The organism is Novipirellula aureliae, from assembly GCF_007860185.1.
Lineage (GTDB): Bacteria > Planctomycetota > Planctomycetia > Pirellulales > Pirellulaceae > Novipirellula_A > Novipirellula_A aureliae.
In genome coordinates, this window is sequence record NZ_SJPY01000001.1 from 1 (window position 1) to 115,343 (window position 115,343).

98 protein-coding genes and 1 tRNA gene (1 of these 99 running past the window's edge) are annotated in these 115,343 nt (G+C 52.6%); 57 read left to right on the forward strand and 42 right to left on the reverse strand.

What is annotated here, in order from left to right:
* Nucleotides 1-387 precede the first annotated feature (387 nt).
* From Q31b_RS00005 to Q31b_RS00015, 3 genes are all read right to left on the reverse strand, one after another.
* Nucleotides 388-870: a hypothetical protein gene (locus tag Q31b_RS00005; RefSeq protein ID WP_146597663.1), complete on the reverse strand. Its 483-nt coding sequence runs from the start codon at nucleotides 868-870 to the stop codon at nucleotides 388-390.
* 399 nt (nucleotides 871-1,269) lie between these two features.
* Nucleotides 1,270-2,067, reverse strand: coding sequence for an MBL fold metallo-hydrolase (locus Q31b_RS00010; RefSeq protein ID WP_146597664.1), 798 nt, complete (start codon nucleotides 2,065-2,067; stop codon nucleotides 1,270-1,272).
* 274 nt (nucleotides 2,068-2,341) lie between these two features.
* The gene (locus Q31b_RS00015) at nucleotides 2,342-3,265 is read right to left on the reverse strand and encodes an NAD-dependent epimerase/dehydratase family protein (protein WP_146597665.1); all 924 of its coding nucleotides are present in this window, start codon (nucleotides 3,263-3,265) and stop codon (nucleotides 2,342-2,344) included.
* Between the two features lie 71 nt (nucleotides 3,266-3,336).
* Here Q31b_RS00015 and Q31b_RS00020 point away from each other — a divergent pair, with 71 nt between their 5' ends.
* Nucleotides 3,337-4,524 (forward strand): S1C family serine protease, encoded by a 1,188-nt coding sequence (locus tag Q31b_RS00020; protein ID WP_146597666.1) that lies wholly within the window; start codon nucleotides 3,337-3,339, stop codon nucleotides 4,522-4,524.
* Nucleotides 4,525-4,528: 4 nt separating this feature from the next.
* A complete protein-coding gene (locus Q31b_RS00025; RefSeq protein ID WP_231617180.1) occupies nucleotides 4,529-5,644 on the forward strand; it encodes a PDZ domain-containing protein in 1,116 nt (371 codons plus the stop codon).
* 63 nt (nucleotides 5,645-5,707) lie between these two features.
* On the opposite strand, the gene Q31b_RS00030 is transcribed toward Q31b_RS00025, so the two are convergent.
* Nucleotides 5,708-7,219, reverse strand: coding sequence for an NfeD family protein (locus Q31b_RS00030; RefSeq protein WP_146597667.1), 1,512 nt, complete (start codon nucleotides 7,217-7,219; stop codon nucleotides 5,708-5,710).
* A gap of 391 nt (nucleotides 7,220-7,610) precedes the next feature.
* Entirely contained in the window at nucleotides 7,611-8,030 is a 420-nt protein-coding gene (locus tag Q31b_RS00035; protein ID WP_231617181.1) for a Fur family transcriptional regulator, read from the reverse strand.
* Nucleotides 8,031-8,462: 432 nt separating this feature from the next.
* Here Q31b_RS00035 and Q31b_RS00040 point away from each other — a divergent pair, with 432 nt between their 5' ends.
* Nucleotides 8,463-9,083, forward strand: a complete 621-nt coding sequence (locus Q31b_RS00040) for a MerC domain-containing protein (protein WP_146597669.1) — start codon at nucleotides 8,463-8,465, stop codon at nucleotides 9,081-9,083.
* Nucleotides 9,084-9,227: 144 nt separating this feature from the next.
* Here the strand turns inward: Q31b_RS00040 and Q31b_RS00045 are convergent, their stop codons facing one another.
* Nucleotides 9,228-9,608 carry a hypothetical protein gene (locus Q31b_RS00045; protein ID WP_146597670.1) on the reverse strand — a complete coding sequence of 127 codons (381 nt, stop codon included), beginning with the start codon at nucleotides 9,606-9,608 and terminating at the stop codon, nucleotides 9,228-9,230.
* 259 nt (nucleotides 9,609-9,867) lie between these two features.
* Here Q31b_RS00045 and Q31b_RS00050 point away from each other — a divergent pair, with 259 nt between their 5' ends.
* The 5 genes from Q31b_RS00050 (at nucleotide 9,868) to Q31b_RS00075 (ending at nucleotide 16,733) form a co-directional block, all read left to right on the forward strand.
* Nucleotides 9,868-11,919 carry a GAF domain-containing protein gene (locus Q31b_RS00050; protein WP_146597671.1) on the forward strand — a complete coding sequence of 684 codons (2,052 nt, stop codon included), beginning with the start codon at nucleotides 9,868-9,870 and terminating at the stop codon, nucleotides 11,917-11,919.
* Nucleotides 11,920-12,022: 103 nt separating this feature from the next.
* The gene (locus Q31b_RS00055; RefSeq protein WP_146597672.1) at nucleotides 12,023-12,937 is read left to right on the forward strand and encodes an efflux RND transporter periplasmic adaptor subunit; all 915 of its coding nucleotides are present in this window, start codon (nucleotides 12,023-12,025) and stop codon (nucleotides 12,935-12,937) included.
* 126 nt (nucleotides 12,938-13,063) lie between these two features.
* Complete coding sequence (locus Q31b_RS00065) at nucleotides 13,064-15,301, forward strand: hemolysin D (RefSeq protein WP_231617182.1); 2,238 nt, start codon at nucleotides 13,064-13,066, stop codon at nucleotides 15,299-15,301.
* Nucleotides 15,302-15,516: 215 nt separating this feature from the next.
* A complete protein-coding gene (locus Q31b_RS00070) occupies nucleotides 15,517-15,912 on the forward strand; it encodes a DUF3467 domain-containing protein (protein WP_146597673.1) in 396 nt (131 codons plus the stop codon).
* Nucleotides 15,913-16,148: 236 nt separating this feature from the next.
* Complete coding sequence (locus tag Q31b_RS00075) at nucleotides 16,149-16,733, forward strand: hypothetical protein (RefSeq protein WP_146597674.1); 585 nt, start codon at nucleotides 16,149-16,151, stop codon at nucleotides 16,731-16,733.
* A 33-nt stretch (nucleotides 16,734-16,766) separates the two neighbouring features.
* Here the strand turns inward: Q31b_RS00075 and Q31b_RS00080 are convergent, their stop codons facing one another.
* A complete protein-coding gene (locus Q31b_RS00080) occupies nucleotides 16,767-17,132 on the reverse strand; it encodes a hypothetical protein (RefSeq protein WP_231617183.1) in 366 nt (121 codons plus the stop codon).
* Nucleotides 17,133-17,574: 442 nt separating this feature from the next.
* The gene (locus Q31b_RS00085) at nucleotides 17,575-18,123 is read right to left on the reverse strand and encodes a hypothetical protein (RefSeq protein ID WP_146597675.1); all 549 of its coding nucleotides are present in this window, start codon (nucleotides 18,121-18,123) and stop codon (nucleotides 17,575-17,577) included.
* A gap of 231 nt (nucleotides 18,124-18,354) precedes the next feature.
* Here Q31b_RS00085 and Q31b_RS00090 point away from each other — a divergent pair, with 231 nt between their 5' ends.
* Entirely contained in the window at nucleotides 18,355-18,978 is a 624-nt protein-coding gene (locus Q31b_RS00090; RefSeq protein ID WP_197170690.1) for a Uma2 family endonuclease, read from the forward strand.
* Nucleotides 18,979-19,194: 216 nt separating this feature from the next.
* On the opposite strand, the gene Q31b_RS00095 is transcribed toward Q31b_RS00090, so the two are convergent.
* Nucleotides 19,195-22,236 carry a glycoside hydrolase family 2 TIM barrel-domain containing protein gene (locus Q31b_RS00095; protein WP_146597677.1) on the reverse strand — a complete coding sequence of 1,014 codons (3,042 nt, stop codon included), beginning with the start codon at nucleotides 22,234-22,236 and terminating at the stop codon, nucleotides 19,195-19,197.
* A 191-nt stretch (nucleotides 22,237-22,427) separates the two neighbouring features.
* Nucleotides 22,428-23,465, reverse strand: coding sequence for an alpha/beta hydrolase (locus Q31b_RS00100; protein WP_231617184.1), 1,038 nt, complete (start codon nucleotides 23,463-23,465; stop codon nucleotides 22,428-22,430).
* Nucleotides 23,466-24,168: 703 nt separating this feature from the next.
* Here Q31b_RS00100 and Q31b_RS00105 point away from each other — a divergent pair.
* Nucleotides 24,169-25,053, forward strand: coding sequence for a peptidase C39 (locus Q31b_RS00105; protein ID WP_197170692.1), 885 nt, complete (start codon nucleotides 24,169-24,171; stop codon nucleotides 25,051-25,053).
* A 15-nt stretch (nucleotides 25,054-25,068) separates the two neighbouring features.
* Here Q31b_RS00105 and Q31b_RS00110 read toward each other — a convergent pair whose 3' ends face one another.
* The 4 genes from Q31b_RS00110 to Q31b_RS00125 all read right to left on the reverse strand — a co-directional run bounded on the left by Q31b_RS00110 (nucleotide 25,069) and on the right by Q31b_RS00125 (nucleotide 28,112).
* On the reverse strand, nucleotides 25,069-26,217 hold the full coding sequence (locus Q31b_RS00110) for a hypothetical protein (RefSeq protein WP_146597678.1): 1,149 nt from the start codon (nucleotides 26,215-26,217) through the stop codon (nucleotides 25,069-25,071).
* Between the two features lie 68 nt (nucleotides 26,218-26,285).
* On the reverse strand, nucleotides 26,286-26,774 hold the full coding sequence (locus Q31b_RS00115) for a hypothetical protein (protein WP_146597679.1): 489 nt from the start codon (nucleotides 26,772-26,774) through the stop codon (nucleotides 26,286-26,288).
* Nucleotides 26,775-26,901: 127 nt separating this feature from the next.
* Nucleotides 26,902-27,243: a translation initiation factor gene (locus Q31b_RS00120; RefSeq protein WP_146597680.1), complete on the reverse strand. Its 342-nt coding sequence runs from the start codon at nucleotides 27,241-27,243 to the stop codon at nucleotides 26,902-26,904.
* A 2-nt stretch (nucleotides 27,244-27,245) separates the two neighbouring features.
* On the reverse strand, nucleotides 27,246-28,112 hold the full coding sequence (locus tag Q31b_RS00125; RefSeq protein WP_146597681.1) for a phosphatase PAP2 family protein: 867 nt from the start codon (nucleotides 28,110-28,112) through the stop codon (nucleotides 27,246-27,248).
* Here Q31b_RS00125 and Q31b_RS00130 point away from each other — a divergent pair.
* The 9 genes from Q31b_RS00130 to Q31b_RS00170 all read left to right on the forward strand — a co-directional run bounded on the left by Q31b_RS00130 (nucleotide 28,091) and on the right by Q31b_RS00170 (nucleotide 37,027).
* Nucleotides 28,091-29,539 (forward strand): competence/damage-inducible protein A, encoded by a 1,449-nt coding sequence (locus tag Q31b_RS00130; RefSeq protein ID WP_231617185.1) that lies wholly within the window; start codon nucleotides 28,091-28,093, stop codon nucleotides 29,537-29,539. The two genes, Q31b_RS00125 and Q31b_RS00130, sit on opposite strands and share 22 nt — an antisense overlap.
* A gap of 474 nt (nucleotides 29,540-30,013) precedes the next feature.
* A complete protein-coding gene (gene tpiA / locus Q31b_RS00135) occupies nucleotides 30,014-30,769 on the forward strand; it encodes a triose-phosphate isomerase (protein WP_146597682.1) in 756 nt (251 codons plus the stop codon).
* 166 nt (nucleotides 30,770-30,935) lie between these two features.
* Nucleotides 30,936-31,529 (forward strand): preprotein translocase subunit SecG, encoded by a 594-nt coding sequence (gene secG / locus Q31b_RS00140; RefSeq protein WP_146597683.1) that lies wholly within the window; start codon nucleotides 30,936-30,938, stop codon nucleotides 31,527-31,529.
* Nucleotides 31,530-31,534: 5 nt separating this feature from the next.
* Complete coding sequence (locus Q31b_RS00145) at nucleotides 31,535-32,500, forward strand: YicC/YloC family endoribonuclease (RefSeq protein WP_146597684.1); 966 nt, start codon at nucleotides 31,535-31,537, stop codon at nucleotides 32,498-32,500.
* A gap of 20 nt (nucleotides 32,501-32,520) precedes the next feature.
* A complete protein-coding gene (gene gmk, locus Q31b_RS00150) occupies nucleotides 32,521-33,123 on the forward strand; it encodes a guanylate kinase (RefSeq protein ID WP_146597685.1) in 603 nt (200 codons plus the stop codon).
* Nucleotides 33,108-33,383 (forward strand): DNA-directed RNA polymerase subunit omega, encoded by a 276-nt coding sequence (locus tag Q31b_RS00155; protein ID WP_146597686.1) that lies wholly within the window; start codon nucleotides 33,108-33,110, stop codon nucleotides 33,381-33,383. Before gmk ends, Q31b_RS00155 begins: the two co-directional genes overlap by 16 nt.
* Nucleotides 33,384-33,882: 499 nt before the next feature.
* Nucleotides 33,883-34,428: a flavoprotein gene (locus Q31b_RS00160; RefSeq protein ID WP_146598659.1), complete on the forward strand. Its 546-nt coding sequence runs from the start codon at nucleotides 33,883-33,885 to the stop codon at nucleotides 34,426-34,428.
* Between the two features lie 110 nt (nucleotides 34,429-34,538).
* Entirely contained in the window at nucleotides 34,539-36,203 is a 1,665-nt protein-coding gene (locus tag Q31b_RS00165; RefSeq protein WP_146597687.1) for a putative manganese-dependent inorganic diphosphatase, read from the forward strand.
* Nucleotides 36,204-36,313: 110 nt separating this feature from the next.
* Nucleotides 36,314-37,027, forward strand: a complete 714-nt coding sequence (locus tag Q31b_RS00170) for a hypothetical protein (protein WP_146597688.1) — start codon at nucleotides 36,314-36,316, stop codon at nucleotides 37,025-37,027.
* Here the strand turns inward: Q31b_RS00170 and Q31b_RS00175 are convergent.
* From Q31b_RS00175 to Q31b_RS00210, 8 genes are all read right to left on the reverse strand, one after another.
* Nucleotides 37,006-39,129 carry a PPC domain-containing protein gene (locus Q31b_RS00175; RefSeq protein ID WP_146597689.1) on the reverse strand — a complete coding sequence of 708 codons (2,124 nt, stop codon included), beginning with the start codon at nucleotides 39,127-39,129 and terminating at the stop codon, nucleotides 37,006-37,008. The two genes, Q31b_RS00170 and Q31b_RS00175, sit on opposite strands and share 22 nt — an antisense overlap.
* A gap of 27 nt (nucleotides 39,130-39,156) precedes the next feature.
* Nucleotides 39,157-40,488 (reverse strand): DUF1501 domain-containing protein, encoded by a 1,332-nt coding sequence (locus Q31b_RS00180; protein WP_146597690.1) that lies wholly within the window; start codon nucleotides 40,486-40,488, stop codon nucleotides 39,157-39,159.
* A gap of 14 nt (nucleotides 40,489-40,502) precedes the next feature.
* Nucleotides 40,503-42,191, reverse strand: a complete 1,689-nt coding sequence (locus tag Q31b_RS00185; protein WP_146597691.1) for a DUF1553 domain-containing protein — start codon at nucleotides 42,189-42,191, stop codon at nucleotides 40,503-40,505.
* Nucleotides 42,192-42,419: 228 nt separating this feature from the next.
* Nucleotides 42,420-43,262, reverse strand: a complete 843-nt coding sequence (locus Q31b_RS00190; RefSeq protein ID WP_146597692.1) for a transglutaminase-like domain-containing protein — start codon at nucleotides 43,260-43,262, stop codon at nucleotides 42,420-42,422.
* Nucleotides 43,263-43,557: 295 nt separating this feature from the next.
* Nucleotides 43,558-44,814: a DUF1559 family PulG-like putative transporter gene (locus Q31b_RS00195; protein WP_231617186.1), complete on the reverse strand. Its 1,257-nt coding sequence runs from the start codon at nucleotides 44,812-44,814 to the stop codon at nucleotides 43,558-43,560.
* A complete protein-coding gene (locus tag Q31b_RS00200; RefSeq protein WP_146597693.1) occupies nucleotides 44,811-45,857 on the reverse strand; it encodes a DUF1559 family PulG-like putative transporter in 1,047 nt (348 codons plus the stop codon). The genes Q31b_RS00195 and Q31b_RS00200 overlap by 4 nt, the downstream gene beginning before the upstream one ends.
* Complete coding sequence (locus Q31b_RS00205; protein ID WP_146597694.1) at nucleotides 45,854-46,228, reverse strand: hypothetical protein; 375 nt, start codon at nucleotides 46,226-46,228, stop codon at nucleotides 45,854-45,856. Before Q31b_RS00205 ends, Q31b_RS00200 begins: the two co-directional genes overlap by 4 nt.
* An 85-nt stretch (nucleotides 46,229-46,313) precedes the next feature.
* Nucleotides 46,314-47,090, reverse strand: coding sequence for a hypothetical protein (locus Q31b_RS00210; protein WP_146597695.1), 777 nt, complete (start codon nucleotides 47,088-47,090; stop codon nucleotides 46,314-46,316).
* 125 nt (nucleotides 47,091-47,215) lie between these two features.
* Here Q31b_RS00210 and Q31b_RS00215 point away from each other — a divergent pair, with 125 nt between their 5' ends.
* From Q31b_RS00215 to hypB, 14 genes are all read left to right on the forward strand, one after another.
* Nucleotides 47,216-48,478 carry a prolipoprotein diacylglyceryl transferase family protein gene (locus Q31b_RS00215; protein WP_146597696.1) on the forward strand — a complete coding sequence of 421 codons (1,263 nt, stop codon included), beginning with the start codon at nucleotides 47,216-47,218 and terminating at the stop codon, nucleotides 48,476-48,478.
* Nucleotides 48,475-49,206 (forward strand): methyltransferase domain-containing protein, encoded by a 732-nt coding sequence (locus Q31b_RS00220; RefSeq protein ID WP_146597697.1) that lies wholly within the window; start codon nucleotides 48,475-48,477, stop codon nucleotides 49,204-49,206. Before Q31b_RS00215 ends, Q31b_RS00220 begins: the two co-directional genes overlap by 4 nt.
* 374 nt (nucleotides 49,207-49,580) lie before the next feature.
* On the forward strand, nucleotides 49,581-51,374 hold the full coding sequence (locus Q31b_RS00225; protein ID WP_146597698.1) for an NAD(P)H-dependent oxidoreductase subunit E: 1,794 nt from the start codon (nucleotides 49,581-49,583) through the stop codon (nucleotides 51,372-51,374).
* Between the two features lie 130 nt (nucleotides 51,375-51,504).
* Nucleotides 51,505-52,218, forward strand: coding sequence for a 2Fe-2S iron-sulfur cluster-binding protein (locus tag Q31b_RS00230; RefSeq protein WP_146597699.1), 714 nt, complete (start codon nucleotides 51,505-51,507; stop codon nucleotides 52,216-52,218).
* Nucleotides 52,219-52,523: 305 nt separating this feature from the next.
* Nucleotides 52,524-53,063: an NADH-quinone oxidoreductase subunit B family protein gene (locus Q31b_RS00235; RefSeq protein ID WP_146597700.1), complete on the forward strand. Its 540-nt coding sequence runs from the start codon at nucleotides 52,524-52,526 to the stop codon at nucleotides 53,061-53,063.
* Nucleotides 53,064-53,186: 123 nt separating this feature from the next.
* A complete protein-coding gene (locus Q31b_RS00240) occupies nucleotides 53,187-54,638 on the forward strand; it encodes a Ni/Fe hydrogenase subunit alpha (protein ID WP_146597701.1) in 1,452 nt (483 codons plus the stop codon).
* Entirely contained in the window at nucleotides 54,635-55,075 is a 441-nt protein-coding gene (locus tag Q31b_RS00245; protein ID WP_146597702.1) for a hydrogenase maturation protease, read from the forward strand. The genes Q31b_RS00240 and Q31b_RS00245 overlap by 4 nt, the downstream gene beginning before the upstream one ends.
* Nucleotides 55,076-55,201: 126 nt before the next feature.
* The gene (gene hypF, locus Q31b_RS00250; RefSeq protein WP_146597703.1) at nucleotides 55,202-57,559 is read left to right on the forward strand and encodes a carbamoyltransferase HypF; all 2,358 of its coding nucleotides are present in this window, start codon (nucleotides 55,202-55,204) and stop codon (nucleotides 57,557-57,559) included.
* A 24-nt stretch (nucleotides 57,560-57,583) separates the two neighbouring features.
* The gene (locus Q31b_RS00255; RefSeq protein WP_231617187.1) at nucleotides 57,584-57,883 is read left to right on the forward strand and encodes a HypC/HybG/HupF family hydrogenase formation chaperone; all 300 of its coding nucleotides are present in this window, start codon (nucleotides 57,584-57,586) and stop codon (nucleotides 57,881-57,883) included.
* Nucleotides 57,880-58,974 carry a hydrogenase formation protein HypD gene (hypD, locus tag Q31b_RS00260; protein WP_146597704.1) on the forward strand — a complete coding sequence of 365 codons (1,095 nt, stop codon included), beginning with the start codon at nucleotides 57,880-57,882 and terminating at the stop codon, nucleotides 58,972-58,974. Before Q31b_RS00255 ends, hypD begins: the two co-directional genes overlap by 4 nt.
* Nucleotides 58,971-60,014: a hydrogenase expression/formation protein HypE gene (gene hypE / locus Q31b_RS00265; protein ID WP_146597705.1), complete on the forward strand. Its 1,044-nt coding sequence runs from the start codon at nucleotides 58,971-58,973 to the stop codon at nucleotides 60,012-60,014. Before hypD ends, hypE begins: the two co-directional genes overlap by 4 nt.
* Before the next feature lie 261 nt (nucleotides 60,015-60,275).
* Entirely contained in the window at nucleotides 60,276-61,250 is a 975-nt protein-coding gene (locus tag Q31b_RS00270) for an SPFH domain-containing protein (RefSeq protein WP_146597706.1), read from the forward strand.
* Nucleotides 61,251-61,321: 71 nt separating this feature from the next.
* Complete coding sequence (locus Q31b_RS00275) at nucleotides 61,322-61,723, forward strand: hydrogenase maturation nickel metallochaperone HypA/HybF (protein WP_146597707.1); 402 nt, start codon at nucleotides 61,322-61,324, stop codon at nucleotides 61,721-61,723.
* Nucleotides 61,677-62,333, forward strand: coding sequence for a hydrogenase nickel incorporation protein HypB (hypB, locus tag Q31b_RS00280; protein WP_146597708.1), 657 nt, complete (start codon nucleotides 61,677-61,679; stop codon nucleotides 62,331-62,333). Before Q31b_RS00275 ends, hypB begins: the two co-directional genes overlap by 47 nt.
* Before the next feature lie 6 nt (nucleotides 62,334-62,339).
* On the opposite strand, the gene Q31b_RS00285 is transcribed toward hypB, so the two are convergent.
* The 3 genes from Q31b_RS00285 to Q31b_RS00295 form a co-directional block, all read right to left on the reverse strand.
* Complete coding sequence (locus Q31b_RS00285; protein ID WP_146597709.1) at nucleotides 62,340-63,323, reverse strand: hypothetical protein; 984 nt, start codon at nucleotides 63,321-63,323, stop codon at nucleotides 62,340-62,342.
* A 338-nt stretch (nucleotides 63,324-63,661) separates the two neighbouring features.
* Nucleotides 63,662-64,759, reverse strand: coding sequence for a leucine-rich repeat domain-containing protein (locus Q31b_RS00290; protein WP_146597710.1), 1,098 nt, complete (start codon nucleotides 64,757-64,759; stop codon nucleotides 63,662-63,664).
* A gap of 58 nt (nucleotides 64,760-64,817) precedes the next feature.
* On the reverse strand, nucleotides 64,818-65,966 hold the full coding sequence (locus tag Q31b_RS00295; protein ID WP_146597711.1) for a 3-dehydroquinate synthase: 1,149 nt from the start codon (nucleotides 65,964-65,966) through the stop codon (nucleotides 64,818-64,820).
* A 159-nt stretch (nucleotides 65,967-66,125) separates the two neighbouring features.
* Here Q31b_RS00295 and Q31b_RS00300 point away from each other — a divergent pair, with 159 nt between their 5' ends.
* Nucleotides 66,126-67,163, forward strand: coding sequence for an aldo/keto reductase (locus tag Q31b_RS00300; RefSeq protein WP_146597712.1), 1,038 nt, complete (start codon nucleotides 66,126-66,128; stop codon nucleotides 67,161-67,163).
* 87 nt (nucleotides 67,164-67,250) lie between these two features.
* Nucleotides 67,251-67,856, forward strand: coding sequence for a hypothetical protein (locus Q31b_RS00305; RefSeq protein WP_231617188.1), 606 nt, complete (start codon nucleotides 67,251-67,253; stop codon nucleotides 67,854-67,856).
* A gap of 130 nt (nucleotides 67,857-67,986) precedes the next feature.
* On the opposite strand, the gene Q31b_RS00310 is transcribed toward Q31b_RS00305, so the two are convergent.
* The 3 genes from Q31b_RS00310 to Q31b_RS00320 all read right to left on the reverse strand — a co-directional run bounded on the left by Q31b_RS00310 (nucleotide 67,987) and on the right by Q31b_RS00320 (nucleotide 71,201).
* The gene (locus Q31b_RS00310; RefSeq protein WP_146597714.1) at nucleotides 67,987-69,474 is read right to left on the reverse strand and encodes an aldehyde dehydrogenase family protein; all 1,488 of its coding nucleotides are present in this window, start codon (nucleotides 69,472-69,474) and stop codon (nucleotides 67,987-67,989) included.
* A gap of 35 nt (nucleotides 69,475-69,509) precedes the next feature.
* Nucleotides 69,510-69,902, reverse strand: a complete 393-nt coding sequence (gene rnpA / locus Q31b_RS00315; RefSeq protein WP_146597715.1) for a ribonuclease P protein component — start codon at nucleotides 69,900-69,902, stop codon at nucleotides 69,510-69,512.
* A gap of 312 nt (nucleotides 69,903-70,214) precedes the next feature.
* Nucleotides 70,215-71,201: a DnaJ C-terminal domain-containing protein gene (locus tag Q31b_RS00320; protein ID WP_146597716.1), complete on the reverse strand. Its 987-nt coding sequence runs from the start codon at nucleotides 71,199-71,201 to the stop codon at nucleotides 70,215-70,217.
* Between the two features lie 355 nt (nucleotides 71,202-71,556).
* On the opposite strand from Q31b_RS00320, the gene Q31b_RS00325 reads away from it, so the two are divergent.
* Nucleotides 71,557-73,398: a carbon starvation CstA family protein gene (locus tag Q31b_RS00325; RefSeq protein ID WP_146597717.1), complete on the forward strand. Its 1,842-nt coding sequence runs from the start codon at nucleotides 71,557-71,559 to the stop codon at nucleotides 73,396-73,398.
* A gap of 21 nt (nucleotides 73,399-73,419) precedes the next feature.
* Here the strand turns inward: Q31b_RS00325 and Q31b_RS00330 are convergent, their stop codons facing one another.
* Complete coding sequence (locus tag Q31b_RS00330) at nucleotides 73,420-74,016, reverse strand: DUF4416 family protein (protein ID WP_390622294.1); 597 nt, start codon at nucleotides 74,014-74,016, stop codon at nucleotides 73,420-73,422.
* A gap of 78 nt (nucleotides 74,017-74,094) precedes the next feature.
* Between Q31b_RS00330 and Q31b_RS00335 the strand changes: the two genes are divergently transcribed.
* The 4 genes from Q31b_RS00335 to trxA all read left to right on the forward strand — a co-directional run bounded on the left by Q31b_RS00335 (nucleotide 74,095) and on the right by trxA (nucleotide 77,588).
* On the forward strand, nucleotides 74,095-75,216 hold the full coding sequence (locus tag Q31b_RS00335; RefSeq protein ID WP_146597718.1) for a pyridoxal phosphate-dependent aminotransferase: 1,122 nt from the start codon (nucleotides 74,095-74,097) through the stop codon (nucleotides 75,214-75,216).
* Between the two features lie 197 nt (nucleotides 75,217-75,413).
* A complete protein-coding gene (locus tag Q31b_RS00340) occupies nucleotides 75,414-76,160 on the forward strand; it encodes a sugar phosphate isomerase/epimerase family protein (RefSeq protein ID WP_146597719.1) in 747 nt (248 codons plus the stop codon).
* Nucleotides 76,161-76,424: 264 nt separating this feature from the next.
* Nucleotides 76,425-77,138 (forward strand): NUDIX hydrolase, encoded by a 714-nt coding sequence (locus Q31b_RS00345; protein ID WP_146597720.1) that lies wholly within the window; start codon nucleotides 76,425-76,427, stop codon nucleotides 77,136-77,138.
* Nucleotides 77,139-77,258: 120 nt separating this feature from the next.
* Nucleotides 77,259-77,588 carry a thioredoxin gene (gene trxA / locus Q31b_RS00350; protein ID WP_146597721.1) on the forward strand — a complete coding sequence of 110 codons (330 nt, stop codon included), beginning with the start codon at nucleotides 77,259-77,261 and terminating at the stop codon, nucleotides 77,586-77,588.
* Between the two features lie 345 nt (nucleotides 77,589-77,933).
* On the opposite strand, the gene Q31b_RS00355 is transcribed toward trxA, so the two are convergent.
* On the reverse strand, nucleotides 77,934-78,827 hold the full coding sequence (locus Q31b_RS00355; protein ID WP_146597722.1) for a 3'-5' exonuclease: 894 nt from the start codon (nucleotides 78,825-78,827) through the stop codon (nucleotides 77,934-77,936).
* 130 nt (nucleotides 78,828-78,957) lie between these two features.
* Between Q31b_RS00355 and pepT the strand changes: the two genes are divergently transcribed.
* Both pepT and Q31b_RS00365 read left to right on the forward strand, forming a co-directional pair.
* Nucleotides 78,958-80,217: a peptidase T gene (gene pepT / locus Q31b_RS00360; protein WP_146597723.1), complete on the forward strand. Its 1,260-nt coding sequence runs from the start codon at nucleotides 78,958-78,960 to the stop codon at nucleotides 80,215-80,217.
* Between the two features lie 301 nt (nucleotides 80,218-80,518).
* Nucleotides 80,519-81,613 (forward strand): Mrp/NBP35 family ATP-binding protein, encoded by a 1,095-nt coding sequence (locus Q31b_RS00365; RefSeq protein WP_146597724.1) that lies wholly within the window; start codon nucleotides 80,519-80,521, stop codon nucleotides 81,611-81,613.
* A 154-nt stretch (nucleotides 81,614-81,767) separates the two neighbouring features.
* Here Q31b_RS00365 and Q31b_RS00370 read toward each other — a convergent pair whose 3' ends face one another.
* A complete protein-coding gene (locus Q31b_RS00370) occupies nucleotides 81,768-82,352 on the reverse strand; it encodes a hypothetical protein (protein WP_146597725.1) in 585 nt (194 codons plus the stop codon).
* An 826-nt stretch (nucleotides 82,353-83,178) separates the two neighbouring features.
* Here Q31b_RS00370 and Q31b_RS00375 point away from each other — a divergent pair.
* The 5 genes from Q31b_RS00375 to Q31b_RS00395 all read left to right on the forward strand — a co-directional run bounded on the left by Q31b_RS00375 (nucleotide 83,179) and on the right by Q31b_RS00395 (nucleotide 87,216).
* Complete coding sequence (locus Q31b_RS00375; protein ID WP_146597726.1) at nucleotides 83,179-84,927, forward strand: proteasome accessory factor PafA2 family protein; 1,749 nt, start codon at nucleotides 83,179-83,181, stop codon at nucleotides 84,925-84,927.
* An 84-nt stretch (nucleotides 84,928-85,011) separates the two neighbouring features.
* Nucleotides 85,012-85,096: transfer RNA gene (locus Q31b_RS00380), tRNA-Leu, on the forward strand.
* A 200-nt stretch (nucleotides 85,097-85,296) separates the two neighbouring features.
* A complete protein-coding gene (locus Q31b_RS00385; RefSeq protein WP_146597727.1) occupies nucleotides 85,297-86,508 on the forward strand; it encodes a tyrosine-type recombinase/integrase in 1,212 nt (403 codons plus the stop codon).
* A gap of 73 nt (nucleotides 86,509-86,581) precedes the next feature.
* Nucleotides 86,582-86,830, forward strand: coding sequence for a ribbon-helix-helix domain-containing protein (locus Q31b_RS00390; RefSeq protein WP_146597728.1), 249 nt, complete (start codon nucleotides 86,582-86,584; stop codon nucleotides 86,828-86,830).
* Entirely contained in the window at nucleotides 86,827-87,216 is a 390-nt protein-coding gene (locus tag Q31b_RS00395; protein ID WP_146597729.1) for a type II toxin-antitoxin system RelE/ParE family toxin, read from the forward strand. The genes Q31b_RS00390 and Q31b_RS00395 overlap by 4 nt, the downstream gene beginning before the upstream one ends.
* Nucleotides 87,217-87,226: 10 nt before the next feature.
* Here Q31b_RS00395 and Q31b_RS00400 read toward each other — a convergent pair whose 3' ends face one another.
* The gene (locus tag Q31b_RS00400; protein ID WP_231617189.1) at nucleotides 87,227-87,496 is read right to left on the reverse strand and encodes a helix-turn-helix domain-containing protein; all 270 of its coding nucleotides are present in this window, start codon (nucleotides 87,494-87,496) and stop codon (nucleotides 87,227-87,229) included.
* 468 nt (nucleotides 87,497-87,964) lie between these two features.
* On the opposite strand from Q31b_RS00400, the gene Q31b_RS00405 reads away from it, so the two are divergent.
* Nucleotides 87,965-88,279, forward strand: coding sequence for a hypothetical protein (locus tag Q31b_RS00405; protein WP_197170694.1), 315 nt, complete (start codon nucleotides 87,965-87,967; stop codon nucleotides 88,277-88,279).
* A 73-nt stretch (nucleotides 88,280-88,352) separates the two neighbouring features.
* Here the strand turns inward: Q31b_RS00405 and Q31b_RS00410 are convergent, their stop codons facing one another.
* Both Q31b_RS00410 and Q31b_RS00415 read right to left on the reverse strand, forming a co-directional pair.
* Entirely contained in the window at nucleotides 88,353-88,580 is a 228-nt protein-coding gene (locus Q31b_RS00410; RefSeq protein WP_231617190.1) for a hypothetical protein, read from the reverse strand.
* A gap of 146 nt (nucleotides 88,581-88,726) precedes the next feature.
* A complete protein-coding gene (locus Q31b_RS00415) occupies nucleotides 88,727-89,800 on the reverse strand; it encodes an MT-A70 family methyltransferase (RefSeq protein WP_146597731.1) in 1,074 nt (357 codons plus the stop codon).
* Between the two features lie 475 nt (nucleotides 89,801-90,275).
* On the opposite strand from Q31b_RS00415, the gene Q31b_RS00420 reads away from it, so the two are divergent.
* From Q31b_RS00420 to Q31b_RS00450, 7 genes are all read left to right on the forward strand, one after another.
* Nucleotides 90,276-90,614 carry a hypothetical protein gene (locus Q31b_RS00420; RefSeq protein WP_146597732.1) on the forward strand — a complete coding sequence of 113 codons (339 nt, stop codon included), beginning with the start codon at nucleotides 90,276-90,278 and terminating at the stop codon, nucleotides 90,612-90,614.
* An 891-nt stretch (nucleotides 90,615-91,505) separates the two neighbouring features.
* Nucleotides 91,506-92,162 (forward strand): hypothetical protein, encoded by a 657-nt coding sequence (locus tag Q31b_RS00425; RefSeq protein WP_146597733.1) that lies wholly within the window; start codon nucleotides 91,506-91,508, stop codon nucleotides 92,160-92,162.
* A 6-nt stretch (nucleotides 92,163-92,168) separates the two neighbouring features.
* Nucleotides 92,169-92,882 (forward strand): hypothetical protein, encoded by a 714-nt coding sequence (locus Q31b_RS00430; RefSeq protein WP_146597734.1) that lies wholly within the window; start codon nucleotides 92,169-92,171, stop codon nucleotides 92,880-92,882.
* 17 nt (nucleotides 92,883-92,899) lie between these two features.
* Nucleotides 92,900-95,746, forward strand: a complete 2,847-nt coding sequence (locus Q31b_RS00435; RefSeq protein ID WP_146597735.1) for a type IV secretory system conjugative DNA transfer family protein — start codon at nucleotides 92,900-92,902, stop codon at nucleotides 95,744-95,746.
* Between the two features lie 45 nt (nucleotides 95,747-95,791).
* Nucleotides 95,792-97,186 (forward strand): hypothetical protein, encoded by a 1,395-nt coding sequence (locus Q31b_RS00440; RefSeq protein WP_146597736.1) that lies wholly within the window; start codon nucleotides 95,792-95,794, stop codon nucleotides 97,184-97,186.
* 1,013 nt (nucleotides 97,187-98,199) lie between these two features.
* Entirely contained in the window at nucleotides 98,200-98,463 is a 264-nt protein-coding gene (locus Q31b_RS00445) for a hypothetical protein (protein ID WP_146597737.1), read from the forward strand.
* Nucleotides 98,435-98,695 (forward strand): hypothetical protein, encoded by a 261-nt coding sequence (locus Q31b_RS00450; protein WP_146597738.1) that lies wholly within the window; start codon nucleotides 98,435-98,437, stop codon nucleotides 98,693-98,695. The genes Q31b_RS00445 and Q31b_RS00450 overlap by 29 nt, the downstream gene beginning before the upstream one ends.
* A 545-nt stretch (nucleotides 98,696-99,240) precedes the next feature.
* Here Q31b_RS00450 and Q31b_RS00455 read toward each other — a convergent pair.
* The gene (locus Q31b_RS00455; RefSeq protein WP_146597739.1) at nucleotides 99,241-102,714 is read right to left on the reverse strand and encodes a DEAD/DEAH box helicase; all 3,474 of its coding nucleotides are present in this window, start codon (nucleotides 102,712-102,714) and stop codon (nucleotides 99,241-99,243) included.
* A gap of 1 nt (nucleotide 102,715) precedes the next feature.
* Nucleotides 102,716-103,402 carry a DUF1837 domain-containing protein gene (locus Q31b_RS00460; RefSeq protein ID WP_146597740.1) on the reverse strand — a complete coding sequence of 229 codons (687 nt, stop codon included), beginning with the start codon at nucleotides 103,400-103,402 and terminating at the stop codon, nucleotides 102,716-102,718.
* Between the two features lie 286 nt (nucleotides 103,403-103,688).
* On the opposite strand from Q31b_RS00460, the gene Q31b_RS00465 reads away from it, so the two are divergent.
* Both Q31b_RS00465 and Q31b_RS00470 read left to right on the forward strand, forming a co-directional pair.
* A complete protein-coding gene (locus tag Q31b_RS00465; RefSeq protein WP_231617191.1) occupies nucleotides 103,689-104,762 on the forward strand; it encodes a tyrosine-type recombinase/integrase in 1,074 nt (357 codons plus the stop codon).
* Nucleotides 104,763-104,883: 121 nt separating this feature from the next.
* A complete protein-coding gene (locus tag Q31b_RS00470; RefSeq protein ID WP_146597741.1) occupies nucleotides 104,884-105,753 on the forward strand; it encodes a hypothetical protein in 870 nt (289 codons plus the stop codon).
* Nucleotides 105,754-105,767: 14 nt separating this feature from the next.
* On the opposite strand, the gene Q31b_RS00475 is transcribed toward Q31b_RS00470, so the two are convergent.
* The 6 genes from Q31b_RS00475 to Q31b_RS00500 form a co-directional block, all read right to left on the reverse strand.
* Nucleotides 105,768-107,366, reverse strand: coding sequence for a hypothetical protein (locus tag Q31b_RS00475; RefSeq protein WP_146597742.1), 1,599 nt, complete (start codon nucleotides 107,364-107,366; stop codon nucleotides 105,768-105,770).
* A gap of 75 nt (nucleotides 107,367-107,441) precedes the next feature.
* Nucleotides 107,442-109,418 carry a hypothetical protein gene (locus Q31b_RS00480; protein ID WP_197170700.1) on the reverse strand — a complete coding sequence of 659 codons (1,977 nt, stop codon included), beginning with the start codon at nucleotides 109,416-109,418 and terminating at the stop codon, nucleotides 107,442-107,444.
* A 1,094-nt stretch (nucleotides 109,419-110,512) separates the two neighbouring features.
* Nucleotides 110,513-111,061 (reverse strand): ABC-three component system middle component 1, encoded by a 549-nt coding sequence (locus Q31b_RS00485; protein ID WP_146597744.1) that lies wholly within the window; start codon nucleotides 111,059-111,061, stop codon nucleotides 110,513-110,515.
* 169 nt (nucleotides 111,062-111,230) lie between these two features.
* On the reverse strand, nucleotides 111,231-112,964 hold the full coding sequence (locus Q31b_RS00490) for an ABC-three component system protein (RefSeq protein WP_146597745.1): 1,734 nt from the start codon (nucleotides 112,962-112,964) through the stop codon (nucleotides 111,231-111,233).
* Nucleotides 112,961-114,445, reverse strand: coding sequence for a metallophosphoesterase (locus Q31b_RS00495; RefSeq protein WP_146597746.1), 1,485 nt, complete (start codon nucleotides 114,443-114,445; stop codon nucleotides 112,961-112,963). The genes Q31b_RS00490 and Q31b_RS00495 overlap by 4 nt, the downstream gene beginning before the upstream one ends.
* A protein-coding gene (locus Q31b_RS00500) for a GIY-YIG nuclease family protein (protein WP_146597747.1) crosses the window boundary here: on the reverse strand, nucleotides 114,442-115,343 show its 3' portion. Its footprint extends 301 nt past the window's final position; only the last 902 of its 1,203 coding nucleotides appear in the window; its start codon lies beyond the right edge, outside the window; it ends in the stop codon at nucleotides 114,442-114,444. Before Q31b_RS00500 ends, Q31b_RS00495 begins: the two co-directional genes overlap by 4 nt.

Here is a 115,343-nt window from a genome sequence, read left to right on the forward strand (position 1 = left end):
CGAAATTCTGAATGGGGGTAAGGGGGCGGTCCGCGCGGATCGAGCACCAAAGCACCTACCCCAGCGAATCTCACCCAAATTCTTTCAAACGTTCTCAAATCAGAACGCTCGTGAATAATCCGGGCTAGTGGATCTTGTTTTTGACGTGGCTGGGGCTTCCAGCCCCAGTTAAGAAGTACGCTGCGGCTGGAAGCCACAGCCACGAATCACGCAGCCTACGGCTTGTTGAAAAATGCTCTAGTGCATTTTGAATTTTGACGTGGCTGGGGCTTCCAGCCCCAGTTCAGAAGTATGCTGTGGCTGGAAGCCACAGCCACGAAACACGCAGCCTACGGCTTGTTGAAAAATGCTCTAGTGGATCTTGTTTTTGGTCCACTTCGAAAAGTCCTACTGCTCCACCGGCCGGAACACTCGTTCTCGAAACTCTTCAAAAGTTTCGAATGAGAATTCGCTGTGTTTGGAGACAAACACGTATAGATCAGGCTCGGGGGCAAAAAGCAGTCCGTGTAGAGTTCGCCAAAGTTTGACCTTCCGGATGGGCCACGAGAATTGACCATTAGGTGTTTTCAACTTGAATTGTGTTTCAGCCACACGAACCAGGCAGGTTGCGTCGGCCACCAACCCGACCGCCTTCATTCGCTGGCGCAGGTTTGCTTTGAAAGAATGGACCATCGACAAGTAGCCTGCTGTAGAAAAGAGCATCGCCGAAATCCAACCAACCATGAACAAGTTGTGTAACGCCAACCATCCGACCCAAAGAATACTCAGAGCGATCAGGGCAAATGATCCAAGCGACAAACGGGTCACATTCGAGTTGAGCACGAACTTCGCCTCGGCATGACGCAGATCCGAAGCCGTCAAATGGAACACGGCATCCCAATCACCTCCGCCGCCGATCAGCGTCGATGGTTCAACTGCGGGTAACGGTGCCGCGGGTTGATAAGGATTGATTTTGAATACCCCCTTACTTGGTAGACGCCTGAAGTCGTTGCGATGTTTATGGCTCTCGAGTCTGTGATTTTTTAGAGACCAGACGAAGTCACCGTATCTATCGTAGCGAAAATGGCCAAGTCATTCGGCTTTCGGACGTCTTTTTAGAGCCTTGACGAAACCCTTGGCGAGTTTCGCTACAAAAACGAGCCGAATTCCGGGCCTTGGTTCGTAGCTGCGACTTCAGCCGTCTCCGTTATTTTGGGGAGAGTGAAGTCTTGAATACGAATGGGTTAGGTGCCCCAACGGCTCAGTTTCTGTCGAAACAGCCAAATACGGTTACGAGCCAGCGAGCCCTTCCGGCAAGATACCTTTGGCAACCTCATCATCCCATTGGTCCATCAGCGGCCAACTTTCAGCGAGTGTTCCAAAGTCGGCCATCTGTAAATAACCACGAACACGATCGATGGTTCGGTTGAGAAAATCGTTATCCTTCGCAAAGATCGGGCCATGACTTGGTGCAAGCCATTTCACATCGCTATCGCGAATCCGTTCGAGTGATTGAATGAACGCCTTGATGTCGCTACCGTGATGTGCCGCAATCGCACCAATACACCCGTCGCGGTAGATATTGTCACCGCTGAGTAACAAATCACCATGGCGAAACGCTAATTGGCTATTCGTATGGCCGGGCGTGTGCCAAACTTCAAGTTCGAGCTTTCCGACGCGAAGGATGTCACCATCATTGACCTCGTGTTCGATCTCAACAGGCGGCATCGTCAGATGCAAATTCTGTGCTTTGATCTCGGCCAAGGTCACCAACGTATCACCGGTTCGAAGCGGCTGAACGGCATTGGGGTGTCCCGTCGCGGTCGTCTTGAGAATCTGCTTAATCTTTGCCAAACCTTGGATGTGATCCACATCTGCATGGGTGGCAACGACGGTTTTACAACGAGAAAGCGGGAAATCGATTAGGCGAATGATTTCAACGAAATCTTCTACGGTTTCCTCATACCCAATATCAATAAGTAGCCACTCGTCTTGATCATACACCAAATAAACGTTGCATCCGAGCACTTCTCCGGCCTGAAAGTTGAGTTCAATGACACCTGGATAAATCGGTTTTCGAGTAAGCATGTAGTAAAGAGATTTTCTGAAGGTGATTGAGAAAAGGAACGAGGAATACCCTCACCCGACGCATCAGCGATTCGGCGAATGGATTTCTCGGCTAGGCGTCGGACGGTTAAAAGGAGCAAACCGCGTTGCATTCTACAGCATATCCTCTTCCTCGTCGCCGGAACCAGGGCTTCCGAGACGAGAGACGCATGAATCGGCTAAAGTCTTGGCTTTCCGACAGGTTGGAGGCGGGCCTGTCGGTGATTTCCATCATGAGAAGAGGTGTAAAACGCGGCTAAATTCTGGATTCGAACGCCAATATTTGGGCCAATCCTTCACGATAGGTGGGGTAGTCCAGCTTGTTGAGTAGATCGTTCTTTAAGCGCCGATTCCAAATTCTCTTGTTGCTTTCCGAACGCTGGCTACGACTCGATTCAGCGGAGGGGGGCACAAAAGTGGGATTCGGGGCGTGGGTTTGACGTGCGATTTCGCGGTAAAATTCGGCTCGCCGCATCGGCTGATCATCACAGACCGCGTAGACGCGCCGCTTGGCATTTTCCCATGTCGAATGGACCGCTCGAGCTGCGTCATGGACGTGAATCAGATTCAAGAAACCGTCCTTGTCGGACGCGATCGGCCGTCCCTCAACCACGGAAGCAATTCTCGGAACTCGGTCCGGTCCATAAATCCCGGCCAAACGCAAAATCGTCCAAGCGGAATTCGGGCGGAAACGATGTAGCATGGACTCGGCTTCCAAATGTACTTTTCCCCCTACTCGAGTTGGACGAGTCGGTGACCGCTCATCAACCCAGCGACCATCGGTCTGGTGGTACACGCCGGTGGTCGAGATGTAACAAACATTCACGTTGTCATCGATCACACTTAGTAAATTACGAAACCCACCAACCTGGGAATCATAGCGCGACATACCGCAATCGGAATCGTAACTGACAGCGACCAAAACCCGGCCGACTTTGGGCAACCGCTTGAGGGATCTACGGTCGGTCCAATCCGCGACAACAGGCTGAAAACCCTGCTCTTCGAGACGCCGCCTCCGCGACGTAACACGCGTGGTTGCGTAGACTTGCCCTCCCGTCTGGGTCGCTAATCGACCATATATCTGCCCTAAATACCCACAGCCAAATATCAGAACGCTCGAATCGAAGTCGCTGGGCTCCGAATGAGTCGGTTCTAGCGATGTTTCGGATTTGCTAGGCAAACGACTATAATGGCAGCCAGGTTGGCTTATTTGGGAAACCAAATTTTTGCTTTCTTTACATCAAGGCTATAATGATCAACGACTTCATTTTCTACCCGTTTATCAAAACCTTCCGCAAAAAAGGATTTCGATTGAGTTTGTCATTGTATCGTACTAACAAACCGTCGCCACCGTTCGCTGGGACACCGTTAAAGGGGGCACATTTAAATGGGGGAATAACTCGTTCGATTTGTGCTCTTTTCTGGATCCTGTTCATTCTTTCAGCGCCAAATTCCAAATTGGCGGTCGGCCAAGATTTTCCAGGCAATGGCTCCACCGCAGGGACTCGCGTATCCCTACCTGCTGAGCTCGAACCATTGCTGGCTGCAGGCGGCGTTCCCCAAACCCTTGAACAGCTGCGAGTTCTCGAAAAGCAACAGCAACGGGTGGCCAACTTGGCCGCGAAATGCACCGTCAGTGTCCAAATCGGTTCGGCACAGGGTTGTGGCGTCATCGTTTCCGATTCAGGGTACATTTTAACAGCTGCTCATGTTGCCATGCGTCCCAACAAAACCGCGGTCATAAAATTGTCGGACGGACGGATCGTGACGGCAACGACGCGTGGGCTATACCGCAGTGTCGATGCGGGACTCATCAAAATAAACGAGGGACAAGACGGTGGTGCCGGATGGCCTCACGCGACCCTTGGCGACAGCAATAACCTGAAGCCCGGAATGTGGTGCATCGCCTCGGGGCACCCCGGCGGGTACGACCGTGGACGGGGCCCGGTAACCCGGGTGGGAAGGATATTGGCAGTCGAGAACGACAAGATCGTCACCGATTGTGCATTGATTGGAGGCGATAGTGGCGGCCCTCTCTTCGATATTGAAGGTCGTTTGATCGCAGTGCATAGCCGAATCGGAAACGACGTGGCGGACAATTTGCACATCCCAATCAACCACTACGACGTGAATTGGAAACGACTCGCCGCAGGAGAATCTTGGGGTTACCTTGATGGCTTCAAACCAATGCTCGGTGTCTCGGGAAACCAATCAACCGGAGTCGCCGAAGTGCTAAAGGTTGCGCCGGGATCGCCTGCCGATGATGCGGATATTCGCGTTGGCGATACCATCCAACGTTTTGGTGATGTGCCTATCACCGATTTCCACTCGCTGACCAAGGCGGTATCCGATACGATGCCGGGCGAACGAGTCGAAGTGTGGTTGCGTCGTAATAACCAAAGTCTTAGAAAAGTTGTTGAAATTGGTAGAGTGGAGTAACTGAATGCTGGAAAGAAGTAGCTTAATTGTTTTCGTGACTTTAGCGATTGGTTTTGCGACCGCCGAAGAAATGCTTTGCGCTCAAGATTTGCCAGCCCAGCAAACTCAGACGCAACAGTTGCAGGCTGAAAATCCGCAAGCGCCGAGAGAGAGGCGGCGGGGATCAAGGACGCCCGAATGGCTGCGCCGCGGCTATACCGTTCGCACATCGAGCCGCCGCGATAATTCCGAGATGGTGCAATTGGTCGAACCGATTACCAATACGACCAACGGCTCGGTCGTCCAGGTCCTAAGCGACGGAAAAGTTGTTTCACTCGGCACGATTGTCAGTGCCGATGGATACGCTCTCACCAAACGCAGCGAACTAAGTGCCGATCCGATCCGAGTCCGAATGCACGATGACCAAGTGCTGTCCGCTCGAGTGGCGGCGGTCGGGCGAGCGAACGATTTGGCTCTCTTGAAAATCGATGGTGATTTTGACTTTACGGCTGTCAAGTTTGATTCCAGCATCCCGCCTGTCGGCAGCTTTCTCATCAGTGCGGGGCGAACCGGTCGCCCGATCGGTATCGGATCGATGGGCGTATTGCCCCGCCGCATCAAACACAACGGACGCTTAGGCGTCGTCTTGCGAGAGGGGAGTGATGGCCGAGCATGGGTTTACGAGGTTTGGCGTGATAGTGGTGCCGATGATGCAGGTATCGAACCGGAAGACCGAATCATCGCTGTCAATGGCCAAGAGGTCTATACCAGTGAAAACGTGATTCAAAAACTTGGCCGCTTGTTCCCAGGCGAAATCGCTCAATTGACCATTCTTCGCAGTGGCAGCGTTTTGGAGATGAATGCTGGCATTCGAGAATTGGGAATTTTGCAGGAAACCGAAAATGATTCGCGGGTCAACGGGTCGCGAAGTACGCGGCTCAGTGGCTTTGACCAAGTCCTCCAGCACGACACGGTGCTGAAGCCCGATGAATGTGGCGGTCCACTGCTCGATCTAGAAGGACGTGTGATTGGACTCAACATCGCTCGCGCTGGACGTGTTGTCAGTTTTGCGTTGCCCTCTTCACTTGTTCTACCCGAAATGATCCGCCTACTTGAACAAGCGCGTAGTGCGGATCGGTGAATGGCAATTCTGTTTCCGCTGGGATCGCCCCGGTTCGAGGCAAGCTCGACGCAAGGAAGGCACTTACACTGCCCGAACAATCACACGCGCGCCCTGCTTGCCGATGACTTTCACCTTCGTGCCTGATTCGACAAACTCGCCTTCGGTCACAACATCGATCGTGTAATCCTCTATTTCCACTCGTCCGCTCGGTCGAAGCGGTGAGACGGTGGCTCCGACGTCACCGACGGCAACACGTTGCCATCCGGGAACCAACATTTCATCCGAGACATCGCGAGTGGGAAAGCCATCGATAGTCACCGCTGGCTTCAGCGTTAGACGGCCTAACCCAGGGATTTCGCCGATGTAATGCGCCAATAGGACCAAAGCGATTAAGAACGCCACAAATGCTCCTGCGACCGTCAACACGTCCGCCCCCAGCCCCGTAAAATCCGCGCCACCTTGTGGCAACGCAAATCGCCGAGACGCCATCACCAAGGAACCTAGCAACAACACGATTCCGCCCACACCGGCTACGCCAAACCCAGGTATTACGAAGACCTCTGCACCAATAAATAGAATCCCGATAACAAACAACGTCACCTCCAACCATCCCGAGGTCCCGCCGAGAAAACGGCTCCAGAAAAACAGACCAAAGCAAAGTACCGAGGTTAACCCGCCAATGCCCAAACCCGGCGCACTGAATTCGACAACTAACGCGATCAAGCCAATTGCAATCAACAAGAAAGTGACGAAACCGCTATTGAGAACAAACACCAAGGTATCGACCCACGATCGTTCCAAGACAGGAATCGGCTCGGCAACGTTCAAGACATCAGCTAACTCCTCGCGGCTATTCACCGTTTGATTGGCCATTCCAAGCTCGGTAGCTCGGCGGCCGTTGGCCGTGAAGAACATCTCTTTGCCCGCTTCGCGAACAGGCCTCCCCTTGATCCACTTCTCTTGCTCCTCAAACGCGACCCATTCCTTGTCACTAAAATAACGAATGGTGCCATCATCTTTGTTGATCGCTTTGAAGACAACCATGTCCTTGTCGGTCATTTTCTCAGCCAATGCGATCGGGCGATTGGTTGCGGCAGCCGTATCGCGAACCTTTTGTGCTAATACGCTGCGACTTTTCGCTTCGGTGTACCGAAACGCTCCGTCCGCCCCCATCACAATCTCGCCCGCATCGCCCATTCGCGCATCGGGCAGCATGATGATGCGGTCACATGCTAATGAGAACAAAGCCGCCCCGCTGATCGCGTCCTTTTCAATAAACGCCACGGTTTCGACGTCCTTGGCATCGAGCACCATGTCCATCAATTCGAAGGTGACATAGGTAAAACCGCCTGGGCTGTTGATATCGAAGATGACCACCTCGACACCTGATTCAACGGCCGTCTCGAATTTCCGCTGCAATAACGCACCGCTCAGAGGGTTGATGTCTTCCTGCAGTGGGATCATCACCGCTCGACGCCGCAGCTCGGCTTTGACCTCGTCCTGGACAACGGCGTCCTGTTCTGCCAACCCCAGGGCGGCAGGAAACAGAGTCAACAAAGCACCGGTGAAAAGAAGAGGAAGGATGATACGCATATTTTATTGATCGAAAAAGGCGAAAGAAACAACACGAAATACGTCAACCTAGCTGCTTGTCTCGATTATACCGAACAAACCAATAGGAAGCGAATGGCATCGGTTTCCTTTGCCACAGCCTATCGCTTTGTCAATCTTTCATTTTAGGGTAGTGGACGAGGTAACGAGTTCTTTTGGACCGCTTTCTTTTGGACCGCTGTGCAGTAAGGGACTGGTAACCTCGTCCACTACGACCACCTTAATTTTCAATCTGGACAAAGCACTAGGATCAACTCATTTCGCTCTGTCGGCATATCTGGCACGACGAGGGATCGGGTGGGAAGCTGGTTTGGACGCTCAAATGTTCGAAAACAAACCAGCCAATGTCTGCCTGATCTCGGAACGACGCAACTCAGAGACAATCGTTGCAATGACCACGCAGCAAAATTTCCGTGACCTTACCGACCTTCTCGCTCGCACGTTGACTGCTGGCGGTCAGTTTGACGTCGTCCAAGCACGATACCGTACCGCAATCAACGCACAGAAAATGAGGGTGCCCGCTGTTGTGTTTCGCAGAAACGGCCTCGAATCGCCAAACGTGATCACCGACCTCGGTTCGCCGCAGTAAACCGGCTTCGACGAGGTCGCTTAGATTGCGAAACGCGGTCGCCTTGTCGACACCGCTGGCGCTCAAATGATCCGCCACGACGGCATGAGTCAGCGGGGCATCGGATTCGCGCAGCAATTGCAAGGTTGCCATTCGCGCCGGCGTAGCTCGTAGCCCCGCGTCGCGAATCGCCTGTTTGACCCGGTCAAGCGATTCGTCGTTCATTATCATTCCCGTGTCCATTGACGATTTACTAGTTAGCTTCCCCTTATCTAAATCTAACTGCGACTTCATTGCAAGTGCACAGGCAAGAACACCTTACCGCCACGAAACATCCTTACCCTCATTCCTCGTTGTGCCAAAGCACTCGCCCAAGGTGTGGAGTTAGCATCGAGCCGCAATAACGAGACCTTTCAAGCACTTCGTCAGAAAAAGACCTGTGACGCTCTCAGGACAGTTGGAAGCCAGAAACCGACCGCTTTTGAAAGTGATTTCCTGTCTCCAAAAGACCCCTTCCCCTTCTTGCACGACACACGCACTTGCACAATAAATGCACATGCGTTAGTTTTGTTTCCATGCATTTGTAACCCGCACCCGCACCGTCGGTCACTTCTTCCCGCACCGAACGGTCTATCTACATGAAAAGAGCACTGCGTGATGCCGACGACGACAGAACCCCATTCCATCTCCACGCACGGTTTGCCGACCACATCGGAAGCGATCGCTGGGACCACGCCTCGTTGGCAAGACGGGATTGGGATTGCAGCGTCAATCGGATGCGCAATTCACTGCGCAGCGATGCCGTTTGTGATCTCGTTTCTGCCCGCTTTGGGGCTGAGCTTTCTAGCCGACGAGTCCTTCCATCGCTGGATGGCGTTCGCCTGTTTCGTGATCGCATTGGCGGCGTTTGTGCCCGGCTTTCGCCAGCATCGTCGCTGGATGCCCGGCGCGATCGCGGTGGCGGGCTTGTCGCTGCTCACCATTGCCGCCTTCGGTATCGTGGGTGATTGCTGCGCCGCTTGCAACCTACCTGGAACTCCCAGCGTGGCCGCTGCGGCGTGCACCGATGCGTGCTGCGAGTCGTGTGCTGCGGGGGCAATGAGCGAGCAAGTATCATCGGAAGAATTTACTGCTGACATCGCTACGGCTTCCGTTGTCACGCCGGGATTTCTAGCCCACCTAGCGGATTGGATCACACCGCTGGGAGGCATGTTGCTAGTCTCCGCTCACCTACTCAACCACCGCTATGGTTGCGTGTGCCGATGCTGCCGAACCTAGATGCTGCCGAACCTAGATGCTGCCGAACCTAAGCGAACCGTGGACGCGACCTGCGATCGTCGTGTCATCTTGAGACAACTCGAGTTCGTCCTTGCGAGATTTCCGGAGCAAGCGAGGGTGAAATAGCGAATTTGCAATCGACCGCTAACCCACAGCTTTTCGGCTGCTATTCTTGCGGGCTGGTTTGGACACCAAACGCAACTCAGGCATGGTCGCACGACCGCCGTGAAAGGTTCTTCGGCCTTCGATCGTGTGATCGAAGACGAAGGCCCCCTTTGCCAAGCCACCGCGTGGCGAGACGCGGAGAATCGCTGGATGTCCGCATTCACTGCATCGAACCCGTAGACCATGACGGTCCAACAGAGCGTGGATCGATGTGGCGACTTGCTGGTTCTCGGCGAGCGACCCAAAAGAACGACCAGCAAACTTTCGCAGTTGAGCTTCGATCGCCAATCGGATCGATCGCTGCAATCGATTCAATTCACGCTCTAACTCGGCGATTTCGCTAGCAGCACCTTCGTTCATGGGGGCATTCTGTTTGGGGTTGAAGGACAATTGCCGTCGATGCAGAGCGCAATCGCAAAAAAACTGTCAAGTTTTTCCAATCATTCTGTAGACGAGTTTATACAAATTGTATAAGCTGTCCAGAGAGAAAGTTCCACTTCTGCCCCAAAGTCAACTTGGCGGCGGGTGGCCGAATTGACTACTGTTCGCGAAACGGACGTCCCTTTTCCCACGAAATCCTCCATTTCGTCCCAAGAACTCGCTAGCTTCAAGAAACGCTATGTCGGCCAATCAACAAACTGTCGAGGAAACCAAGGCTCAAATCCGCTCGTTGGTTAACGAGATCGCTGCGCTCGCGAAATCGGGTGCGACGGCGGACGAGTTTTATCCCGAGCTTTTATCGCGAATCATCACCGCGTTGGCTGCTGCCGGCGGCGCCATTTGGCTGCTCGATGAAGACCGCCAACTTAGGCTGCAGTACCAAATCAATGCGGAACCGTCGATTTTGACGCCTGACAGCGAGGACGCGACCCGCCACACCCGGCTGATTCAGCGTGTCGCCAACACCGGCCAATCGTTGATTGTGCCTCCTTATTCGGGCACGACCGATGGTGAGGCAGAGGGAAATCCGACTCGATATTTATTGGTGCTCGGCGCCCTCAAACACGATGAGCAGCAAGACGGGCTCATTGAAATATTCCAACGTCCCGATACCGCTCCTGATACCCAACGAGGTTACCTGCGGTTTTTGCAGCAGATGTGCGAACTGGCTGCCGATTGGCTTCGCGGTCAAAGGTTGCAAAAGCTTGGTGACCGGCAAACGCTTTGGCAACAAGCGGACTCCTTTGCACGTGCTTCGCATGAATCGCTCGACATGTTGGAGACCGCGCACATTGTTGCCAACGAAGGCCGTTTATTGATCGGCTGCGACCGAGTCAGCGTGGCGATCAAGAAGGGGCGTAAATGCACGGTCAAAGCGATCAGCGGCCAGGACACGATTGAAACCCGCTCGAACATCGTGACGTCGCTCAACAAATTAGCAACTCGAGTCGTCGCGGCGGGCGAGCCGTTGTGGCACGATGGAACGACCGAGGATTTGCCGCCACAGATCGAAGAAGCACTGGAAGATTACGTCGACCAATCCTACGGACGGAACATCGCCGTTCTACCGCTTCGTGAGCCTCAACGCAAATTGGGTGCAGCCGAAGACACCGGAGCAGCGGGCGAGATCGATCGCGACAATGCTCACCGTGGCGAAGTGATTGGGGCATTGATCGTCGAGCAGATCGAGAGCAACATTCCACCAGAGATCTTTCATGCGCGGTGCGACCTCGTCTACGAGCATGGCACCCGTGCGCTTGCCAATTCGATGGCGCATAGCAATCTATTCTTGATGCCTGTATGGCGAGCACTCGGACGGGCGACTTGGGTGCTTCGAGCACGAACGCTTCCAAAGACGATCGCCGTGTTGGCTCTGATCACCGCCGTCATTCTCGGTTTAATCTTTATACCAAAAGATTTCAATCTGGAAGCTGACGGGACACTGACTCCCGAAATCCGTCGCGAGGTCTTTGCCCCGATCGACGGGGAGGTGATTGAGGTGTTGGTGGACCACAACCAGCCGGTAAAAAAAGGACAGGAGCTGATCCGACTGCGTAACCGCGACATGGAAATTCAAGTGACCGATGTCGAAGGGCAAATCCAAACGACATTGGCAGAAGCGATTCGCGTCGATGGCCAGTTGAACTACAAGGACCGACTTGAGGATGCGGAACGACGGGCACTCGAAGGCGAAAAAGGGGAACTGCAAACCAAATTGTCGGTTCTGAAGGCGAAACGCGACTTGCTGCTCGAGCGAGCGGACCAATTGATCGTCCGTTCGCCAATTGACGGAGTCGTCACGAGCTGGGATGTGGAAAAAATGCTTCGCAGTCGTCCCATTTCAACCGGCCAGGTTTTGCTAGAAGTAGCCGATCTGTCTCAGCCGCTATTCTTGAAACTAGAACTCCCGGAAAAGCGAGAGGGACATCTCGATAAGTACATTGTGCAGACCAACAAAGATGTCTTGGACGTCAGCTATATCTTGGCGACGGATCCCGACGTGGAACTCGAAGCAAAATTACCGATCTCTGAGATTTCGGCACGAGCCGAACCGAACGAAGAACACGGTGCGGTCATCTTAATGGAAGCCACCCCCGATCAGGAAGAGCTGCGTGAACTGGTACCACGTCCAGGAGCCAAAGTGATTGCGAAAGTTCATTGTGGCCGCCGAGCAAGCGGCTTCGTTTTCTTTCATGAAATTCTGGAATGGTGCCACAAGTTCTTTTTCTAGAAGTTTGCGTGAATTCGGTAGTGGATTTTGTTAAAGATCCATTGCGGAAGGAGATCTTTAACAAGATCCACTACAACACACCCCCAACTTATCGAGTCGTCGGATGAAATACCTTTTTCTACTTAGCAGCTTTGTGATCGTGTTAACCACGACCACCCAAGCTCAGCAAAACACGCCCTCTCAAGCGAATGAAGTTCGCGCTGAAAACTGCATGGTAAAAATAATCAACAACGTCAATGTGCCTGCGGAGGTGGAAGGCAAGTTGATGGAACTTCGCTTCGAAGAAGGTGCGACCGTCGCCAAAGGCGATATCTTGGCAATCATTGATGATACGCAGGCCAAGCTTGGCGTCGAGCTCAAAATGGCTGAAGAGAAGGAAGCGTTGCTCAATGCAACCAATGAAGTCAATCTAACCGATGCGATCAACAATGAAAAACTTGCCAGTGCCGAGGCGGAGGCGTACAAGGAACTGCGCCGCGAGGGAGCGATTCCGTTTTGGGAACTGGAAAAGAAACGACTCGAGGCGACGCGAGCGAAGTTGAGAATCGACTTGGCCGAACAACAGATGCAAATTGCCAAAGTGCAATTCAAGGCCAAGGAAACCGAACGCCAGATGGCCGAATACGAACTGCAAAAACGAAAGGTCACCGCTCCATTCGATGGCTTTATCGAAACGCGTATCGCCCAACCGGGCGGTTGGGTGCAAGCAGGAACGCCGATTGCAACACTCGTCCAACTCGACCGACTGCGGATTGAAGGTGACATCGACATCCGCCGCTACCCCGAAATCGTCCGTCGTGGCACTCCTGTCACCGTCTTGATCTTTCCAGAAATCAATCGCACCAATGAACTTAACCGAGAGCGAGCGATCAAAGTCGAAGGGAAAATCGATTTTGTCAGCAGCGAGATCGATCTGAACAGCGGCTACCGAGTCTGGGTCGAAATCCCAAACAAGCAACTCAATGGAGAATGGCAAATCAAACGCGGCATGAGAGGGGAGATTGTCGTTAGGCAGTAGTCTTGAGTCTTGAGTCTTGAGTCTTGAGTCTTGAGTCTTGAGTCTTGAGTCTTGAGTCTTGAGCTGCTCTTCACTCTTCACTCTTCACTCTTCACCCTTCACCCTTCACCCTTCACCCTTCCCAAAATGGCTAGTCTTGCTGAATCCCTTGTTAGCAGCTCTTCTCGGGCGCTAACGGTGCGCAAACGCCCGGACTTGACGGCGAGTCGACATCGCTATCAAGGAACAGGCTATTGGGTGGTGAAAGAGCCTGTGGGGCTACAGTACTTTCGCTTTCATGACGAAGAGTATTTCATCATGAATATGCTCGACGGACACGTCAGCCTGCAGCAGATCAAGGATGGGTTCGAACAGCGGTTTGCACCACAAAAGATTACATTCGGTGATCTACAACAATTTATCGGAATGCTGCACCGTAGCGGCCTCGTCATCAGCAATTCACCTGGCCAAGGTAAAGCACTGCGTGAACGGGGACGCAAGAAGAAGAACAAGGAGATGATGGGCAAAGTCTCGAACGTCTTTGCGCTGCGTTTCCGTGGTTTCGACCCCGAGAGAATCCTGAATGCGATTTTGCCGTGGTTCGGCTGGATCTTCACCGTCCCTGCACTGCTATTCTTCGTAGCCCTTTTCTGTACCGCTGGTTTGCTACTAGCGAGTCAATACGAGACGGTTTATGCGAAGCTGCCGACGTTCCAGCAATTTTTCGCTGCCGACCGCTGGATGATCTTGGCAGGAACGATGGCGGTAGTGAAAGTGCTGCATGAGTTTGGGCATGGATTGAGTTGTAAAAAATTTGGTGGCGAGTGTCACGAGATTGGCTTCATGCTGTTGGTCTTTACGCCCTGCTTGTACTGCAACGTGTCCGATTCATGGATGCTGCCAAACAAATGGAAACGTGTTTGGATCGGCGCAGGAGGGATCTATGTCGAGATGATCTTGGCATCGATCGCTGCGTTCGTTTGGTGGTTCACCGAACAGGGGACGACGATCAATGACCTGTGTTTGAACATGATGTTTTTAAATGCGGTGAGCACGCTATTAGTCAATGGAAACCCGTTGCTACGATTCGACGGCTATTACATCTTGATGGATTTTTTAGAGATCCCCAACCTGCGGCAAAAGAGTACAGAGGTATTGAAGCGTTGGTTCCAAGAAACGTGCTTGGGATTGGAACTTCAAGACGATCCGTTTATGCCCACACGCGGCAGGTTGTGGTTCGGATTGTTTACGATTTGTAGCGTCATCTATCGCTGGGTCGTTGTATTTTCGATTTGTTGGTTTGTGATTAAAGTGCTTGAACCTTATGGTTTGCAAGCGATTGGCCGCATGGTGGCTGTGGTGGGTTTCTTCGGCTTGGTAGCTCAACCGGTAATCCAAACTTGGAAATTCTGTCGTACTCCTGGGAGGTTATCAAAAGTGAAACGAGGTCGTTTACTGGCAACATTGGTGATCGTGGGTTCGATCATCGCAGCGGTTGCTTACATCCCGCTTCCCCACCACATTGATTGTGCGTTCGAGATTCGCCCGAGCAAAGCGGGTGCCGTATACGCTGGGTCGCCTGGTCAAATCGAATGGACGATTGAAGACGGAGAGAAGGTTAGCATCGATGATACGATTGCCGTTCTGAAGAATCCCGATCTCGAAATCCGCTACGCTGATTTAAAGGGTGAAGAAGCGGTCGCGGAAGTAAAGCTTCGTAATATGGTGCTGCGAAGCCGTAGCGACTACGCCTTAAAAGCGCAGCTCGATACTCAGGTGGAACTTATCGAGTCGATCCGCGCTCTAAAGGCAAAGACCAAAGAAGAACTCGATCGCTTGGTAATCAGGGCGAAACAAGAGGGATTTGTCTTGCCACCACCAAAGAAAAAACCACAAGACGCTGGCGATGGACGATTGCCCGGCTGGACCGGCACGCCACTTGACCCTCGAAACCGGGGAGCGATGTTGACACCCGATGACTTGATTTGCGAAGTAGGCAATCCTGATGAATTTGAAGCCGTTTTAGTGATTGACCAAGGGGATGTCCAAATGGTTCGCGAAGGACAGACGGTCGATTTGAAGTTGGATTCAAGACGACTCGATACCTTTCACGGAGTGATTGAGGAAAAGTCAAATGAACCACTGAAGGCAACCTCGACGTCGATGGCTAGTCAAACAGGCGGAGATTTGCAAACCGAGATTGATCCACGCACGGGAGCGATCAAACCACGTAGTGTCTCCTACCAAGCTCGCGTGCCACTCGACCCAAGCGAACTACCCTTCCGGCCTGGATATCGTGGCAGTGCAAAAGTGCATGTCGATCCAATGTCGTTAGGAGCAAGGCTATGGCGAGTGATTGCCCAAACATTTAACTTTGAGTTTTAACCCTCGCCATAACGGCGCCCAAGTCTACGCAGTCTTCGCTGTTTAACACGCGATAGAGACAACCTTACAAATTTAGACCTTCACCCCTTTGTATCACGTTGCAGCGTCGCAACGGATTGTTACGATTTCCTTACCACCCAACCTAATTGTTCTCGAACGTTTGTAGCACGAGAGCGCCTTGAATCCCTTTCTCAACTTTTGGAGAGACTTAACTGATGGCAGACGACACACAAACCGCTGACGATCAAGCACCCGAAGCGGCTGCGACGGCATCTCCTGCCGAGCAAGCTCAGACACCACCTCAACAACCGGTCCAAGTTCAGGTAAATGATGACAACGCGATGGCGACTTACGCCAATTTCTGCCGCGTTACTGGATCGCCCGAAGAATTGATCGTGGACTTCGGTTTGAACCCACAACCGATTGGCGTGCCAAAGGATCCCATTCAAGTCAAGCAGCGCATCATTGTAAACTTTTTCACGGCCAAGCGTTTGTTGGCTGCACTGCAAATGTCGGTCGCCCGTCACGAATCGGTCTTCGGCGTTTTGGAAACGGATATCAACAAGCGAGTTCGTCCAGGACTTCAGCAACAACAGCAGCCCAAGGGCTAGTTGACCATTTAGCTGAGCAAAAGTGTTATATTAAGCCGCGTCTTCCTCTATTTGGGGTACGCGGCTTTTTTTGATGTCGCCCGGCTCTCGGGAGCGGAAAGCGTCCGCCGGTTGGCTCGTGCTAACGTTCGTTATTTGGGCCGAAGACGCATTCCCTTCGCAGAGTACAGCGACCAAGCAACGATAACGGATTGGCACCGCCCATCTCTTGAACTCTTTCCCCCTTGAAACCAACCATGCAATACCCGATCGAACTGCGTTTCAAAATTTTGACTTTCGGACAACGAATCACCGTGACCGATGCTAGTGCTAATACGTTGATGTTCATTAAGCAAAAGATGTTCAAGCTAAAAGAGAACGTGCAAATCTACAGCGATTCGACTCAAACAAACAAGATCTTTCAAATCGCATCCGACCGGATCATTGACTTCTCAGCCAACTACGACTTCACCGATGCCGCAGGAAACGATTGGGGTGCGGTACGACGCAAAGGGATGCGGTCGCTTTGGTCTGCCCACTACGAGATCATGCAGGACGGAAAAATCGACATGACCATTTCCGAAGAGAGTCCGATCAAGAAGGTCGTCGAGAGTTTGTTGGGCGAGATACCGATTGTCGGCTTTGTTGCCGCAATGCTTCTCAACCCAAGCTATATCGTTTCAAGGCCTGATGGAACGCCACTGTTGAGACTCACAAAAAAGCCAGCGGTCTTTGAAGGCATGTTCACCCTGGACAAACTCAATGAGATGCCTGAAGACGACGAACTTCGTTCGTTGCTAGGATTGATCATGATGGTACTACTCGAACGAGGCCGTGGCTAGGCGATCATCTAGGTGGCCACCCTCTCAATCGCCTCATCCATTTTTCCGTTGGCCCTCATTCGCCAAGAACGCGTCGATAGGTGGACAGGTAGTTGTCGGCCATCCGATCAACTGTAAATCGCTCCTCGACCGCACGACGAACGCCGGTGCGACTTCCGCTTCATAGTAGGCACGGTCCTGAACGATGCCGTAGAGATGCAGATGACGTCCGCTGCTGCGCGCAACAGATATCGCCTCTGCAGCACCCTTGTGAGGATGAATTCGTCCGAAGAAGAGCAAATCGTCGCTAAGCTTTGGCTTGAACGGAAAATCCTCGATTGGAATCCCATGGTGAATGGTTGCCGCATATTTCAAGTCGGGATGGCGATCAGAGTCACGAATGGAAACATAATGGACCACGTCTTGATATTCCAGGTACATCGGCAGGATGCGGTCCGAAGAGAAGCCGTGGATCGTTGTGAGGATCGGCGTGTCGACCAGACGCGCGAAGGCGTGTGCGGGAAAGTCCGCCTGATGGTTTCGAATCGTTGCTCGAAGAACGCCCTCGGTTTCTGGTGGCGTCCGTTGAATTCATTGAGTACGTGTCCGATTTGGTTGTCGACCTCCTTTTCCGACAGCGTACAGACACGCCCGGGTTGAAAAAACGCACATGCTTTGCCCCCCCCGACTCCTTCGCCATCCGCTCTAAGCTAATCCGATAGCGTTCACCCTGTACACGAATCAAACTTGGATGCGTCGCTCCGAGGACGATGTAGATGAAGTCTGGAAACTTGGCCACAATCTCTGGAATCGTTACGTGATGGTTGAATGTCGCGAGGTTGCAGTAGTAGTGATTTCCCTTTCATGAAACAACTTTTTCAGGCGTCGCATTTGCGATCTCCTGAATTCGGTAGCCTTGCGAGGCAGCGTCACGGATGAGTTGATGCGTTACTGAAACGGAATCCGAATCGGTTTGAAACGCCGCCAACACGTTCTCAAACGTTGCTGCATCCAGTACCTCTTGCTCCGGATCCGAAGCATCCAAAACGATCAATCGCAACAAATCGACATCCAAGTCGATTTGGTTTTGCAAATAGCCCCTCACCAGCGGGTAGGGAGTCAACGCCTGTGAGCGAGCGTTGAGGAACGTGTCGTACTCTGGCTTGTCGGAAAACCCAAAGACCACGGTGAGTTCCGCGTCGGTAGCGGCCAGCAAAACGATCGGGCTCGCAGGATGCAAACCATCCTTCAAAACATATCGCGGTGTCTTGGCAAAACCATGCACCATGACTGCCTCCTTTGGCAATCGAGAGACCTGCTGCAGCATGTCCACCGAAGAGAGTCTTCGGCGAAAGCGAACTGCGAATGGCGAACGGCAAGCTGCGATTCGCATTACACGGATCTTCAGCAAGCCAACTTCTTAGCTGTTTCGCGCAGGCCAACATTGCATCGTACCACGTTTCTGATCCAACGCAATTGCTTAAGTGTTCTTGCGGCACGCGAACATGGATCATTCTGACGGCCATGGAAAGCGAACACCATACCAAGAACTTTCTCACGCCTACCAATATCGTTATGATAGACGTGTACAGCGTTCCCATTCATGTATAGCCGTACCACCCAATTCGATCAAGCCAATTCAATGCATTCAACCGTCGGACCTGCCGAAACTCGAACGTTGCTAGAAAACGTTCGCTGGGAAACCTATGTCGATCTTGCGGATTCTCGGCGCGGAAGTGTCCCCCGAATGACCTATTTTGAAGGAATGCTCGAACTGATGAATCCAAGTAGACAACACGAAAATATTGGATGCTTGATCGGTCGAATGGTCGAAACGTATACGGAGGTGCAAGGCATCGAGATTCAAAGTGTCGCTTCGACGACCTTCAAGCGACAAGAGATAAAAAAAGGGTTTGAAGCTGATGAATCGGATTACGTTCAACACGCTGAACAAATTCGTGTCAAAGAAGAAGTGGATTTAAAAATCGACCCGCCACCCGATTTGGTGATCGAAGTGGAGATCACGACTTCGGCAATCCCCAAGATGGTCCTGTTCGCCGCAATGGGAGTGCCCGAGGTATGGCGGCATGATGGTGAGCAGTTGACAATGCATCTCTTATCGGGCGGTAAGTATGAATCGATTGAAGAGAGTTCCACACTTCCTGGCTACACCATTGCGATGGTCGAAGCGATTCTCGACAAGCGATTCGAGATCGGTGAAACAGCACTCATTCGCTCTTTTCGAGAATCTCTGTCGCTTCGATAATGTTGCGAGCCTGCTTTGCCGCTGGTAAAGACTAGAATCGAAACTCACTGTCTTTGATTTTCGACTGGTGCTTCGTCAGGGATAAGGATTAGGGTTGGCGGAAGTGGATCTTGTTAAGGGTCCTCACGCGGAAGGATCTTTGACAAGATCCACTACCCTATTCGACGATCAGTTCATCGATATACATCCCAAGGATCTTTGACAAGATCCACTACCCTACTCGACGATCAGTTCATCGATATACATCCCACCGCGTCCAATGGTTGAAAGCACAATGTGGTTGGCACCACTATTTAACCTAGCTTCCACAGTAACCGTCTTCCAGTCCGAACCCCAGTTCGCTGTATTCTTAAAAAACAGTTCGGATTCCACCCCATTGACGATAAGTTTCATCGGGCGGCCACTGCGTCCCTTCGCGTTACCCGAATAGCGAAAATGAAGTGCGACGGTTTCCGGGCTTCCGTCATTCTCCTGATACCATTCCACGGATCCTTGGTTGTTACCGAAATCGACATAACCTTTGCCGTGGAATCCCTTACCATTGCGTTTGACGACGGCGGATGAAAGCTTGGCATCTTCGGCTTGATCGCCTATCGCCGCTTGAGAGGCCTCATCACTTCCAGCATCCCCCCAGTAAAGTCCCAGCCCCTCGGCAAATTGTTCTTCCATATCGAACAAGAACAAATCGCCGTCATAGACCGCCGCCTTCACCGTCGTACCAGGCTGAACCTCAAATCCACCGATGTAGGGCGTTCTCGGATCCGAGCCATCCGTTGAATAGAAAATCTTCAAATCGCGAGGCATCACTTCGCCTCGAATCGAACACGATTGTGCATCGATGTGGATCTTGTTTGAAGTCAGCAATTGCGGCTCGCCACAGATAGCGCCGACGACTGCAGAGACTTTGTTTTCGTTTTCTGATACCTCAACGCCTGATAGCCTTAGAAAAGCTCGGCCAAGACCAAAGAACGCAGTTCGCGACGTGGTGCCGAAGTTATTTTCCGTATTCACCGGATTACCACTTTCGAGCGACAAGATGGACGCTGGCCCAGAGATGAAATAGTGGATTCGGTTTTCCGCGTAAGGATTCAGCACACCGTTTTCGTCCACTTCGGAAACCGTAATGATTGGGCAGGCGTCCCCTTCAACTGTCACCTTTAGCGCGGCTGGAGCACCCGAAGTCGTTTGTGATCTGCGAGCCACCTCTCGGCCGTTGCGATAGCCAACCGCTTCGACCGTGCCAGACGTCCAGGGCACCAACCACTCGCACTGCATTTCGTCCCATTTCGTTCCGGGGCGGTCTTTACCGAGCGACTTACCGTTGAGGAAGAGTTCGACTTCATCGCAATTGGAATAGACCCAAACAGGAATCTCGGTGCCAGACTCCATGACGGGATGGGTCCAGTGCGGCAGGATGTGTACCATCGGCTCCTCCGTCCATTGGCTTTGGTAGAAATAGTAGAGATCCTTTTTGAAGCCAGCCAGATCGAGAGCTCCGCCCATAAAAGCACGGAAAGGCCAACCGCCATGCACATAGCCAGCCTCACCGAGGTAGTCGAATCCGGTCCAGCGGAAATGACCGCTGTACCAGGGCAGATCTCGCATCAGTTCCCAATTCTTACGAGCCGTGATCCTCACCATCGCGTTGTCGTAGGAGGAATTGAATATCTGCTTGCGGTTGCGGTTGCCGCCGGGAGGAGCCCAGTCGTAGTGGAAGATCTCTTGCTCGGTCAGATCGGGGCACGCGAAAGCTCTCTTCGCGTTGTTCGCTGGATAACCATCCCGGAACCAAGTCTTCGTGCGATAGTATCCGCGTACTTGCCAGGTATGCGGTGCTTCGGTAGCCACGAACGGCTTGTCGGGCGTATGGTCGAAGAACATCGGTCGTTCACTCGCCCCATTCACTCCCTCCACATCCATGAACTCCGAACCTGAATGTCCTGAGGTTACCGATCGCGTTGGATCGACCTCGTGGCAGACCCTGACCAGTTCTTTCGCGATGTTGCCGCCGGTTTCATTGCCCAGGCTCCACACAACAACGCTCGGGTGATTGCGGTCGCGGCGGAGCCAGGCCCGCAAATCACGCTCCCACCACTGGTCGAACGCCTGCTTTCCATAGTCCTGTGCCGCCTTTTTCTTCCAGCCGTCAAAGATTTCATCCATCACCAACATGCCCATCTCGTCACACAATTCATAGAACTTCGGCACCTGCGGATTATGCGCCGTTCGGATGGCATTGCAGCCCATCTCTTTTAGCAGTCGGATTTTCCATGCAATCAATTCGTCAGGCGAAGCCGCACCGACGGGTCCCGCTTCGAGATGATCGCAGACGCCTTGGAGTTTGACATTCTTTTCGTTCAGCCAAAATCCCGTTGCCGTGTCCCAGCGGATCGTTCGAATGCCAAAACGCGATCGGGTTTCACCGAGCCATTTACCATTGAGTTTGATGCGGCTGACCACCGTGTAAAGCGAAGGCGTTTTCGTATCCCAACGTCTAGGAGAGGAAACTTGAAACTTCTTATCGAAAACTTGAATCCCGTTACCGCCGATCGAATGGCCCTCCGATTCCCGAGCGATTTCTTTTCCGTCCGGATCAAGCAGCAGAGTTTCTAAAGTGATACGTTCGCTTCGATCCAACGTGTTAGCGATCTCGGTCTGCACGTTAACTTCCGCCATGCGATCGGAGACCTCGGGCGTAGTGATGCACACGCCATCGGTGACGACATGGACCGCAGCGTGGGCCTCTAGCTTTACGTGCCCATAAATACCACAGCCATGATACCAGCGTGCGGCAGGTTCGCGTGAACAGTCCACTCGGACCGCTAGTACGTTGTTCTTCGGCTGCAAATACGGAGTCAGGTCGTATTCGAAACGGATATAGCCATAGGGGCGTTCGCCTAGCAGGTGACCATTGAGCCACACCTTGCTATTCATGAACACACCGTCGAATGCGATGAAGACCTTTTGGTTTTCCCATTCATCGGAAAAATCAAACGCCTTGCGGTACCATCCGATGCCGCCTGGTTTATAACCGCCCTTGTCGGTTTGCGCCGCATCCCTGGAGTAGTCCGACTCAAACGCCCAATCATGCGGCAATCGCAGGCTTCGCCAAGATTGATCATTCAATGTCGGTTGCTCCGCACCAGGAGCGTCGCCCAAATGGAATTTCCAATCCGCATCGAAATCAGTCGATACGGACTGGGCTTGACTTGTCATCATCAAACCCAGCAGGAATGAAAGTAGTATCGAGCTTTTCATTGTTCTATTTTGGGGTGGCGGTCGTGGATCTTGTTCAAGATCCACGACGGTAGGATTTAATGTTGAAAACGCACGAGGCAAACGTGCAAGCAGGGCACCGTTGAGTTGATGGGATCGTACCGGACAGGTCAACGAGGCGGCACCGCCGCGACAGCCGTTCCAACTTTAATGCACTCGCTCCGCCCCTAGCTTCACTGAAGTTCTTTGAGTTTTGCAATCAAGAATTCCGTGGTGGTTTCGTTCTTCACGTCGGGTACTCCCGGATAGAACAATTCGCAGGACACTCCGTTCGCGAGGCAATGCTCTTGAAGCTTGACACCGAAATTCGACGTATGAGTCGGATCCTTTTCCACCTTGCCAAGAGCTGGGGGGGACGTGTAACTCATATAGACGGCGGGATCATCTTTACTAACCAGGGCGTAAGGCGAGTACTCCGCAATCCAGGGCAGTAGTTGCTCGCGATCTCGTAAGAACTCGGCGAAGTTCGATTTGCCAAAGGCATGGCCTCCGTATTGGCAATTGGGAGTCCACTGCTTCATTTGCTTAGGATCGAGGCTGGTTTGCGGCCTGGTCACCGCTGCGCACCAAAGCCGACTCGATTCTCGAGCGACCGGATCATCGCTTTCGGGCTCGGCAAGGTCATCATGAAAAGCGATCCAGAGACTTGAACACGCACCGGCGGATCCACCCGCGGCACCAATTCTTTGCTTGTCGATATTCCACTCGGTCGCCTTGCTGCGAACGAACTGCAACGCGCGGGCTGCATCGTGCAGTGGTGCCTGGACCGGCGGTTTCAAATCACCAGCCTGCCGGATGTATCGGTAATTGATCGCGACGACGGAAATCCCCTCTTTCAGTAATGCCGCAACGTTTACAAAACGGTCGATCCGCTCCTTGCTGCCACCGTTCCAACCACCACCGTGAATGACGAACACCAACGGGGTAGGTGAAGTCGACTTCGCCTTCCAAAAATCCATTATCTGTCGCGGATGATCGCCATACTTCACTTCCGTTAGCGTCGGCGTGGGGACCCCCCCAGCGTATTGCACGGACGTCTTGACGCTGCGATTCGCAGCCTGGTTCGGCTTCGATACGACATCGGGGACTTGGGCTCGAACGGGAACATTGATCCCCAGACCAACCAAGAAGCACGCGATCAGTCGTCTCAAACGGGGCATGCATCTCAAGAGAGCATGCGTTTCAAGGATTGTCATTCGCCGGTTCTTCATCGTTGTCTTTTCCTATTTGAGTGGAAAGCGGAGGGTTCGCAATCAAAGAGTCATTTGTTGCTAACGCTTTGTCACCGCTTGATTTTGGGCTTGGCAAAAAAGTGGCTGTGGTATCTTGCCCCAGTACGCTGCGGCTGGAAACCACGGCCACAATAGATCCTTACCCTCATTCTTCGTTATGACAAAGCACGAGGCTCCTGTCTAGTAAGCACGCATTTCCCGTTTACGGTGTCCACGACGGCATCGCTCAGCTGCTGCATTGGCCGAACATCATAACAGCGGTACCGATGCTTGTTCTCTTCAAGTTGACCGGACCATTCAGAATCCGTGTTCTCGAACACAAACCCTCGCCCTTGAACAACCCCGTCGAGACTCACAAAGTAAGAGGAAACATCATAGTAGTATAGACAAACCGTTGCACTTGGCATTGCCGGGTCTTTCATTCGCGGATGAATCGGATACCTTTTTCACGTAGGCTCGTCTCTCCGCGAAGGGGGCCGCAGTATTGGCGAGGCTCAGAGAGACTCACCTAGGTAAAAGCCATCCGTCGGGAGCTAAAGTAGATGGCATGGTGGCTGGGAACCAGCATAGCGGTGAATCCTCAGGCAAGAGCCCGGGAACCAGAACAAGAGACGCGCACAGTCGAAACTCGTGCCCCGCTGGGCACACGGCTAAACAGACATACAACCAACACGGACGCAAAATGAACTCAACCAACGATTTAATTTTCGCGATGGTAACGATGGGGATTGCTGCGATTGCCGCTGGAGTCATTGCCTCGACGAAACAGGTGGCGGGAAAGCTTCAACAGGGCCAGTCGATGATTCTGGCTCTGACCGTCGTCGTCGTAGGAATGTTCACCTTTCTGTTTTATGCTGCCGGTCGCATGTTTTGGGCTAGATTCATCGAAGACTCCGCCGTGATTGTTTGGTCCAACTTCACTCCCTTGTTTGCAGCGGTGTCGGCTGGATTGGTGTTTCGATTGCCAAAAACGCCTCTTTGGCGACGAATCTTGTTGTTCGTATCACTCTCGATCGCGGCGGTGCTTGCGGTGCTTTGGCCATTCTTAAACATTTGGCTTCGCCCACCTCTTCCGGCTGGGAACGAGGTGCATAGCGGAGTGACGATGCAAACCGCCTGGGCAACGTGTAGTCCCGCAGCTGCATCAACATTCCTCCGGGCTGGCGGGATCGAGGTTACCGAAGGAGATTTGATTCCGCTTTGCTTGACGGACCGTAGCGGGACGCCAACGCTGGGTTTGTACCGAGGTCTCAAGTTGGCTGCAAATGCGAACCAGCGAGATGTCGAAGCCGTATCGATGACGCACGAAGAATTGGCATCGAACCAGGAGTGGCCGCTTTTGATAACCGTACAGTTACCCGCATCGGGTGTTGAGAACCCAAGCTATGAAGAGGACTGGGGCTGGATCCCTGGGCTTGGACATTCCGTCGTTGTCTTTGGCCGAATAGCAGATACGGGGCATTATCGAATCGGCGACCCGTCAATCGGTGCCGAACTTTGGACGAGTGTGGACATGCAAGTTTTATGGCACGGGGACGCGATTCGCTTCAAGGGGCGTTCGCGTTAAGTCAACCGCTTGAGGTTAACGCGTCGTGCCACGGAGCGGCATCGCACTACCAGCGTCGGCGGTGTACTCGGTCGCCATTGCTGGCGCGGCCATCCCCGCCGAGAGCGTGGTCAAATCGATCGCCCGCGAAGCCGTTTGAGGCATCACGAATAGCTGAGGGTCATCCGTCAGTAGTTGATTGATGACATACGTTCCAATATCGATTTGCATCGCCAGTGGCTCACCGACCGCAGGCGTTAGATGCAACTCCACTCGGTGCGGCAAAGCACATTGTTGTTCTTCGTAGTAACGATGATTACTCGCTTTGCTCTTTGCGATCAAACGGTTGTCGGGTGCGTAGAGAAACTGATCGGTGACATAACCCGCACTACTTTCAAACAACGAAACCTTTTGGTAGACGCCATCTGGCATTTGCATAATCGAACGGATCTCCAGTTTGCCGTCGTCGCGTCGGACCGGGCCAGCAACGACCGTACTAGGATCGAGCTGAGCAAGTCCGAGCGCATCCATGATCCAGGTCGGGTCGACGGGCAATACCGCCCGCCCGAGTTGCTGGCGATACTGTTCGTGGCTCGCGTAGTAAAGCGTTTTCGACATCGTTGGTCCTTCAGGCACCTCGAACCAGAACATCTCATCGTTACTGCCCATGTCCATGCCCGCTCCCAAAACGATCGGTAAGGCCGCTCGCAATCGAAATCGCTTCTCGCGACTTAGGTTCAACGTTCCACTCAGTCGCGGCAGACTTGGCATACTCAAGACTTCAACGGTTGCCGTATTGGTCGATAATTGTTGAATCGAATAGGTGCGGTTGACCACAGCGGCTAGCTCCGCGATGCTCGGAGTACCGTTCAATACCGGCGGTGGTGGTGGATAAGGAATCGGTGTATCACGCCGTTGGCACGTGGCTCCACCAGAGACAAAACAGACCACCAAGAGGCCAATCCATAGCAAGGTTCGCATCCGTCGCTTTTCCGTAGCCGCGTCTCTCCGAGACGCGAAGGTATCGTAACCGCGTCTCCCCGAGACGCGAAGGTATCGTAACCGCGTCTCCCCGAGACGCGAAATATCGTAGCCGCGTCTCCCCCAAGACGCGAAGTATCGTAACCGCATCTCTCCGAGACGCGAAGTATCGTAACCGCATCTCTCCGAGACGCGAAGTATCACAACCGCGTCTCTCCGAGACGCGAAGGTAAACACATAACTCCAATGGTGACTCAGAGAGACACCGCTACTTACTCAATCACTTCGGCTTCACAGTACAACAAATCGTTGAGTTCTAAGCGAAGCGTTTCGGCTTCGGACTTAGTGATCGACACCGTCTCGACTTCGATTGTAGATCCATCGGCAACCACCTCCACGCACATCGTTTGCTCGAGTGGGTTGGAAGCAGGTCGAATCAATCGTTTTCGCATCAACATCAACGCCAACAAATAGCGGGTTTTGGCTTTCTCGGGAAAAGCGGCCATTTGACGCAAAAGATCGATCAAAACTTCTGGAGGTGCCAGAACCAACCTCTTCTCGTCGGAGCGTGGCATCCGGTTTTTCCACCAACCGATCGCTCCTTCTGGTGGTCCTTGCCAACTCTCGAGTGAATAGTCGTGGCGGATAAAATCATCGCCTGATTCCATCACGACGGAATAATACCACTCCCCCTCCGCCAACGGGCGTTTGAGAGAGAAGCATTGCCGCGTACAACGGCTAACACGGTATTCGCCTAGCATGACAATTCAAAACGAGAATCAATTGGGATAAAACGATCATCAGAAGACCGAAGACGATTCGAAACTAACACAACTCGACCGACTTGCGAAAGGGCGAATCGCGAAGGAGCAATGTGCAATGTCAATGTCACGATAGGCGGTAACCGATCGATTTGAGTTTCTCTTTGACCCTTTGCAAATGATCGCCTTGAATTTCCAGCTGCGTTCCCTGCAGAGAGCCGCCTGCTCCGCATGTCGACTGTAGTGTGGAAAGCAGTTGGCTTAGGTCCGTTTCGTCGGGAGCCAAGCCTTTGACAATGGTCATCGTGCGTTTATTTTTGCGGCGTTCGGTAAAGACCTTGGCCTTCTGCTTGCTGGGGTCAGCAAACGGGATCACTGGAGGTGGACAATCGCACTCGGATTCTAATTTCCCGCACACTTCACAGGTTGGTGGAATATCGAATGGGGTGCCAGCAAAGAGTCTTGTCATAACTAAGCAGCAATTTTTCCTGGTTGGTCTCTATCGGTCTGAGCAACTGGTTTTTCATCGGCATCGTCCACAACGATTTTGCATTCGCCTGAGAACATTTCGTCTGGTACGGCTTTTACCGGGCGACGTTCGGACTCCATGCGGTCAAACAACCCTCCAAGCAACTTGGGGTGAAAGCAGATGTAGGCCCAGCATAAACCGAATGCAGCCCCGCCACAAACGTCACTCAAAAAGTGAGCGCCCACAAACATTTGTTTTAGCAAGACGCCGACAAGGAAAATGCTGTAGATAATTCGCCCTCTTGGCAGTACCGCCCACAACCCGACGGTAAAGGCGGTCGCCGTTGTCATGTTCCCGCTCGGAAACGCTCGCGTGCTCGAGTCAAACGCGGCGACACGGTCGAGCGACCAATCAAACACCCAACGCCAAGCAACGTCGTAGGAGGCGATATCCAAATTGATATTTCCAGGCCGTTCGCGAAGCACAAACATTTTCACGATGGTCGCGACTGCCCCGGCACCAAGAGCCAAAACAGCCAATCGTGAAATATACCGGCGGCTACGGGGGGCCATGACGAGGATCGTCAAAAGTATCAGAAAGATCCCCAATCCATGGGGAAAAAAACTCGTCAGCGTCAAGAAATCGGTTATTTCACGTGGTAGCTCGGTGCGATCAAACCAGCGACCAACGGGAACATCGACCAACGTCAACATCGGCACGCTCATCAAAGCGATACCCGATATCCACATCAAACTCGTCGTCCGAAAAGGCGCGAACTCGTCTGCATGAGAGCCACCAAACATCGAAATTTTGGGGCGTAACTTCGTCCCGGTGTTGCGTTGAGTGTTTGTTCCAAGTCTGGCGTCCATCGAGCAACCCACATTCAGGTAATGAAAAATTCGACATCTTTACCGTAACGAAAAAATGGATTTCAGCGAAAGAGCATTTGCTGGTCGTTGATCCTGATCCTACAATCCAGATCCTTTCACTACCGATCCGCATTACCGATGGGCCAACCGTACGGATGAGTCAGCAGAATTCAACAAAATGGACAGCGGAAGTGATCTCGATTGGCGACGAGATGACGAGCGGTGCCAGGCTCGATACGAACGCCCAATGGCTTAGCCAACGATTGGCGGAACTCGGCATCGAAGTCCTCTTTCATACTACCGTTTGCGATACGTTGGCTCACAATGTCAACGTCTTTCAAACCGCAGCTCGCCGGGTCGATTTCGTCGTTTGCACCGGTGGACTCGGACCAACGCGAGACGACCTGACTCGCGAAGCGCTGTCCGAAGTCGCAAGCGACCCCTTGGAACTTCGCAAACAAGCTCTCGATCACATTGAAACCCTGTTTTCGAGTCGTGGGCGTCCGATGTCCGAGCGAAATCGGTTGCAAGCAATGTTTCCGTCGACGAGCACAATCATTCCCAACCCGCTCGGCACCGCACCTGGGATCGATCTGCGACTTCGGGAGGATGCTTCCGATCACGTTTGCCGGGTCTTTGCGTTGCCGGGTGTGCCAGCGGAAATGATGCCGATGTTCGACCAATACGTTGCCCCCTCGCTGGTTTCCAATAACGGTGACCAACATGTGATTCGCAGCCTTGTAATGAAATTCTTTGGAACGGGGGAAAGTGCGATGGAAGAACGGCTCGGCGATACGATTGCGCGTGATCGGCAACCGCGAGTCGGAATCACCGTAAGCGCCGCAACGATCTCCCTCCGCATAACCGCTCATGCTGAAACCGCCCAAGAATGCGAAGCGATGATTGCCGACACCAAGACCGAAATACTCGGCAGAGTGCCCGAATATTATTTCGGTGATGGCGAAAACTACGAGCAATATCACGCGATCGACTCGTCGCTGAGAAGCCGAGGCGAATCCTTGATGGTCGTTGAACTAGGCTATGCGGCACCGTTAAACGATTGGTTTGCCTCGCTTGGCGACACGCCGTCGTATCGAGGTGGCCTATCGCTGGCAAACGAACGGGAACTACGAAGACATACCTCCGCATCTGCCCTTGCCGAAGCGATCACCCAACTCAAGTCGCAATTCGATGTGGACTGGCTACTGTTGGTCGACGGTTATCCGTCACTCAATAGCCCGCTCGTTAGAGAGCCGTCAGAGACGATGCCGAATGCCAGCGTCAAGATGCTCGTCTCATCGCCAGACGGAGTCTTGCATGAGCGAAAATCAACGATTGCCGGTCATCCTGATATTTTGCAGCCGCGAATAGGCAAAACGGCGATGGAGCATTTGCGAGCGGTGATGGCGGCGACCGATTTAGCGTAAGGCGGCTCAGCTTCCGGTCGTAGCGAGCCGGCGGGACGTACGATTTTCTGGCACGCGTGCAAATGAATCGTACTCGCCCTCAATCAAATGGTACTCGTACAAATGGTACTCGTACAAATGGTACTCGTACTCGGGCGGAAAAGACAATTCGGGGACGGGGACGAAAAAACTGTCGGTTCCGATGTTTGACAGCAGTTGGCGGTGGCGTTTACCGAGAAGCGTCGAGTGAATTCCGTTCCACGATTTGCCGCCATGTCCAGATAACGGAACAAATTCCGTTCTACCGCAGCCCTCGAGGCAAAGAAAAGGAAAAACCGTACGTTTTTCGCTCGCTAGGCCCTCCATTGGTCTCGACGATTCTGCTAGCCGCCTGCTACACTTCTGGGCTTGATCGAGTCTTGCAGCTTGAAAACCTACCCAATTTACAATTAAACGCTAAAACCGTCTAAACAACCTCCAACGGGAGCCATTCACGTGTCGCGCCGAACTTTGATTGCTGGAAACTGGAAAATGAACATGCGGTGCGAAAGTGCCGTTGCGTTAGCAAAAGGCGTTGTCGCAGCCGTTGGAAGTCAGCCCAGCGCGGAAGTCGTCCTTTGCCCGCCGTCGGTCTACTTGTCCAAAGTAGGTGAAGCGGTCGCTGGCACTCCCGTCGAATTGGGTGCTCAAAACGTTTACGCAGCCGATGACGGTGCGTTCACCGGAGAGGTCAACCCGTCAATGTTGACCGATGTGGGATGCCAATTTGTGATTCTCGGGCATAGTGAACGCCGCACGTTGATGGGCGAAACAGACGCGGACGTGAGCAAAAAGCTTCATGCCGCACTCGCCGGGCGTTTGGTTCCAATCGTATGTGTTGGTGAATCACTTGAGCAGCGTGAAGGTGACGAGACCGAGCAAGTGATCGAACGACAAATCAACGGCTCGCTCGCTGGACTCGATGACGTTCGCGCAGCAGGAATTGTCATCGCTTACGAACCCATTTGGGCTATCGGAACCGGTAAAGTTGCATCGCCCGAACAAGCCGAAGAAGTCCACGCATTCATTCGCCAAGAACTCAGCAAAATGTTCGGCAAAGAAGTCGCCGACCAAATCCGAATTCAATACGGCGGCAGCGTGAAGCCAGGCAACGCAAAGGAATTGCTGGGGCAACCCAACATTGACGGGGCACTGGTCGGCGGGGCAAGCTTAACCGTAGAAGACTTCTCGGGTATCATCGCCGCAGTCTAGTGGCTTGTCTCCGTCAAGAATTACGGTCGGCGGTAGTGGATCTTGTTAAAGATCCCAGGCCTCAGGATCTTTAACAAGATCCACTTCCTAAGATGGGGCGGTGACAATGCTTCGTCTTAGATTACTCCTTTTAAACCCGTTGTTTATCCTTTAGGACCAACGAAATATGACGACGTTATTGATTGGTTCCATCTCCGGCATGATCCTGGGGTGGTTGATGGGCTTTTTGTCACTGTTTCTGATCTTGTTGGTACTCATCCAGCGGGGCAAAGGAGGCGGCTTGACAGGTGCTTTGGGCGGCCCAGGTGGACAGAGCGCGTTTGGCAGCAAAGCGGGCGATACCTTCACGGTCATCACCGTTGTCGTCGCTTCGGTTTGGGGCTTTACCTGTGCCTTCACCATGTGGCTACTCGGCACTCATTCCCCTTCGGTCTCGATCAGCAATTCGGAAATCAAATCAGGACCTGGCGACGAAGATGCGGAGCCATCCTCTGGTCAAGAGGGCTTGACCGTTCCCCCGATGAGCCCCGAAGAGGAAGCCGCACCCGCACCTGCGATCGACGGTGGCGAAAGCAATTCGGTTGAATTGACTCCCGCGAATGCCGAAGCAACCGAGCCCGAAGCAACCGAGCCCGAAGCAACCGAGCCCGAAGCAACTGAGCCCGAAGCAACTGAGCCCGAAGCATCTGAGCCCGAAGCAACTGAGCCCGAGACAACCGATACTGAAACCGAGCAGCCTGCTGCCGGCGACGGCCAATAGCTCTGATGACATCGACTCCCCATCGTCAAATCCGCAGCATGACAGGCCAAGGTCATGCGTCACGAAGTAGTAGCCAAGGGATCATTGCGGTCGAGATCCGTACGGTCAATAACCGTGGCTTCAAATGCATTCTACGGTCACCCGATTCACTGTCAGGGTTCGATTCACGAATGGAGGGGCTAGCGCGGTCATTGATCCATCGTGGCAGCGTAAGCATGTCAGTCTCATGGAAACGCCCACCCTCCGAATCGATGCCGCAAATCGATCAAGAGCTGTTGCAAAGCTACGTCAAACAGCTCAAGGCCGGCCGCGATGCAATTGGTGTTGATGTCATGGCCACCATCGATCTCGCCCAAGTGGCCATGTTGCCTGGTGTGATCGCGCCGGCTCAAAGCGACCAACGTGACAATAAATTGCTCTGGCAAGAGATCGAGCAAGCGGTCTACGAGGCGATTGAAAATCTCAATGCGATGCGAGACCAAGAGGGATCGCATATGGCGGAAACGATTCGAGCCGAATGCGATACGATCGAGTCTCATTTGGAGCAAATTGGCGTATTGGCACCGCGAAGTGTGGAGGTCTACCAGAATCGCCTCGAATCCAAGATCAAGAAACTTCTTGCCAGACATGAAGTGGAATATTCCAAGATTGATTTGCTGCGTGAGATTCAAATCTATGCAGACCGGGCAGACGTTAGCGAAGAGATCACTCGCTTGACGAGCCACCTAAAAATGGTGCGTGGCGTCCTCGGCGACGCAAACACGGCGGATCCGCATACGGTGGATTCAGGTGAGGAAAAAGCCAAAGAGGGTGAGCCCACCGGCAGAAAACTTGAGTTCATCGTTCAAGAATTGCTTCGAGAAACCAACACAATTGGCAGCAAGGCATCCGACAGTGAAATCGCAGCGTTCGTTGTCGAGATCAAATGCGCGATCGAGCGGATGCGAGAATTGGTCCTGAACTTAGAGTAGACTTTCACTTTCTTTGGCTTATGAGCGACACAAACGATGGTCGATTGATTATCATTTCGGGACCAAGCGGTGCCGGAAAATCAACCGTTCTGCGCCGTTTGCTAAGCAAATGTGACCTGCCACTGAAAATGAGCATCTCGGCGACGACCCGAAAGCCTCGCCAGGGCGAACGAGACGGAATCGATTACTTTTTTTTGTCAGCGGAAGAGTTTGAGCGGCGACGAGAAGCAGGAGACTTTCTGGAGTGCAAGCGAGTTTTTAAGCTTGGCGATTGGTATGGAACGCTAAAAAGTCAAGTCGCTACTGGCCTAAAAGCAGGTCAATGGGTTATTTTAGAAATTGACGTCCAAGGGGCTCTGGCCGTCCTGGAACAAAAGGATTTCGATCCGGTTTCGTTGTTCATTCATCCTGGAACAATGCAAGAACTGGAACGACGATTACGAAATCGAGCCACCGAATCCGAAGAAGCGATCGCCGCGCGGCTGGAAACGGCGAAGAGTGAAATGCGGTTCATCGATCGCTACCAACATGAAATCATCAACGATTCCGTCGACCAAACGGTCTCGAATATTTGTCTGATCTTAAAAGAACATAGGGAACACCAAGCATGCTCGAAGAACTAAAAGAAGAAGAAATCGTCAACAAGGTTGGCGGCCGTTTCAAGCTAAGTACCCTGATCCAAAAACGATTGGTTCAACTCAATCAAGGCAGTCGAGCGCTTGTGAATGTCGACACGCATGACAAAATGTCGATCGTTTTACAGGAAATTGTGCAAGACAAAATCGTGCTCAACATGGACAACGAGATCCAAACACTCGAGGATTTAACGGCCGACGCCGAAGCCGCAACGGACGGTCCCGATTTGGACGCCTCGGATTTGTAGTTCATCGCCCCGAAACTTCATCGCCCCGAAACAAGGTTCCCGCCTCCTTACACTGGAAACGGCTGAAAAGGGTAGCGACGAACCTAGCTTTGTCACCGCTGGGTTATCGACTTGGCAAAAGGGTGGCTGGGGTTGCAAGCCCAAGTCACGTTATACCGCACCTAAAATACCGCACCTAAAGTTAAATCTGGACAAAACGCTGGGCTGAAACGAATCGAGGCCGTAGGTCGAAACACCGTCTGCCGGTGGCTGACGGGCTGTCGATTTAATCGGTTTGACTCGACTGATTGTTTAACGCCAAGCCATAGGCGACCGATTATGAAAAAGCTGACGCCTTCGGCTAAGCGTTAAACGATTAAGATAAGCGTTAAACGATTCAATCGACAGGCCGTGAGCCACCGGATTGTCGTAAACGCACCATCAAATAAACCTTTTCAGAGCTACACGGTATCAATGGGTAGCAAGAGATTGTGTAGTAAGAGATTTCGAGCATTTCATGATGAGTCCGAACGATCGATCGATCTTGTTGGCCGTTGGCGGTGGGATTGCGGCCTATAAATCAGCGGTGCTTTGTAGCCGATTGGTACAGGCGGGGCATGATCTGCAGATCGTCATGACCGCATCGGCGACCGAGTTCGTTGGCAAGGCAACCTTCTCAGCGCTGTCCGGTAAACCAGTGCAATCCGACTCGTTCGCTCATCATTCGATGCCGCTCGGGGCACACATCGAATGCAGTGAAGACGTCGACCTAATGATCGTTGCCCCCGCGACAGCAAATTTGTTGGCGAAGTTCGCGGCTGGGATAGCCGACGATTTGCTCAGCACGTTGTATCTGCAAGTCGCTTGTCCGGTTCTGTTGGCGCCTGCGATGAGTGCGTCGATGTGGAGCAAGCCTGCGGTACAGCGAAATGTGGAAGCATTACGCCAAGATGGGTGTCACCTAGTCGGTCCCGAATCAGGGTGGCTCAGTTGCCGCGTCAAAGGCGAAGGTCGGATGTCGGAACCAGAATCGATTTTCGATGCAGCAACGGCTCTGCTTGCCTAGTGCGTTTCATCGATAAGCGATTTGTGTTCGGGGGGAGTGGATCTTGTAAAAGATCCCCATGCGGAAGGATCTTCAGCAAGATCCACTACATCAAAAAGAGATAACGACGGATGACAATTCATGTTTTCGGGCATCGAAATCCCGATACCGATTCGATTTGTAGCGCTCTCGCGTATGCTGAGTTCCTAAAAAAAACGATACGGCCCGATGCAATCGCGGCGAGTTGTGGTGCGCCGAACCAGCGGACGGAGTTTGCCCTTCGCAAAGCAAACGTGACCCACCCGCGGATCATCATGGACATTCGTCCAGAGCTGCAAGACGTTTGCCAACGGCAAGTGATTGCGGCTCGCCACAGCGATGCCTTTTTCGAGGTCTATCGGCTGATGAAAGAGCATTCGCTGCGAGCGATCCCCGTGCTCGATGATGACGATCAATTGTTGGGGATCGTCTCGTTGCTCGATCTTTTTGAATTGGTTTTTCAAGGTGACGTGGATGCGGCGCATTCACGCGACGTTTGTAGCAATCTTTCTAAGGTCGCGTCGGTCCTTGGCGGTAAACTCGCCCATGCGGTCGAACCAGACCGCACCGACGATTTTGTGCTGACAGTCGGGGCGATGAGTGCGGGTGGGTTCACCGACCGATTGCATGGCTTTGCACCTGAGCGGTTGTTGGTCGTCAGTGGTGACCGTCCAACGATCCAGCTTCCCGCTGTAGAATGGGGAGTGAGAGCATTGGTGGTGACGGGCGGGTTTGAGCTTTCCAGCGGTCTGATGCACCTCGCCGAGGCAAGGGGCGTTTCAGTGATCACGAGTCCTCATGATACCGCAACGACAACGATGCGTATCAAGGCGGCGCGATTGATCCGTTCGACAATCGACCGCAACTTCGTCTCCCTTCCCGCAAAGATGCCTGTATGTACGGCACGCCAGCAGATTGTTCGCTCAAGGCAAACGATCTTTCCGGTTCTCGATGGGGGAAAACTCATTGGAGTGATCTCCAAGAGCGATTTGGTCAATCCACCCAAGCCTGAGATTATCTTGGTCGATCATAATGAACTGACTCAATCGGTCAACGGAGCCGAGGATGCTGACATCATCGAGGTCCTCGACCATCACCGTCTCGGTGGCTCTCTCAAATCGTCGGATCCTATCCGCTTTACACTTGAACCGGTTGGTTCAACATGTACTTTGGTGGCTCAGAAGTACCAAAAGGCTCAAATGGATCCATCCCCATCGATGGCACTCTGCATGGCATCGGGGATTATTAGCGACACACTTTACCTGCGCTCGCCAACGACGACGGACGTCGACCGCGAGATGTTGGAATGGCTACAAGCATTCTGTAAGGTCGACTTGGCGGAATATGCCAATGAGTTCTTTGAAATTGGCTCGGCACTGCGCTCGTGTACGCCCCGCGAAGTCGTGCGAGAGGACTGCAAGGAATTCCAAGAGGCCGCCTGCAAGTTTTCAATCTCACAAATCGAAGAGATTGGCTTCGATCTGTTCTGGCAACGCAAAAAGGAATTGTCGGTCGCACTCGAAGAGTTGGCTCGCGAAAACAATTATGATTTTTCTGCCTTGCTCGTCACCAATATCGCCAGTAACGGCAGTCTACTGCTGATGAGTCGCCAACCGGAGGGTTGGGAAGAGATCAACTACCCCGAATTGGAGGACAACCTTTTTGAATTGGAGGAAGTGGTCAGCCGCAAAAAGCAATTGCTACCGTTGATCATCAGCCTACTCGATTCGTCCATGCCTGAGGAAAACGGCGCATAGTTTGCTGTCTTTTTTACGCCGCGTGCCCAACGGGCCGCGCGTGCCATGGTGACCGCGCAGCCGGTTGGGCACGCGGTTTAACGAGCAAAACCCCCATCGGTATTCTTAGCATGAGCAACCCATCTTTACCCGATTCGGAAGCCTCGCCTTGGCTGGTCCAACAGTGGATTTTGGCTGGCATTGTTTCGTCGGCTGCTCGGTTTATCCCAATCCCCTATGTGGATGAGTACGTTCGTGACCGATGCCGTCGTTTCGTTGTATCACGGACGCTGGCGGCCCACGAGAAACCCGAGTGGCTCGATCCTCTTCAGCCCTACTACTCAAGCAGCGGTGGTTTTCTAAGCTCCGTCGCTGGAAAGGCGGCTCGCTTGCCGCTCAAACTGCTACTTTTCCCCATCCGTAAAGCGATTGCAATTGCCACTTCGATTCGTGGGGTTCCACTCGAGATCATGCGTACGGTATTGCTTGCCCGATCACTGGATCGCATCCTCCAATCAGGCCCCGAGTCGATCGACAGCGAACAAGCGAAAGCCATGCGTCAAGCATTCGACCAAACCTTCAAGCGGATGGATTTTCGCGTCTTTAAAGCCGCCATGAGCGACGTGTTCGATGGCGTTAGTGGTTTAAAAGCGGCAGCGATCGGGGCGGCGAGACGGATCGCTCAAAACGAGGAAGAATCGCCGGAGAAGCTTGAAGCCGAACAACCGCTTCGCAAAGGTGCCGAGCGGGTTCAAGAGGTTTTCAATCGGCCCGAAATACTAAAACTCTTCGCCGAGTTCGACCGCCGTTATGAAAAGGCCTGCTATTGGAATGTTTCGCACTGAGCGACTTTCGCGTTGTAGAAACTGTCCGTGATCGACCATTCCTCGAACAGAAGTCGCAACTGTCTAAGCCGTCCCTGAACCTGCTTCGCGGTGAACTGGGGGACGTCGCCCGATCGTGCCTTTTGATAATCCAATTTGCTCGGACGTGGTGGTAGAGGTCGTTGAAATTCTGGTTCCTCTTTAGGACCAAAAACAATAGCAGAGAACCCTGCTTCGGTCGGCACCAGGTGTCGCCATAGGAACGCTTGCATCTTGTCTTCGCATGCCACCGCTCGTCGAACCACTTGCTGACCATCGATTTCGGCGATCCCTTCGATCAAAATCTCGCTTGGTGAGTCTTTCGCATTTCGTAGACTCTTGATCCATATTTTCGTCGAATCCGCTGCTTTTTTCATTCCAGGCGACGACGCCGAAAATCGTTTGACGGAATCATTGAGGCGAATTTGGATATCGCCATCGAACCCATCCTTGCGAATCGCATAGACGTTGACTCCCATCGCCTTGCCACTGCGGAGTGCCAAACCAGACGGTTCAGCACGCAACTCAAAATCAGGACATGGTGGGCTTAGACGCAAGCGGTAGGCGAAAGCTTTACCACCACTTTGGCTGGTGTCCCTAATTTGCACGTAATAGACGCCGTCCTCGGGAAGCTTCACCATCAAGTAGGAATCGGCATGATGCGTATTCAGCCCTGAAGCGACATCGGCATGATCATCATTCGCGGCAACCAACCTACCCTTTGTATCTCGGATCTCTAACATCGAATCGAGTGGCGAATCCAATCGGCGAGCGGTCACTTCGGCAACCAGTGTTTGGCCTGCTTTCGCCTCGACGGCAAAGAGGTCCATGTCCCCTGCCTGCTCAATGCGTCCATTGACAATCGTAGGCAAATCGATCGTTTGCGCTTGTGACGTCCTGTTATTGGGTTCCACTTCGAACAATTCGTTCATCGTACTGATCGCGAACGGCACCCGATTGGAAGCCATCCCATCAACGATCGCGGACACCCAAACCGTGGGTGATTGTGTAGCGGGATTGATTGGCGCTACGGCAGCACCCTTCAAATTCCAGCCCTGAAGTTCGGCTTTCGATACCGACTCAAGCGAACCACCAAGCGGAAAAAGACTCGTGATCGTCGGCAATTCTCCGATCGAGATTCGATAGACAAAATCTTCGCGGCCACGGTAGATCGCATCGTGAATACAAAGGCGATATTCGCCATCGGCAGGTACCTCGATGAAAATCGTTGGGTCGGGTTTGAAGCGAAAATCATCATTGTAGGCAACTTGGTTACCGTTTTCATCGTACAACGCCATCACGGCTTGGAACCAGCCTGGAACCGCATCGGCGATGTAAGGGATCAATTGTCGAGCGAAGCAGGAGATGACCAACCGCTGCCCTTGCTTCGCTTTAAACCGATACCAATTGACCTCACCGGAGGCAATTTGGCCATTGACGGTACAAGGCAATTCGATGCTTTCTTCCACCTCGTCCGCCGGTCGATTGCGCAGTGCCAACTCCTCTTTCCCAAGAACTTGCATGCTGGTCGTTCGCATCGGCTCACGAGTCACTTCGGGGATTTGGCCGATAGGAAAGATGATTGGATTGGAAATGCCGCGTGAGGTGACCACACGGATTTCTCTCGGCCCCGGCTTTGCATCGGGAGCGATCGAGACTTGGACATAAACCAGCTCAGCGATCGAAGTGGACGCAGGGCGGGCGACGTAGTCGGCCAATCGGGATTCGATGTTGCTAAGAATCTTTTTCTCGGTGGGACTGAGTGCCGTACCTGTCTCTCCACTTCCACGTTTTTGTTTTTGTCGGAGCAGTTGGGCTTGTTCGCGCAGCAGTGCCCGATCCTGGTTGTTCATTTTGCGGAAGGTGTCCGTGATCTCGGCGGTCACGCCATCGCCAGACACCAGAACATCTTCCAAGCCGATAAGTCGTTGGCCGCCGAGCTTGACCGCGAACGTCGTCCCCTGCTGGCCACCGGCTGGATAGGCGTACCCGATATAGGGTGACGGTTGTGCCCAGGCGGTTACGGCAGTGGTCGTCGATAGCGACAGAAAACCGAGAAAAACGGATACGGTAAGTTTACTCATTCGTCCAATCCACAATGGATGTTAGCGTCACATAATCTCGGTCAATAAGCCACCCGATTTGACGTCTTCCGACGCATCGGGTAGCACTTGCGCATCGGCCCCGAGGGGATGCGGCAATTTGGCATGCGGATCGATGCCTGCGAGTGTGTAGATGCTGCCCAATAAATCGACGGGATAGACCGGACGCTCCTTGACCGTTTCGCCCTTCTCGTCGGAAGCACCCACGATTTCTCCTCCCTGAAAACCACCGCCTGCGACCAAGACGGAGAAGACTTTTCCGTAGTGATTGCGTCCTCCGTTCCATGGCGGTTGCCAATCCACTTTGGGACCACGGCCGAATTCACCGGAACACCAAACGATCGTACTATCGAGCAGCCCACGGTCACTTAGGTCTTCCAACAATGCCGCCAAACCCTGGTCTAATTGGGGTACTTGCCGCCGCATTGTTTGGAAGTGGTTCTTGTGGGTATCCCATCCACCGGGGTAGTTGATCACAATGTAGGGAACGCCCGTTTCCACCATCCGCCGAGCGACCAAGCATTCTTGGCCAAACGTGTTTCGACCGTATCGCTCACGAAGTTTGTCATCTTCTTTCGATAGATCGAACACCTCTTTACCGCGACCAAGGATCAACTCATAGGCTCGCTCTTTGGTTGCAAATGCCGACTCGAGCTGCGGCATCGTTTGAGCAAACGGATCGAGGTTTCCGAGTAGGTCACGCCGCGACTTCTGACGCTCATCGGTGATATTCTTGGCGACGACTCCTTCGACGGCGAAACGTTGCGCATTCGGATCGCCGCCCGTTGCGAACGGTTTGTACTTTGGTCCCAAAAAGCCCTCTTCGGAAAACCGACCTTGCGGTTTTGTTAGCACGACATACGGAGGAATCAAGCCTTCGTAGTCACGGCCTTTGAAGAGCGAAAAAACCGCACCAACACTGGGATAAGCCAAGCGTTCGCCAGGCATATGTCCGGTTTGCATCAGATAAGCAGCCGTTTCATGACCGTTGTTGCCGTGCGTCATGCTGCGGATCAACGAATACTTGTCCGCTTGTTTCGAAAGTGCCGGAAACAGCTCACCCAATTGGATGCCAGGGACGTTGGTCGAAATCACGCCTGAAAACTCACCCGTGTAATCGCGTCCGGCGTCGGGTTTAGGGTCCCATGTATCGACGTGCGACATACCTCCCCACAAAAAGATCTGAATCACCGATTTCGCTTTCGCAGGCAGCTCCGACGCAAACGCCTGGGCCGGTACAGTATGTCCCACGGCAACGCCTGCGGCACCGAGCACTCCACTTTGTAACGTTTGACGTCGTGAGAATTCGACTTGAATTTGGTGATTCCGGTTGTCATTCATTTCGAGGGGCCTTGTTAGTGTTTGTATGAGAATTCGGTACTGTTGATCAGCGCCCAACAAATATCAATCCAATCCTCTCGGCGAAATCGTCCGCGATTGTTTGGATAGGCCATCACAATGCTGATTTCAGATTCGCTTGGATGGCGAGACAGAATAGTGAGGTACAATTCGTCGATGGTTTGCTGCGGTTTTCGATTTGCAGCGAAAAACCTCTTAAGTTTTTGCCCCCTTTCGAGTTTTTGCTGGATGTGACTCGAATTGAGTAGGTGTAGCCATTGGGCCGGAACCGGGTTGTTGCTGCGTTCATCGGCCATGCCGGTGGCTCGCGCCGATCTTCCGAACAAAGCAAGAAACGGGCTCGTGATGCTACCGTCAGCTATCGAAACCGCAGGCTGCCCGCGAGGAATGTAGGTGAACGGCTCCGGAATCGCACTGGTGTAAAGATCGTTTGATCCAGTGATTTGGTTGATCGCATCAATCAATACTTCGGCATCGAGACGACGCAGCGGATAATTTGCTAACTCGGCAACCGAGCGGCTTTCGCCATCCGTCGACGCAGCATTTGATAGGGACGAAAACTGGTAGACCTCCGAGGTGAGGATCAACCGATAGAGCGATTTCAGATCATAGTGGCTCTTGACGAACTCGCTCTCTAAGTAGGCCAGCAGTTCAGGGTGGATCGGCGGGTTATCGGCTCGAAAATCGTCGGCGGGTTCCACCAACCCACGTCCCAACAACCAAGCCCAAACGCGATTGACTGCGCTACGGGCAAAATAGGGATTGTCGTCTCGGATTAACCACGCTGCAAACGCGATACGGGGATCCGCTTCCGTCGTCAATTTCACCGTCTTTCCATCGGGAAAGGTCGCTACGGTTGGACGGACGATCGAAGGCAGGCTCCCATCGGTTTCAGGCGACGCAGCAACCTTCCCGGGAACGGCACTGCCGGGTGCAACGTTGGACGCGTCCACGCTCTGGTGCAGCGGATCCCAAAACACGATTTCTTCTTTCCATTCCGCAGTCGGCTTGTATCCGATTTGCGAAAAGAACGCAGCCATCCCTTCCAGCTTTGTTGGCGACCACGAATCGCTGCGGCAACCCATAAAAGTCAAGGCAACGGCATTGGCGATGCCTTCCGGTGTTTTATTTTGCACAGCCCGATAAAAATTAACCTCAGGAGCCCGAAAGTTGCTACCACTTGATGTCAATAGCTCCCGCGCGAATTGATCGTATGGCTTGTTCTGAGCGATCGAATCGCGAACCCAATGGTGATAAGCCTGGGCTGCGTTGGGCCATAGGTTAATCGGGAATTCAGCTTTGATCCGTAGCGTATCACCCCACTTCATCGACCAGTAGTCGGCGAACTCATCTCGCTCGAGCAGTTGGTCGATCAAGCGAACACGTTTTGTCTTCGTGTCGGTATCGGAAAGAAACGCTCGGACTTCCGCAGCGGTCGGCAGACAACCGATCGTGTCCAAATACGCTCGGCGTATAAATACGCAGTCGGAACAAATGACCGGTTCGATGCCAAGCTCGGAAAGCGACCGGAAAACCAAGCGGTCGATCTCACTCGTGGGAACCGCTGGACGATCCGATTCAAAGACAGCCCGCATCGCCGGGGAAAACGTAGGTTGTTCGGCGATAACGCCTGGAGCGAAGGAAACAAGAAACGCAAAGACAGCAAGCCACAGTGAGTATTTCACGGCGAACGGACTCCAGCGGGGAGTTAATTGCAGGCGGGATAGGTGGGATGAAGAAAAACGAATCGAATCGTGAAACTATTTCCCCCTATCATCCTAATCTCCGATCGATCGGAGAGTTACGGCATATTTTCAAAATCTATCCGAACGCGACAATATTCCGCACCGAGTCAGTGATCGTGTGGAGGCGGCTTCGGTGTACAAAACCTCTTTTGTCAGCTCGCTACCCTCTTACGCTGAACTGATCCCCGTTTGCACATCGTCGGAAGGAAGGAGCCGGCTACTTGGGCTCATGTCGCTAGCCCAAACAAAAACTTCAGTGCTTTCCGCTTCACCTCGAATCGTCGCAAACGCAACATCAGCGGCATCACGACCAGTTCCGATCCTGACAAACCCTCCGACGGGTGCCAGTCGCGTTGCATCGAACAAAAACCAACGCCGATCCAAGTACGCTTCAAAAAAACCATGAAAGTCGGGTGGGTGTAGGTTGACCGCGTAGCCCGAAACGTACCGCGCAGGTATCCCCATCGCTCGGCAGAGACTGATCGCGACATGCGCGTAATCTCGACAAACTCCCGTGCGCTGTATCAAGACATCGCACGCGGTGGTCGTCGGGCCTGTGCTACCAGGCGTGTAGGCGAGTTGCTGGTACGTCCAGTTACAGATCGCGGTGACTCGTGAATAGCCAGTCAGTAATTGCCCGAATTCTTCAAACGCAAAACGGTACAACTTGTCCGATTCGCAGTAACGACTTGGATTCAGGTACGATAGCACGTCAGCGGGCAATTGCTCGTAATTCGTCTCACCCACATTCGTGGAATCGACCTCGTCGGAACGGAGTTCAGCCGTAGCGGTGTAGCGGATCGTAAGTTCGCCAGGCGTCGCGTTGAGCCGAACCACTCGATTGCCAAGTGGTCCAACCTCACACTCTTCGATCACTTGATAGGGAACAACCTCCAACGATTCGGATGTGACCGTTTGGTGGGCATTCCGAGCCACCGATAGATTCAATAGAAAAACGGTAGGGGACCACACGCGGTAGCGCAACTGACAGCCGACTTCAATGATGTTCATGGTTAGAATTCATTTGGCGATGGGTTTCGAGGATGCCCACGGAGGATGGATAGCTGTAGTGGATCTTGTTAAAGATCCTCATACGCCAGGATCTTTAACAAGATCCACTACGGGCGGATTGATGGCATTGAGCCAGGATCTTTAACAAGATCCACTACGGGCGGATTGATGGCCTTGGGGCAGGATCTTTAACAAGATCCACTACGGGCGGATTGATGGCATTGAGCCAGGATCTTTAACAAGATCCACTACGGGTGCATTGATGGTCTTGGGCCAGGATCTTTAATAAGATCCACTACGGGCCGCTGATGGCGCTGAGTTCGTGACTGGCTCTCGTCCCCAAGGCTCCCCATAGTCCGTATGGACTTTCAATTAACTCCTCATTGACGCTGCCGACAAAGACGCTCGCTGCACTGGGGTGGCCAGCATCGATACTGTCATTGACGAAGGTGACTTTGCCATCGCCCATACAGACATGGGCACCGCCCTGATGCCGGCTACTGGCACCGAGTACGCCCCACGTGTCATCCCGGTCCGCCTGCAAGACGATCTCGCGGTTTGGTGGCAAAATGGTATTGACGGCCGTGTAAACGGGCATTCCGTCGGCCCAACGACTTCCGCGCCCGACCGAGTTGTCGGCTGCTAAGACGGAAGCGTTCGATTGCATCTGCCAAAACTCAGGCCGGTCGACGTCAATGAGTTGTTGATCGCGGGCCCAATTCGGATTCGACGCCAACACGATGCCTGGACCTGCAATCGGCTTGGTGAGTATCGATTGATCGCCGAGATCGGTCGCAATCTCGGCCATCATGATCGTCGTGCTAAGACCATCGGTGACGTCGGAAAACCGCATGATCACTCGCGGGACAAACATCCCTCGCATCGCCAGCTCGGTTTGCTTTTCCAGTTTCGCATCGATGACGAATCGACCATTCCGCTCTTTCATAGGTCCTGAATCCGCCGCGACCATGCCATCACCAAGACAGACCGCGTAGTTGGTTCGCCCCAGTGCAGGAAGACCAATCCCAGGATCGCTCGGGCAGCGCAGCGGTCTAATTTCTGAAGACCAAGGATAGTAGTCGCCGTCGAACGGCTCAGGACCGCCTGCTACCCACGTTGCATCGGAGTCCGGCTCTTCCGCTTCCTCTTCATCCATCGACATACCCCAGCCGTCATTATAGCTATATCCAAGGTAAAAGGCATAGCTTCGGAGTCTGGAGTCATCCTTTCTAATTGATCGATTGATAATTTCCCATCTTGGTTGTTCATCCAAAAATGGCAACAAAGCGACAAACGCACTCAGCCGGCGGTCGTTATCGACGCTCGGCGTTGTACTGCCTTCGCTGCCCGATAATTGAACCGGCAATTGTTTGAACGCCTGATGGTAGCCGTGGATGGCCAGACCGATTTGCATGAAGTTGTTTGCACAACTCGTCCGCCGCACCATTTCTCGCGATGCTTGAATCGCAGGCAACAATAGTCCGACCAAAACACCGATGATTGCCACGACCGTAAACACTTCGACCATCGTAAACGCAGTTTTTTGTTTCACTCCGCTGCCTCCGCTGGAGTTGGATCCGCTTTGGGAGCTGGAGCAACGTTCGGCGTCAAGGTTTCGCTATTCGGTTCACTACTCTTCCACTCGATCGGAATGCCACCATCGGCACGATTGCCCATCTGTTTGAGAATTTCCAGGTCGATCGACTCGCTGCAAAACTTGTATTCGCCGCTGCCCATCAATACATGTGCACCACTGCCGTGATCACTGGCGATGCCACCGACATACAGCGGATCTAGCGTCGTCGTAAAACTGGACTTGCCGCGAACGTTCGCCAATTCAGCGTTAATCGGATGCCCCGTATTACGCAAACTCGATCGTGTTCCACTCATCCAGCCCAAGTCGTCTTCGAACCGCGACAATTTCTCAGCAACGAAGGCGGTATAAGCGAGACCATCGCTGATGTCCTCATCGCGAACGGGGACGTTTAGGAACATCACACCGTCATTATTGGTGTCGATTGGCGTCTCGGTCGACGAAACAATGCCAGCATAACAGGACGTGTTTTCTCGCATCTTGGTCGCCGATGGGCATTGCAAGAAAGGCAGACGAAGGTTTCGCACCTCGGCATTTTCCGGCGCATAGACGCTCTTGTTTTTATCGACAGCATCGTAGACGGTTTGTGCATCGAGCATCGGCAACAATCCGATGATCCAATTATGGTGGTCACCGACGGCTTCGCTTCGGACCGGTCCCGAATCCGCGATCGTGCCGACCGGGTAATGAGTATGCTCCATGGCGTAAGTGGAAAGAGCCAAGGAAAGCTGGGTCAAGTTTTGCTGGCAATTCGACCGCCGCGACATTTCACGCAGGTTCTGCATCGCCGGCAGCATGAGTCCGACCAGGACGCCGATGATAGCGATAACGACCAGCAACTCGACGAGGGTAAAGCCGGCCTTTCCCCTATTTTCCGGGCGCAGTGGTCGTGCAGCTTTTAACTCCAACGGAGTCAACAACTTAACCACCTCCACCGAGCGAAGCTTGGGAGAGTTGCCCAGACGGGTGCTTGGAAACGAGTTTTCTGTCATCACGTTCATTGGTCCGCTCCATCTTCTTCCAAATGGATTTGCCGAGTCATTTCGTCAACAACTTTGTCGCCTTGATACCACGTCGCCGTAACGATCGATTGATTTTGGTCCAGAGTGACCTGAATAAATTCGTTGGCTGCTTCGTCGATGGGAAGTCTGCAGGTCTGAAACGAGTTATCGACAATCGGCATCGCCGCGTCGATCGCCGCGGCAAGAGTTTGGTTGCGTCGCCCGAGTAAATCATGACGACGGGAAGAAGTCTCGGCGACCACCATCGTCCGAACGGCCGCTAAAACGACCATCGTCACCAACACCACCAGCAGCAAAAACGCGGCACCACGGCGTCCGATCATCCGCCGGCTACGAATAGGATTCGTCAACGTTTTACCCCTCTTTCCATCATCGCATTTCCAACGGCCCGATTGTCACGACCGTTTATGATAACACAAAATGGATAGGGTAAGGCTATTTGATTTGGTCGAGTGGAACTTCGCGATAGAGAGCCAACATACTGCCGATTTCTTCGATTTGCTTCAAATCTTTTTGGCTTAGTTGCTTGATGACCTCATGCTTAGCATGGAATCGATCGGTCGCGATGCCTCGGCGGATCGACAAAGTCGTTTCTTTGGGCATTTTCCCGTCTGCCGCGATCCGTTGGTTGAGCGACATGCGTGCAAATGGCGGCAATCCGATCCGTCGGACCAAGTTCAAACGAGACGCCAAGTCGGCGAATTGACCGTATGCGATGGCGGAATCTAACGCGACCGAGTCATCGACGACGGTTTCGTACGCGGTATCCTCAAATGAAATTCGATAGGTATTTGTCTCAGCGTCGAATTCGGGAGTAGCCAAAATACCCAGCCTTTCTTGCTGGCTGCGTGTTTCAGCAGCACTTTTCGCTTGCGCGGTCACGCGGACGAGATCATCAATTGTGAGCGTCGTACGAGTCTTGGCCACGCGATCGATCAGGATCACCCGGCTACGGGGCGAGTCGTAAATGGTCACAAAACGATCATCGATCACTGGCACATCGTACACCAATCCGCTGTCAAACAGAATCAGATGATGAGCCGCCGGCTTGGCTTGCTTGCCTTCAAAAATCTTGGTCTCGACCCGAAAATGGGTGTGTCCCGAGGTTTGCGCCTCTGCAGGCGGCATCGCGGCAAAGGTACCAACAATCGTGCCGCTGAACGTAACAGCGAGCAAGACAGGAGTCAGGAAAGACATGGAAAATCGCATCATGGTAGGTTTAGCCCTTAGTAGCGGCGAAGACGTCTAGACGTTTCGATTGGCTGCAGCGTAGAAAAGAAGCTGGCAACACGTCCAGACCAACCCGTTTCTTTGTTTCGAGTAAAATTGCACCAGCCATGCGTAGCACCTTGTTTTTCATTCCGCACGAAGTCGCCGGACTACCGGTGTTCGGATTCGGCTGGGGCCTGATCCTGATCGCGGTCGGTTTCCTGATTCGACTGCTACTGCTCAAAAAAACGCACCAATCACCGAGAGCGTTCCTAGCCAGCGAAGGGCCGATGTGGGGTTTGATAGCCTTTGCAATCGTGTTCATTTTGCCGGTGGTGGAGCTAAAGAACCTGGCTGGTGAGCCAGTTGGCATGGCAATTCGCGGCTATGGCGTAATGCTGTTATTGGGTGTTTTATCAGCGGTTGCGCTGGCCATGGCTCGTGCTCGGCGGCGAGGTATCGATCCCGATGCGATCATTGGCATGGCACCGTGGGTTTTCATCGGCGGGATCGTAGGGGCCCGTCTGTTCTACGTCGTTCAGTACTCGGACCGCTTCATGCACGACAGCTGGGGTGAAACGATTCGTAGCATGCTGACGTTTACCGAAGGCGGGCTGGTGGTTTACGGTGGTTTTATCTTCGGAACACTCGCTGGTGTCTTCTATGCCGTTCGCCAGCGATTACCGCTATGGCGATTGGGGGATGCGATCGTTCCCTGTATGTTTATCGGCCTAGCGTTTGGCCGAATCGGTTGCCTTCTCAATGGCTGCTGTTACGGTGGAGCGTGTCCTGACTACTGGGCTGCCCTACATTTTCCGGTCGGCAGTCCTGTTTATGTCGACCAACTACAAAGCGGCTCATTGGTTGGTCTTGATGTCGACCCCGACAGTGGCATCATTCGCCGTGTTCGGCCGGGCAGCTTGGCTGCAAAAGACGGAATTGAGAGTGGTAGTCGACTTGAAAAACTGCAACTCGACGACCGAGACCTCGAAAAACTATCCAGCGACATGCCGTATGAACGAGCCCCACGCGGAGTGTTGGCAATGATCGATGGAAAGGTCTATCAGTGGAGTAGCGATCAGTTGCCAGAACGAGCGATGCCGGTCCAGCCAGCTCAGTTAATCAGTAGTTTCTCGGCAATCTGTTTGTGCGGGCTACTCTGCGCCGCCTCGTATTGGTTCCGACGCGAAGGGGCGATTATGATGTTGGGATTCGCCAGCTATGCGGTATTGAGGTTTGGGTTAGAGTGGATCCGTGTTGATGAACAGGGGCAATTTGGGACCGATTTATCGATTTCACAGTGGGTCAGTGTGCTGGTATTTGCATTGTCAGTTGTCGGACTCTTTTGGATCTACGGTCGGAAGCAGCCAAGCAGCAAAGTGGAGGCATGAATTTGAACCGAATCAAAGAAGCTCCGTGGTTGGACGACCCATCGCTTGGAGAACACGAGCGAATGCAAGCGATAGCAGGGATGGCACGTTTCAATCGTTTAAGCGGAATTGGTGATGTTCTGTTTCATCGTCTCGAGCGTTTCGCTTCGAATGTTCCAGGCCGTCCACTCAAGGTACTCGATTTGGAAAGCGGTAGTGCTGATTTACCAATCCATTGGGCGGTCAAGGCCAAGCGACGGAGCGTTGACCTGCAAATCACGGCATCGGATCATCGTGAAGCGGTCCTCGAACAACATCGACAAGCGATTATAGAGCATGACGTCGATGTTCATTCAGCCAAAATCGACTGCTTGAACCATCCACTCCCATCCGGATTCGACGTCATTGTCTGCTCAGACCTGATGCACCAATTGGAAGAACCGCAAGTGTTTCGGTTGCTTCAATCGATGCAGCAATCAGCTGGCTTGGCGATGGTGGTATGTGACTTCGAAAGAACTCGATGGAATTTCACAGTTGCCAAGACCGCGTCCCGTTTGCTGACACGATCCCGAGTGCTCCAGCATGACACACCGCTGAGAATTAGAGCGGCGTACACGCGCGAGGAATTCTCGAAAATCGCCAATGCGGCATTATGCCGCACCATCATGATTCGTGCGATCGTCCCCTGCCGAATGCTTGCGGTGGCCAGTGAAGTGGTTGCACCGGTCCCCGCGCCTGCATTTGCGTAATCCCGCAGGTCGCCGTCCGCCGCAAGGCATAGGATCGGTCATGTTGCTTTCTTTTCTTAATGACGCAGACCCGGCAAGAAACCAAGACGACGTTGTTCGGTTGGGGATGCTGGGGACGTGGTTTCACAGCCAAAATGCGCGAACCTATTTTGAATATTTTCGCTGTTTAACAATTGATTTCTGTAGCCACCTCAAAGAAATGCGTTAACTTAAAGGAGTAGAGAGATCGGGGATGAGCGTCATCGCATTCAGAGCCGTTCATTCCTCGAACATGGCCCTCTAACACGGCCCTCTAACACGGCCCTCTAACACGGCCCTCTAGCACGGCCCTTTAACATGGCAAAGAGGGCCTCTCCAATCGGAGGTTGTGGACAATGCCAAAAGAAACGACTGCGATCATCGAACAGATCGCACATCAGTTTGAGAACGATCCTACGCGGTTGATGGATGTCGCCCGGGCTGTCCATGGGCGATTGGGACATCTTTCGGAACTTAGCATCGGGCTGATCGCTAAAAACTTGGGAATCCATCGTGCTCAAGTCCGCGACATGGTCAGTTTCTATGCCTTCTTTTCGCGGTCACCTCAAGGCAAGAACGTCATCCGTATCTGTACGGCAGTCGTTGAAAGAATGAAGGGTGCCGATGCATTGGTCGAAGCTTTTGAGAAAGAGCTTGGCATTTTTCTTGGCGAGACAACCGAGGACGGTAAAGTCACTTTGGAAAAGGCTTCCTGTATCGGCCTTAGTGACCAAGCCCCGAGTGTATTGATCAACGGCATCGCGCTGACACAACTTACACCCGAGGATGTTCCCGCAATCGTTGCCGCGATTCGATCGGGTGACGAGTTTGATACGCTACCGCAGGCGCGAGTGCGTAAGAATTTGCGGCAAAGTGGACCCATTCTTTTGGGGCCCTACGACAGTGGAGCGGCGCTACGAAAGGCGATCCGCAAAACACCTGCCGAAATCCTTGCCGAGTTGTACACTTCCCATTTGCGAGGTTGTGGTGGTGCGGGTTTCCCCACCGCCAGCAAGTGGGATAAATGCCGAAACTCGCCTGGCAAATCACATTATGTCATCTGCAATGCCGATGAAGGGGAACCGGGGACGTTCAAGGATCGTGTGATCCTGATGGAAAATCCCGAGCTTGTTTTTGACGGCATGACGATCGCCGGTTTTACAATCGGTGCCAAAGAGGGAATGATCTACCTTCGTGGCGAGTACGACTATTTGCGAGGGGATCTCGAACGCGCCCTTGCGAACCATCGCCAACTTGGGCTGTTGGGAAATGACATCTGTGGCCTCGAAGGATTTGACTTTGATATCCGCATCCAAGCGGCAGCCGGTGCTTATATCTGTGGTGAAGAGTCAGCGTTGATCGAATCCTTAGAAGGCAAACGCGGAGCCCCTCGAGACCGACCGCCCTTTCCCGTCGAACGCGGCTACAAGGAACAACCGACTCTTGTGAACAACGTCGAAACGTTTGTCGGTGTTTCGCGGATTCTCGAAAACGGTGGCGAATGGTTCTCGCGTCTTGGGACCGAGCAAAGCAAAGGAACGAAACTGCTTAGCATCTCAGGCGATTGCCAACTACCGGGGGTCTACGAAGTCGAATATGGCATCACGGTTGCCAAACTGTTGCAACAAGTAGGAGCCGAGGACGCCCAGGCGGTCCAGATTGGCGGTCCATCAGGGCATTGTATCGGACCAAAGGATTACTTGCGGAAAATCGCATTCGAAGACCTGCCGACGGGCGGTTCGATCATTCTCTTCGGTCCCGATCGCGATATTTTGGAATACATGTATCAATTTGGTGAATTCTTTGCCGAGGAGTCTTGTGGTTGGTGTGTTCCCTGTCGCGTTGGCACCACCCTCCTACTCAAAGAACTTCGCGAGGTTCTCGATGGACACGCAACGCATACGGAATTGGATGCGCTGAAAAAACTTTGTGGGACGATCAAGACGATGAGCCAATGTGGGTTGGGCCAAACCGCGCCGAATCCAATACTGAGTACGATTGACCAGTTCCCCGAATTGTACGAAGCCCGCTTGCAGAAGGGCGACTTCTACCCGCGGCTAAATTTGCAAGAAGCGTTGAAAGCAGGATCTGCCTGTTCGGGACGCGAACCGATTCAGATCGAAGTTGAAAAACACACGGTGAACACTTAAGCCAACTTCGCCGAGAAAAATATGGCCCCGACTTCTAGCCTGGGACCAGAACAAACCTCAGGCTGGAAGCCTAGGCCACGGCCAAAGGACACATCGATCCCGATAATTTACTTAGAAAGGGAATCCAACGATGAGTGACAACACCGTCACGATTACGATCGACTCAAAACCGATCCAAGCAAAGCTAGGCCAGAAGATCATTGAGGCAGCAGAGGATGCCGGAATCTATATCCCGAGACTCTGCCACCACAAGGATTTGCCACCGCGAGGTCATTGTCGGTTGTGCGTGGTGAAAGTCGATGGGCGTCCACGAAGCTCTTGCACCATCCCGGTCGAAGAGGGGATGACGATCGAAAACGATACCGAAGAGTTGAATGCCCATCGCCGCATGGTGCTCGAAATGATGTTTGTCGAAGGCAATCATTTTTGTCCTTCTTGTGAAACAAGCGGCAACTGCGAACTGCAAGCCGAAGGCTATCGGCTAGGCATGATCTCGCCAACACTGCCCTACATTGAAACGCACCGTGAACTGGATGCGACCCATCCCGATGTATTTATCAACCGGGACTTGTGCATTCTCTGCGGACGCTGTGTGCGAGCGTCGGCGATTCAAGACGGCAAAACCGTGTTTGCCTTTGAAGGTCGAGGCATTCACAAAGTGATTACAGTCAATGCCGAGCATGGCTTGTCCGAAACCACGATGGACGTTGCAGACGCGGCGGCACGCGTTTGCCCTACGGGATGCTTGCGCACCAAACGTGTCGGATACTCGATTCCGATTGGACAAAGACGGTACGACCATACGCCGATCGGATCGGAGATTGAACGGGCGGGGTCAAAATGAAACCGTCTTTTTGAGGCAGCTCGGCTGCAACAACTTTACCCTCCCCAAAAACACCGGAGTTCGAGCGGTTCTTATGTGCAACGTGGCAAACGACTTCGATAGGCCCCCACCCGAACGGCGGCTGAACGCCGCGTTCGACCTCCCCCAAACGAAGTTTGGGAGAGGAGGTTAAGTTGTTGACTCAGATGAACTTAAAAGCGGCACGACCTCGGCTGTGCCGGGAGAGATAGATAATGCGTAAACGCTTTCAAAACAACAACTTAAAAGTCGTACATCTTTCGCGACAAGAAAGGTTTAATCCTCCAATGTCAAAGCCAACCATTGCCACGGGCCATTTTACCGGTTGTTTCGGATGCCACATGTCACTGCTTGATATCGATGAGCGGATCTTGCAACTGACGGAGCTGGTCGAATTCGACAAGTCGCCAATCAATGACAAAAAGCGATTCAATCGAATGGTCGATATCGGAATCATCGAAGGAGGTTGCAGCAATGATGAGAATGTCGAATTCTTACGGATGTTCCGCGAAAATTGCCACACCCTCGTTGCGATCGGAGCTTGTGCCCTGACCGGCGGTGTGCCTGCAATGCGAAACACCGTGCCGCTGCGCGAGTGTCTCGAGGAAGCGTTTCTGAGTGGACCGTCGGTGGTTGATGGAGTCATCCCCAACGATCCAGATATCCCGATCATGCTCGACCGTGTGTACCCAGCCCATGAAGTGGTCAAAATCGATTACTTCATTCCTGGCTGCCCACCTTCCGCCGACGCTCTTTGGACCGCGATTGTGGCGTTGCTCGAAGGCCGAGAACCCGTGCTCGATTATGAACTGCTCAAATACGACTGATCTATTACGAGGCTTTGTCCGAAAAGGGGGCTGACCCTAACCAGACAAGCCGAAAACGATTGAGAAACGAATGTCCTCCAAAGGGGTCAGACCCCCTTTTCGGAGAAAGCCTAGGCGAAGAAAATGACAACGACCACTCAAAACGGCACTCGCAAAATCGTGATCAATCCGGTGACCCGAGTCGAAGGTCATGGCAAGGTTACGATTCAATTGGACGAGGCCAACCATGTGACCCAAGCACGGTTTCACATTATCGAGTTTCGCGGATTCGAGCGATTCGTACAGGGGCATTTTTACTGGGAAGTTCCGGTAATGGTGCAACGGCTTTGCGGTATTTGTCCGGTCAGCCATCATCTATGCGCGTCGAAGGCGTGTGACAGGATCGTCGGTGCAGAGCCCATCACACCGACTGCGGAAAAGATTCGGCGGCTGATGCACTATGGCCAAACCTTTCAATCGCACGCACTGCATTTCTATCACTTGTCGTCGCCTGATCTTTTATTCGGATTCGATGCTCCGGTCGAACAACGCAACGTGATTGGCGTGATCGAGGCGTACCCCGAAATCGCAAAAAAAGCAGTGCTGATGCGAAAGTTTGGGCAGGAGGTCATCAAGGCGACTGCGGGCAAGAAGATCCACGGTACTGGCTCGATCCCCGGCGGCATGAATAAGCATCTATCACTCGAAGATCGTGACCGTTTGGCTGCCGAAGTCGACACGATGGTCGAGTGGAGTTTAGAAGGATTGCAGTTATGCAAAAAGGTGACTCGCGGCAGTGCGGAAACGCTACTGCCGTTCGGTACGTTTGAATCCAACTTTCTCAGCATCGTTCGCTCCGATGGCTGTTTGGATCTCTACGATGGAAAACTTCGCGCCAAGGATGCCGATGGCAACATCATCTTTGACCAAGTCGACCCGTCTGATTATTTGGATGTCATCCGCGAAGGTGTCCGCAATTGGAGTTACATGAAGTTTCCGTTCCTTCGAGACCTGGGACAAGACAAAGGATGGTACCGCGTCGGTCCGCTCGCACGCATCAACAATTGCGACTTCATCGACACTCCGATCGCTGAAACAGAACGCCAAGAATTTATGCAGCTTGGTGCAGGTCGTCCCATCCATTCCACCATGGCCTATCATTGGGCTCGATTGATCGAATTAGTGCATAGCGCTGAGAAGATGCAAGAATTGCTGGCGGATCCAGACGTTTTGCGTGGCGAGTTGACGACCAGCGGCGAACGTCGGGGGACCGGAATCGCGATTATCGAAGCTCCGCGTGGCACGCTCATTCATCATTACGACGTCGATGAAAACGATCAGGTCCTCCGAGGCAACTTGATCGTCTCGACAACACATAACAACGAAGCGATGAACCAAGCCGTTCGCGTCGTCGCCGACCAGTATATCGAGGGACAAGCTGAAATCAGCGAGGGGATGCTCAATGCGATTGAAGTTGGCATCCGCGCTTATGATCCCTGCCTTAGTTGCGCGACGCATGCCTTGGGTCAAATGCGTTTACGCGTCCAATTGATTGGACCTGACGGTGCCGTGCTTGACGAGAAAGCGCGAGAATGAACCACACCCGGACACTGATAATTGCTTGTGGCAATCCGCTACGAGGTGATGACGGGCTCGGACCAGCGCTCGTCGATCGGCTTTCTAGCCTCCAGCGGTCCGATATCGAAACCGACGTCGATTATCAACTCAATATCGAAGACGCCGTGACTATCGCGGCCTACAAAAGAGTTCTGTTTGTTGACGCCAGCGTGACTGCACCATCACCGTTCTTGCTGCAACCGCTTGCCCCATCTAGCGAAATCACTTTCACCAGTCACAGCGTAACACCAGGAGCGATTCTTGCGATTTGCCAGGACCACTTTCATCATCGACCCGAGGCGTGGGTGATGGGCATCCGCGGCTTTCGCTTCGAACTTGGCGAAGGCTTATCCATCGACGCACGTACCAATCTCGATGACGCTTTCGCTGGCGTTATCGAGTGGATCCAAAGGTGATGGGATACTTGGGCTGGGTCAAGGATTCTTTACGACGTTGACCCGGTCTACGACAGCTCCAAACCCGAGCTCGCGATCTCGATGTGCTACAATGAAACCAATCGATAACACGAAATGGGGTTGGCGATGAGAATGCAACGTTGGCGAATTCGGGTAACAGGCGTGGTGCAAGGCGTTGGGTATCGACCTTTCGTTTGGCGGTTGGCACATTCTTCCCGATTATCCGGTTGGGTTCGCAATGATTCGATGGGAGTCCTAATCGAGGCACAGGGTTCTCGTACAGAATTGGCGGAATTCTGCGGGCGTCTACGATCCGAGGCTCCGTCGTTATCGCTTGTTCGCGATATTCTTCATGAGACGATCGACTCCGTTCCAAAGGAGCACGCGTTTCGTATCAACACAGGGCAAAAGGAGGCAGATCCGCATGCGTTCGTCTCGCCCGATGTCAGTATTTGTTCTGACTGTTTAGCCGAGATCAATGATCCAGCGGATCGACGGTATCAATACCCCTTCACCAATTGTACGGCTTGTGGTCCTCGCTATACGATCATTACAAAACTGCCCTATGACCGGGCATCGACGACAATGAGTGACTTTGAGATGTGCACGTCGTGTCGACGGGAGTACGACAATCCTGCGGATCGACGTTTTCATGCTCAACCAAATGCCTGCCCCGAGTGCGGGCCATCGACATGGTTCATCAAGTCAGGTGAGAATCAAGAAATCCGAGGAAGGGATGCGATGCAAGCGGTGAAGGAATCGGTCGCGCGGGGTGGCATCGTCGCCATCAAAGGCGTTGGCGGTTTCCATCTGGCTTGTGACGCCAGGAACTCGGAAGCCGTTGCGAAATTACGAGAGCGAAAACATCGTTTCGAAAAACCGCTGGCAGTCATGGTTGCTGACATTGCAACGTGCGAATCAATCGCCGTGCTTAGCGATGCCGATCGGGTCCTGCTCGAAAGTCGGCAACGCCCTATCGTTGTGCTGCACCGGCAAGAAGGAGCGGAATCGTTGTGCGAATTGGTTGCCCCCGGCAGCGACTTTGTTGGAGTGGTGTTGGCCTATTCACCGCTGCACAGCTTGTTGCTGCGACCCGGTGATGTCTGGGTGATGACGTCGGGGAATTTGTCGGACGAGCCCATTGCGTACGACAACGATGACGCGATCGAGCGATTGAGAAAAATTGCGGACGCTTTTCTGCTTCATGACCGGCGAATTGAGACGGTTTGCGATGACTCGGTTCTTCGTGTCTTAGATGGCGAGGTGCTGCCGATTCGACGTTCCCGTGGCTATGCGCCCCTGCCGATTAAACTACCTACCGATGGGCCTCCGGTGCTTGCGGTTGGCGGCGAGATCAAGGCGACCGCGTGCGTGACCAAAGGACACCACTGTTTCCTGAGCCAACATATTGGTGACATGGGAAACCAAGAAACACTGTCGGCGATGGAAAATGCCGTGGATCATTTGTTGCGACTCTACAACATCAAGCCCGACTCGGTCGTCGCAGATCAGCATCCCAATTATTTGTCGAGCGCCTGGGCAGAGCAGTTTTCAAGGAAACACGCAGTCCCGATGCTGCGAGTTCAGCATCACCATGCCCATGTTGCATCCCTGCTAGCCGAGCATTCGATCGTACCCGAAGAAAAGATAATTGGTGTTTGTTTCGATGGAACGGGATTCGGAACCGACGAAGCGATTTGGGGTGGCGAATGGCTGATCGCGAATGCAAGTGACTTTGAACGCTACGCGCATCTGGCGTATCTGCCGCTGCCGGGAGGCGATGCCTGTATCCGGCATCCGTCGAGATCGGCTTTGGCAGCCCTTTATCAAGCTGGGATTGAGTGGTCCGATTCTCTGGCGTCCGTCTTCGTAACGGCAGCGAAGGAGCGAACCGTGTTGGACCAGCAGCTTCAGCGAAACTTTCGTTGTGTACCAAGCAGCAGTATGGGGCGGCTTTTCGACGCTGTCGCTTCACTTTGTGGCGTGCGTCATGTGGTGAGTTATGAAGGGCAAGCGGCGATGGAGTGCGAGGCAATTGCCGCTCGAAAATTGGATGAGTCGCAATTCAAACCCTACGATATTACGGTTATCGACGGTGACATTCAGCAAATCGATACGACGCATTTGATTCACCAAATTGTTTCGGAACTTCTTCGAAAACGATCCGCTGCGGATATTTTAGTTCGTTTCCATCTCACCGTTGCTGAAATGATTGCTCGCATCAGTCTCAACGCGCGTGCAAAGCACCGAATCGATCGAGTCGGGCTGACTGGCGGAGTGTTCCAAAATGTCTTGCTGACGCGGCTCGCCCGGCAACGGCTAATGCACGAGGGGTTCGAGGTTTTGACGCACACCATTGTGCCGCCAAATGACGGCGGTCTCGCATTGGGACAAGCGTGGATTGCCCAGCGTCGCACGGTGCTCCTCCACCGCGAGAGGTATCTGTTCGGTGGCGAAGCACCAAGCTACGATCAAGATCGATAACGGATGTAATCTTTCACTCAACCGATGACGGTAACCAATATGTGCTTAGCCGTTCCTGGACAAGTCGAATCTCTGTTCTGCGAAAACGAAACCTCAATGGGACGAGTCAATTTTGGCGGCGTCGTCAAGGAGGTCTGCATGGCATTCTTGCCAGAGATCAAGGTTGGCGATTATGTCATCGTCCATGTCGGGTTTGCGATCAATCAAATCGATGAAGAGTCGGCTCAGGAAACATTGGAAACGTTTGCCGAACTTGGATGGCTGGAGGATGAACTCGAGGAACTTCGGGCCAATGGAGAAGAAGCCAATGGAGAAGAAGCGTGAAACACTTAACGGAGTATCGTGATGGCGAAAAATCGCTAAAGCTTGCTGAACAGATTTCTCGAATCTGTACTCGCCCATGGTCCATCATGGAAGTTTGTGGCGGTCAAACCCATTCGATCATACGCAATGGGATCGACCAGATTTTGCCTGATTCGATCGAGATGATTCATGGACCGGGGTGCCCCGTTTGCGTGACGCCAATCTCAGTGATTGATAAAGCTCTACAAATGGCAGCACGGCCAGAGGTAATCTTTTGCTCCTTCGGCGATATGCTCCGGGTGCCTGGAACAAGTGAAGACCTGTTTCGTGTGAAAGGCAGTGGCGGTGACGTGCGAATCGTCTACTCGCCGCTCGATGCCGTTAAGTTGGCTCGTGAAAACCCGAATCGCGAAGTTGTCTTCTTGGCAATTGGTTTTGAAACCACTGCGCCAGCGAATGCGATGGCAGTCAAGATCGCGAAACAGCAATCGATCTATAATTTTTCAGTGCTCGTATCCCATGTGCTCGTCCCGCCAGCAATCGAGGCGATCATGGATTCGCCGGAGAATCGAGTGCAAGCGTTCTTGGCTGCAGGGCATGTTTGTAGTGTGATGGGCTATCACCAATACCACGAAATTGCCGAGAAATATGCGGTGCCGATCGTGGTCACAGGTTTCGAACCACTCGACCTTCTCGATGGCATTCGTCGCACGGTGATGCAGCTGGAAACCGGGAAAAGTCATGTCGAGAACGCGTTCCCAAGGGTTGTCAGCGAAGCGGGTAACGAGGCAGCCCAGGCAACGATCGCAGAAGTCTTCGAACCCACGGATCGCGATTGGCGAGGCATCGGCATGATCCCGCAAAGTGGCTGGCGTTTGAACAGCGATTTTTCTGACTTTGATGCGGAAAGGAGGTTTGATGTGAAGCATGTTGCCGAAGCAGCGAGCACGATTTGCCGAGCAGGCGAAGTGCTGCGTGGTGCGATCAAGCCGCATCAATGTGCCGCGTTCGGAAAGCAATGCACGCCCCGAAATCCGCTCGGTGCAACAATGGTTTCAAGCGAAGGAGCATGCGCGGCGTACTACAACTATGGAAGGTTCTTGAACCGATGACCCAATCACCGCAGTGTCCGATACCACTTCGTGACTACCCCAACGTTATTCTTGCGCATGGTGGAGGTGGAAAGCTTTCGGCTGAATTGATCGAGCATGTCTTTGCACCAGCGTTTGCCAACGAACATGTGACTCTATTGGGCGATTCGACAACACTTTCCTTGCCCGGTCAACGAATTGCGGTCTCGACCGATTCATTTGTTGTCCAGCCACTTTTTTTCCCCGGCGGAAGTATCGGACATCTAGCCGTCAACGGTACGGTCAATGATCTGGCAATGAGCGGGTCCAAACCGCTGTATTTGACGGCAGGTTTCATTATCGAAGAGGGGCTGCCGGTCGAAAAATTGATCCGCATCGCGAACGACATGGGCGCAGCCGCCAAACAAGTGGGAGTGTCGATCATTGCAGGTGATACGAAAGTGGTCGAGCGAGAATGTGGGGACGGATGCTACATCAATACGTCAGGAATTGGCGTTTTGCCGACCAACCTGCACATCGCTTCCAATCAAGCCAAACCGGGTGATGTGGTGATCATCAGCGGGACGGTTGGTGATCACGGTGTAGCGATCATGAGTGTCCGCGAAGGACTGAGTTTCGAGAGTCAGATAGAGAGCGATTGTGCATCGCTAGCGGGATTGGTCCAAGTGATGATTGATACATCGCCGAATATCCACGTGTTGCGTGATCCAACGCGAGGTGGGGTGGCGATGAGCTTGAATGAGATCGCTGCCGATTCTGGTTGCGGTATCGAACTTGACGATGCGAGCATCCCAATCAAAGAGGCCGTTCGTTCGGCGTGTGAGTTCTTAGGACTCGATCCGTTGCTGGTCGCAAACGAGGGAAAGCTAATAGCGATTGTGTCCGCTGTTGACGCCGATCGATTGCTCGAGACGATGAAGTTGCACCCACTTGGACAAGACGCCGCCATCATTGGCCGCGTCGTCGAAGATGCCCACCACCTAGTCGTCGCCCGGACGGCGGTAGGAACCAAACGAATCGTATCGATACCAATCGGTGAGCAATTGCCACGGATCTGCTAGAGGTAGGCACGCAGAACATAGCAGGTTCGTCTTGGACTGTTAAACATTTGGTTATTGACACGTTTTTTGCGCCCTCTCGGTCGTCGTTCACGGCCAGTACAATGTCATAGAGCATTTTACAGAATGCCGTAGGCTGGGTGTTTAGTGGCTGTGGCTTCTAGCCACAGCGTTCTTCTCAACTTGGACTGGAAGCCCCAGCCACATCAAAATCAAAATGCTCTAGCTGAATTTAAACGGCCCCATTTTCAAAAGGAAAACACGATGTCGGAATCTGCAAATTCGATCAAGAATCAAACTCCACGCCATATTCATATTGAAAAGTTAACTCAACCAACTGCGGGGTGGGCACCGCTTTTCGTTTTCACGGGGCTAGTTTTCCTTGCCATTCTCGTCTTCATTGCATCGGTTGCTAGTGAGTTCTGGCCAGCGATTCTATTGGCTACTTTGATCGGTGTCGTCGGGATGGTAGGACTGTGTGGATTGATGGCGATTGCTCCGAACGATTCGCGTGTTTTATTGTTGTTCGGTGAGTATCGCGGCACGGTCAAGGAATCAGGATTCTTTTGGGTCAACCCGTTTTTCAGCAAAAAGAAGGTCAGCTTGCGAGTGCGGAATTTTGAAACCGGCTCCTCTTCAACCCCAGAAGAAAAAAACGCCTCCGGGCAAGTCGTTCGAGCGAAATCACGGACTGCCAGCCGCCCATCCAAGGTTAATGATAGTGATGGAAACCCGATCGAGATTTCGGCCGTTGTCGTGTGGCGAGTGATGGATACCGCGGAAGCTTTGTTCGAGGTCGACGACTACGAACACTTTGTTGAAGTGCAAAGTGAAGCAGCACTAAGAAGTCTTGCAACCCGTTTCCCCTACGATAGTGAGGATCATGAAGTTTCACTACGAGGAAGCACGGAACAGATCTGCGACCGGCTTCGAGAGGACATTCAAGAGCGACTTAAAAAAGCAGGCGTCACGGTACTTGAGGCACGAATCAGTCATCTTGCGTACGCAGCCGAAATCGCTGCGGCGATGTTGCAGCGACAGCAGGCTGGTGCCGTCGTGGCAGCTCGTCGTTTGATTGTTGACGGTGCGGTTGGCATGGTCGAAATGGCTCTCGAGCATCTGAATCGAGATGAGATTGTTGATCTGGATCCGCAACAGCGTGCCACGTTGGTTTCGAATCTATTGGTCGTCCTGTGCAGTGATCGGCATACGCAGCCTGTCGTACAAACAGGTGCGTAGCGGAATGATTGCTTGCGCCGTTCATTGATACAGAGGAGCGTTTTGATAATCTCACTGACTGGAACCCTATCATGCACGAGCTTTCGATCGCATTGAATGTTCTCGACATCGCTGAACAAACGATGAACGAGCATCCTGAGTCGGAGCTTGTCGCCATTCACATTCGACTCGGGCCGATGTCAGGCGTGGTGTGTGAAGCACTTGAATCGGCGTTCACGATTGCTCGCCAGCAAACGTTGTATCCCGAGGTGGAACTTGTGATTGAAGAAACGCAATTGCTGATTGATTGCCCACAATGTAGAAAACATCAAATGGCTATTTCGATCAACGATCTGCGTTGCCGGACGTGTGGTACAATATCCGGTAAGATCGTCGGGGGACGAGAACTCGAAATTGCTGCACTCGAAGTAAGGGACGAACAGCTCGATGACACGCTTAGTCGAAGTACGGACGCAGATTCTAAAACAGAATGACGTTGTCGCCCGCGAGTTGCGCAAACAATTCGCCGAGCAGCGACGGTTTGTTGTCAGCATGGTGTCAAGTCCAGGATCAGGAAAAACGGAACTGTTGCAAAAGACACTCGAGCAAATTGGCCAGCGTTACAGAGTCGCAGCAGTCGTTGGCGACCTGGCGACTGACAATGACGCTGACCGCTTAGCTCGCTCCGGTGCAATGGTTCGTCAAATCACCACAGGCACGCTTTGTCACTTGGAAGCGGAGATGGTCCGTGAAGCGATCAAGCCGTGGAATGAACAGCCTCTGGATTTCTTGTTCATCGAAAACGTTGGCAACCTGGTTTGCCCATCCAGCTACGATTTGGGCGAGAGCCTACGTGTCGTTTTGTTCTCGGTAACGGAGGGAGAGGACAAACCGAGAAAGTATCCAACTATTTTTAACACAGCCGATGCCACCGTGATCACAAAAATCGATCTTGCGGATGCGGTTGAGTTCGACGAGGCCGCAGCCCGAGCGAGCGTTGAGCGTGTTCGTCCCGGAATGCCGATCCTTCAAGTATCAGCAAAGACGGATGAAGGCATGCTCGAGTGGATCGACTGGCTAGCGGAGCAACATCAAAAAATATAGACGCGTTCACTGTTCGGCTACGCGTGCCGACGGTTGCTGGGCAGCGTCCAAGGTAGCCAAACCCACACTACCGAGGTGGTCATTGACAGCGGCTATTTGCATCGTCGAAAGCTGAGGTGACACAAGATTCCAGTAGGTGGGATCATTGACCATCAACATTGCCAACGACCGAGGCGTATCTTCAACTTGTGGCCGTAGCATGCGAATGGTTTGTTGGACTCGCATCCGTTGTTCCGCATCGATATCAGACGACAACGATTCGTGAAGTGCAGCGATGACCGGCGTCCCCCACAACAACAATTGCTGTTGCGCATGCCGCCGTGTCGCCTGCCGTTTCGCAGACAACATTGCCACACATTCATCGATTGAAGAGCGATGCGGTAGAGTGCCCTTCATAGCGTGCGTCATACTCCAATGTCTCGTCTTGCTACTTAGGCTCGCTAACGATCGACCACCGAGGATGCGTTCGATCAATCCTCCATAGTGTATATCGAAGATCTCAGGATTTTGATAACGAACATGTAGTAGCGTCGTTCCTTGATAGCGGTCCATCATGCCACCTCGCTCGATCGTCCAGTAAACCAAGCCATATGGAGATTGTTCGAGTACACTTCGCTCTTCTGTTTTGCTTAAACTCGATTCCATTCGAACCGTTACCGCGTCAAGCACGTCCAGCTTGAGCGTTTGACTTGGGCGTTTTGACACGTAATGGACTGACGGAAGTCCTCGCTCCGCAGAGACAACGATGCTCTCAAACGAGTGATCGGACGCGATCGTTTCGGCACCGATGCGATGCCGTGGTGCATCGAGACGGAGACGTCCTTGGATCATTTGGAATCGTACCACACCCCCGTCTGAAAAAAGCTTATCGACGTGGGGATCGCTTCGTGCCGTAGAAAGAGAATCAGCTTCGGGCGGTCCTTGAGCAAAAGACGCCACGCAGCGAATGGACAAATCGAGTACGACGGCAAGCATAACAGGCCACTTCATCTTTTTTTCCTCTTACGAGAAAGCGATTGACGAGAGTGGACACGCGGGCCGAACCATGGTCGGGCGCGGCCCGACAAGTCCATACCTCCAAGTATCGACAAATTGTCGCACCTAGATAAAGGGCAATTTGCCGAGGGAATCGCTAAGGTGGCCTATTCGCCATTAGAACGCCCGTTTTCGTCGCCAGGAAATCCCTCGTTGGATTGGGACGACCAACGGAACTCGGGCATCCGAGGGCGAACGCGATCCGAGGGCCAACGCGATCCAAACACCAACCCGGTTTCTTATCGGGCCCGCGCCACAACAAAAGCAACTTGACGGAGACTACCTCCGCCGTCCTACGTCCCGAACTTCAACTGGATTTTGGTTTTGGGCAACTTCACTTGTAGCTCCCCAACCCCCTGCTTCGTGACTTGTGTTCTTGTGACAATCAAGTCTTGAAGATTCGTTAGCATCTGCAAGGATGGTAATCCTGCATCGCTAATCGAGGTCGAGCCTAGATGTAAGAACGTCAATTGATGAAGCTTGCCCAGCGGTGGCAAACCAGCATCGCTGATCGATGTGTTGTCTAAGTTCAACGACTCAAGTGCCACCAGTTGTCCGAGTGAATCGATGCCGACATCGGTGATAGGGACTCTCCACAGATTCAGTTTCTTAAGCTGCTTTAGTTTGGCCAATGAAGTGGTCACTTCGTCGTTCAGACGAGTGCATTCGCTGAGATCGAGCTCTACAAGCTTGCCCAAACCCAATAGCGATTCGATCGCGTTCGAATTGATTGCGTTCTGTGCAAGACGTAGCTTCCGAAGTTGCCCCAGCTCTGCGATCGACTCGACCCCCAAATCGCTAATGCCCGTATTGGCCGCATATAGTTCTTCGAGTCGATCGAGCTTGACTATCTGAGCCATGCCTGAATCTCCCATTGGCAAAAAATCAATTGCCAAAACCTTTAGGTTCTCGAGTGCCGCAATCGTCGACATTGATGTTTCGCTGACAGAGCTCTTTCCGTTTTTCCCCGACAACTTGAGCACCTTCAATTCACGAAGCGTACCAAGTTGTAGGATTCCGTCGTCACTAATCGGGCATTCGCGAAGATCCGCGTTCTCGAGCGTCTTGATTTCCCCAAGCGTAGCTAACCCAACATCGCCAACGCTTGTACCGGCCAGTATTACGGAGCGAAGTCGCGGCAACGACGACAACAACACCAAGTCATCCTCGCGCACATCGGTATCGCGAAAGTCGACTTCGATGACCGCGTTATTTCCATCATGCCGGAGCTTCGCTCCCAACGCTTCGATTTCGTTTGCTGCCAATGATGAATTCTTGTCTTGAGCGAAAGTCCTTGATTCGACCACGACCTTCTTTGGTGCGTCGACTTGCCCGCAACCGAGTAGGCCACAGAGGGCAGGGACAAGAAGTGCTTTCTGACAACGAATCATGATCGGTTCTCAATGGTTGGTGCGGAAGAGCGTTTAGCGACACCTGTGGCGAAGCCCCCTATAAATCCTTCGCAATTTTCTTCAAAGCTTGAATCGAATGCTGCATCAAGGGCACATCCATTTCATGAACGTTGACGCTTTCCGCGATCCCGTTGAGCATTGTGACTGTCAAGCGACCGCCGAGATGTTGCCGGAATTCCTCCAGCCCCTCGATGATTCGGTCCATTGGTTCAAGTGCAGAATGCCAAAGCGGTAGTTGTAACCGCCTCAAGCAATCGATCGCACGCATTGCATCTTGTAGCGGAAAGCCGAGTTTTTCGACGGAGTAGAGACAATCGATGGCGACACCGATGGCCACCGCCTCGCCATGTCGTATTTCATAGTTCGTCAATGCTTCTAATCGATGGGCTGACCAATGACCGAAATCGAGAGGCCTTGCTTCCAACATTTCAAAAGGATCGCCACCGTTAGTGATATGCTGTAGGTGCAACTGACAAGAGCGAAAAATTGCCCGCGTTGAAACGCTGTCTTCTCGAGCGGCAATCGCATTTGCATTCGTGCAAAGCCAATCGAATTCATTGCGGTCTTTTAGAAGAGCGACCTTGACCGCTTCACTAAACCCGCTGACGTAATCCCGATCGGATAAGGTATGAAGCAGCGTGGTGTCGTTGATCACCGCCCAGGGAACAGCAAACGTCCCGACCCAATTTTTCTTGCCAAAGTAGTTGATGGCGTTTTTAACCCCAACCCCCGAATCCGCTTGCGCCAATGTTGTCGTTGGGATTCGGACCAACCGTATTCCTCGGTGGGCAATCGCAACGGCAAAGCCCACCGCGTCCAGCATCGCTCCTCCACCGATCGCGATCACATAACTGCGTCGGTCGAGGTTGCCTTCGTTGACAGTGCTAAGAATTTGCTGGACGACAGCCTGAGAATTCTTGACCGCTTCGCCGCCTTCGATCAATACGATTGGACAGACCCTTTCAATTCGGTCGGTGCTAGCGAGTTGGCTGGAAATTCTTTCCACGCGGTCGCTCAATCGAGCCACAGCTTTCTCTGCAATCACGACAACCCGCACCGACGACGATTCCTCGGCATGGAGGACGCCGAGAAGCGCGTGAAAATCTTGGTTTGCCACATCAGAAGTCACTCGTAAACGGTGAACAAAAGGAACCGAAAACGGAATGTCGGTTGCTGCGTCGATCATGGGGGCGATTATGGAAAGAGCTGATGGGCGGGAAAGCGATCTCACATTCTAACACGATTCCGATCCTTTTTCGTGTGGGCTTGAAATTCTCGTCAGAACGGAGAACGATATTGCGAATGTTACGGTTGAATACAGATTCTTTATAGTAAAGAAAGACGAATGCAAAGTAGACGATTAGGCAGTAGTGGCGTGTATGTGTCAGATATCTGTATGGGCACGATGACATTTGGCAGCCAATGTGACAAGAAAACGAGCCATGCGATCTGTGACATGGCATTCAACTCGGGTATCGATTTTTTTGATGTGGCCGAAATTTATCCCGCTCCGCCCCAAAAAGAGACGATCGGTTTGACCGAAAAAATCTTTGGTGAATGGCTAAAAGGCAAACCTCGCGATTCGGTCGTCGTCGCAACCAAAGTAACTGGCCCCTCACATGGCTGGTTCTGTTCGCCGGTACGACACGGTAAAGCGACTCTCGATCGCCACCAAATCATCCGAGCATGCGAGGATTCCCTGAGTCGGCTTGGTACCGATGTGATCGATCTGTATCAGGTTCATTGGCCTGATCATGGGATGCCGTATGAAGAGTTGCTCGGCACGCTGACCGAACTTCGCGATACTGGGAAAGTGCGGGTGATCGGATGTAGCAACGAAACGAGTTGGGGTGTGATGAAAAGCTTGTGGGCTGCCGACACGCATGGACTCGATCGCTTCGAAACGGTGCAAAACAATTTTAGCTTGATCAATCGCCGCTGTGAAAGTGAATTGGCTCAGGTGCTAAGACGTGAAAACATGAGTTTGCTTCCCTATTCACCTCTTGGCGGCGGCGTGCTGACTGGCAAGTACAATGACGGACCGCCACCCGGTGCTCGCTTTACCGCCTACTTGCTTGAAGGCGAGGCAAGGCAAAAGAGAATGGCGAAGCGGTTTGTCAATGATCGCTCCGTCGAAACCGCACGCCGTTTGGGTGAAATCGCTAAGTCGATCGGAGTGAGTGTTACCAGCCTATCGGTCGCCTGGAGCCGCCAACACGATTTTGTCGCCTCCACGATCATCGGTGCAACCAGTACCGAGCAGCTAGCCGAATCGCTAGCGGCTAAAGATCTCGTGCTCGACCCTGAGGTCCTCGAAAAAATTGATCAACTCGATGCAGAGATCCCCACGCCGATGACCGAGGACGGTCTACGACGGTTGTAGTGATTATGCGCGGCGGTTACGCAAAAGTCGTAAAAGATTCGTTCGATTTTCAGGCATCCGTCTCAAACGCGAACTATTTTGGCGTTTATGAACAACGCCTTCGCTGTCCTACTGACTCTCGCTGTCTCAACGATCGGTTACGCCTCCGATTGGTTGACTTGGCCGAGTACGTACACGCACGATTCGGCAACGATGCAGCGAGTTGCCCAGTATCAACCGATCGCCGCTCCGACGACCACTCAAGTCGCCGATTTCCAAACCAGCGGCTACACCCACATGCGCAGTTCGCTTAATTACGGGCAATCGGCTGACAATTATCACCGAGTCGAATCGTGGGGCCCCCCCGTTCGCCCCTACGGTGAGTGGCGATTTCCGTATCGTCCGTACAGTACACCGTATGCCGCGTGGGGTGCTCCCTATGCCGGGCTGAATCTCGGTCCAAACTTTTATGGCGGACCACTGCAAAATGGTAGCGGGCAATACAACAGCCCCTCCAATCGCCAAACGCCGAACAGTGGCTGGCAACCAAGCAATGGACAGCGACCTGACAACGATTGGCCCAGCGAACGACGCCGAAGCGACCAATCATCGCCTTTTGGTGCTGGATCGCTCAATCCGTATCCGTTCGGTCCCGGCACCCCCGCCCCGCTGCCGCCCTACTACGACGGTCACTATCCCAACTATCGCGATTAGAAGCAACGTCGTGAACGTGCGGCTTTCGCGTGCTCCCCCAAGCTTCGCTTGAGGGAGGTTGTAAGTTGTGAGCCATGTTGCACTTGAAAGCTGCACGACCGCTTCGCTCGGGAGAGGTGGTTATCGTCCACTACGCCAAAGGTCGGGCGATCGTCTGGTCTCGCAAATAATCGTCGAACGTTTCAGGCGAATTTACCCCGCCACCTACGCCACTTAGGTTCACACCACCATAGGGTAAACCATATGCGAAGACGTTGTGGGCATTGATCCAACTGTTGCCAGAAACAATTTGCTCGGCAATGGCATTCGCTCGATCTAAATCGCGGCCCCAAACGCTATTGGCCAATCCGTACGCGAGACTGTTGACCCGCTTGATTGCATCGGAGTCCTCTTTGAACTTTACCAAGTAAGCGGTCGGACCAAACACTTCCTCGCGGAAACAGATGTTGTTGTCATCGCCGGCTAGCAGGTGTGGACTCACGAAATAGCCTTCCTCACCGCCCCCAACAACAGGGCGTTTGAGTTCGACAATCGCCGTCGCACCTTCGGACAAACCCTTTTTGTAGTAGTCTTCAACCCGATCGACTTGAGCCTTCGAAACCAGCGGGCCCATTTGGGTGCCCTCTTCTAAGCCATGGCCAATTGCCGTTTTGTTTAGTAGCTCTTGAATTTTCGCAACGAAGGGGTCATAGATTTTTTCGTGGATAAACCAGCGAGTGGCGGTACAGCAAACTTGTCCCGTGTTCAGCGTGATCGCGCCCGCCAATGCCTCGGCAACCTGATCGACATCAACATCGTCCAAGACGACGGCTGCACCCTTTCCGCCAAGTTCGAGTTTGCAAGGAATCAGCCGCTCGCCACAAATTCGCCCAATCATCTTTCCAACCGCCGAGGAGCCAGTGAAAGAGATCCGTCTGACGAGCGGATGTTCAACAAGCGGTTGACCACACTCGGGCCCTGTGCCGGTGTAGATATTGATGACGCCATCGGGGATGCCGACCTCTTTGGCGAGGTAGCCGAGGTACAGGGTTGACAGCGGAGTAACTTCCGAAGCTTTGATCACGACGGTATTGCCCGCAGCCAATGCGGGGCCGATGCCCCAACAACAAAGGGTAAAAGGGAAGTTCCATGGAAAAATAAAGCCGCAAACCCCGTAGGGAGCACGGTGGACGCGAGCGTCCATGCCTTCGACGTTCAAAGGACGATCGTAAACCGCATCGATACTCATATCGGCAAAGTAGCGAAGACAATCGGCGCCGAAGGGCACATCGAATCCTCGTGCGTTCACGATTGGTTTTCCAACGTCGAGTGCTTCGAGTTGTGCCAAAACCTCGCTCTGTTCGGCAATCTTGTCGGCCAACCGGTTCAACAGCTCTGCCCGCTCCTTCGGTTTCATCGCTGACCAACCAGCGAATGCCTCGTCCGCACTTTCGACGGCGTCCGCAACGTCGTTGGCGTTCGCGGTTGATACGACCGCAATCGTTTTCCCCGTCGCTGGATCCTTGACATCCATCGTTCCGCCAGACAACTCGCGCCATTGGCCGCCAATGAAAGCGGGAATGCTCGGTTGGTCCAGGAATGCTGCGACCGACGGGTGCTTTTCTATCGTATGGGTCATGATTGATACTCATTGCCTGAGGAGTGAAGGAAGAGTTAGCAAGTTTTGGTTGACAAACGCTTTGCAACTTTTTTTGCCAAGTAGGGAATCGATCTTCGAATCGCTCTCCAAGAAGGCTTCGCGCCCTTTTTGGGACGAACCACGATGTCGATGCCGCCTGGGATTTCATCGATTTGCGTTCGAAACGATTCACGAATCCATCGTTTCCAACGGTTGCGAACGACCGCGTTGCCGACCTTCTTGGGGATCGTGATACCGATTCGGGCTGTTGCGTCATCCGCTCGATCACCGTCATGGATCATACTCACTTTTCGCTCAACTGCGAACATGACCAAAATGCCATCCGCTGCGCAGGCCCCCTTTCGCAGCACGAACGTAAACCGCATCGGGCTGCGGATACGACGAGATTTTGAAAAAGAATATTTCAAACCAGCATCCCATGTAAGTCCGTCTCAGTAGCTCCCCTCAGTAGCTCCGTCTCTCCGAGACGGAGAATTCAGCAGTAGCTTCGTCTCTCCGAGACGGAGAATCCGGTAGTAGCTCCGTCTCTCCGAGACGGAGAATTCAGTAGTAGCTCCGTCTCTCCGAGACGGAGAATCCAGCAGTAGCTTCGTCTCTCCGAGACGGAGAATTCAGCCGTAGCTTCGTCTCTCCGAGACGGAGAACAAAAATCACGAGTCTCGGAGAGACTCGGCTACTAACCAACACGACGAGTCTCGGAGAGACTCGGCTACTGGCATTTAGAACGTGATATCATCCCGCGGTGACATCGGATTATGCTCGGCAAACTGCTGGATCCATTCCTTTGATTGTTGATCGAGCGATTCAGGCATTCGTATTTGAATCTCGACGATCAAATCGCCAGCGTTGCCATCCCGATCGCGAACACCTTGTCCCTTCAACCGCAAACGCCGCCCGCTACTCGTCGACGGCGGCACCGTTAAGGTTACGGTGCCGGTCGGCGTTGGGACGTCCACTTTGGCACCGAGGGCGGCCTCGGCCAGCGTTACGGGAAGTTTCAACTCCAAATTCTTACCGATTCTTTTGAAGTAGGGGTGATCCGAAACGGTAATCAGCAGGATCAAATCGCCATTGGGTCCACCATTATGCGACGGATGTCCTTTTTCGCGCAATCGGATTTTCGAACCTGTCTCGACGCCTGGCGGTATGGTGACCGATAGTTTTTCGTTCTTGCCACCTCGATTGAGGTAGAATTCAGTCGTCCCACCGAGCACGGCCGTCGTGAGGGGCAATTCGAGTTCATGCCTCACGTTCGAACCACGTTGGGGAGCTTGAGGTTGCCGCCTTCTGCCCCGTCCGCCTCGTTGCGGTGCGGCTCCGGCCCCCATTAGCTGCTCGAAAAAGTCAGAAAAACCGTGTTCGAATTGAACACCGCCACCGCCTCGGCCGCCACGTCCGCCGAAAATCTGTTCCAAGTCGAGACCTTCAAATCCGGCTCCTCCTGCGGCCCCGCCAGCTCCTGGATGAAAACCACTGCTGCGGATTTTTTCGAAATCAGCTCCGTAGCGATCGTAGGCAGCCCGCTTGTCTTCGTCGCTCAAGACGTCATAGGCTTCCTGTACCCGTTTAAACTTCTCGTGCGCCGTCTTGTCGTCTGGATTCTTGTCCGGATGGAACTTTAACGCCAACCGACGGTGGGCCTTCTTAATTTCGTCTTTGGAAGCGTCGCGGGCGACGCCCAGAGTTTGATAGAGATCTTCGCTCACTGCGATTAAATACCAGTCGAGGAAACAAAATGATAGTCGATCCAATAGCTTGGCATGTTTTCCTGCTTTCGCCTAGCAGGAAAACACCCCTTCGGCTGCTTTCATAAACGGAAACGCGAGCATGGAAGCGAGTCAAGCTCTATTCCTCGCCTACGCGTTTTGAAGCGGCGCATCTTAGTGCCGAAGGCATGATATGCACTAGCCCCGGACTTGCGTCTGAGGCTAGTACCTATCGTCGCTCCGCGACGACGGTCATCCGCAGCGATTCCGCCACCTGCCTTTTCCAAATCTCAAACCACTTGCCTAGGCCGTATTCTCTGGCTTTTTTGACGCGATACAGTTAGAATCCGCCCCCATGAGCACTTTATTTATCGCATTGGCGTCGATGATCGGCTTTGTCGTTGCCTACAACACTTACGGACGCTGGCTATCGAGTCGGTTGTTTGCTCTCGATCCGAGGGCGCTCGTGCCCAGTCACGAACTTCGTGACGGCGTCGACTTCGTACCCACTCGGCGGTCGGTGATTTTTGGTCACCATTTCACCAGTATCGCGGGAACGGGACCGATCGTGGGGCCGGCATTGGCAGTGTTTTGGGGTTGGCTACCAGCGTTGTTGTGGGTCGTTTTTGGATCCATTTTGATCGGCGGCGTCCACGACATGGCGGCATTGGTGATGTCGCTGAGAAACCGCGGCCAGACGATCGGCGAGATCGCTGGACGTCTGATCTCGCCGAGAGCGAAGGTTTTGTTCTTGGGCGTCTTGGCGCTCGCACTATCAATCGTCCTGGCAATTTTCGGGCTCGTGATTGCGATCATCTTCGCCATCTATCCCGAATCGGTCCTCAGCGTGTGGGTCGCAATGCCGGTCGCGATTGCAATCGGATACTGGACCTACAAAAAAAATGGTGCATTGCTAATCCCCAGTCTGCTCGGGCTGTTCATCCTGTACGCCGCTGTCTACGTCGGAGCCTACTATTGCCCGCTTGAATTGCCAGCCAATGAATCCAGCTTCTTCACCCCCGTCGTCGTTTGGACATTGGCGTTACTTGTCTATGCGTTCTTTGCCTCGGTATTACCCGTATGGCTCTTGTTGCAACCGCGCGACTACATCAACAGCCATCAATTGTATGTCGCTTTGGCGATGTTAGTCGTAGGATTGACGATCGCATCGCTAACGGGCGAAGCGGACTTATTTGCTTCGGCACCCGCAATCGCCGAACGGTCAAATGTGCCAGCGGATGCGCCACCGATTTTGCCGTTTCTATTTATCACAATCGCCTGTGGTGCTTGCAGCGGTTTTCATTGTTTGGTCAGCAGTGGGACGACGAGTAAACAACTCGCGTGTGAAACCGACGCTCAAGCGGTTGGTTATGGAGCAATGCTGCTCGAAGGAGCGTTGGCGGTCTTGGTCATCCTAGCTTGTTGTGCGGGCATTGGCATGGGAAGAGTCGAGCGGACGACCGAGGCTGGGATCGGCAAATACACCTATGCGGTCGATGCGTCGGGAGCCGAATTAAAGGGATCGTCCGCATGGAGATCGTATTACCGAGCCACGAAAGCGGACGGTTCGCCAGGTGGTTGGCAAGATCACAAACTGCCACAAAAGCTCGCTGCGTTTATCGATGGCGGTGCGAATTTTCTCGGAGTGCTCGGGGTGCCGCTAAAATTCTCGGTCGCATTGATGGCTGTGTTGGTGGCTTGCTTTGCCGCCACCACGCTCGACACCGCGACTCGACTGCAACGATATGTCTTACAAGAACTCGGTAGCACGATGCGAGTCAAACCGATGACGAACAAGTACGTCGCAACCGGACTAGCTGTGCTTATCGGAGCGGCGATCGCACTCGGCGTCGGCGAAAAACCGGGGACGGGCGGCATGATCCTCTGGCCGTTGTTCGGAGCAACCAACCAACTCTTGGCCGGATTGGCGCTTATGGTGGCATTGTTCTATCTGGTCCGGCGCAGCAAACCGATCGCCTTTGTTGCCATCCCTATGCTGATGATGCTCGTCATGCCCGCGTGGGCGATGACCTACGACCTCCTCTATCACTGGATCCCCGATCGAAGTTGGACACTGATCGTGTTTGGACTCGGAATTCTAGGGCTACAGTTTTGGATGATCGTCGAAGGGACGCTGATGTGGCGAAAAAGCAAGGGGGTCCTGGAAGAAGCAGGCTTGGAAAAACAGATCGTGTGACAAGAGGAGGCAGGGCCTCACCTAAACACGCTTGCGAAACAAGCCGGTCTCCTTCAAGTGTTTACGCAGATGAGCCCGACAATCGGCGGTGAATTGCTTGACCGTATCGGTCCGATAATCGGGATACGTCCACCGGTGGCTGACCCACTCTTTGTGAACGTAATTCAGGGTAACCTCGGCAAAGATACCGTTGCGCAGATAGATTCGATGGTCACGGTCTTTGGTTGTCGCCAAGACAAGTTTTGCTTGCGTCACGTAACCACAATCGAGGTTCAACGGCCGTTTTTGAGCATAGTCAAACGCTGCAGCGCAAGCTTCCTCCCAGCCGTTGGTAGCCAGTTTCCAATCCGCCAACGGTGTCGGGTCGCAGGGACTTTCGAAAGCGACGAGTGTCTTGACGAGTTCTTCTCCCATCTCGCTTTGATAGTAACCGCCCGCGTGAAACGGCATCGGCTCGGTCGTCAGGAAAACGTTTCCCCACGCTTCGGAAAGCGTTTGGATGCCCCACGAGCGAACCTCCTCATAGCGGGAAATCACGGCACAAATTCGAATCACCGGTTCGACAAGCTGAATCTCGGCCACGATTGTTTTGCCCCTCTGCTCTAAAGTAGGAAACATTTGCTACATTTGGGTCTGTATCGCTTCGGATACCCGGATCACATCCGTTCCCATTCACCCACGACCCCGCGTTTTATCATGCACCCTTGGATCGCCGATCGTACCACGACGTTTGACAGCAGTGGAATCCGCAAAGTATTCGATTTGGCTGCTAAGTTAAAGGATCCTGTCAACCTGTCGATCGGGCAACCCGATTTTGACGTTCCCGATCCGATCAAGAATGCGGCCATCGAAGCGATCACGTCGGGCAAGAATGCCTACTCGCCAACTCAAGGCATCGAACCACTCCGCCAAGCATTGCGACAACAGATCGAGCAAACCTATCCTGGCCAAGATCGCGACGTCTTTATCAGCAGTGGTACGAGCGGTGGATTGATGCTTGCGATGATGGCAATGATCAATCCTGGCGACGAAGTCATCTTTCTGGATCCGTACTTTGTGATGTATCCCGCGCTACTGCAAATGTGTGGCGGTGTTCCCATTCGGATCAATTCCTACCCCGACTTTCGACTCGATGCCGCTAAGATCGAAGCAGCAATCACGCCGAAAACAAAAATGATACTGGTCAACAGCCCCGCCAATCCGACCGGAGTCACCGCGACGCCGGCCGAGCTCGAAGCGGTTGCAAAACTGGCAAAAAAACACAACATCGCTCTGGTCTCTGATGAGATCTACAGCCAGTTTTTCTACGACGGTGATTTCGCGTCCCCCGCAACCTACAACGATCAAACCATCGTGATTGACGGATTTAGTAAAAGTCACGCCATGACGGGGTGGCGAGTCGGCTATGTTCACGGGCCGAGTGAGATCATGCGAACGATGCTAAAGATTCAACAATACTCGTTCGTTTGCTCGCCCCAACCGGCACAGTGGGGAGCCGTGCGGGCGATGGAGGTGCGGCTCGATGAGCACATCGAACATTATCGCCAAAAGCGAGATTTCATCTACGAATCTCTTTGCGACTTGTACGAAATTGCCAAACCAAACGGTGCATTCTATGTATTCCCCAAAGTTCCAAGCGATGGAGCCCAAACGATGACGGCAACCCAGTTTGTCGAAAAAGCGATCGAACGTGGATTACTGATCATTCCTGGCAATATCTTCAGCCGCCAAGACACGCATTTTCGAATCAGTTTTGCGGCCAGCGACGAACAGCTAAAACGCGGTGTCGAAATCCTGCGGAGCTTGGCCCTTTCATGAAACATTTCCAGCGACCGCTCGCTCTGCTCTCCGAGCAACATTCCGGCGCCGCGGCCTCACGAAAAAGCCCCGGCCACATTGGGCTTCCGCTGACGGCAGGTTACGCGTTAGGCTAGCTTTCCCAAATAGCCGTTCATTGCTAGACTACAGGTTTGTTTGCTTGTCGACTCGAATGATAAAAATAGAAAGGATGCACCGTGTTTGTTTCTGCTTCGACAGAATGTTGCCCAGGGCTGGAGTTGCGAGAAACGGTCGAGCTACTCCATGACTTGGAGTTTTCGGCGATCGAAATCGCGATTCATGAGTCAGGCTTGATCAAACCAAGCGATTTGATCACTGATTTGGAGCGTGGAGTCCAGATTCTGCGCAGCTCCCACCGTATGGAGATTTCAGGCTACAGCGTGGAACTCGGTTCCGTCGGTGATCAGCACTATGTGGACTTTAAAGAGATTTGTCGGCTGGCCAAAGCAACAAAAGTCGTCAACTTGACCGTCCCCTCTGCGGAACTTGGCACCCCGTTCAACGAGGAGGTTGAACATTTACGAAAACTGGTCGAGGTTGCTGAAACCGAAGGCGTCCGCGTGGCCGTTAAGTGCCAATTAGGGTGTCTGAGTGAAGATCCCGATACGCTGATGGTGTTGTGCAATAACGTCGACGGTTTGGGCGTGACGATGGACCCAAGTGTTTACATCGCGGGAAAGGCCAACACAAAAAATCTGGATAAAATACTGCCGTTCGTCTGCAATGTCCATCTTCGCGATACTCGGCCGGATGCGTTTCAAGTCAGCGTCGGCCAAGGTGAGGTCGACTACGGCAAATTGGTCACTCAACTGCTTCGTGAAAAATACGACCGCGCTTTGACGGTGCACATGTCACCGATCGAAGGGCATGACCACCGAGTCGAACTGCGCAAACTTCGTCGCTTGCTCGAATCGCTGGTCTGATTCGGCATCCCCGAGGCTCTGGCCGAAAACCTGAGCCGATGGCGCTAGCGGGCTGTTGATTCAATCGTTTAACGCTTAGCCGAAGGCGTCAGCTTTTCCACAAGCGGTCGCCTATGGCTTGGCGTTAAACAATCAGTCGAGTCAAACCGATTAAATCGACAGCCTGCTAGCCGCGGGTGCCGATAGGACGTTTTCGCGGAACCCGCGGCGAATACCGTCGGCGAACGTTCTCCGCTTCAAGCAATTTTCGGACAGAGCCCAGCCATGACATTTACCATCACGTTTGACAACCATCGCCGCGATCAGCGATTGTGTCCGATGCAGCCTGGCCTGGCCTACGGGCGTCATCGTGGGCCCGCACCGGCCGGTGTGCGACGGGCATCCGTGGCGGTGTGCGTTTACCAAAACCAAAACGACGATTGGGTCGTGCCTTTGACGCGCCGTTCGACGGCGATTCGACATCATGCAGGCCAAATTTGTTTTCCGGGTGGAAAAATTGAACGAGGCGAAAACGCTGAACAGGCCGCATTAAGGGAATTCGAAGAAGAACTCGGCCTCCGGCCAAGGGTCCGTGAACGGAGCGGTAAATTGTCGCGTCAGTACGTTTATGCAAGTGACAATCTGGTCGAACCCATGGTCTTTGTCATCGAGCCCCCCGATGCAGATTGGAAGCCCGACCCGGTCGAAGTCGCCGAAGTCCTGCTATTGCCGATCACGGAACTTTATCGGCCCGAATCTCGAGTTGCCAAACGATTGAAACGAAAAGTCATTTCAAAAACGGCTTCCACGGACGCCGTGCCCCGTTTCCTAGAGTTTACCGCTCCCGCATTTAAATGGGGGGAATACCGGATTTGGGGTGCAACCGCAATCATTTTAGATGAATTGGCGCAGCACTTGCTTGAGAAAGCGGGCTGTGGGTCAGGTCACTGCCAATTTGGAACTCTGCCGCGAAATCGTCAGTTTCCGTTGGCCATGTAAGCCTTTCTCCCAAATTGACATGCTGGTCAATCGTCCTACAATCTCGCTTGTAGGCTCCACCATTTAGAACACTTACTTGTTCGAAGAAACTCCGTTCGACTTAACAAAAGGAACGCACTCATGGCGTCAGACGCTGTAAAAGAATTCACCGACGAGAATTTCGATAGCGAAGTTCTAAAATCCGACACGCCAGTTCTCGTTGACTTTTGGGCTCCTTGGTGTGGCCCGTGCCGCCAAATCGCTCCGATGATCGACGAATTGGCACAAGAAAACCCGACTGTCAAAGTTGGCAAGATCAACATTGATGACAATCCCGGCATTGCTCAACAATTTGGCATCAGCAGCATCCCCACGCTGCTAGTCTTCAAGTCAGGCGAAGTTTCCGAAAGCTTTGTGGGCGTGCGTCCAAAATCGGCACTCCAGCAAGCACTCGACGCGTCAAGCGTCTAAGTCTCAGCTTTTTAGCCGCGAAGCGACGGCAGGCGAAAGCCCCGGACGCAAGTCCGGGGAAACGCGTCAAACCAATTCGCGAAGTCCCCGACAGGGACGAAAGTTTCCTCGCTGTGTTTCCTGGCGTTCCGACCGGGACCTTAAAAATGGGAAATCGCAAACAGCCCCCCCCCAGACAGCGTCCAGCACTGCCTCCCGTGCCTTCGGCTGCCCCGCGTGCCTTCGGCGCTGAAAAAAACGGACGATTCCGCGCCACCCACTCGCGATTCTCAGCACGAAGTGAACCGTGTTAACCGCCAAAAAAGTCTTGGCGACTTCCACTACCGTCAAACTGACAAGCGTCCTCTAAGATGCCGCCGAGTCCGGTTCGGCATTCCCTTCCGCCGTCACTGGCTCACCGGCTTTCGTATCAGCGGCGGTATCGGCTTTCGGCACGTCCCACGGATTCTGCCAATGTTTCCAGGCGTTTAAATAGTCCGCGTAGGCCTTTGAATCGGTCGAGCGTGTTTCGATCCATTGCCTTGCCTCTTCCACCAACTCGATCTCTTTCTCTAGCGTCAGGTTGCCCATCATTACCATAGAACGCAAGAACACAAAGTAAGTGTCTAGAACATCGCAGCGGCAATAATCGCTAATCTCTTTCCACTTCCCATCGTCGTACTGCTGCTGAACCTGGTCACCGGTAATGTCCATTTTCCCCGGCTTACTAATCAGCTTTGAAATGAGGTTCAGCCCTCCGTTGCAGCGTGTTGCCCCGTAGTTGGTCAACAGTTCCTGCAAATCCAGATGGGCATTCACACTGAATCGATTTCGGGGGGAACGAAAACCATCGTTTTTGAACCAAGCTCCAATTGAAATCCCGTAGCGGAAGGCTGCCAATTCCATGATGGGCAAATCAAAGGAACGACCATTGAACGTCACCCACTGTGGTTTCCCGTAAATCTCCCACCCCTTCCAAAAGTGCTCGGTAATCACATGAGGTCGAAAGTTGGGGTCATCAAGCGAAACGACATCGATCAAGCGGAAATCGGGAGCAACCTTGGCGACGACTACCGAGATGGGAATCTGAAAGGTGTAAGGAACAAACGTCGTGCCGTTCAGTTCCATCAATTCATCTTGGTACGTGGCAACCGCTTGCTGTGCATCAAGACCTTGCCCACCATAGCGAACCGCCGATATCAAGTCTCCATCCGCAATACTCTCCACATCAAAGATTAAATGGGATACCTTCTCGGTCATAAGAATCCTTTGTCAAGTTTTCGCGTCGCGGTAGGCTAGCAACTGATAGATTGTTAGGATACCAGACTTCGCGGGCTATCGCAGTGGATCAACAGCAATCCTTTCCCATCAATACCATTCGCCCTGTGCTATGAATCAAAAAGCAAAAATCACGATCAACCGAACTCGTTTGCTAGAACGATTTCTTCGCTATGTTCGTTTCGACACAGCAGCGGACCCAAGAAGTGATGCCTATCCGAGCAGCGAAAAACAACGCCGTCTAGCTGAATTGCTCGCCTCGGAACTAGCCGCGATGACGGTCTCGGACGCTCATGTTGACGAAAACTCGCTGGTTTGGGGAACGGTTCCAGCGACCGATGGTGACCTTAGCCCGACCGTCGCTTTGGTTGCTCATATCGACACGTCTCCGGAAGCCCCTAGCGATCGCGTGTCGCCACAAGTGATTGAGCGTTACCCGGGCGGCGACATCCGGCTCGAGGCAGGCAACCAAATCACGGTTGCGGCCTGCCCTGCACTCGAATCGTTGGTAGGAAAAACACTGGTCACGACCGACGGGAAAACACTGCTCGGCGGAGACGACAAGGCAGGCGTGGCGATTATCATGGAATTGGCTCAAACCTTGATCGAAAATCCGCACTTGCAGCATGGCAAACTTCGATTGCTGTTTACCTGCGATGAAGAGATTGGGCGAGGAACAGACAAGATCGATTTGAACAAGGTCGATGCGATGGTTGCCTATACGATCGACGGCGGTGGCGCAGGCGTGATCGATGTTGAGACCTTTTCCGCCGATGCGGCAACGGTCCGCTTCCAGGGAAACAACATCCATCCAGCGATCGCCAAAGGAGTCATGGTGAACGCCATTCGAGCGGCTGCTGATTTTGTCGCCGAACTGCCTCGCACCCGAATGTCTCCAGAGACCACCTCCGATCGTGAAGGCTTCGTTCATCCTCATTCGATTCGAGGCGGAGTCGGTGAGGCATCGGTCGAATTGATCCTCCGCAGCTTCGATGCCGATGAGCTCAACGAGTATGCTGCGATGATCCGCGAAGCCGCTCACGCAGCTGCCGATAAGACCCCAGGCGTCGAGGCCAGCGTCGAGGTGCGGCGCCAATATCGAAACCTGCGAGACGGTTTGCAGCGTTTGCCACAGGCCGTCGATCTAGCGGAAATCGCTTTCACCAACTTGGGGCGGACGAGTACGCAAGAGATCATTCGAGGTGGAACCGACGGAAGCCAATTGACCGAAAAAGGTTTGCCAACGCCTAACCTATCTAGTGGTCAACACAACATTCACAGTGTGACCGAGTTTGCCTGCCTTGACGAAATGGTCGAGGCGACCGAGCATTTAGTAGAGCTGTTGTCGCTATGGAGCGATCAACGCAGTTAACCGTAGCAGCGTCTCTCCGAGACGCTGAAACCCGCAACAACGTCTCCTCCAAGACGTTGAACCCCAGTAGCAGCGTCTCTCCGAGACGCTGAAACCCGCAACAACGTCTCTCCGAGACGTTGAAACCTAGTAGCAGCGTCTCTCCGAGACGCTGAAACCCGCAACAACGTCTCTCCGAGACGTTGAACCCCAGTAGCAGCGTCTCTCCGAGACGCTGAAACCCGCAACAACGTCTCTCCGAGACGCTGAACCGATTGGCGTCTCGGAGAGACGCCGCTACTAACCTATAGCGAATAAATCCATGCCTGAACTAACGCCTGAAACCGTACAAGCTGCCATCGAGTCGTACCCTGACCCTGAAACCGGGCGTCCCATTGGATCGATGGGCCAGATTAAAGAAATCACCGTCGATGGGCAATCGACAACCATCACCATTGGCATCACCACCCATTCGCGACCCATTGCCGACGAGGTCGCTGACCGCATCGAATCGAAAGTGGCTGCAGCATTACCTGGCACCAAGGTTGAAGTCAAATTCGTCGACCATACCCGTCCACCAGCTCGCTTGGGACAAGTCGGAATACGCGTCAAAAGCGTCATCGCTGTCGGCAGTGGCAAAGGAGGCGTCGGCAAGAGTACGGTCGCGGCATCGATCGCTTTGACACTGCGGCAAATGGGCTCGAAAGTCGGTTTGATGGATTCGGATGTCTACGGTCCGAGCGTCCCTCATTTACTTGGATTGTCGGGCCGTCCAGCGGTGAGCGAGGAAAAAAAGATCCAACCGATTATGCTCAACGGGCCAGGTGAATTGCCACCGATGCCAGTGATGTCGATGGGTTTTTTGGTCGAAGCCGACCAAGCGGTGATTTGGCGAGGCCCGATGTTGCACGGATCGATCAACCAATTCCTTGGCGACACCAACTGGGGCGAACTCGATTACTTGGTCATTGACTTGCCGCCAGGAACAGGCGACGTCGTGCTGACGTTGTCTCAAGCCCTGCCGCTCGCCGGTTCGGTTGTCGTTTGCACACCACAAGAAGTGGCGCTTCTTGATGCAATCAAAGCAATCAGCATGTTCCGAAAGGTCAACATTCCGATCTTGGGAATGGTTGAAAACATGAGCGGATTCATGTGCCCCGACTGTGGAAAAACGTACGACATTTTCGGGCGAGGTGGAGCACGTGATCGAGCGGAAGAATTGAAGGTTCCCTTCCTGGGGGGCTTGCCGATCGAGATGAATCTTCGGATTGCCGGTGACGAAGGACGATTGGCGGAAGAGCTTGCCGAAAACACTCAAGCTCGTGCGCCAATCGAAGCAATCTCTAAAGCTCTTGTCCGTACAATTGCGGCCAAAGCTGCCCAAAACCCACCCAAACCAGCACTGCCGACCTTGTAGAAATTCCTGCAGTGTAGCCGCTAGCCCGGATCATCGTGAAGGGTCATCATGAATCGGCTAAAGCCTGCACTCCAACAAAAAACCTCGCCGATCATACGATTGGCGAGGTTTTCGATTTTGAACCAGCCGAGCAAATCTCTCGGCTTTGCACTGACTAGATATCGGTGTTTTCTTTCGCAGCTGCTTCTTTCGCAGCTGAACCTACTCCGTCTGCCTCCACTTCTGGAACGGGAGGAGCATCGCTGCTGCTCTCGACGGCATCCGCAGCTGCTGCAGCTGGTTCTGCTGTTGCGTCCGCTGCTTCCGAAGCAGCTTCTGCTTCCGAAGTTGTTACGCTACCTGGAACCAATGTTTCGCCGGGAGCAAGATCGAGAGCTTCCGAGCTAGCTTCCATCGGGGATTGCATCGTCGATCCGCCGCCATCTACGACGACTCCACCACCACAAGAGGTGCAACCTTGTGCGACAGGTGCTGCAACCGACTGGCCACAGCAACTTGGTGCTGGTGCACAGCAACTTGGTTCTGGAGTGCAGCAACTTGGTGCTGGTGCACAGCAAGTTGGTGCTGGAGTGCAGCAAGTCGGTGCGCACCTGTTCTTCGCAGCGCAAAGCCGCGAGAACAAACCACCACCGCAGTGTCGGTTACCAAAAATCCCTGCTTCGGCATTGCCGCTAAAAGCGATCGTGGAACCAATCATCAGCGTGAAGGCAGCCATACTGCTTACTAAAGTTCGATTCATCTTCATCATATTCTCCCAAAGTTTCTGAGCTGGGTGCGTTCCGATTCGCACATCTTCATCAAGGCGACGTCCCGTCACCCACTCGAAAACATGGACAAACCGCCGGTTACATCACCGACTACCGAATGACCATGATTGCTGCTGATCGCCACTCCCCATAACGCAAACCAGCGTTAGATAGTTGAATCAGGGGGGGTTACGCCGTATTTGCAGCTAACGTGATTTTCAAGATACAGTAACCCTGGGGCACCCTATGTCAATCACCCAAACGACAAATTCGCTCCATATTTACCATTGTGACGTAGCTTGTAAGCCTTATGCCACGCTCCAAGTGATCGCATCAAGCACCACAACCAACCCGAAAGTGCACATTGGAACACATACCAAGAGCTAACCCAAAGGCTAGCGGCAGACAATCATTGACCGCAGTGGATGTTGCCAAACCCCCTACCGAGCGGGGCGGGGGGGGGGGGGGATTTTTTTGGTTCTATCGCATGGTACCGGCAGCATCCGGCCGCCGCTGACACAGCTTGCAGTCTGAGAACATAGGCGCACGGCCTTCAAACACGACTTTCAACACGACTTTCAGGCACGAAATTTGAGCCTGAGAAATTTGAGTGCGAAAAATTGACACGCCGTTAACAAGCCACACGATCAGGGAGGAGATTGTCGACAGCTCGCCTTCCGACTCGCACCGCTCACGGTTAGACTGTGGGTTGACCGCTAACGAAATCTTTTGCGAATCAAATACTTGAACACGGATCCAATTCCAACGACAAACGGACGCATTCGCAAACGTCGTCACAAACGTTCTGCACGAAGAAGTATGCGGACTCGTCCATTGGTCACTCGTTTAATGGGCATGGAAACCGAATACGCCACGCTATGTGCTGATCCACAAAAGATTGACAGCGACGAGTTACCCCCGTCAGGTTTTGTCTACGACCAGATTTGTGAAGCCATTCGTCGTGATCAGCCGACCGCGAAAGGCTTGTTTGACAACGAGCAACTGTTCCTTGCCAATGGCGGAGCGGTTTCCTTCGAGTCTCATCCACTGATGCACACCCAGCCGGGCGGATTGATTGAAGTAGCAACCCCCGAGGTGCGTAGCCCTGAAGAACTTTTAGCCTGTCAACGTTCGATCGACCAATTGGTCGCAGACGCAACGGCCGATTCGGAAACAAGTTTTGACATACGAGTACTAAAAAACAGCTCCGATGCCCTCGGACACATCTACGGTTGCCAAGAAAACTACGAAGCGGTCGTGGCGAGTGGCATTTGGCTGGTCGTTTACCGAAGCTTCATTTTGTTGTTATGGATGATGCAGGTTGCCAGTCTTCTACTGTCACTTCCGCTGCTATGGGGCATGTTGACGATCAGCTACCTTTCTCGCATTTGGCAGCGAAAAGACCGAGTCCGTGATCGGGAATCGGAAGAGACGGTGGATTGGGACGCTGACGCCGATTTATCATACGAAAGCGGTCTTGATGCGACATTTGAGAGTGTTCCCCCTTGGTTGACATTGGCCTTTGTTCAGGTTCTCCGCCTGATTCATTTCCCCGCGGTGATCCTATTGCGGGTTGTCGCCAAGCACATCGCATTTCGCCCGCAACGACGCTATCTGATTGCCTACTTCGCTTCGCGTCCATCGATCTGTGGTGCTGGCAACTTGGACCACGCGGGACGTTTTCGATTGAGTGCCAAAGCGATGGCAATCGATTGCATCGCAGATATGGGCGGTTTTCGTGGTGAACGACCCGTTTTCGTATTCGGGCATTGGCTAAACCAGTTTTGTGCGAAATCGTTTATCTCGCTTTCTTCCACCGCTAAAATGTTTTCTCGTGTCCAACGACTACAGATCGGCCTGTCTGATTCGAACATGTCCGACCACGCGGAATATGTCAAGTTTGCGTCAACCTCTTTGTTACTTGACATGATCGAAGCGGGCGAGGTCAGCGAATTGCCTGTTTTGAAACAGAGTGTTGCATCGATCCATCGCATTGGTTCGGATTGGAACATGATATCGCGAGTGCCGACCAATCGTGGAGAGTTGTCGGCACTTGAGATCCAAAGAATGTACCTAGCTGCTGCTAAAGCGTTTGTTGCACAAACGCCAGTGCCTTGGCTGGGGGAATCGCTGACCGTGATCACTCGCTGGGAATCGCTCATCGACTGCGTCAACGCATTTCGCCATGACCAAGATCCTCAGCACCTCCTGCAATCTCACTCAGCCATTGGACGAATCGATTGGCTAACGAAGCACTGGGTGATGGAGAGTTTGGAAGCGGCCGAATCAGGCGAGGTATCGTGGAGCGACAAGAAAAAGATTGACTTGCGCTACCACGAATTGTCGCCCGATGGTTACTACTATCAACTCTTGGAAGCTCGACCCGATGTCATCCTCGTCGACCAAGATCTGGTACAGCGTAGGCGGCGAAGCCCACCCGCTGGATCGCCAGCGGCAAAGCGAGGGTGGATGATCCGCGAATTCTCAGGCTCCGAAGAAGCGATTCAAACCGAATGGACCCACGCCATGATCGGGCGCGGTCGCAAAAGAAGGCGGGTTAATTTTTGATTGATGGAATATTGTAGGGGCGTTGACGAAAGCGGCGTAGCGGATAAAACTATGTCGAAATTGCCAAACAGATTCAGGTTCCACGCGGCCGTGGCGGAACTGGCAGACGCGCTAGGTTGAGGGCCTAGTGGGAGTTAATCCCGTGGAGGTTCGAGTCCTCTCGGCCGCATCCCGTAAATTACGGGGTTTTCTAATCGCCCCAAAACTGCCTTTTTTGGCAGTTTTTCGACTTTGGGGACAAAATGGGGACAATGTTGAGGCTGCGTTTACTTCGCATTGCCTATCAACGCTTCTCCCCTTTCTTGCACTGCGATTGCCTTGGCTTTGGATCGCTGGCTCTTTCCGCATCCCCTGCGGACAATCCAAACCATGGCTTCCCTAGAACAAAGAAACGGCTTTTACCGCGTTGTCTTCCGCTATGGCGGACAGAAATTCTCTCGCTCTCTGAAAACAACCAATCAGCGAACAGCGCGGCTAACTTTTGACCAGCTCGAAGACAACCTTCGGCGATTGGAACTTGGCACCCTAATCTTGGAACCGGGTGCCGACGTTGCAGCAGTGCTGCTATCCTCGGGGGCGATCAGTAAGCAGCCCAAAGCGAGCGCCCGCATATTGTTCGGCGACATGCTTGATCGCTACATCGCAAGCATCCCCGAAACTTCCATCGAGCAAACGACCAGGGGCATGCTGGGCACTCACGTCAAACACCTGAAACGCTTGTTTGGTATTCGTTTCAAGCCTTCCGAGATAACCCTTGAGAAGCTGCAAGCCTACGTGAACAATCGCGCCGCTGAGAAAGGAATTCGAGGTCGAACGGTCAGCGCAGTGACAATCGGCAAGGAACTCACGACGCTAAAGACAGCATGGAGTTGGGCGGGTGAGTCGGGATTTGTTCATGCGGAACTGCCGAATCGATCTCGCCTCCGTATGCCAAAAACGGAGGAGAAACCGCCGTTCAAGACGTGGGTTGAGATTGAGCGGATTATCAACCGGGCTCAGTTAAGCGAATCGGAGGCTCGAGACTATTGGGACTGTGTCTATTTGAACCAGGAAGAGATCGCCGACTTGCTAACCGACATCGCTGCTTTCGAGGTCTATTCGTTTATCTTTCCGATGTTCGCGGCTGCTGCCTACACCGGGGCACGCCGCAGCGAACTGCTGCGTTCACAGATTGAAGACGTTGATCTTGAAACAGGGGTGTTCGTGATTCGGGAAAAGAAGAGAATCAAGGGCACACGGTCCACGCGTTCGGTCCCCATTTCGCCAAAGCTATCTGAGATTCTGACTACCTGGTTCGATCAGCATCCCGGCGGCAGAAACACCTTCTCGCTTACCGGCGAGCCCCTCTCGCCAGACCAAGCCCACGACTACTTCGTCCGTACACTGGAGAATTCCAAGTGGGACACCCTGCGTGGCTGGCATGTGCTGCGACATAGCTTCATCAGCAATTGTGCTTCCGCCGGCGTCGATCAGCGAATGATCGACGATTGGGTGGGCCACCAGACGGAGGCTATGCGCCGTCGCTATCGTCACCTGTTCCCCGCAAAACAGAAAGAAGCCTTGGCTGCCGTGTTTAGCTAGGGCAATCGTTTATTGCCATTTATCGCCACACCTGGTATTCTTGAGGAGAACCATGATTCAGGAGAATTCCCCTATGTCCAGCTCGCTTAATCTCTCGCTCACAGACGAACTTCGAGCCTTCGTGAACCAGAATTCTGGTGACGGCACCCTGTATGCGACGCCGAGCGAATATGTCCGAGACTTACTAAGGCAACAGAAAGCCCGTCAGGAAGCCGCATCAGCTCGTGACGCCATCATCGAAGGCTACCAGGATGCAATCGAAGGCCGAACCTTCGAGTTCAAGGGCGACTTGCAGAGCTTGCTGAAGAAGGTCAAGAAGTGAGCAAACGCAAACCAACCACGGTTCGCGTTCACCTCACCGAGCGTGCGCTTCGAGACATTGCCCAGATCGAACAGTATTCGATTGAGCAATTCGGCAAGGCGACTGCCAAGCGGTATCTCAGCGACCTAGAAGCAGCGATTCATCGTCTCGCTGAACATCCTGGATTGTTGACTCAGACGACCGATTTCCATCCGTCGCTGCATTTCTACCGCTCTGGTCGTCACGTGCTGGTCTGCGACAGGCAAGCGGACGGCATTGTCATTCTGACACTGCTGCACGCAACGATGGACATTCCCGAGCGTCTCAGCGAACTCGAACCGACGCTGCGAGCGGAGACGGAATTGCTGAACCGAAAACTCCAGCAAGCGAAGAAGAGTTCCGACTAACGGGCACCCCTCACTGAATCGGAAGCAAACCCTCGTTTCGGATTCGATCAAGTTCCTCGTGCGAGATGATCCACTCTTTCGCACGGCCTCGCCCACACGCCCGCTTCTCTGCGAGAACGCGACGAAGCCGACACCACTCGCGAACCGTGAACTCCGCCCGCTGGAGCATCTTCGCTACCTCGGCGGTCGTGTAGTATTCTTTTGCTTGCTCTTGCTCAATCAGTGTTGACAATAGAATCTCAATACGGTCGAGACGGGTTGATAGTTCTGTCTCACTCACAGTTGTTCCTTCCGGCTTGCGTAACAAGTAATTCCTCTTTCTGAACAGTCTAATCTCTGTACCCAAATCACCCTAGAATTTGGCCCGCCATACGGCACCACCTGAGCGGTTTCTCGCGACAGTATTTCCCCTTTTTACGACGCTTATGAAACCCTTCTTCGGTGACACGTTGGTCACCGCCGCCAGCCGCCATTCTTTCTCGTTTTGTAATGCCGGCTGATTAAGTGGAAATGGATTTGGTATTCCCTCCCGACTTTCGTCGCAATCAACGCTCGCGCCAGACAGAGTCTGTCACTCGCCTTGACCCCGCTCCCACGGTCTCCACGCTTACCAAACCCAAAGAACATCATTTTGTTTTTGTATCCAAATGGCCTTGAACGCTTGTGAAAGGCCATTCGGAAGCAAAAACATGCCTCGGAGCGGCACCTAACAACACCGGGCAAAACGCTCGACAATTGGAGATAAACCATGATCAATCAGAAACCAACAAATGCAAAAATGCCCTTACCCATCATCCTTTCTAAATTCCCGATAGGTCGCTTATGCGCTACGCCAGGGGCTGAGAAAACCTTGGAGGACTACGAATTACATGAAATGGTGCAGCGTCACGCCTCGTGTGATTGGGGCGACTGCTGCGAGCATGACCGCCAAGCAAATAACAACGCCCTACTTACCGGCGCTCGCCTGTTTTCGGTTTACCGAAACAGATCGGGCGAAAAGATCTGGGTCATCACGGAAGCCGACCGCCGCTCGACAACTGTCTTGCTCCCTTCGGAGTACTAAGCACCGAAGCCGAAGCCGGCAGTAACACCGGCTTCGGCTTTCCAAAATTTTTGCGCTACGTTCCGTAGCGAATTTACTCGCCCTGCTGCTTCGAGAATATCCAAGTATGGGCTTGATCACTGACCTTGGATATCAGCGGCAAATCATCTCTTCCAAACCGGGATGATTCAACCCAGCTCTCCCCATTCTTGAATAGCCGCGTCAAGGTTGTCGTATACTTCACTCCATGCTTTGTTTGGTTCTCCCAAATGGTCGCCTTGATCAATCCCATCCGAAATTCTTTCACAGGTGGCTTGCTCATTATTATCTTCCTCATCGGTATCAAGTAAGAATGCCGGCAGCTGACCAACTGCCGGTGGGTGCAACATCCCGCACCAAGGGCAACACAGCGGCTGGAACGGCGCGAACCAGACGCTTGCACATTTCTCGCAGTCCGCACGAAACCATTCAGCTGTCATCGCTTACCCGGCAACATTGCCAACCGCGTGCGGGCCGATCCGCAAACAGCTCCAAATACGGGCCAGGGCTTACCGTCTCAATCAACTCTCGGACTTTGCTTGGCTTTCCGCCATGGCGAGGCCGGTTTGCCTGAATCCAACTATGAATCGACTTATCCAAGAACGGGCAGTCTCCACGAACGCCTAGCATCAACAGCTCATGAGCCCGCCGCCAATACTCGCCTGGTCCCCTTTTGGGTTTCACCCAAATAAAGATGTCACGAGGCTCAAACCCCCATGCCCGGAGAATGCTCTCAGCATGGTTTGATTGCTCGTGAGATGTCCATAAATGACAATGGGACTGCTCAGCGGCAATCGACTCAATTTCCAATTGACGCAGTTTTTCTAGGGGCATGGCGTTCCCAGATCCATGATCGAGAGATGCATAAATACATCCGAACTTGATGCCCGCCTCAACCAACTCTGGCCACTGCAAAAGCCCGCTATCTGTTTGCTCTGGCTGTCCCCCGGTTGCAGCACTCTCCTTTCGCGCTTTCAGGGTCCTGGCATAGCGGAGTGCCTCTGCCGTCGTGAGTTCCACCTGATGCACGGTAAACTGCGCCACAAAGTCATCAAATAGCTTTGCGGGCACGCGGGCCAATAGCTGCCACCGAGAAGACTGATCCTTGGAAATACCAAGGTCAGTTAATCGCAATCGATCGTCTTGTTCGTCACTGCGACGATCACCACCATGCAGCTTCATCTCAGCAAGCATCTCACCTGCTTTGCGTTCCGCACGCAGTTTCAGCTCTGCTGCTTTGTTCTGCATTTCCAGACCAAGCCCAGCGCTCTCGACATACTTGCGCACTGCCTCCGCTTTATCACGGATCTCTTTGATGTCTTCGACGGACTCGATCTCCGATAGCGCCCGTTGGACTTCGGACAATGCTAGAAGCTCGCCCGATGAATCCTTCACTACATCACTCTTGTCCATACCAGACTCTATGACGAGTTCTCCTTGCTTGAGGTCTACGTCCGCTCGGGGAGTTGTTCCACCTGACTCACTCTTGCTAAAAATTCCCATCAGCACCCTTTCATGTTGGAGGTATGTCACACCGACGACAAATACCGGTGCGACATCACCATTAAAGACTGCTATCTGAAAACAACCTAAAAAATGGAACTCTCCCCGGCACCTCAATTTCAAGGACGATGCTCTCCGACTTTGTTTTCTTCGAGACAAACACCCTCATGGATTCCAACACCTTGGCTTCTGCAATGGGGATCTGCTTTTCGTGTGGTGGGACCTTTTCCTCGGGTGGTGCAGGAGCCAGTCGGGTTCGTTGTTTCCGCTTCGCGGAAAACAACTGTCAAGGGTTCCCGCGTTGCGGGAAACCCTCGCCACCCTCTGCCATGCCGCTCCCCCGGCGGCAAGGTCCGCTTCGCTTCGCTGCGCTCTCCACCTTGCCTCCGTGCTCGACGGCATGGCAGCTGTCTCCTGCACCACCCGAGGAAAAGGTCACGTGCGTTTTGTCAAATTACAACAAAGGAAAGAAATCATGTTCAAGTCAAGAACCAATGAAACAACAATCAGCGACAATGCAAAGAAGTATGATCCATACGATCAACGAACTTACGGCAACGTCTGGACCAGGGTTTGGAAGAACCACGATCGCCGCGGCCAGGCCTATCTCACTTTCAGCCAGCATCGACTCTATGAACAAGATGGAGTGCAGGGAGTCGCCAAAAGCTTCCGCACAGAAGACTTTGAAGATGTGATTCGGGGCGCTCAATGGGTTGCTGGTGTAGTCGCCACTTTGTCAGCCAACAGTGAGCCAAGACAGCCACAGCGAAGAACTCAGAATGTGAGGCCATTACCAGAACGACAAGCGAACTAGAACCAAAAACGGAGGAGCTGCCAGCCCTCCGTTTTTGGCCTCCAAACGCACTGCGCTTCGCTGCGTCCTCTTTTCTGACCGCATCCTATTCCCGACCGCTGTAGCGGTCAGGAGATAGGATGCGATGCATTGCCCCACGGCTGGCGCCGTGGCCCTCTTTCTGCCGCTCCGGTTGGGATTCCCCAGTGCATAGCACTTGGGAGATCCCGCCCTACGGGCTTATGGCGTGCTGAACGCACGCTGGCCTGAACGGCCATGTCGCGGATCCGCTTGGGCGGATGCCGCTGCGACCTGAACGGTCGCTCGCCCCGCTAGGTCGCGGGGCTCTGTGCCCAACCCGGCTGGGGCCGGGTGTGGGCACTTTGCGAGTCCTGAACGGACTCGCAGCATGTTTCGCCCCACGGCTGGCGCCGCGGTCCTCTTTCTGCCGCTTCGGTCGGGATTCCCCAGTGCATAGCACTTGGGAGATCCCGCCCTACGGGCTTATGGCGTGCTGAACGCACGCTGGCCTGAACGGCCATGTCGCGGATCCGCTTGGGCGGATGCCGCTGCGACCTGAACGGTCGCTCGCTCCGCTAGGCCGCGGGGCTCTGTGCCCAACCCGGCTAGGGCCGGGTGTGGGCACTTTGCGAGTCCTGAACGGACTCGCCTTCCGGGCGGGTGTGAACACCCGCCCTCGCTCCCTCACTGCACGCTTGAAACGGCACCACGACCTCAGACCCCAAGGGCCGCCCGACCTGCCGTCCGCATCGACCTAAGTACACCATCGACAAGCACTTGCTACCTCAATCCTGTCCAAGGTGTCGACTCATAGAATCCCTCGCCACCTTATAATGCCGATCATTTCTGATTGCCGATTGAAATTCATCTCCGTTTTAATCATCCTCTTTGATGGATACCAATACCGTGACAGCACTTACGACACGCGACAGAGAAGTCATTCTTGCACTCTGCACCAAAGTTAGACTGTTTACTTTGGACCAGATTGCGAGCACATGGTGGTCTGAATCACGTAGTTCCCGCCAAACTGCCCAGCGTCGTTTAGCCAAGCTCGCAGAAGGCGAACTTGTTCATCGACAACGACTCGCCGTATCCCCTTTGCCGAAGCTTGACACCCCAGTGATTGCTTGGTCTCCAGGAGATATGGATCCTGATTTTGGAGCTGCCGCTTGGATATTGCAGAGTCGTTGGAAGGAAGGATCGAAAACGACCACCGTCTATACCGCAACGAAGAAAGCAACTCGTCTGTTCGGCGGAAAATCACATAAAAAACTAAAATCAACACCACAAGCAACCCACGATCTCGGCGTTAGCCAAATATACTTAGGTCTTCTTCAAACTAACAGCGAGAATGCAAAACGCTGGATCGGAGAAGATATTCTTGCACCCTACCGAATTCGCCAAAAACTTCCCGATGCTGTCATCGCCGATGCCCCAAACACCAATCCCGACCTGGTTCTCGAATTTGGTGGATCCTACAACAGACCGCGCGTGCAAGCTTTCCACAAAGACTGCAAGGACCGTAATCTGCCTTATGAATTGTGGTGAGGCAAAATGACCAAACATCGACGCATCGCGCGGGGCAGGATCAACGACCGTGATTACAAAATCATTGAGCACATTAGCCGCTACCGATTGACCACCCGCGAGGTCCTGCATCGACTATTCTTCGACGACTCCGATATCAACGCGGTCTCGAAAGTAACATCGCGTCTCGAAGCAGACCAATTCGTCAAGTCCCACTCGCTTGACGGATCCGCGAAATACATCAACCTTGGCGTCAATGCTTGCAAGCTTCTGGGGGAATCTAGCAAGCACGCAAAGCCACTTGGAACGCAGGCGCTTGTTCATTGGTACGGAAAGCTGCTGTTCTGTTGCGGCCAACTTCCAACGCGAGAGTTGTTCCGAATCAGGGATCTAAAAAAGAAGCAACCCGACCTTCTCATTCCCGGCTTCTCCCACAATGCGTACTACCTCCACACAGACGTAAATCCGCAACGGAAATCACTTGGGTTTATTCGAGTAGATCATGGCCGAGATGTGTCTTCACTGCTCACGCAGTGCCAAGCAGAGGTCCATGGACGAACCGAGCATCCATTCTGGCATTCTATTGTCGAGAGACGCCAATTCGTCGTTACAGTTGTCACAGCCTTCGAGCAAAAGGCTGAGTTAATAAGTGCCAAAGCCAAGGAGCGTAACTTGCCGTTTCCAATTCGTGTTGAGGCTTTCGAGAAACTAGCTTCACTGTTGGGAGGCCCAGCCAACTAACATTGGCAGGTTCAGCAATGGCATCGACTTCAAAGCTTCATTGGGGTATTCCGATTAGTGAATACACGTCGCGAGAGAATCCCACTCGCTACGATGCGATTCCACCTCACGATGATGTTGAATTGGAAATCCCAGTATTCCATGAAGATAAATTAGCGGACGCGGAATTCCTTGGTTACTACCATGGAAAGTTCCTGTTGCTTCCTGTAGTCGCTGTTCTCTGCGTTCTACCGCTACTCTTCAACAACCTCGTAATTGCTGAATTGACGATTGCCATTTCCCTTTTCGTAATCGTTTGGACTATATCGCGTCCACAGAAACGATATTGGCACTATCTATCATTTCCCGCTGCGTTGCTGTTCTTTGCGCTTGCGTACTGGCTCGAAAGCCCAATGTTCTTACTCGTAAGTGCGATCGCGTGTTCGATGTGGGTCGCTGACGTTTTCGCCACACAAGTCGTCTACTTCCAGACGATGAGTCCAACGTCAAGACATCAGGCAGCACACGTGCGATCTCGGTGGCGCCAACGCTTCAACCCCCGCGTTTTAGTCATACAACACGAGTATTACTATCTCTGGTTTCTATACCTGACTGCACTACTCGTTATCGCTGGTTATTGGACGAATGGTTATTCCAAATCTGGAACGTACATTGGGGGCGTTTTACTTGTCGCCGTTCTAGTCGTCACGTGCTTGGCAAGCCTCACCGTCATCGTCGCTGAGATTGTTTCATGTCGATGGTTTAAGCGGCGATGGGTCAGTCCGCTCGCAGTGTACCGTGGACTGAAAAAAGCATGGTCACAATGGCTGCTTTACAACTGGCAAATGCGTCCCGCAGTGGGGATTTTTCGACCCCATGTAGGGCAATGGAATCATCGTCACCGTCTGTTCCTATTTATGGCGACCATCTCCGTTGCAGCAGCTAGTTCAATTGCATTTTGGACAGTTCCTTCTTGGGGTGATTCATTTCAACCTAAATCCTATCGACCGTCTCCCGAAATCAAACTGGAACCTTACCAGCTTCAAATGCTCACTCGCTTGTCCGAACCAGAACGCGAGAAATGGGAACAAAGACTACTCGGTGACTCAGCGAATACGTCGGGAAACGCCACGCCAATCAGCGACGATTGGCATTACTCGGTTATCGGTCCCCTCCTTCTTAACGCCCTCTTCGCCGTTGCTGCTGGACTGATACTAACGTTTTTACCGTCGCTCATCCTGGTCTCCAGACTTGCGGGTCGGTATTCCCCGCAAATGATGTGGATGAAACCAACCCGCTTTCTTAATGCTACCGTTTGGAACGACACCGTTGCACGCCTTCAGGAATCACCCAATCGCTTTGCCAAAGATTCGCTTTTCATGGGGGTCAATGCTTTTGACAATTCGCCGGTGCTTATCCCCCGCAGTCTACTCCACGATCATACACATATCGTTGGAGCTGCTGGCTCAGGAAAAACGTCCGTTGCCCTAATGTCACTAATGCGTCAACTGATTCGGCGCGGTGATTGTTCCGTCGTTGTTTTTGACCTCAAAGGGGGCGACCAATACCTGTTCGATACGGCAAGACGAGAATGTGCCTCTGCAAATCAGCGGTTTCGCTGGCACACTCTCCAGCCAGGCAAGTCAACGTACGGCTTCAACCCCCTTTTGCAACAGTACCTGCGTAACGCCGGGCCAGCTCAGAAATCAGACTTGTTGACTCAAGCAATGGGCCTACAACATGGCCGAGCTTACGGACGAGGATTCTACACCGACAACGCCATTGAATTGACGGCACGTATCCTCGATATGGCAGAACAGTCGCGAACGATCGGAAAACCCGTTGAAGAATCGCTTGTTGAAGAGGTTTTCAATTCTACACAGAACCAAATTCGATCTTTCCGAGAATTCGTTCAGTTTTCGAAAGCTGCAAAGTTGCCAAAAGACCTAGCTGAAAACGGCGCCCACGCACTAATGGTCGCAGCTAGGCTTGCCGACATCGATGCTCTCAATATCTTGCCGTCGGCAAAGGCAGACAATCCCGCGTTTGCAGAGTCGATTGATTTCGCCCAAGTATTTCGACATCCCCAAACCGTTTTCTTTCACCTTTCCCCCGGAGATGGCAAAGAAGGGGCCACCGAGATCGCTCGAATGGCTCTGTTCTCGATGGTCAACTCTGCTTTAGCACTGCGAGGAGAAAAACGTACTCAGGTGTACTTATTGATCGATGAATTTCAACTGCTCGCGGCTCCCAACTTGGACATTGTACTTCAGCTCGCGCGAAGCCTTGGTATCGCCCTCATTCTCGCAAATCAAAGCACGGCTGACCTGCGAATTCCAAACGGTCCCGACTTGGCGAGAATCGTGGAAACGAATACCCGGATGAAAATGCATTTTACAGTGTCAACTAAGGAAGAACTCGACTTGCTGCTAACAACATCGGGCACAAATGTGGAGATGCGAGAGACTCACGCCGTCGGTTCGACGTCCAACGGACCCACCGAATCACTGTCCGTAACGTCACTGGCTATGCCAAGACTCACAGCCAACATGCTCTTAGCCGCGAGCGATCTCGAAAATCGAAGCATCTTGCGGATCCGACAAGGCAGTGGCTTCGCGCAATTCGGCGGCTTGCCTGTGATTATCGATTCGCCACACACCGTTGAGTACAACGATTTCAAATCACGGGAAAGCTCGCTTTGGCCCTTACCCTCGATTCACACAATGCCAGCCGGTTATCGCGAGCAACGCCAATCTCCTGACCCTCCCCTTACCTATGCCGATCTTTGGGCCAAAAAAGACGACGCCCCACCTGCATCGGATACGCCCGAAGACGATAATCCTGACCCGCTCAGCGGACTTTTCGGAGATCAGGACGATGACTAGCCCCGCTGTTGATATATCCAAAATTCCTTAATCCACCCCAAACCAATGTCTGACGAAATCGAAGCAACCGGGAACTCACAATCCAATCCCGTCCATGCCACTGAACTGATTGTGCATCCAAACGCTTCGGCCCTACACGAAAGCGTCTCCGAGCCTAGTTCACCAAGGGATTCCAATTCCAGAAAATGGTATCAGGAACTGAAGACCCCCATAACCTTGCTTGCTGCACTACCGCTGGTTTTTCTGGTTGGGCATTTCGCCTTACAAATGCGAGCATCGAGCGTAATGGAGCAATTGGAACAAGAAACTCGGTTTCGTGAACGAAAGGCCAATGCGGAGCTAAAGCTCGCGGCCCTCCAGCAAGCTGAATTATTGGAAAAAGAGGCTATCGCAGTTGCAACGTCGCAAATTGACGAAGCACTCGCAAAAGTCGCCTCGACAAAAGCAACGCTAGCTCAGTTCAAATCCAATGTTGACCGACTACATCGGGAGAAAGCCGAATTGTTGTCGGGTGAACTTGGTCGCCGTGTGTTATCGAGTCCAGCATTGCTTGAAGATGCTGAAGCGTTCTGGTTAACAACCCAAAGCCAACCACTTCCTTCAAGCTTAGATTTGGAACAGCGTCTTGATCACCTCGAATCCTCGTTATCGGATGCGAAATCCAACATCACTGCCGATTTTGACGTGAGCCATGCAATGACCACCACTATTGATACTGCTAAAATCGAATCCAATCGTTTGTTGAAATCCGCTGAAGAGCAGCTGGCAAGCCTTGATTCCATCCGCGAACAAGCGATGGTTCATCCCGTTTCCGCCGACCTCAGCACATTAAGTGTCGCACTCGAGCAGAAAAGGCTTGAGCAATTGCGAAAGGAACAAAAAGAGGCTCTTCAGCGTTTAGAAGAAACGAGAAAAGCAAATGAAGAGATGGTCCTTCAAGCTCAAATCGCCAAGGAACGCGCCATCGCCGAAGAAAAAAAGATCGGCGAAGAAAAGATCGCGGTCGAAACAGCCGAAAAAATGCGTCTCGAGGCCCAAGCGGAAGTTGCAAAACTTGCCGGGGCAAACCAAGAAACGCGAGCTCGACTCGATAAACAGAGACTTGAAGCCGAATTCAACCGTGACCGTTCCCAAATACAAAGTTTATTGGTTGCCTTTCTCAGTGACGGCAATACCTATCGAACGAAAGAAGTCTCCAGAGGCCCGGCCTCGCTCACCGACCTAAAGTCAGCCGGTGCCTTGAATGAAGGGCCAGATGGCGTCAAGATGCTATGCAAAATCATATCAGTTTGGAATGATCGACCGAGGGGCGCGATGCCGTTCTACGATGGCTCAGCCCGATCCTGGGACTCAATCGATCGAGCGGTACCCGCAAGAGCACAGGAATTACTAATAAAATACGGTGACTTGTTGGTCGAGAAACGGCTTCTAGCACCTTAGTTACAGCCGCTCGCGCAAAAAAAAGCCGCCGGTTTTGACAGACTCGGCGGAAGTCTGGCAGCCATATATTTTGTAACCCGGCAGCAATAGGTAATGAGCGAATTACTGAATTATGACCGTCATTTTGGAAGTATCAAGCGAAAAACCCTCGTTTGCGAATTGATTTTGCGAAAGCGTTCCCCGCTCATGACTTTGTCCGCGATCAGTTACTGAGCCTCACGCCGACGCACTTACTGCTCTCGCACAACCGTCGTCGTGATCTCAGAATCTGCTCGCTTGCCAGCCGTAGCGTCGCTACGCCGTCCGCTCGTTGCAGGCAAGCTGCAACCAGCGGCCAGCTTCGCGGTTTAGTAATCTAAGTCATTTCGCTGCGTAACTAAGCGGACGAGCCCACTCGGGAATCCGAACAACAAAGCCTCATTGGTCCTGAGGCTTTCGCAGCAGCCAGCTTCATCGCTCTCTCATCCGTGCGAGGCCAAGGGCCTGACGGCCTCAGCGGGGCGAGCCCCGACGGATGAGAGAGCGACGAAGCCTCAGCACTCAGCAAAAAATGTGTTATCGCGGACGCTGCCGGGAAGCGACGCAACTCCCTGATTTAGCCGAACAAGTTTTGCGAACTGTGGTCACGCTGATAATCCTACCGGCGACCCGCTGCAAAGAATGTGACAAATGCCGCGCTTTGTGGTAGGGATTAAAAGCAAAACACTCAACTACACCTGCTCTCTTTATCCCAGAATCTAGGGAAGAATTCCCCGGTTTTATGATTCGGACGCCAGTTTGAATCATGAGGCCGGTGGTCTGAAGAAAGGTTTTCATACCCAGTATCCTGCCTGCCGATTTTGGCTGTGCCTTGGGTCGACTTGAAATGAGTTGTCCCAAGGCGCAGCCAAGATGGTGCCCCCGTTGACTGACCATGTTGGTAGTTTTCGGTTCCATAAACCAGGCGAGCAGGAGACCTATATGGCTTTGTCTAAGATCGGTCGTTCTCTCATAACGAAAAGGACGGCATAGCGATGGATCCACAAGCAACTTGGAATGAGTTACTTCGTGCATGGAATGCAGATGATGCGGACGCGGCCCATGATGCGGCCAACACGCTTCTTGAGTGGCTCCGCAAACGCGGCGCCGCTCCAGTAACCATTGAGCAATTGTCGAAAGACGATCCGCTCCATGAAGTTATCGCAACCGCTACATGTGAAGCAGTTGCGGTTTACACCTTTCTCGGAACTCTTGAGGAGACAGTTGACCATGACAACCAAAACCAAGGCGACGACTAAGACTCGCCCAGTGCATGAAGTTCGCATGGGCCGCGTAAAAGCAGCCATTTGGGCGAACGACACGGACAATGGTACCCGCCATAACGTGACAATCAGTCGCATCTACAAGGACGGCGAACAGTGGAAAGACTCGACCAGCTTTGGCCGCGACGACTTGCCGCTGGTAGCCAAAGTGGTCGACAAAGCCCACGACTGGATTTTCGAAGAATCCTCCGGGAACCACGCCGAATAGCGTCGGTTCGCCAAGAATCCCCAAACGATTCTTGCCCAGAGAGGTCTTCGCGGTTCCCCAGACCACCGATTGCCTCTCACCATCTAGCCCACCAGCACGACCCGCTAGCAAGTTCATCGAATCCGACGAGCCCGACGCCGCCTGCTCAACAAATCAACCCCACGCCGCTGACTGGCTTTGATGAACAGTTACGCGGCGCAACAGCAGGCCCCACCGGTATCAGACTGCAGCGATAAGCCGTGTGACTGTTGATTGTCTCTTGGAATGAGGAACTACGGGGTTGGCAGTTCACAAATGCCGTTTTCGATCATTCTTTTTGCCTCATCCCAGTCATTTTCGGCGTCCCCGGCAACTGGTCTACACACTATTCGGACACACTCAATCGTCAATCCCTCAGTCTCTTGGGGATAAACATGTTCCGCCATGATAGCGGGCTTCCCAACTTCGAGCCCTTTGACTGGCTTCGTGTTGTTTTGGCGTTAACCGGAGGCGTTGCAGCATAGCTGTTTCACTGGTATTTACTGACTTCCCGGAGCATTCGCGAGCTAGCTCGACGCGCGAATAGTTTTTAGCCAATCGGGTAACTCGGGTGCAACGAAATCGCGAACGCACACTTCACCGTCGCTGGTAATCACACCCACCATTGGCCGATCAGAAGGCACTTTAGAGTCGGTTCGCCCTACCCACTGAAAATCAGGCATATACAACTCTGCCGTTCCTTCATCATTAGGCTGTAATCGAAGATGGGTACCGATAGCAAGCGTGATGCCTTCGCCGAGCCGAAATTTGTATAGTTCATTTCGTCTTTGCCACGGGTCAAAATAAAACTCATTCCTCTGCACAAAGTTGAGCCATACTTCTCGTTCTGTTTCAGAAAACAGAAGCGGTTCCACTCCATCGCATTGAAGAAGCCAGATCAACAAGTCAGTCCGAGTCGTGAACGTCAACGCAAGCTCTTTCGCTAGACGAACCGCCAGCAAACGTGACTCCATTCCGATTTCCAGCATTCGTGCTGCCGCTACGCTGGGCACTCCATAGGTGATGCAGATCGCAACATACGTGCGTTCGTCTTCGCTTTCGCTGGTTTCGTCGTCATCCTTTGTCTCAGCGATCGACGCAAGCACCGTTCTAGCTGCCTCAATAGCCCAGACAAGTTGAAACACCAACGATTGCTGCACGAAAGCTATCCCGACCGTGTCAGTGACACGGTGAAGTGTCGCTCCACTGATCCAAGCATCTAGAATTGCCTTCCAGTCGCTCTCACTCCAGACCTTGGGAAATTTGGGCCTGAATGGATAAATTACGAACAGAATGTTAGCAAGCTCGCAGCAATCCATCGAGAGTTGCTCAGTGTCACCCGACTTGATTGCTGCGGTGGCGGAATCCAACAGCTTCCCAAGTTCGTCGGCCTGATCGACTATTTGCAAACCGGACTCGGTTCCAATACTTGCTGAAAAGAATCCCTTTCGTTGTGGTGCCGTTGTGCGAGACCAATTGTGGATGGCTCGCCCTCGTAACATGGCAATCTGATTCTCTTGGGCTTTAACCTCTTGAATCGCGAGACGACGAAGCCAAAGCGAACTCTTCAGCGCCTCATCCAACTTGGCCGCGACTTCCGAAATATCGCAGTCCAAGTCTTCGACCAAGGCGTATATGCCCGCATCGAACTCCGCAAGCATCACCGCAATTTGTCGGGCATCCAAATCATTGCCAGTACTTGCGATTTCATCGATCGCCGGTTGTTGATTGAGGACATACTCAGCCATCTCACTGCTCGCGATTCCGAGCTTGTTTTGCAGCTTTCTAAGACAATGATGAATCAGGAGATAAAGGCCGCTTTCAAGTTCTCGGCCTCGTGCATCCCTGACGAGCTTGTGAAATTCGCTAAGCCGCTTATCTCTCGTGTCCGTGTCGTCTTCGTGTACCGGAAGAACATAAATTCCGTCCAAGTCGACAAACGCACGTCCGACACGACCGACCACGTTTGCGAATTCCTTAGGTTTCATCACCTCACCGTTCCGCCAAAGCGATGAGAAGATCAAAACCCCAAACGACAAATCCACGCCCTGCGCCAACGTCGGCGACGAAATCGCCACGGTCAAAACCCTTCGTCTAAGTAGAGCTTCGATTTCCGCGAGAAACGGTCGAGGTAATTGACCGTGATGAACAGCGATTCCAAGTCGCAACGCTTGGATGGCGACGTGGTTGGCCCCCAGCCACTCCTCCCCGATCCGAATTGCTTTCCCAATCTCGCTCGCTGACTCCGGCGTCAGATAGGATTGCACGTAGCCCTGCTTTGCCAGTTTCAGGAACAACGCGGCAGCAGTTTCAACAGAAGTCCGCAGAGGACAATAGAGCAAAACGGCGTGTCCGTCTTGGTGGAACTTTTGCACAGCCGCAAAAATCAGCTCATTGCGATTCTGCGGAAAAGCATTATGTCGTTGCTTTCTTTTCGGTTGTTCTTCGATAAATCGAGGAACAAACACTGTTTCGCCGCTGACTTGATATTCAAGCCAACCGCCTGTTGGTTTCCATTCAAGAGTCGCGGGACGTTGTCGAGTTGGTCGCCATTTCGATTGTATGGCCTCGCCGTCTTTGTCAGCTCGTATCCATTGAGTAAACGCGTCGAACGGATCGCCCTCGGTGAAAATCGCTGACAGACAGACCATTCGTCGATTGCTCGCGTCGGATCGCTGCAAAAGTCGCTGCACAAGCACTTCGTATCGAATTTCTCTTTCATTCAATCCGATCATGTGCCCTTCATCAAGAACAATCAATCCGACGTCATCGATAACGTCGCTGGCCTGCCGAATCGCAAAATCGAGCTTCTCGGGCGTCGCAACAACGATGCTGGCGGAACGCATCGTATCAACGTCGCTCGCTGCAATGCCGCTAGCCCCGTAGACGCACGATACCGAAAACCCTAGCGGCCTAAAGCTGCGGGCAAGCGTTCCTTCGACTTGTGCCGATAAGGCGCGGAGCGGCGTGACGTAGATGACACGGCGACCGCTGGCTAGGCACTTCAGGATACACAGCTCGGCAATTCTTGTTTTACCGCTACTGGTTGGCAACGCGACGACAAGGCTATCCGATTCGTCAACGACGCGACTGGCTGCGGCGATTTGCGACGGCCACAAATCAATCTCGGCCACGCTGCGTTGACATAGCAAGTCGATGAAGTTGCTCCGTAGCTCTTCCCAGCGGTCATCATTAGGGAGAACTGGCAGTGTTTGGTGCAGGCTTCGACTCCAAAGATCGTCCATCAGATGCCGTGCAACAATACAAATCCACCACAACGGAACGTGCTTTATCTCTTCCGCCGCTTCAATGCAGCGATCCAACGCCTCAATCGCAGCTTCGACAAAAGCTGATTCGCCGCTACGAAGTCCGAAATCAAAATTTGCGACCGCCCTATGAAATACTTGGCAGATTGCGACGTAGGCTGCATCGGCATCATCGAAATCTACCTCGCCCGACTCCAGCGAGGACACAATGCCTTCGTCCGTATGTTCATCTTCGACCAGCCAGTTCAGGCACAGCGACTCCAGATCGTCTAGCTTTCTCTGCATCAATGCGACCAGCAGCACCTCAATGTCAACGAGATTCAGATCGTCAGTGTTCTCTGCGAGCAGCGAGTAAGAACGTGCTCCGTAGTGTGCAAGATGAAATGCTGCCGCAGCAATAGTTAAATGAAACCCTCGATCGTTCTGACGCTGTCCGCGTCGCACAACCGCCTCGATGCACTCTGCCGCTGTTCTGAATCCATCATCGAGAACCGGTCCGACGGACAATGACTGTTCAATCGCAAGTATCCGTAGTCGGATAGCGCACCCAAGAACCAAATAGCCGTGATTCAGAAGATCATTTGTCAGACGTGACGAGAACTTCGGGCTATCTTCAGGAAGTGTGCCGTCCTTCCAGATCATTCCACGCGACAATCCTTTGGCGACCAACCGATCACGAACGCCGGACGCGCAAAGTTCCGTCAGTTTACTTACCAGCGCTTCCGATGTTTCCATTTCACTTGCCGCTTGCCACGCATTCGTCGAATACCGCTTTCACAAAATCTGCGTGTTTCTTGACACGGCAGCCGCACAGCCGGAGTTCGATCCCCTTGTGAACGGCTTGGCTGTTTGCTTCCAGCAAATTCCTTGGCGCGCTGCCTGAAAGTGTGAACAGCAGGTGACATACGTCCTTTACATAAATGGGATTCTTAAGCAGAAACGTAATCGGATCAGCCTCTGTATCTCGATCATCCAACCGCAGGATGCACTCCAAGAAGGCCAGTGTTTCAGGATTCGGACGGCCTCGATGGTTAGCGAGTCCAGTGCGGGCTTCAGCGAGATGTGCTGTCGCCAGTGATACGCGACTTTTCGCCTCCACCTTCATCACCTTGACTCTCGTCTTCGCTAGACGAAAGCCAAGAACGTCGTCACCACGCATCGCCAATTCACGCGTGTCGCGATGCCGAAGCCGACGAACTGGGACCGAAAACTCTGTTTCCTGTGCGACGTACTCAGTCGCTAGAATCTCGCCCAGCATTCCTGACCTGCCAATTTTTGTGGTCGGAACCCGATTTTCCAAGAGATGTGTCGCTTTGGGAAAACCGCCCAGCTTCTTAATCGCCTTTAATCCCACGACGTGATCCGCAGCAATTTCAACAAGCGAGTCAAAAACGATCGCTCGCCCGTCAACCCGTTCAATCATTACGATGACGTTGTTTACCGAACACTTCTCACCCTCGAACCACGGAGGAAACAAACTGTTTTTAACGCTCGCACTCAATTTCTCCACCAATCCTCACAATTACAAGTAACTCCGGCTTCTTCAGCCGATTTTAGATTATCGCCCATAGATGCACCGTTGACCACTGGCCAACGAAATGCTTGACGCCACCTCCAACTCGTTTTAGTGCTCGACAAAGGACGTTATGGTGCGTTATTGTTGACGGGCAGTAAACTCGGGTCTCGGGCATTTCCGATTGTCCCTGTGTGTGAATCAACCGCTGGATTGTTTAGCATTCTCTTGGGGCAGCATGGATGAGCCGATCAAAATTGCAGACGTTGGGTTAGCCAATACCGGCGACGCGGAATTGGTTCCCGTGGCGACTACTCAACCAGCTCTGACTCTTGGCCGGGCTGACAGCGAGATGCCCGCTCTGGTCGCTGCTGGCGGCGCTGCGGCACAGTTTGCTTGGGAAGAGTTCATCTATGGGAAGATCCGCAATCCCCATACCAGGGCCGCTTATGCGCACGCAGTTAGCCAATTCTTGCGTCACTGCAAATCGATCGACAAAGAACTGCCGACAATCACGCCCCGAGATGTTGGAAGCTACTTGGATGGGCTCGTTTACGCCCCCGCAACCAAGAAGTTGCATCTGTCGGCACTTAGACATTTCTTCGACACATTGGTGACGCGGCACGTGGTCGTTTTAAATGCCGCCGCTTCCGTCCGTGGTGAGAGATTGCAAGTCGTCGAAGGCAAAACCCCCGAGATGTCAGCTCAGCAAGCACGGAAGCTGATGACCAGCATTGATGTCGACTCGATTGTGGGGCTGCGTGATCGTGCCATCATCGGCATCCTCATCTATACAGCCGCTCGCGTCGGAGCGATTGCCAAGCTCCAGATGCAACACTATTTCGATACGGGCGAGCAATACTGCCTTCGATTTGCGGAAAAAGGCGGCAAATCGCGTGAAATCCCCGTTCGGCACGACCTTCAGCAGTTTATCACCGCCTATCTCACGGCTGGAGCCCTCGCCGGCACCGACAAATCGAGTCCGCTATTCCGGACAGCAATTCGCAGAACCAAGCGACTGACAGACAACAGCATGACTGCCGGCGACATGGGCCGGATGCTGAAACGCCGACTCAAGAATGCTGGCTTGCCATCCCGGTTGTCACCACATTCGTTTCGAGTAACCACGATCACCGACCTACTCAGCCAAGGCGTCCCGCTCGAAGACGTGCAAAACCTCGCAGGCCACGCTGACCCCAGAACGACGCGGCTTTACGATCGACGGCAACGGAAAGTGACCCGCAATATCGTTGAAAGAATTTCGATTTGACAATTGCGATTCGAGTTTGCATGTAGTGCTCCGCTTGTCTTCAACGGTTTCTTTTAAGAGAATTGTTAGTAAGCCGCAAAAAGTAAGGCGAACAGACTACTTATTCATTCATGCCACGAATATGCCAACTCCAGCTACCACCGACTTGCCGATTCCCAAATCATGGGACGAGTTTGAAGACATTTCTGCGGACCTACTGATGAGGAAATGGCGAGATCCTTACGTGATCCGAAATGGCAGGACCGGGCAAAAGCAAAACGGCGTTGACATTTACGGCAAGCCAGCCCATTTGCGCGGCGTTGGGGCCGAATTGGCGGGCGCGCAGTGCAAACGAGTTGAAAGTATGACGGAAGAGCAAGTTCGCGCGGAGGTTGAATCCGCTTTGGGTTTCGAGCCGAAACTGGAGGAGTATCTTTTGCTGACATCGCTCAAGCGTGATGCCACCTTGCAGAAGTTTGTTCGCACAACAACTTGGAAAATTGACCGTGTTGAAATATTCTTCTGGGAAGACCTCTCCTTGCAGATCACTGAATACAACGAGCTACTAAAAAAGCACTTCCCCGGTTGGTTCAAACAGACAACTTCTAAAGGAAATCTGATTCAGGCACTCGTTACTAGCAACCCTGATGACTATGTGTACGACGATTCGACGGGGGTGCATCTGTTGCAGAGTGACGTGGGCTTTTCGCTTAGGCTTGACCGCCCTGAAGAATATCAAACATTCGAAGAACCGTGGGTGAGTAATTTCCCAGACAAAAATGCCTCATGCCAGGAGGTCTATCTGGAATACAACGGAGCGAGAATCGAAACGTTTTTTTTTGCCAGCGTCGATGGAGCAAGGTATCTCGTTCCTTACCCCAAATCGGCTACCGATCTTCGCATCTCGCGTTTTCATTACCATCTTGCGAGGATCTTGAATGCCCACTCAATCGGGTATGACATTGACCACGCATTAGCGATCGCAAGAATTGAGATAGACCCTTCACTATAGTTCGCACCTCTCCATTATTTGCGAGTCGGAGCGATAGTGAAGATGGGTACGGAGACAACTCTCGCGACTTTGCCATTTTCAAGACGGTGCTCATCTGGGAGACGCTCCCCCTTCGTTGTCTTTCTGCCGTCAAAAACGACGAGGAACACGTCCGCGTCGAAATACATGTCGTCGTAGTAGCCCAACTGTTCGAGGCCAAGCTTTGCTTTTCCGATGCCCCATCCTGGGCCGACGACCTTCAATTCAACGACGAAAGTTTTGCCTTGAAAGAAAACCACTAGGTCGACGTAGCCTTCGCCGACCCGGAGCTCATGTGCAACAAATGCCTGACCACCACCGTATGCGTCCAGAAACATGCCGAGTAGTGACTTGCCGATCGCTTCCGGGCGAGAACTAAACTTGCTTCCGTATTCCTCCCAAAAAATCTGTGAGTCTTCACGGGCTACACGTTTTCCGAAACGATCCAGAACTTTTACAAATGATTCGGGCTTCGTGAGAGACTCAATACGCTCCCGAAGTTGTGGCAGTTCATCGAGATGACGCTCTTTCTCGAACTGCTGAAGTCGATCCGTAACTATGCTGTTAATGACCTGTTGATTCGTCAGCGTCTCGATGACAATGGCCTCTTCCGCTTCCTCTATTTCCTCAACCCAATCGTCATTATCGTTGGGGGCTAACAGTCCTCCTCGGATTTGCTGTGGCGACAAGTAATCGACCGATGCGAACAGGCGATTGGTAGCAAGTGTCTGGGCTACGCTGCTGAAAATGGCATCATTCAGAGAGGCAAGCCCTCCGACATTTCCAAAGTCCGGCATCGTCAGCGGTGACATTAGAGAACTTATTTGCTCAAACGAAGTAAGTTGAAGATCTGAAACCAAACGGAAACTCGCAAGCTGGTGTTCTACCTGACCAATCAAATCTATCTTTGGTGCAGTGAATGTAACTTCGGGAATCCGGATTTTACTCAATGCTTTCACTTCAGACAAAACTCGGTCAATGGACGTCTGCAATTCAAGGTTCAATTCCGGCATCTTGATCGAATACTGGTCTATCAAACGAGTAGTTTCTGCTCCCATATCCGCAAACTGATTCCGATCGAATCCCGCGAAAACAGACGCGGCTGTGTTTTCGTACGAGCGCATCATTCGTGTAGCGGCTTCAACTTCGGATTCGAGACTTCGTTTCAATTCACGCATTGAACGCTCATGGTCTTTCCAAGGTTTCGAATGTTTGAATGTGGTCGCAAACGCTTTGCAAGCTGAATATCCCGACTTGACTTCTTCTTCGTAACTTTCTGTCGTCTCTTCTGTGTTAAGAAAATGTCTCGCTACTGCGTCCCAGTCAGCTTCATCGAACGCATTCGTATCAACGACGGGAAAAACACTTTTCATGAAGATTCGCTCCAACATCTGTTCGTCTTGTGTCGCCGAGTCAGCCGCCTGCATGGCACCGCCAGAAATATACGGGTAGACCTTTACTTCCCCCATGCTAGGCAAACGCAGCACGACACGCTCGACCTTAAGGTCTTTTATCGAAATAATCCCCCGTCCCAGCTTTTCACCAGCCTCTTTTACGGTTTGGGATGAAGGTGCGTCATTTGGCTTCTCTGTCATGAAACTACCCATTTCTGCGACTTCCGTCGCGCAAATCAATCCTCCCTGACGTCAATTCCGTGCTGCGCGATAACGTTATGAGCACTCGGCACGAACTCCGTTCGATCGTGGCCCCAATAAGTGACACTTTGTCACATTGATTCCCGAACGCTCGCATTTTCGAATGATGTACTTTGCCTCTTCCATATCGTGCGACGAGAGGAATACCTGGTAGCCAAGTTCAACTATCAACCCACGAATTATGTCAATGAACGCAGAGGTATGCAGCAAGTCAGAACTTTGCAATGGGTCATCCAAAAGCAAAGCTGGCCATCGACTCCATCGATACTCCGTGCTGGCCGCTAAAAGAGTCGAAAGACCCTGAACTGCCATTTGCCCATCGCTCAATTCGAGCTGTGGGGGCGTCTCTTGAGAGGCTAAACCAGATTCTCGACTGACAGACTGGCGAAGTTCGATTGCGCCGCGCACAGTCCGCGTCTTCCAACCGATTTGGTAGCGGAACGGCGACAAGACGTTGTGGAATTGTTGAATGCGAGTTGCCAATGGCCGCAACGCCCCGTCATTAAACTCGTCCACTTTTTCTTGAAGGTCCGTTGCAAGCTTTGTGGCGCGCTCTTTGACATCCTTGACATGATCAAGTCTCCTTTGCGTCTCAGCGATCTTCGCTTCGAGCTTCGCCGTTAGTTCCGATTCAGAACAATTGTCGTGCTTTTTGCGTGCTTCTGCTATTCTGGTGATGAGTTCGGAAGATTCGAAAGTTAACCGCCACGCCGTTAGCCGCTCGGCAGTTTGAATGCATTGGCGTCGCAAATTGTGCATCTTTTCGACTGTGTCTTCTCTCTCTGACAAGCCGCGTTGTTGAGTCGCTGATTCAGGTGTTCCGTCAAGCAATTGCTGCCACCGATCAAGCAATGTCGTCTGCCGTTGCTGACTTGTGACACGGGTGGCAATTTGTAACTCAAGTTCGCCGTTAAGTTGTTCGAGTTCTTTTGTAACTTTAGCCTGTTCAGCTTCAGCCTTTTTGAAATCCTGCTCTGCGATTCCAAGCAGCGTTTTTGATTTGGCCTCATTGGAACGTAATTCCGTGACTATTCTCGCGAATTCATCCCCATCAATACTTGGTTTACCGAGTTGCAATTGAAACGCTTCCAGGACCGATTCATCCTCTTTGATCGAGGCCACTGTTTCATCTATTTTTTGCTGAATACCAATAACCACATTGTTGAAATGTTCAAGCTCGGAATGTATTTTCCCTCGTCGTTCGCGTGAGTCCTCAAGGGAAGGCAAGGCCGCGATGCTCGCTTTAGCTTGTTCAACTTGTATTTTGTTTTCGTCGATCGCCTTCGACAACTGCTCGCGATAGGTGGTCGCATCAAATCCCATTCCAATGCCTTCCTGCTCTATAGCAGAGGACTCTTCGTTACGTGAAGAAATCGTTCGTGATAGTGCCGCTAATCTCGGTGGCAATTCGCTGATGCGGTTGTTTACGGACCTTAATTGCTCTTCATCCCCATTAAGCTCGTCTGTATTTTTCTGAATCGACAAATCAATCTGATCTGTATCGAACCCAGCTTCTGCCACCGATTTTCTTGCTCGTTTTTCCAATTCTCCCAATTCGTAGTTGGCTTGGCATACAGGGCAGCTTAATGCGTCCTGAGCAAGGTGTTCGCAGATGACAGCGATTGCCTTAGTCATTGCTTCTGCGTTTTCCAAAGCAGCTTCTTTTTGTTGCTTCAGTCTTCTTCCTTCAGCTTTTGCCCGCACAATTTTCGCATCCAATCGCTCTTGTTGATTTTGCAACTCAGATTGTTCTTTTTGAAGTTTGCTCAGCTCCTCAATAGCCTTTGCACATTCGGAGTTTTGAGAGTCAAGACGATCAATTCTACCCCGGAATGCCTCGAACTTTGTCACTCGACTGGCCACGTTGGAAAGCTGGTTCGCAAATACGCTTCGTTTCTTCTCTTCCTTCTCGATCTGTTCTAATTCTTGCTCTAAGGAATGCACTTTCGCTTTCGCTTCCGTGATTTCTTCCCTCCGATTGGACAGAACCACTCGATTCGCAAGCAGCCGGGCCGACGCTTCACTCGCTTGCTCAGCTCTAGCCCTTTGCTCTTGAATAGTGGTAAGCTCCTGTTGTTGCCGTACTATTACGACGCGAAATCGCTCGACCGCTTGCTCGGCTGCCTTTCGCTTCGACGTCGTTAGCTCTATCTTGTCCGCCAGCGGTTGTTGTGATTCAGTAAGACTCTCCAATGCACTACGAACCGTAGCCCATTCCGCAATTATCTGTGGAAATTGCTTCAGCGTTTCAATTTCGCCTGTGACATGGTCGATGGCTTCATCAAGCTCCCGAACGAACGCCGACAGCCTGCGTTCCGGTGTCCAGTTTCGTTGCTCTTGCGCCTCAGGCATTTCGATCGGAATCGCCATTCCCGCCACTTGATCGTGCAGCTCGGATAGGAATGCCCCAGCTTGCTCAGGAGATTCAGTTCTTGAGTCCGTCAATCGGGTCGTAAACTCTAACCGCTTCACAAGCATCTCTTTCCAATCTGAAAGATCGCGTCTGTTGGTCAAAATCTCCGTTTCCAGCTTTTTCGTAACCCTATCAAATGCATATTTTGTTGAAAGCCCACCAAGAACTCTTCGCATAATGTCAAGCCGGTCCACGCCAGCTGGACCGCGTAGCAACTGCCATTGTTCTTTTGGCTTCTCCTCTTCAAACCGAAACTTTCGTGCTTGAGGAAGAAACATTGTCAGTCGCATGTACGTTGAGATGTCCTCCAATTCAGATGTCCAGTTGGGGCTTACGAGCAATTGAGCCAACTCACTTAACGACGGATGTTGTGACACCGACCTGCTAATTCGTCGATTCTCGGCTCCGAATGTTGCGGCAACGAAATGGCTGTTCGGCTCTGCTTCATGCCGGGTCAGATGATTGTCCAGTGAAGTTCGGGGCGGTAATGCTTCTTGTATACGGCGAACATCGCCCGTCAGAAGCCATTCGATTGCTTCGAAAAACGTCGTTTTTCCAAGCCCGTTCATTCCATAAACAATGACCAACCCAGGTTGAGCCGGAATCGAAAGTGAAAAATTCGGTCCAAATGCCCGAAATTGTGAGATATCAATTTTGGAAAGGTAGATGGGGTTCATTTACTGTCCGCCTCAAGTAAAGCGGATACCAATGCATCATGTTCTACTGGCTCGCTTTTGAATTCAGGCCGTTCCAATACCTCTCGCCAAGCTTCGAAGTCAGACATTGAGTCCGATAGTGCATCGAGATTAATCCCAGATGTAGCCCCTGAAGCTTTCCAAGGTTCCGCGAGAAATGTTCGTTCCAAAAACTCCTCCAACTCCTTTGACCAGTTGTGATCGTTTTTCCCAGGGAGCCAAACGATTTTCCGACAGACTAAATCGTTACGTTCGATGATCTGTGAAAAATTCTGCCACTCACGCTCATCCTTGCTTCCTGACGGACCAACTAAAAATAGATTTAGGTCGTCACTGAAATCAGAGAGGAGCCAAGTTCTTGCAATCGCAGCATATTGCTGATAACCGTGCCACTGCGAAATCAGTTCACCGTAATACTCGTCGTCCCATTCGCCAGTTATCAGCTCGCGTCCAAGTTCGCCAATTTGGATTGCATACGATGAATGGTTTTTAATGAATAAACCAACCGGCGCGGCAATTTTATCCATCTCAGGCCGTAATTGTGCAATCGAATCAGCGTCGTCGCTAAACGAGTCTTGAATTGACGCTGACTTTGTTACCGTTTGCGATAATTGCTCTGGATCGTGAGCCACTTGATAGTTCCGTCTTGCGCTGCATTTCACCAGAGCGTCAATCAGAGCATTAACAGGGCTGGGCTCAGACACTGACATTATTTGCTCCAGCTACATACTGTTCCTGTACCGTGAGAAACTCGGAATAACGCTGTTCCAAGACAGCCCTCAACGTGTTGATCCCCTGCTCGATGGCAACCATCAATTCGCAGTCACCCGGCAGAACCAACGTACGGGTTGGCTCCTGGTGGAACGACCTGCCGGACGGATTCACTTCTTGATCAAGTCGTGCTTCTGTAACGCGAAAAACTTCCCAAAGTGTGTGAAGATGAGGAAGCATCACAAATGGTGTTTTCCACTTGTGTGAGCGGTCTGCCATCCGTATTGTTTTGCCACTCATAATTTGTATTCCACATGAGTGGCCACTCATGTCATCTTGACCAAGATTTCCAGGTGATTGTACTCGCAAACTACTGAGCTTCTCAGGCAACGCAACGCACACCGCCAGTGAATACACCGTTGCATGTAAAACGCATGCATCAATTGTTTCTGGGCCAGTGCCAGCGGCAGACTCAGCCATCAACACACCTCCATCACTACAAAGCATCAACCCGAAAAAATGGTGCAATGTGCTTGAGTCGTTTTTCAATATATTGAGCCAATTGTTCCATAACTTTCGCATCGGGACAACCAAATCTGAGGCAATCTCGTAATGCAACTCACCGACGGGATTGTCAAATGCTTCGCTAACTCGTTCACGCAGTCGCCTGAAAGCCCATTTGTTACACTGCGATTTCAAGTGATCTGCCAATTCGTCGATATTATTAAAACGTAAACCGCCAAGCGGAATGGGTTCATCACCCAATTCTACGAATGCGTATTTGGAAAGCGTTTTCTTGATTGAAACACCGTCCACTGGAACCCATTCTTTTGTGCAACACTCACATCGAGATCTCCACGCCGCCGCCCCCATAAAGTGCAGCTCAGTATTTGCACGCGCTGTCGCGAACGGCGACTGAACGACAATTCGTTCGATTGCCGACGTTAAGATAGGCGACTCATCGGGCAATATGTTGCACCAAAGTCCCGTTAGTCCATCTTGCCAAACGCTAAGAATTAGATGCTCGTCCATATTCGTTCGGCATCCGCGATCGTCACTTACAACCGACAAGATGCGGCGCGATGCGTCCCACGACTTAAGCTGCGTCTCCTGGAGACGTTGCGGATGACGCTCGACCACTTCGTCAATAGGCGTACAATACAGAATGCTGTCTTGCGATACATGATGGTAAGAAATCGATCCGATGACGTAGACTTCGCCAGTGTTATCGCGTGGACAAACGATAACCGGCCCCCCGGAGACTCCGCCGAAGGGCGAATTCTGCTCACCTAGACGCGCACCTTGATCACAAGAAAGCTGCATTCGGGGCGATGTTTCTGTTCCACTTTGGGCGTTACTTATATGTCCTTCCAACGTGAGCCCGCCTTCATCGACTTCCGCGTTTTGTACTGGATGTCCGTGAAGCTGCCACTGCGTTGAGGGTTTTAGCTGCATTGGTCGTGCAATTATTGGCAGCGGCTCTATTGTGTGTGATTCTGGATCCACTTCAATCAGGGCAATGTCGAGGTCCGCGTCTTTTTCGACGACGGTTCCCGTAATACGACAAGACGGAAATATGAGCTCAACATTCGTATTCAGTTCGGAATCAACTACGCAATGATCTGCTGTACAAACAATCTTGCGGCTGATCAACCAAGCAGAACCAACGTGCTGATCTGAGACCAATAGCCGTGCGACACTATGCCTAAAGTCCGTCACTGCGGTGGTTCTCCTGAGTAAAACTTCAGTGCTGTGTTCACCGAGCCATCACGTTCGACGATGGCTCGAACGTAACTCAAGTGACGGACCACATAAGGCTCATAATTCTGTTGTTTCATGTCTAGTAAAAACTTCTCGATGGCTTCATCAGCGATAGTCTCATTCGATGACCCAATTTCTTTTGGGAGTCGCAATACGTCAGCCCATGTACCAGCATTCAGGTATTTCCCGCCTCCCATCTCAATCTCCTTCGGGAAATGAGTATGACCAAAGACGATGGCCTCAAATCCCCGTTTTATCAATTCTGCTGCTGGTATGAGGTACACGTTCGTTTCTGTATCTGTGGCAAAGTCTGCAATATCATGGACTCGTTTCAAAGCAATTCGCACACTTTTTAGTCGCTCTGCTGCGTCATCGCTTCGCAACTTAGAATACAGACCCCACGGACACGTTAGGTCAATCGTCGCCGCTGCCTTTGCCGCTAATCGGCTCATTACCGATGATTTGTCAGTTTTTGATCCAGACAATTGCCCCGGCCGTTTTGGTGCGCCCAGGAATGTCTCCGCATCCGTAGCCAACTCCTCGCGAAGAAAAGAATTTAGGTCTAAGTGAGTCTCCGACACCCGTCCAGACATCAGACCGGGACGTTTAGAGGGCGTGTTTGCGTAAGATCTTTTCGCTATTTTCCCCATCTCGAAGGCTAATTCGAAGAATTTTCGAGTTTCGGGATACAGTGCTAGCATTAGCGGGATTGCCGCACTAAACTCCGGCTTCAGTAAGTTCAGAAAAGGTACGTTTGGCAACCTTGGATTGACTTCATCGACGACGATGCTACTGCCGACCGGTGGTTGAAAAAACAATTTCCCTCTATCTGCATCGTTAATTTTCATTCCGCGCGACAGTTGGGATCGTTCGCGACGGAGCATATCGAAATCAACCGCATTAAATCGATCATACTGATTACCATGCTCGACCAGCAGCCTTCCGCATGAGTATGCCTCGCCATCATAAATGAACCGTAATTTGGAGCCGCCCCCAAGTAATTCAACAAATCTGTCGCGCACTTTGGGAAGGCAAAGTTCGACATCATGGTTGCCTAGCAAGACCACAATTTGGCAACCCATTGAAGCAAGGTCACTTAAGGCGGCAAAAGGCCCTCGACCGTCATCTCCAACAAAACGCGCCGCAATGTCAGTCAACTCTTCGCAAATGGCTGCCTCATTATTCTGCCATGCCAACGGCGTGTAGTTGTTGGCCGGATTTGGTGCCAAAAAATCGACGATATCGCCATTGAGTACAATTTGGGAGTCGCCATCGAATGCGTGAACTTCCCCCTGAAGACTGTCAAGAAATCTAGTCAGCTGACTGACCGATCTAAAAATAGAGCTTCCAAGACTTGTTCGATCTCCAAGGCGTTCATCTAGCGATCCGCCTAGGTGCCAGTCAGACGTAATGAATAGCTGTGTACGTCGGGTGCTCATTTCTCAATAATTTCCTGATTTAATTCATCGTACCGATAGTTTACGATCTCGCCGTTGATGAGCAGATTGACTGCGGCTTCGATGATGTGGAGGGGGACGACAAACCATTCACGCGGCGTATGCCGTTGCCCGGTGGCGTCGAAAATGTCTAGGTTTAGGCACGCTTTCGCGAAGAAACGATGAAGTAGCTTTTCGAGTTGCTGCGGGTTTAGATTGTATGTCGCAAAGTGCGTAACAGGCATGACATCCGCCATTAGGAAGGTCGGATCTTTCGTGGCGTTTGCTGTGCGGTGATCAACAGGTTGGCTGGAAAAACCAACTTTAAACAAGTCGTCAATCTCCTGAATTCGTGGGTCATCTGAAAGCGATCGCAATACGTAGATATAACCAGTCGCTTCATCTTCTTGCGTGATGGCATATTCGGACTCGAATAGCTCTCGTTGATGCGCATCAATAATTTGGCGGCTGGTTTTGTCTTTCCATAGAGCCGATGCCAACGAACGCAGCAGCATGTTGGATTCGGTCCCGTTTCCAAACACGCAATACAATCGTGCATTGTAGTTGCCGTGTTTCTTCTTTTGCCACTTACCGAGTTTTCCCACATAGACCAGTAAGCCGTCGAGTACGAAGAAGGTCTCTTCGCGAATCTGACGCTCGCTACGGAACGGAACAGTAACGCGCATTCCCGATTGCATCAGTGCATGTTGTTCTTGGAACAACGGTTCGAATTGGTCGAACTCTTTGCAAGCCTTCCGTTTTGCGACGTGATCGGGTTTCTCAGGTGTCTTGGAAACGTGTTTTAAATCAAAAATGTCTTCGGGATCACTTTCAGTTTGGCAGTCAACGTCGAGTAAACCGAGAGTATCGTCATTGAGAACATCGTCGATGGATTCAATCG

What these genes read in the sequence shown, in the direction of transcription:
- Q31b_RS00010 (WP_146597664.1), bottom strand. Translation starts at nt 2,067, where the DNA reads ATGCTTACTCGAAAACCGATTTATCCAGGTGTCATTGAACTCAACTTT.
- Q31b_RS00020 (WP_146597666.1), top strand. Translation starts at nt 3,337, where the DNA reads ATGATCAACGACTTCATTTTCTACCCGTTTATCAAAACCTTCCGCAAA.
- Q31b_RS00025 (WP_231617180.1), top strand. Translation starts at nt 4,529, where the DNA reads ATGCTGGAAAGAAGTAGCTTAATTGTTTTCGTGACTTTAGCGATTGGT.
- Q31b_RS00030 (WP_146597667.1), bottom strand. Translation starts at nt 7,219, where the DNA reads ATGCGTATCATCCTTCCTCTTCTTTTCACCGGTGCTTTGTTGACTCTG.
- Q31b_RS00035 (WP_231617181.1), bottom strand. Translation starts at nt 8,030, where the DNA reads ATGAACGACGAATCGCTTGACCGGGTCAAACAGGCGATTCGCGACGCG.
- Q31b_RS00040 (WP_146597669.1), top strand. Translation starts at nt 8,463, where the DNA reads ATGCCGACGACGACAGAACCCCATTCCATCTCCACGCACGGTTTGCCG.
- Q31b_RS00045 (WP_146597670.1), bottom strand. Translation starts at nt 9,608, where the DNA reads ATGAACGAAGGTGCTGCTAGCGAAATCGCCGAGTTAGAGCGTGAATTG.
- Q31b_RS00050 (WP_146597671.1), top strand. Translation starts at nt 9,868, where the DNA reads ATGTCGGCCAATCAACAAACTGTCGAGGAAACCAAGGCTCAAATCCGC.
- Q31b_RS00055 (WP_146597672.1), top strand. Translation starts at nt 12,023, where the DNA reads ATGAAATACCTTTTTCTACTTAGCAGCTTTGTGATCGTGTTAACCACG.
- Q31b_RS00065 (WP_231617182.1), top strand. Translation starts at nt 13,064, where the DNA reads ATGGCTAGTCTTGCTGAATCCCTTGTTAGCAGCTCTTCTCGGGCGCTA.
- Q31b_RS00070 (WP_146597673.1), top strand. Translation starts at nt 15,517, where the DNA reads ATGGCAGACGACACACAAACCGCTGACGATCAAGCACCCGAAGCGGCT.
- Q31b_RS00075 (WP_146597674.1), top strand. Translation starts at nt 16,149, where the DNA reads ATGCAATACCCGATCGAACTGCGTTTCAAAATTTTGACTTTCGGACAA.
- Q31b_RS00090 (WP_197170690.1), top strand. Translation starts at nt 18,355, where the DNA reads ATGCATTCAACCGTCGGACCTGCCGAAACTCGAACGTTGCTAGAAAAC.
- Q31b_RS00095 (WP_146597677.1), bottom strand. Translation starts at nt 22,236, where the DNA reads ATGAAAAGCTCGATACTACTTTCATTCCTGCTGGGTTTGATGATGACA.
- Q31b_RS00100 (WP_231617184.1), bottom strand. Translation starts at nt 23,465, where the DNA reads ATGAAGAACCGGCGAATGACAATCCTTGAAACGCATGCTCTCTTGAGA.
- Q31b_RS00105 (WP_197170692.1), top strand. Translation starts at nt 24,169, where the DNA reads ATGAACTCAACCAACGATTTAATTTTCGCGATGGTAACGATGGGGATT.
- Q31b_RS00115 (WP_146597679.1), bottom strand. Translation starts at nt 26,774, where the DNA reads ATGCTAGGCGAATACCGTGTTAGCCGTTGTACGCGGCAATGCTTCTCT.
- Q31b_RS00120 (WP_146597680.1), bottom strand. Translation starts at nt 27,243, where the DNA reads ATGACAAGACTCTTTGCTGGCACCCCATTCGATATTCCACCAACCTGT.
- Q31b_RS00125 (WP_146597681.1), bottom strand. Translation starts at nt 28,112, where the DNA reads ATGGACGCCAGACTTGGAACAAACACTCAACGCAACACCGGGACGAAG.
- secG (WP_146597683.1), top strand. Translation starts at nt 30,936, where the DNA reads ATGACGACGTTATTGATTGGTTCCATCTCCGGCATGATCCTGGGGTGG.
- Q31b_RS00145 (WP_146597684.1), top strand. Translation starts at nt 31,535, where the DNA reads ATGACATCGACTCCCCATCGTCAAATCCGCAGCATGACAGGCCAAGGT.
- gmk (WP_146597685.1), top strand. Translation starts at nt 32,521, where the DNA reads ATGAGCGACACAAACGATGGTCGATTGATTATCATTTCGGGACCAAGC.
- Q31b_RS00155 (WP_146597686.1), top strand. Translation starts at nt 33,108, where the DNA reads ATGCTCGAAGAACTAAAAGAAGAAGAAATCGTCAACAAGGTTGGCGGC.
- Q31b_RS00160 (WP_146598659.1), top strand. Translation starts at nt 33,883, where the DNA reads ATGAGTCCGAACGATCGATCGATCTTGTTGGCCGTTGGCGGTGGGATT.
- Q31b_RS00165 (WP_146597687.1), top strand. Translation starts at nt 34,539, where the DNA reads ATGACAATTCATGTTTTCGGGCATCGAAATCCCGATACCGATTCGATT.
- Q31b_RS00170 (WP_146597688.1), top strand. Translation starts at nt 36,314, where the DNA reads ATGAGCAACCCATCTTTACCCGATTCGGAAGCCTCGCCTTGGCTGGTC.
- Q31b_RS00175 (WP_146597689.1), bottom strand. Translation starts at nt 39,129, where the DNA reads ATGAGTAAACTTACCGTATCCGTTTTTCTCGGTTTTCTGTCGCTATCG.
- Q31b_RS00180 (WP_146597690.1), bottom strand. Translation starts at nt 40,488, where the DNA reads ATGAATGACAACCGGAATCACCAAATTCAAGTCGAATTCTCACGACGT.
- Q31b_RS00190 (WP_146597692.1), bottom strand. Translation starts at nt 43,262, where the DNA reads ATGAACATCATTGAAGTCGGCTGTCAGTTGCGCTACCGCGTGTGGTCC.
- Q31b_RS00200 (WP_146597693.1), bottom strand. Translation starts at nt 45,857, where the DNA reads ATGAACGTGATGACAGAAAACTCGTTTCCAAGCACCCGTCTGGGCAAC.
- Q31b_RS00210 (WP_146597695.1), bottom strand. Translation starts at nt 47,090, where the DNA reads ATGATGCGATTTTCCATGTCTTTCCTGACTCCTGTCTTGCTCGCTGTT.
- Q31b_RS00215 (WP_146597696.1), top strand. Translation starts at nt 47,216, where the DNA reads ATGCGTAGCACCTTGTTTTTCATTCCGCACGAAGTCGCCGGACTACCG.
- Q31b_RS00220 (WP_146597697.1), top strand. Translation starts at nt 48,475, where the DNA reads ATGAATTTGAACCGAATCAAAGAAGCTCCGTGGTTGGACGACCCATCG.
- Q31b_RS00225 (WP_146597698.1), top strand. Translation starts at nt 49,581, where the DNA reads ATGCCAAAAGAAACGACTGCGATCATCGAACAGATCGCACATCAGTTT.
- Q31b_RS00230 (WP_146597699.1), top strand. Translation starts at nt 51,505, where the DNA reads ATGAGTGACAACACCGTCACGATTACGATCGACTCAAAACCGATCCAA.
- Q31b_RS00235 (WP_146597700.1), top strand. Translation starts at nt 52,524, where the DNA reads ATGTCAAAGCCAACCATTGCCACGGGCCATTTTACCGGTTGTTTCGGA.
- Q31b_RS00240 (WP_146597701.1), top strand. Translation starts at nt 53,187, where the DNA reads ATGACAACGACCACTCAAAACGGCACTCGCAAAATCGTGATCAATCCG.
- Q31b_RS00245 (WP_146597702.1), top strand. Translation starts at nt 54,635, where the DNA reads ATGAACCACACCCGGACACTGATAATTGCTTGTGGCAATCCGCTACGA.
- hypF (WP_146597703.1), top strand. Translation starts at nt 55,202, where the DNA reads ATGAGAATGCAACGTTGGCGAATTCGGGTAACAGGCGTGGTGCAAGGC.
- Q31b_RS00255 (WP_231617187.1), top strand. Translation starts at nt 57,584, where the DNA reads ATGACGGTAACCAATATGTGCTTAGCCGTTCCTGGACAAGTCGAATCT.
- hypE (WP_146597705.1), top strand. Translation starts at nt 58,971, where the DNA reads ATGACCCAATCACCGCAGTGTCCGATACCACTTCGTGACTACCCCAAC.
- Q31b_RS00270 (WP_146597706.1), top strand. Translation starts at nt 60,276, where the DNA reads ATGTCGGAATCTGCAAATTCGATCAAGAATCAAACTCCACGCCATATT.
- Q31b_RS00275 (WP_146597707.1), top strand. Translation starts at nt 61,322, where the DNA reads ATGCACGAGCTTTCGATCGCATTGAATGTTCTCGACATCGCTGAACAA.
- hypB (WP_146597708.1), top strand. Translation starts at nt 61,677, where the DNA reads ATGACACGCTTAGTCGAAGTACGGACGCAGATTCTAAAACAGAATGAC.
- Q31b_RS00285 (WP_146597709.1), bottom strand. Translation starts at nt 63,323, where the DNA reads ATGAAGTGGCCTGTTATGCTTGCCGTCGTACTCGATTTGTCCATTCGC.
- Q31b_RS00290 (WP_146597710.1), bottom strand. Translation starts at nt 64,759, where the DNA reads ATGATTCGTTGTCAGAAAGCACTTCTTGTCCCTGCCCTCTGTGGCCTA.
- Q31b_RS00295 (WP_146597711.1), bottom strand. Translation starts at nt 65,966, where the DNA reads ATGATCGACGCAGCAACCGACATTCCGTTTTCGGTTCCTTTTGTTCAC.
- Q31b_RS00300 (WP_146597712.1), top strand. Translation starts at nt 66,126, where the DNA reads ATGCAAAGTAGACGATTAGGCAGTAGTGGCGTGTATGTGTCAGATATC.
- Q31b_RS00305 (WP_231617188.1), top strand. Translation starts at nt 67,251, where the DNA reads ATGAACAACGCCTTCGCTGTCCTACTGACTCTCGCTGTCTCAACGATC.
- Q31b_RS00310 (WP_146597714.1), bottom strand. Translation starts at nt 69,474, where the DNA reads ATGACCCATACGATAGAAAAGCACCCGTCGGTCGCAGCATTCCTGGAC.
- Q31b_RS00325 (WP_146597717.1), top strand. Translation starts at nt 71,557, where the DNA reads ATGAGCACTTTATTTATCGCATTGGCGTCGATGATCGGCTTTGTCGTT.
- Q31b_RS00330 (WP_390622294.1), bottom strand. Translation starts at nt 74,016, where the DNA reads ATGTTTCCTACTTTAGAGCAGAGGGGCAAAACAATCGTGGCCGAGATT.
- Q31b_RS00335 (WP_146597718.1), top strand. Translation starts at nt 74,095, where the DNA reads ATGCACCCTTGGATCGCCGATCGTACCACGACGTTTGACAGCAGTGGA.
- Q31b_RS00345 (WP_146597720.1), top strand. Translation starts at nt 76,425, where the DNA reads ATGACATTTACCATCACGTTTGACAACCATCGCCGCGATCAGCGATTG.
- trxA (WP_146597721.1), top strand. Translation starts at nt 77,259, where the DNA reads ATGGCGTCAGACGCTGTAAAAGAATTCACCGACGAGAATTTCGATAGC.
- Q31b_RS00355 (WP_146597722.1), bottom strand. Translation starts at nt 78,827, where the DNA reads ATGACCGAGAAGGTATCCCATTTAATCTTTGATGTGGAGAGTATTGCG.
- pepT (WP_146597723.1), top strand. Translation starts at nt 78,958, where the DNA reads ATGAATCAAAAAGCAAAAATCACGATCAACCGAACTCGTTTGCTAGAA.
- Q31b_RS00365 (WP_146597724.1), top strand. Translation starts at nt 80,519, where the DNA reads ATGCCTGAACTAACGCCTGAAACCGTACAAGCTGCCATCGAGTCGTAC.
- Q31b_RS00370 (WP_146597725.1), bottom strand. Translation starts at nt 82,352, where the DNA reads ATGAATCGAACTTTAGTAAGCAGTATGGCTGCCTTCACGCTGATGATT.
- Q31b_RS00375 (WP_146597726.1), top strand. Translation starts at nt 83,179, where the DNA reads ATGCGGACTCGTCCATTGGTCACTCGTTTAATGGGCATGGAAACCGAA.
- Q31b_RS00385 (WP_146597727.1), top strand. Translation starts at nt 85,297, where the DNA reads ATGGCTTCCCTAGAACAAAGAAACGGCTTTTACCGCGTTGTCTTCCGC.
- Q31b_RS00390 (WP_146597728.1), top strand. Translation starts at nt 86,582, where the DNA reads ATGTCCAGCTCGCTTAATCTCTCGCTCACAGACGAACTTCGAGCCTTC.
- Q31b_RS00405 (WP_197170694.1), top strand. Translation starts at nt 87,965, where the DNA reads ATGATCAATCAGAAACCAACAAATGCAAAAATGCCCTTACCCATCATC.
- Q31b_RS00410 (WP_231617190.1), bottom strand. Translation starts at nt 88,580, where the DNA reads ATGAGCAAGCCACCTGTGAAAGAATTTCGGATGGGATTGATCAAGGCG.
- Q31b_RS00415 (WP_146597731.1), bottom strand. Translation starts at nt 89,800, where the DNA reads ATGGGAATTTTTAGCAAGAGTGAGTCAGGTGGAACAACTCCCCGAGCG.
- Q31b_RS00420 (WP_146597732.1), top strand. Translation starts at nt 90,276, where the DNA reads ATGTTCAAGTCAAGAACCAATGAAACAACAATCAGCGACAATGCAAAG.
- Q31b_RS00425 (WP_146597733.1), top strand. Translation starts at nt 91,506, where the DNA reads ATGGATACCAATACCGTGACAGCACTTACGACACGCGACAGAGAAGTC.
- Q31b_RS00430 (WP_146597734.1), top strand. Translation starts at nt 92,169, where the DNA reads ATGACCAAACATCGACGCATCGCGCGGGGCAGGATCAACGACCGTGAT.
- Q31b_RS00435 (WP_146597735.1), top strand. Translation starts at nt 92,900, where the DNA reads ATGGCATCGACTTCAAAGCTTCATTGGGGTATTCCGATTAGTGAATAC.
- Q31b_RS00440 (WP_146597736.1), top strand. Translation starts at nt 95,792, where the DNA reads ATGTCTGACGAAATCGAAGCAACCGGGAACTCACAATCCAATCCCGTC.
- Q31b_RS00445 (WP_146597737.1), top strand. Translation starts at nt 98,200, where the DNA reads ATGGATCCACAAGCAACTTGGAATGAGTTACTTCGTGCATGGAATGCA.
- Q31b_RS00450 (WP_146597738.1), top strand. Translation starts at nt 98,435, where the DNA reads ATGACAACCAAAACCAAGGCGACGACTAAGACTCGCCCAGTGCATGAA.
- Q31b_RS00455 (WP_146597739.1), bottom strand. Translation starts at nt 102,714, where the DNA reads ATGGAAACATCGGAAGCGCTGGTAAGTAAACTGACGGAACTTTGCGCG.
- Q31b_RS00460 (WP_146597740.1), bottom strand. Translation starts at nt 103,402, where the DNA reads ATGATTGAACGGGTTGACGGGCGAGCGATCGTTTTTGACTCGCTTGTT.
- Q31b_RS00470 (WP_146597741.1), top strand. Translation starts at nt 104,884, where the DNA reads ATGCCAACTCCAGCTACCACCGACTTGCCGATTCCCAAATCATGGGAC.
- Q31b_RS00475 (WP_146597742.1), bottom strand. Translation starts at nt 107,366, where the DNA reads ATGACAGAGAAGCCAAATGACGCACCTTCATCCCAAACCGTAAAAGAG.
- Q31b_RS00485 (WP_146597744.1), bottom strand. Translation starts at nt 111,061, where the DNA reads ATGGATAAAATTGCCGCGCCGGTTGGTTTATTCATTAAAAACCATTCA.
- Q31b_RS00495 (WP_146597746.1), bottom strand. Translation starts at nt 114,445, where the DNA reads ATGAGCACCCGACGTACACAGCTATTCATTACGTCTGACTGGCACCTA.